Below are 115,343 nucleotides of genomic sequence, written 5' to 3'. Positions count from 1 at the left end.
TTCTCCCGTATGCCCGAGTTTTATCCGCCCGAACATCATGTAGAAAGCGGTGATGGCTGCGATGATAAGAAACAGCATCGTCGAGGCTGTCGCACCATAGGCAAACTTGTCGAAGTCGAAGAGGTTCTCGCGGGCGAAAACTGACATGCTTTTTGTTTGCGCGTTGTTTGGTGTGAGTACATAAACCAGATCGAAGATCCGCATCGCATCAAGCATTCTGAAGATCACTGCCACCATCAAAGCAGGCCTTATAAGGGGAAGGGTGATACGCCAAAAAACTTTGAGCGGATGGACCCCATCGATCTTGGCTGCCTCATAAATATCAGAGGGTACCATTTGCAATCCAGCCAGGATAAGCAACGCCATGAAAGGCGTCGTTTTCCAGACATCCACAATGAGAATTGCAATCATTGCGGTGTCGGGATTGGCGGTCCACGCGATTTTATTGCTGATGAAACCGAAATTCAAAAGGATGTGGTTCAATATACCGAATTGGTCATTGAGCATCCACGCCCACATTTTTGCCGAAACAATTGTCGGAATGGCCCAAGGTATCAAAATTGCAGCCCTCACCAGCCCGCGGCCGCGAAAGCTCGCATTCAAAACGAGCGCTACGATCAACCCAAAGAAAGTTTCCAGGCTGACCGAAATAACAGTGAAACGGATTGTGTTCCATACAGCATCCCACCACGCCGGGTCGGCCAGCAGGCCGCGAAAAACAGTACGTCCGCTTTTCAGAGTAACCCAGGTGAGATAGTTCTTGAAACCTACAAACTGAGCGGTCGCAAGGTTTGTAAGGGATGCATCTGTAAAGCTGAAATATACCGTGCGAAACAATGGCCACCCAGCAACCAGCGCTAAGACGAATAAGGTAGGCCCCAGAAAAATCCATGCAGAACGGGTTCGCATATGCTGCAGATCTGATCGGCTTTGAGGCCTGCCTGTTGTACCACAGACATCAGCAGAAGGGTCTGTCATAATCTTCCTCAGCTTATATCGAGGTCCGGACAGGACTCAGTTCGAATAAGGCGCGGCCTGCCGAGGCGCCTCGGTGCGTTACCATGCGGAACCTTGAAGCTCTGTGAGTTCGACCTCGAGCATCTCCAAGTTTTCAGCAGCCGTTCCCCGACCGGAAAGGGTGTTATGAACCGCAGACCAGAATTTTGATGAAACCTCATTATATTTGACTTTTGTAGCCGCCGATGGTCTCGGCACCGCATTTTGGAAAATCGGTTTCCAGTGAGCCATGAAAGGCTGCGCGCTTAGAATATCTTTATCGTCGTAGAGGGCCTCAATTGTCGGTAATCGAGAAATTTCAACGGCCTGTACTTTTTGTACTTCTGGTGACGCCAGATATTTCACCAGCGCAATCGCGGGTTCCTGCTGCCGGGAATATTTCGACACTGCCAAATTCCAGCCACCAAGGGTCGATGATGGTGCGTCTCCCTCCTTCGCCGCTGGAAGCGGGGCGACATCGAACTTTCCTTTGACCGCGCTATCTTCATTGTTCCCCAATGCGTAAGCATAAGGCCAGTTGCGCATGAAGACCGCATTGCCCGTCTGCCAAACACCGCGGGATTCCTCCTCCTGATAGGCAAGAACACCCTGCGGCGAGATGGTTCCAATCCATGATTTTGCACGCTCTAATGCAGCCGCTGCCGCTTCATTGTTGACCGAAATGTCGCCGTCCAATTCAACGACTTGCCCCCCTCCGGACGACTTGATCCATTCCAATGCGTTGCAGGTCAGCCCCTCATAGGCGTTGCCCTGAAAGACATAGCCCCAAAGATCTCCATTCCCTCCAGCGCGTTCTTTGTCCATAATTTCTTTTGCGGTCGTATTCATGCCATCCCACGTCCTGGGCACCGCCTTACCGTATTTTTCCAACAGGTCTTTACGATAGAACAGCGCTGGCGCGTCTGTGTAGAATGGCAGAGCCACCAACTTGCCATTTACCGTCTGAGACGCGATGATCGACGGAAAATGGCTTGAAGAAACATCCTTTGTAGCCTCCGTTAAGTCCAAAAACTGATCGGCAAGCTGCGGCGCCCAAACCACATCTGTCTGATAAACGTCGATATCAGCATTCCCTGCGGCCAACCATAATCGGTATTGGCTGAACTGTTCGCTACTTGATGGCGGCATGGAGACAATATGAACTTTGTTGCCTGTCGCCTTTTCAAATTTGGCAATCTGTTCCGTCAGAAATTGAATATTATTGCCGGTTGAATTTGCGGCAATCGAAATATCAGCTGCTTGGGCAAACGTGGTCACATAGCCGAATGCGACGCAGGCGATGAGTGCACCTTTTAAAGCCATCGTCCTTCTTTCCTCCCATCCACTCTACTGGCAGATTTCAAAAATCGAAAACGGTTTGGACCCTAAAAAGGTTACAGAAGCCCAGTTTACTGTCAAGTCGCAGTTTAGTAACAGTAGATTTCTGGGAGCGATAATGAATTTAGTTATTGAAAATCATCTTGTTATGGCGACACGATCAAAAAGATCGATTCCGCTTGGCTCACAGCAAAAACTGCGTCCTAGATTTTTCTTGAAAACGGTTTGACTCAGTCACACCTTTCGAAGAGGATGGAAAACCGCTTCTCCTTGTGCAATTGTGAATAAGGAGCAACTCGTTATAATCGGCTCGGCAAAGCTACCCTCTGAAAACCGATAGACCAATGAAACTTCGCGAATTCGCCAAACTTATTCGGCTCTCACCGACCACCGTCAGTCGCGCACTGAGCGGATATCCTGAAGTAGCCGAATCCACGCGTAAACGCGTAATCGCAGAGGCTGCAAGACTCGGATACCGACCCAACGTCAACGCAGTGCGTTTGGTGACGGGTCGAGCGGGCGCTGTCGGAGTGGTCATGGGACGCAACAGCGAGTTTCATTTCGCGGAATTCATGCGCGGGATGGCTGAGCGGCTTAGCCAGGACGAAGTTGATATTCTTGTCAGTCCTATTGCCAGTAACGGAACTGACGACGAGGTGGATATCTGTCGTCGTCTTGCGACCAGCCGACGGGTTGATGCCATTATTGTTACATCGCCAAAACCGAACGATGAAAGAATTCGTCTGCTCGATCAGCTCGGAATGCCATTTCTTGTCCACGGCCGTTCAGAAATCGAGATACCTCATGCTTGGCTTGATATAGACAATGACGGCGCGGTCTACCGCTCAACTGCACACCTGCTTGACCTTGGTCACAGTCGGATAGCGATGATCAATGGTCGATATGGTTTCACTTTTTCACTTCATCGGGATGCGGGATATCGCCGCGCGCTTGAAGAGAGAGGGGTCTCTTTCGATCCCGCTCTCGTGGAGCATTGTGATTTTACCGATGAAGCGGGCTATCGCATCGCACTGAAGTTGCTAGACTCCGAGTTGAGACCAACTGCATTTATTGCCGGTTCGATGATGTCAACCTTGGGTATTTATCGTGCTGCACGTTCAGTCGGATTGGAGATCGGGAAAGACATATCTGTAGTTGCCCATGATGATGTCATATCCTTCCTAAGCGCTGACAATATGGTTCCTTCACTGACCGCAACACGGTCTTCCATGCGCTTGGCAGGAAAAAGATGTGCGGACCTTGTGATGGAGATGCTGGACGGAAGGATCGCCACAGATATTCAAGAGTTGTGGCCGGTGGAACTGATTTTAAGGGAGTCCGCTACCCGCGCTCCCTATTGAGATGAGGAAATGGCGAATGAAGTCTGGGGAATGTCTCACCTTCTCCGAACACTTATGGGCGTGGCGCAGGGTGTCAGCCTTCACACCCTTAAGTTTTTGATCGCAAAATATTGCTATTGAGCACAAGGTAGGCGAGCAAACCGATAAGCAGCCCCCAGAATGCGCCGCCAATTCCAAAAAGCTTTATATTTGCAGCCGAGGCAAGGAACGTAATCACTGCCGCTTCTCGGGTTGATGGTTCAGACACTGCTCCAGCAAGACTGCCACCGATCGTGCCCAGCAAAGCGAGACCAGCAAGTGTCGTGATAAACGTGGAAGGGAAAGCCATAAACACGGCCGCAAGCGTTACGCCGAATATTCCGACGAGAATATAGAACAATCCAGCGGCAATCCCAGCGATCCAACGCTTCGACGGGTTTTCATGTGCCTCATTTCCTGTTGCAATCGCAGCGGTGATCGCCGCCAAGTTAAAGGCATGTGATCCGAATGGTGCCATGATAAGTGACCCGAGGCCTGTGACAGTGACGATAGGATCAGCACTTGTCTTAAAGCCGTCGTTTCTCAGAACAAGCATCCCAGGCACGTACTGGCCCGTAAGGGTGATGAGAAACAAGGGTAGCGCCATCGACAACGAAGCATTGAGCGAGAACACAGGCATCGTGAATATAGGGACAGCAAATTCCAGGCTCACTTCCGAAAAAGCAATCTTATCTTGTAAAACCAGAAATGATATTCCGACGATAAGAATACCGACCACTGCATAGCGTGGAATGATGCGTTTCAGGATTATATAGGATGCGATCAGTAAGGTAACCAAGACCGGATCCATGGTCGCACCCCCGAAAGCCCCAATTCCAAACTGCAAGAGAACGCCCGCGAGCAGTGCGGAGGCTATCGGCTGCGGAATTAAGCGAACGACCCGCTCAAAGTAGCCTGACAATCCAAGTACAATGAATGCGATTGCCGATAGGATGAATGCCCCTACTGCTTCACGATACGGGGTTGTCGCAAGGGCGGTAACTAGAAATGCTGCTGCCGGTGTTGACCAGGCCGTGATAATCGGCTCGCGAAAGCGCATGCTGAGATATATCCCTGTTATCCCAACACCTATCGAGACTGACCAGACCCAGGAAGCAGTGAGATCAGGGCTTAGGCCGGCAACCTTAGCGGCCTGAAACACAAGTATAAATGTCCCACCGTAATTGACGATCACCGAAACCAAACCGGCTATAATTGGATGAGGCAGATCGCGCAGACTGCTGGTGGATGTCGAAGCTGTGGACGGCAAGAGAATATCTCCGGAATTTTGGCATTTGCGAACAGGTTCACATTGACAGGTAACGGGTGATTGGTCTGATGTATCCATCCACTTTCTGTCTGAAGGACCATCCAATTGTTCAAGCATGCCCAGTTGGAAACTGTAAAAGCCTGGATCGCTCTGCCAGCAAATGCAGCGATGCCGCTGCATGCACGCATACAGCGTGCCATCCGGCAGTTGATTATCGACGGTGCCTTGTCCTCAGGTCGACCCCTTCCAGCGTCCCGCATGTTGGCGAAGTCGCTTCAAGTGTCGCGCGATACGGTCGAGGCAGCTTACACTCAGCTTCATGCTGAAGGTTTCATCGACCGGAGGGTTGGCAGCGGCAGCTTTGTTGCTGAGATGAGCGAATTGCTGTCTCATCAATGCTCTCAGAACCGCGTCGTGCCAACGCGTAACCCAGGAAAGCTAAGTAGACGTGGCAACGTCATGGCCCGCAATGGCGGCGTGCGAGAAGCATCATTTCCTCGCCCTTTTTCGCCGGGAGTGCCGGAAACTCGGGCATTTCCGTTAGCTCTTTGGGAACGATTAGAGCGGCAGGTGCGAAAAGAATATGGTGTGCAAACGCTTACGCATGGCGACCCGCAGGGGAGTGAACGTTTACGAAAAGCCGTTGCCGATTATGTCAATCTTGAGCGAGGCGCTCGAGCCACTGCAGAGCAAGTACTGATCTTAACTAGCTCTCAACAAGCTCTGTCACTTTGTGCAAATGTCTTATTCGATCCCGGCGATCGAATTTTCATCGAGGATCCTGCATATCACGGCGCCCGTAAAGCCTTTGAGGCAGCTGGACTTGAGTGCATGCCGGTCCGTGTCGATGAGAATGGGCTTGTCGTCGAGGAGATGCTTGGTTCGGATCTTCAGACCAAGGCAGTCTTTCTCACACCCTCCCATCAGTTTCCCACCGGGGCAACGTTATCCCTTGAACGACGATTGTCAATTATCGAATGGGCTCGGAAGAATCAGACCTGGGTTATTGAAGACGATTACGACAGCGAATTTCATTACGCGGGAAAACCAACTGCCTGCGTGCAGGGGTTGGACGCAGGCGAGCAGACAATTTATATAGGGACATTCACAAAGTCGCTTTTTCCAGGTTTGCGTATTGGCTACGTTGTTCTGCCACCAGCCTTGGTTCAACCGATGACATCCGCCCGAACGCTCTTTGATGGTCATTCAGCTTTAACATCACAATTAACACTCGCGCGTTTCATGGAAGGGGGCCATTTTGGGGCTTATGTCCGCACAATGCGTATCCTTTACGCAAAACGTCTCAGCATCCTGACCGATCTCATTTCCCAGCACCTGTCAGAGTATCTGACCACAAATGTTCCAACAGGCGGCCTGCAATTGGCTTGCACACTCACCGGCCGCCTTTCTGAAGCGTCGTTGATTGAGGCCGGCCGTCGCGCTGGTATCGATCTTTTGGGGCTGTCGCACTTATACATGTGCGATCGCCCTCCAGCAGGTATATTAATGGGCTTTGCGGCCTATACCCCCGGGGAACTCGAAGCAGCCGTGAAGAAGCTGGCGATCTCTATTGAAGATTTGACAGTGAACCGCATTCAAGGTCTGAAGTGAGCAGAAATTGGTCTGCCATTGCAGTTAAAATTGGCGGGGAAGTGCGGACCAAATAGGCAATATAATGAGGCCTGCATAACGTCGACTTGCCAGCGAGTTTTCCTATGGAAGTGTCTTATGATGGTTGTCTCACTGATGAAGACATCAAGCGGTTTGGGAATGATCCTGCGGCTAGGTTCCGTGAAAATCTTCAGGAACTGCAAGAAAGAATTCTGGTGTGCGCTCAAAGCAACTCTCGCCAGTTACAGGAAGTTCGACTTCTCCCTGTGACAAAAACTGTCCCTGGTCATATTTTGCGGTTCGGATTTGCCGCAGGTATCAGGGCTTTTGGGGAAAACAAGATTCAGGAAGCACTGCAAAAGCAAGACATTCTGTCCGATCTTGATATTGATTGGACAGTTATTGGTCACCTTCAATCAAATAAGGCCAAGCATCTGATCCGGTTCGCATCTGAGTTCCACGCGCTCGATAGCCTGAAATTGGCGCATGAACTCAATCGCCGACTAACCGCCTCCAACCGCGCGCTTAAAGTGTACATCCAGGTCAATACATCAGGAGAGCCGAGCAAGTATGGTCTCCAACCAGATGAGCTTTTACCTTTTCTCGAGCGACTTCACGAATATCCTCAGCTTAAGCCTCAAGGCCTCATGACGCTTGCAGTCTTCGATCCAGATCGTGTTCGCGTCCGGGAATGTTTTCGGCGCCTTCGTCTCCTGCGCGATAACGCCATTTCGATACATAAAGAGATTAAAGGGCTTTCGATGGGGATGAGCGGCGACTTTGAAATCGCGATTGCAGAAGGTGCGACCGTGGTGCGCATAGGCCAAGCCATTTTCGGAACCAGACCCTCTGGAGCCGCGGTCTACTGGCCTGGGTATGTGGGTTCTCCCAGCTAACAAAACAACAACAAGACTGGCGGTAGAATCTGTCCGCATCGCCCGACAAAACCCGGAAAACTCACGCTTAGCAGCGAGCGCGTCCCTCTCATCGATGGAAAGTCTTACGAAAACATCCCTTAAGTGAGGTGAAGATCAGAGCCCTCACCCCATATTCGTTCGGCTCGAGTGACAAAGGGTCCGTTTTGGTCGATGTGTCTGATATTGCATCGAACAAGAATTCTCCGGCATCAAAGATCAGACGTCGTCGATGCTAGATTTCGATGCTTTCAATTGATAGGTCGCGACGCCTTGCGGATAGGATCAGGCAAATTTTTAAACCCGGCTGAGACTTTGGGCCTCATGGCCAGCCCGTCTGGATCGGGGCTGACCATTTGAGCCTTAGCAACATCTAAAGCCGCCTTTTCCCCCATAGCGTACTTCCTGGCGCTCCCGGAAGAACTCAGCATAACTCATTGGCGTAGTTTCAGGATGGTTCTCCGTAAAATGTCGAACATAATTGTCATAGTCTGGTACGCCGATCATCAGCCTTGCCGTTTGGCATAAGCATTTTCCTGCTCGTAGCATTGTGTCAAACATGAATGTGTCCTTTCGGGAATTTCGTTGCATCAATGCTGATGTGCCAGCTGTGCCTCCCAATTTTCTGGTAGCCGCTCATTTGGGACTTCACGAATGCTCGGCTCTTTTTTGCGCCACGCAATCATCGCCGTCTTCACCGAGAAGACTGCAAGCACAATAACAACAATCATAAAGAATGCTGTTAACGTGCCATTGATATAGTTGGCGAGCGCGTCGTGAGGGGTTTTAGCGTTACGTGCGGCTGCAAAGAAACCAATCTTCTCACTGAAGATTTTCTGCCAACCCGCAGTCATCGTGCAGATAAACAGCCAGATCGCCGGAAGGAGAGCCACAAAGACGTAACGCTCGCGTTTCATTTTTACCAGTACCACCGCACAGAGCATCAACGCCATCCCGGCCAGCATCTGATTTGCGATGCCAAATAGCGGCCATAACGTATAGATCCCACCCTTTGGATCGATCGCGCCCTGATAAACAAAATATCCCCAGCACAAGACAACCAACGCTGTCGCAAGGACATTGGCATACAGACTGTCAGTTCGGCGCAGATTTGGGTTCATCATTCCCAAGAGGTCTTGCAGCATAAAACGCGCAGATCTTGTCCCCGCATCGACTGCCGTTAGGATGAACAGAGCTTCAAACAGGATCGCAAAATGGTACCAAAATGACATATTCAGCCAGCTGCCAAGCGCATTGTGAAGAATATGCGCGATCCCTACAGCAAGGGTGGGTGCACCGCCTGCCTTGGCGACGATCGATGTTTCGCCGACATCCTGGGCGATAGCCTGCAGCGCCTCAGGCGTGATATGAAATCCCCAATTGCTGACCACTGTGGCTGCCGATTGTAGAACGTCTTGTGTACCTGCCGGCGCCAGGACGGCCAAAGGCGTATTCATTGCAAAGTAAATGCCAGGATTGATTACGCAGGCGCCAATCAAGGCCATGATGGCGACAAAGGATTCCATCAGCATGCCGCCGTAGCCAATGTAACAACTCTGGTCCTCGTTCGCCAACATCTTGGGCGTGGTTCCCGATGATATCAGCGCGTGGAAACCCGAGACAGCACCGCAGGCAATGGTGATGAAGAGAAATGGAAAGATGTCGCCGCTCCACACGGGACCAGTTCCGTCCGTGAAACGTGTTAAGGCCGGCATTTCAAGGACTGGACGTAGAATAACTATTCCCACCGCCAGAGCGATAATCGTGCCAATCTTCAGAAAAGTCGACAGATAGTCTCGGGGTGCTAAAAGCAGCCACACGGGCAAAACAGCCGCAACGAAACCATAAACGATGATAATTCCGGTAAGCGTCGTCGCTTCAAAAGTGAACCAGGATGCATAGGCGCTGTCTTTGATCCAGCCTCCAGAAACGATTGCGAAAAGCAATAAAACAACGCCGATAAGGGAGACTTCGCCGACCCGACCCGGCCGGAGGTAGCGAAGATAAATCCCCATGAAAAGGGCGAGCGGGATGGTGAAACCGACAGTATAGGTCCCCCACGGGCTTTCAGCGAGCGCCTTCACCACGACCATGGCAAGTACACCCAATATGATGATCATGATCATGAAACAGGCAACAAGCGCAATGACGCCTGCGACATTTCCCATCTCTTCGCGGACCAGCTCGCCGAGCGATCGGCCATCACGCCGGGTGGATATGAACAGGATCATAAAGTCTTGCACGGCACCGGCCAGTACACAGCCCGCCAGAATCCACAGCATTCCGGGCAGATAGCCCATTTGCGCGGCTAAAACCGGGCCGACCAAAGGTCCCGCGCCAGCAATTGCCGCGAAATGGTGTCCATAAAGAATATGCTTATCGGTGGGGACATAATCGAGCCCGTCATTATGCCTGAATGCAGGCGTCATGCGTGTCGAATCCGCCCGCAGCACCGAATTGAGGATAAAAATGCCGTAAAGCCTGTAGGCGATGAAGTAGATGCATACAGCGGCGATAACGATCCACATTGCATTAATCGGTTCATCGCGGTTGAGCGCGATAAACCCTAACGAGAATGCACCGACGATTGCAATGACGGCGAGAATAAAAATGGTTAAAGCTGATTTCGGTCTTGAGGTTTGCATGCGTGTCCTCGTTCAAAAACAGAGAAAGCCCGACCACCCCAAACCTGAAAGACAAGATAATATTTGTCAATCAAACGTCGTCGTCACGACAACAACCTTGGGCGAAAGCCGGTCAAACTTCAAAATCCGTAAGCGCAGTAGAGGTTTTTTCAGTCAGCAAGACCGATGTTCGCTAACCGGCGCTCGATGCAACAGCAGACTTGATTGCAATAATTGAAACCTCTATGAAACCAGTACTTTTGCGAGACACTTGGCTGGCGTGAACCCTCGTCGTCAGTTAAACCAACATTGAGATAGCGATGACCCTTTATCAAGATTACCTGGCTGAGATCAAAAGCAGAGAACCTCAGGGCCTTGCCCCCAAGCCAATTGACGACGGCGGGCTCATTGCTGAAATCATTACTTTGATCGAAGATACTGGAAACGCACTTCGTCCAGAAGCTTTGAAATTCTTCATATACAACACCTTGCCGGGCACCACGAGCGCCGCAGGCGTCAAGGCAGCCTTCTTGAAGAAGATCATCCAGGGCGCATCAGTTGTTGAAGAGATATCGCCACAATTTGCACTGGAACTGCTCTCGCATATGAAGGGCGGCCCCTCCATTGAAGTGCTTCTTGATATCGCACTGAGCGATGGCGACGCTATGGCTCAGGCGGCCGGTGAAATCCTTAAAACCCAGGTATTCCTCTACGACGCAGATATGTTCCGTCTTCGTGACGCATTTCAGGCTGGAAACTTGATCGCAAAAGACGTGCTCGAAAGCTACGCGAAGGCTGAGTTTTTCACGAAGCTTCCCGATGTCGATGATGAAATCAAGGTCGTAACTTTTGTTGCCGCCGAAGGCGATATCTCAACTGACTTGCTCTCACCAGGAAATCAGGCGCATTCGCGCTCGGATCGTCAGTTGCATGGACAGTGCATGATCACGCCTGAAGCGCAGGCAGAAATCGTTGCACTGCAAAAGCAGCATCCCGACAAGCGCGTCATGATGATTGCTGAAAAAGGCACGATGGGTGTCGGATCTTCGCGCATGTCCGGCGTTAACAATGTCGCTCTTTGGACAGGCAAGCAGGCAAGCCCTTATGTGCCTTTCGTCAATTTTGCACCGATCGTCGCTGGAACCAACGGGATCTCGCCGATTTTTGCAACGACTGTCGATGTAACTGGCGGTATTGGGCTCAATCTGAAGAATTGGACCAAAAAGCTCGGCGAAGATGGCAAGCCTATCCTCAACAATGATGGAAATCCCATCCTCGAGCAGCAATACGCGGTCGATACAGGAACTGTGCTCAGCATCGATGCCAAAAACAAGAAGCTGCGCGATGAGGCTGGCAATGAGCTTGTTGATATTGCTTCTGCATTCACTCCCCAGAAGATGGAGTTCATGAAGGCTGGCAGTTCCTATGCCATCGTCTTTGGCAAAAAACTCCAGACGTTTGCGGCCCAGACGCTTGGCATACCGGTCACACCGGTCTTTGCACCCAACAAGGAAATCACCATTGAAGGCCAAGGCCTGACAGCCGTAGAAAAGATATTCAACCGCAACGCGGTCGGAGTTACCCCTGGCAAGGTTCTGCACGCGGGTTCGGACGTACGCGTGAAAGTGAATATTGTTGGCTCTCAGGATACAACCGGCCTGATGACCGCTCAGGAACTTGAAGCGATGGCGGCGACGGTGATTTCACCGCTGGTCGACGGCGCTTATCAGTCTGGCTGTCACACTGCATCCGTTTGGGATAAAAAGGCACAGGCCAATATTCCTAAGTTGATGAGCTTCATGAATAATTTCGGCCTCATCACCGCCCGCGATCCAAAGGGCGTTTATCATTCCATGACCGATGTCATCCATAAAGTCCTCAACGACATCACCGTTGACGACTGGGCGATTATCATCGGCGGGGACAGCCATACACGCATGTCAAAGGGCGTGGCTTTCGGCGCAGATTCCGGAACGGTGGCCCTTGCGCTGGCAACGGGCGAAGCAACAATGCCGATCCCGCAATCCGTGAAAGTCACGTTCAAGGGCTCGATGCAGCCACACATGGATTTCCGTGATGTGGTTCATGCGACGCAGGCTCAGATGCTTAAGCAGTGTGGCGACAATGTCTTCCAGGGTCGCATTATCGAAGTCCACATCGGGACACTGCTAGCGGACCAGGCGTTTACCTTCACTGACTGGACGGCAGAGATGAAGGCAAAGGCCTCTATCTGCATCTCTGAAGATGAAACCCTTATCGAGTCGCTGGAAATTGCAAAATCCCGCATTCAGATCATGATCGATAAGGGGATGGAGAACGCGGCTCACACGTTGCAGGGACTGATCTCCAAGGCGAATGCGCGCATTGATGAAATCCGCTCGGGCAAAAAGCCGGCTTTGGCGCCAGACAATGATGCGAAATATTTCGCTGAAGTCGTCGTGGATCTCGATCTGATTGACGAACCGATGATCGCGGATCCGGACGTTAATAATGCCGATGTTTCAAAGCGCTATACCCACGATACCATTCGCCCGGTATCCTATTATGGCGGAACGAAGAAAGTTGACCTTGGTTTTGTCGGCTCTTGCATGGTGCACAAAGGCGATATGAAAATTGTCGCCCAGATGCTCCGAAACATCGAAAAGGCCGAAGGCAAGGTCGAGTTCAACGCACCATTGGTTGTTGCAGCTCCGACCTATAACATTATCGACGAACTCAAAGAGGAAGGCGATTGGGAAATATTGCAGCGCTACTCCGGCTTCGAATTCGACGATCAGATGCCAAAGAATGCAGCACGCACAGTTTATGAGAACATTCTCTATCTAGAACGGCCGGGTTGCAATCTTTGCATGGGGAACCAGGAAAAGGCCGAAAGGGGCGACACTGTACTTGCGACGTCGACACGACTCTTCCAGGGTCGCGTTGTTGAAGATACAACAGAGAAGAAGGGGGAATCCCTTCTCGCGTCAACACCGGTCGTTGTGCTTTCAGCAATCCTTGGCCGCACGCCAAGTCCTGAAGAGTACAAGGCTGCGGTCGAAGGCATCGATCTGACAAAGTTTACGCCGCCAAAAACACCATTGCTGGACTCTCTCTCCGTCCACTACTAAGCATTCCGATCTCATTTATCATGCCCTCCCCCACTTTAATTGCATTCACGCAGTTAAAGTGGGGCTAAATACACGTGGGCAAGACAACGAGATAATTCTTTTTTTTAAATGGTGAAGCCATTTGCAGCGCTTGCCTCACTTCGTCAGTATGGCGCCAAAGGCTTCGAACCAGTAACTGAACCGACTAATTCCACGTGCGACCTCAGCCGGCCAGCTCGGCGGCGTTACCAACTCCAATGGGTTGCTCTTCGGCATTCCCGGCAATGCACCGTCGGCGTATCTCGCGCCGAGGATCAAGGAGCTGGTAGCATATTACCTTAGAGAAGCAGACTTGGTAAGCGTTATGCCGCCAATAGGCGCTTTCGAGAGCTGCAAGTCACCGCCTGTTAGCGTTTCCAGTTGTTGGGCGGTAACTGCCAAGTCCGAAAAGTTTTGTTTTCCCATAGTGCCCGATACAGCGGTCTCGACCGGCGCTCGCATTGCTGCGAGCCTCTTCAAGCTCTGCAGCCGGGGTCTCGACCTTTATAGATACCTCCTGAGCGGCTTTGCCGTGAGGTTCGGCCACGCGCCGCTGAATAACATCGTTTGTCATCTGCCTTGATGCATTCTGGCGATGCGAATTTAAAACAACTGCTGGATAAGCGAAGTCTGTGATCGCCCCTTAGCTAGCACTTGTACGAACGATTCATGTTTGGCATTTTTCAAAACTTGTATGACCAACCTTGGAGGGAGAGTGGATGGAAGAAATGGTGGAAGGAACTAGAGTACATACAAGGCGAAACGGCACCTTTGTTGCGGAGGTAGTGGTAAACCGACGAGTGGTATGGCGACGACAGGGCTATAGATCTCAACAAGAAGCACAGGCGGAAGCTGACCGAAAGTGGACAGATATCAAGCGCAACCGCTGAATCTGATCAACCTAAAGCAATTCAAGTCCCTTGTAGTGGCTTGAGCCTCACTCAAGGGCGGCGCTGTGATCAATCTTCTCCCATTCCGATAGATCAATGATTAGCCCACCAGGCGCAAAGTGATTGGCCATATCCAACCAAATCGACGTCGCACTCGCTCTTGCAAGCGTGACCTGATTACCGTGATTGAACCATTTTCGCATCGTCGCGTTCTTAAAAAGGGCAGGTTCAGCGCGAAAGGGAAGTCATTTGAAACACGCCTCTGTTACTGAAAAAAGAAAACTGAGAGAAGCTTTCCCTTACTGGCAGAAAACCCCGAATATTAGCGTGCGTTCAAAGCGCTATCCTACACGCCGACATTACGATGTGGTTGTGGTTGGTGGGGGCATCAGCGGCGCCCTCGTCGCCCATGCGTTAATCGATGGGAAGCGAACGATTGCCGTAATCGATCGCCAAAAGCCTGTGCTTGGAAGCACGATCGCAAGCACAGCCATGCTTCAGCACGAGATCGACGTTCCGCTTTATAAGTTAAAGAAAATGATCAAGGCTGAAGATGCAGAGCGGGTTTGGCTCCGATCTGCCGCCGGCGTCAAAGGGCTCATAGAGCTCGTCAAAAATCTTGATATTTCCTGTAGTATGCAACCCAAGAAAGCCCTTTACCTTGCAGGCGACGACTACGGGTCGCGAGCACTGATTTCTGAAGTGGAAGCGCGAAAGGCTATCGGTCTTGATGCTACACTGCTTGATCGTACTGCGCTTATGCGCAGATTTGGCGTTGATCGAGAGGCCGCAATAAAAAGCAATATTTCTGCTTCGGCCAATCCCGCTCAACTGGCAGCGGGGATTTTGCGGGTTTGCCAAAGACAGGGTGTGGAGATTATCTCGGACACTGAGATTACCGACTTTGTCGAGATCAATGAAAAGGTCGCGCTCGCAACTTCCATGGGAAACGTCCTCAGTACCTCGCATGTGGTGTTTTGCACCGGTTACGAGTTCCTAAAATCGCTGGCCAATAAAGAACACCAGATTATATCAACCTGGGCGATCGCCAGCCGACAGGCCGCCAAGGCGCCGGAATGGCTGCGGGACTACCTGGTCTGGGAAGCCTCCGATCCCTATCTCTATTTCCGTAGCGGTCCCGATGGCAGGATTATTGCAGGTGGCGAAGATGAACCGTCAGACGACGCATTCGAAGATGAGAAAAAGCGCTCTCAGAAGAGTTCAACGATTGCAAAAAAAGTCGGAGCTTTGCTGGGATTTGACATGGGAAAACCCGATTACAGCTGGTCGGCAGCTTTCGGTTCAACGAAGCTCGGAACACCGATGATCGGAGCGGTACCAGGTCATGCTAACGTCTATTCAGCAATGGGATATGGCGGAAACGGGATCACATTCAGCAAAATAGCCTCAGAGATTATTGCTTCGATGCTTGCAGGCAAGGACGACCCAGATGCCGATGTCTTTGCTTTTAGATGAGTTTTTTTAAAGGAAAACCCATTCCTGACCGTCCCAATGACGACTATTGGAACTATTTTTGTGACAATAAGTTAGTCTTCAGATGTGTTTGCCCGTCTAATGGTAAAGCGCCGAGACACAAGTGTTGAATTTTATCCCGCAACGTGAAGTCAGACCCAACTGCAGGGGAATGAAGAGCATGAATTCTAAAAGCACCGATCCACTCACCCAGGATGAAGATATCAAGTTTCTGGCGGAAAATACCGACCTTTCGCCCCTGCAAGCAAAAGATCTGATCGAAAAACATGGTCGTGATCGCAAGGTACTCCTTGAGGAAGCCAAAAAATTCAAAGCAGAGAGCTAATCAGTTCCCTTTTTTTGGCAGCAGCCTTCATAACAGTTTTTACTGACTGGTTCCCACATGAAGGAGCCATTTCAACGTGATGCGTTCACCTTCGTCTAGCAGGGGTGCAACGAGACGCTGCTTTGATGCAAGCTCAGCCTCGTCATGCAAAAGATCGTCTTCCCACTGTTTTAGAACCAAGGGATGAATATATGAGCTTCGGCAGACCGCTCTGGTATTGCAAAGTTGCTGCGCGATTTTGTCGATCTCACAGTTAAGCATCTTTTTGCGTGCCGCGGTCGTCGCCGGTCGCTCCAAAGCGATCAATCCTTTAAAGGCAGAGGATGTGGCAGCCCATGTTCTGAAATGCTTGGAGGTAAACTCGGCGTGGGTTGCATTGCGCAAATATGCGTTGATGTCTTGCGATGATATTGCGTGACGCTGTCCAGCCTCGTCAAAGTATTGAAATAACTGTTGTCCGGGCAGTTCTTGCAAGGAACGAATGATCTTCGAAATCCTTCTATCTGAGATTTTCAAATTCCAGTCCTTGCCGGATTTCCCTTTGAATATAAGACGCAACTCACCGCTTTCTTCTCGAAGATGGCGGTTGCGCAAAGTGGTCACTCCAAAGCTTTTATTGTTACGCGCATAGTCGATATTTCCAACGCGCAGCAATAGCCGATCCATCAACCAAATGACGGTTGCAATGACCTTGTCGCGGCTAAATGCGCGTCGCCGCATATCCTTATCTACTCGTCGACGCAAATCACTGAGACCGCTTGCAAAACCGGCAAGATTTGCGAATTTTGAGTTTCCCCGCATAAGGGTCCAATCCGCGTGATAGCGATATTGCTTTCGACCCCTAACGTCGCGCCCCGTCGCCTGAATATGACCTCTTGGATTTTGACAAATCCAAACATCCTTCCATGCGGGTGGGATGACTATTTTTGCGATACGCTCCTTGTCTTCAAACGAGAGAGCTGCACCTTTTGCGTTTAAATATTGAAACCCCTTGCCTCTTTTCAGGCGTCGAATGCCAGGTTCTTCGTCACTCACATAGACCAGTTCGCCCAGCGATAACATTTCTTCGTGCTCCGACGGCGGAGAAGTTCTCTCTAACAAATTTCACCTCACCAAGGCAGCTGCGCTCAGACTGTCGCCACTAACTCTCGAGAGGCGTTGGAGGTTCCTCAGAGTCATCGAAATGCGGAACCAAGCCCCGTTTTATGAGTTCACTTGGCGAGTGAGAAGGAGCAAGGTTGTGCCGAATGCTTTTTGGAAAGGCTATCTCAAGCTGTCGTTGGTGACTTGTGCCGTCGAACTGCGGCCAGCAACGAGCGAGAGTGAGAGAGTTCGATTTCACACCTTGAACGAGAAAACCGGCAATCGTGTGATAAGCCGTTACATTGATCAGGTCACAAAAAAGCCCGTGCGCGACGAGGATCAGGCTAAAGGCTATGAGAAGGCTGAGGGCGGATATATTATTCTCGATGATGATGAGTTGGAGCAGGTGGCGCTCGAGAGTACGAAAACCATTGATATCGATAAATTCGTGCCCCAGGACCGTATCGGGTGGATTTGGTATGATAAACCGCATTTCCTCACGCCCGCCGACAAAATTGGTGCCGAAGCTTTCGCGGTTATTCGTGAAGCCATGCACCAATCAGCCGTCTATGGCGTCGCGCGCTTGGTTATGTATCGGCGTGAACGTGCTGTATTATTAGAACCGCGTGAGCGTGGCATTGTGCTCTGGACACTTCGATATGGCGATGAAGTTCGAGATAAGCAGGAATACTTCGCTAAGATCGAAGACAAGGATCCGGAAAAGAAAATGTTTTCAATGGTCCGGAAATTAATTAAGGCCAATACCGAGGAATGGAACGGCGATGTTTTGCAGGACCCGGTTCAAAAAAACCTCAAGCGGATGATCGCCAACAAAAAGAAGAAAAAGAAAAACGTTCCTTCTACAAAGAAGGAGGACGCCTCCCCTAAAAGCGATGGCAAGGTGGTCAATATAATGGATGCTTTGCGTAAGAGCCTTGCAAAAGAAACCAAAGGATAATTGGGCGCGCAATTGCCCGTTAGACGGACCAGGCTCCCAAAAGAGGCTCCACGTTGTGAGGAAAATTCTAAGGTTGAAATAGATTAAAGTGACTAGCCAGATTCTCAGCTTGCCTTTTTTGTCGTGGATTTCTTGGAGGTTGATCGCGACTTCTCATTTCCACTCTTAAGGCCAGCGCTCTTGCGCAGTGCCTCCTTAAGATCAATAACAGTAGCTGATTTTGGCTCGGCAGGTTTCTTGAACGGTTTACCTGCCATCTTAGCCTTAATAAGTTCTGCCAGGGCAGCATCGTAGCGATCATCGAAGGTGCCGGGGTCAAATTCTCCTAGTTTCGTCTTTATAATGTGGCCAGCAAGTTCAAGCATTTCCTTATCAAACTTGAAGGTTCCGAGATCTGAAAATGCGTCCCGCGCGGACCGCACTTCGTAATCGAAGTTGAGTGTGGTTGCGACAAGCCCATCGTCATATGGACGGATCAGTAACTTTCTTGCCCGCCGGAAAAGGACTGCTTCGGCGACAGCTGCAACCTTTTCTGTACGCATACCCTCGCGGATTAGCGCGAAAGCCTCGTCGTCGTCGGTGGGAGCGAGATAATAGGGACGATCCAGATAAATATCGTCAATCGCATCGCATTTTACGAAATTGAGCACATTCAGCGTTTTATCGTTCTCAGGAAGTGCCGTCGCAATCTCTTCATCATCGAAGCTGACATAGTTTCCTGAGGATACTTCGTATCCCTTGATTTGCTCATCACGTGGCACAGGCTTCCCGGTGTCACTATCCACGAACTCACGGTTCAGTCTGTTCCCGGTCTTGCGATTGACCAGGTGAAAGGACACTCGGTCTGAAGTTGAAACCGCGGTGAAAAGCGCAACGGGGCATAAGAGCTGATCGACTTTTAGCTGGCCTTTCCAGTTTGCACGAGGCGACATCATTCAAGCTCCGTCTTCATGAGAGGACATATTGCGTGTTTTGCCGAGATACCGGGCGTATAGGAACCCACACGCGACCAACAAGGGAAGCCCAAGCAACACAATCCAGATAAAAAGCGCTCCCATTTTAAACTCCTCGATGTGACGGGGAAGTTTCGATTTAACCTTTATACCGCGTGATGGTTCCAGAACTCGGCCATTTCTGCTGAACAAAAGGGCCGCGTGGGCGCTTGATGCCCAAAACAACAATCTGTTCCAATGGCAAGGCACTGCGTATGGCGTCTACCGCACCAAACCGACCATTTTCAGCTCTTTGGGAACGAAATCGGGCCACAGGCGTTTTGTACCAATTCTCGTATCGGGACGGTTACAATGCAAAATATCGACAGCAAAGACAGGCTGATCCTCGCTCTGGCTTCACTTTTGCGGGCTGAGCGAGAAACGCGCGGCGCGCTGGAAGCTGCACTTGAAAACGATGATGTTTCGCCCGAGACCTTGCGCGCTATCCTGTCTGATCCGGTTCCGGTCATTACACAGGACGATGTCGATTTTGCCGAGAAATTTGCGATGTCGAGGTATTTTTCCGATCTCAACCTTAAAGCGCCACGCGCCTTGACAGAAAAAGAGACCCAATAGCGACGTCGAGGAGTAGAGAATGCGCTTGTCTTAACCAGTTTCACTCCACCGATTCTCGATGCTGTTGCAGTCCACAAAAATCAAGCTAGTCTATATCGAGCTCAATGACTTCAAAGTTTTGCATCAGTCATAGCTGTATCTTATTCATTATGATTTGTTTTCTTTGGGGAGAAACAGGTGAGCGAAAAGGAAAATTTGAAGGCTGCTTCAATTAGCTCGATATTGGAAGCAACAACGCCTGAGAACAAAGACATCACTCGATCTCAAGCCTGCAAAAAATTGATGGAAACCATTGACTGGTCCACAAGCCCTCTCGGCCCAGTTGAACAATGGTCGCCAGAATTACGCACAACGCTTGACATGATACTTCCTGCTCACGCCCAGATCGTCATTTTCTGGGGGCCGGAGTTCATAGCTCTCTATAATGACGCCTACAGTCCGACGATTGGCAACAAACACCCTCACGCTTTTGGTCGCCCGGCCCGAGAGAACTGGTCGGAATTGTGGGACGATCTTGGCCCATTGCTTGAGAATGTGATTGCGACCGGCGAGACATTCTCCGCGGAGAACAGAGCGTTTTATATTGAGCGATTTGGTTATCCCGAGACGGTCTATTTCGACATTTCCTACTCCCCAATCCAGGTATCAGAGAACGGGCCCATGGGAGTGCTTTGCATTGTGAACGAGACGACTAAAAAAGTCGTTGCAGAACGCCAGCTGGCGGAAAACCAGCAGCGACTGGAATTGGTTTTCTCCCAGACCGATGCCGGTATTGCCTTAAGTGATCGCTCGGGCCGCTTCATCAAGATCAATCCGCGCCTTTCGGAGATATCAGGATTCCATCATGAAACTCTCTTAGAGACCGGCCTCTCCAAATTGCTGGTTCCTGCAGACAGGCAAGAGTACAATGCTGCACTTGAACGGCTTTTTTCATCGGGTGAAAGCTTCGTTCATGTGTTCAACCTTACCCAAGATGGCGGGCGTACATTGCCGGTCAGTTGTTCTGCGAGCCCGGTACGCGACGTTAAAGGCACGATCACCCACGCGGTCTGGACTATCCTTGATGTGAGTGAACAGTTGCGGGCGCAAGCCTTGGAAAGCCAATTGGCAGCAATCGTTTCTTCGTCGCATGATGCCATTTTGAGTACCGACCTTGAAATGCGCATCACGAGTTGGAACGAGGGTGCGCAGCGACTTTACGGTTACACGGCTGAAGAGGTGATTGGAAAAAAAGTGACTATGCTTTTACCACCCGACCGATTGACCGAAGAAAACGATATCATTGGGCAAATCTCAAGCGGATCTCGCGTTGCTCCGCACGAGACTGTTCGTCTTCACAAGGACGGAACGCGATTGGACGTGCAGTTGACTGTTTCTCCTGTCCGCGACGGCGAAGGGAAGATTGTCGGCGCGTCAAAGACTGCCCACGACATAAGTGACAAGCGCAAAGCACGGGAACTGCAGCAGGCTATCCTGCTCGAAATGAAGCACCGTGTTAAAAATGTGTTGGCTACTGTCCAGGCACTTGCACGGCAAACATTTCGCAATGATGGCCATAAGGCGGCGTATGAAACGTTCGAGGCCCGTCTTGCAGCAATGGCGAGAACCCACGACATTCTTGCGGCTGACGGCTGGCAGGCAGCCAAGCTGAATGACATTATTGAGCAGGCATTACTGCCGTTTGGCGCAAATAATTTCAAAGTTGATGGCCCATCAGTTATAGTTTCATCACGCGCTGCCATGGCCTTCTCGCTGGGGTTGCACGAACTTGCCACCAATGCGTCGAAATACGGAGCTCTTTCTGTTTCGGGCGGCCGGGTTATCGTCAACTGGAACGTCGATCATCAGCAACAGCGCCTGCATTTCGCATGGACTGAACTAGACGGTCCAACCGTTATGAAACCTAAAGACGTAGGATTTGGCACGAAACTCATCCAAGGCGTATTGGCCGCGGAAATCGATGGCATCGTCGAACTAAACTACAATGCTCAAGGTTTTGTCTGCTCCATCTCGACAGCTCTTAGCAAAATTTCACAAATCGATTAACGCAGCCTACACGAGAAACGTTGCTGGCCAAGATTTGGGCACTGCTTTGTTGATGAACTGCAGTTTCTAAAATGCTAACTGGTTAGATCAAGACGAGCACTGCAACGGTGCTCGCTCAAGATTCCCGACGTCAGTTAGAAATCTTTTTTGAAAAATAACTATGGATGAGAGAAACATTTTTGATCCTTCGGGGTTTGGTGGCTGCCGGCAAGTATGATGCCTGCGGATAATGCTGACCAAGCTTGTAAGGAGAAGTTCCCATGGCCAGAACGAAAGAACGTAATCTTGAGGATCTCTTCTATGATACGCTCAAAGACATCTATTATGCGGAAAAGAAAATCCTGAAGACGCTTCCTAAAATGGCTCGCGCTGCTGCAGATGAAAAACTGAAACTTGCTTTCGAAAAGCACCGCGAGCAAACGGAAACGCATGTCGAACGCTTACAGCAAGTCTTCGAGATGCTTGGCAAACGCGCGCAGGGCAAAACTTGTGATGCAATTGAAGGGATTATCGCAGAAGGTGAAGAAATCATAGAGGAATTCTCAGATAGTCCTGCGCTGGACGCGGGGCTTATTTCTTCAGCTCAGGCGGTTGAACACTATGAGATTACTCGCTACGGCACACTGAAGCGCTGGGCAGAGACTTTGGGCTACAAGGATGCTGCTAAGCTCCTTGATGCCACTTTGCAGGAGGAAGGTCAGACCGATAAGGATCTGACGGGCCTTGCTGAGACTTCGGCGAATAGGACAGCTCAAGCTGCATAAGCTAAGAGATGGCAAACATCGGATCGGATGGGGACCATCTGATCCGATCTGTTCCAATTGCTCTTGCAAGGTGGTTGGGTGGACCGATACCGCCTACTTTATATAGACGCGCATGCAAGGAAAATAGTCATGGTTTGCGTTGCAGGACTTTTCGACAACTATGATGAAGCTGCTAACGCGGTGCACGCGCTCGCAGAGGCCGGTATTGCAGAAGAGGATACTTGTCTTTTAACGAACAACTTCTCGCAGTGTCCAGGAGAGGTGGCTCAGGACGTCAACTCTAGTTCAGCGCATGAGACCACTTCAGGATCTCTATCAACTCAGTTAGCTGCGGGCCAGAAATGCAATACACTCTCCGCTGTTGGACTTGTCGTACTCCCAGGGATCGGCCAAATTGCAGCCTACGGCTTTCTGACGGCTTCGCTCGCTAGTCTGGCTGGCGCATTCAGCGCTGAGACCGCGTCAGCCAACCTGGTGGATACTCTCCTGCAAAATGGAATATCCGAACGAAGCGCGAACACTGTGTGTGAGGCGTTGCGTCGTGGAAGCACATTGGTCCTCGTGAAATGTAGTGAAAAAGAACAAAAGATTGCCGAAGCAACCCTTGATGATTGGGCTCGAATTAACATTGATGCACGCCGTGATAGTTATATTGCAGAGGGATTGACGTTGTTCGACCATTTAAAACCAGCCATGAGCACTGATGAACTCCAGCGGGATCAACGCCTGAGAATGCAGGCTTACGAAAAAATTCCTCCGCAGAGCCGATTATAAGGTCTCTTAAGTGCTTGGCCGAATTTCAGGCTCGTGCTTGCTACTAAAAACAGGTCGTTTCTCTCACGTACCATCGAGTTCTTACCGAGTATATAGGGCGCAGAGCAGGGCTTTTGACGCTTTTCTTCAACGAACTCGTCCTACGCTCCCCGATTGCGAAAATCTTCCTTTTCGTCCTTTAACCACCAGCCGCTGGCCTTCGATCTTCACAAGTTTGCACATTCACGCCGACGGGTTCATTGTTGCGCTTAAGCACAGGAAACAACGCGGCGGTTGAATTTATCAGATTCCTAATACCGCTCATCGAGTTTTAATCGTGAACTCTATTACAGTCGGAATGAGGAACAACGTTGCTCTCGTATTGTTAGGCGCAGGTCACACGAGATGTGACGGTCACACCTAAAAGTTGGGAAGGAACCGAAAAATGGCCCAGAACCATAAACAGGGCGGAAGTCACGAACAGCACGTAAAGGCCGGTCAGCAGAGCCACAAAAATTCTTAACTACCTAGGGGCAGCTTATGCTGCCCCAAACCGGACATGCTTCCGGAAAGGCTAAAGCAATGTTTTGCCGGCCAAATTCAAACTACGTGTTACAAGCTGACGATCTTGTCGAAATGATACCAGCGTTGCGTGCTTTCTCTCGAACCTTCTACAAAAATAAGGGGGATACCGAGGATCTCGTTCAGGAAACCTTGATGAAAGCGATTGCAAATCGGGAAAAATATGCTCCTTATTCACCGCTCAAGTCATGGCTTTTTACGATTATGAAGAACACATTTTGCACACGTTTATGGATTGAGAAGCGAGAGGCACCCGGACTTGAGGCCTGTGTTTCTCCGCAGTTGACGATAAGAGCGTCGCAAGAGTCTGCTCTGGAAGCAAAAGAAGTGCGGATGGCGCTAGGGGTTTTGCCGGAGAAATATCGTCCAGCTCTTATGCTTGTCGTCTTCGAAGGTAATTCTTACCACCGGACGGCCGACATTTGTTCATGCTCAGTAGGTACCGTGAAAAGTAGGTTGCACCGCGCACGTCACAAACTCCATGAGATCGTAGATGGCGTCAACTAGTACAAGCGCGTTGGAATTCCGTGAAAGTGCCAACAAAAAGCAGAGTTCGCGCTTGAATTTCATTCTAAGACATGGCCAATTGTTTGTAATGGCTCATACAATACGAGATGCAATGCATCTACTTGACGGAAAAAATGTTCTGATTTTCGAAAACGGTTTCTTCTTGTCTGAAGAAGCGGAACGAAAGCTCGCTGATCTAGATGTTATAATATCGGGTCCGTTTAATAGTCCAAGTCAGGTCTTAGACTACTTGGCCGTAAATCCCGTCGACGCAGTTATCATGGATGTCACCCTTGAAGCGGAAGAAGCGCTACCTGTAGTGGCCGTTTTAGATAAAAGCGGCATACCTTTCATTTTCGCTCTCTCCAGCAATCCAAACCATGACGGTCGTCATTTTGCTGGCTTTATCTTGAGTGGAGACGATGACGATCTTGCCGCAATTTCGACGGCTCTGTTTTGCAATCGCACCAAGACGCACTGACGTCAAAATGCTACTTTTAATTGTGTTTAATAAGACCGATTGATTGGTTTTAGTCGCGTTTATTATCACTGTCATGTGCAACGCTCAGTGTGGTCGCGTTGCTCGTGGTGCAGTCGCTTGAGATTTGAACCAAAGAAGTTCAACCCGTGACTTGAATTCTCATCATCTCGCTTTGCCCAACTGCTCCAAGCGAGAAGTCGTTACTGTCTGCTATCGTACAGAAAAACAATGTCGGATCAGGGTGTTATAGATTGTCCTTCGTCAAGCAGATTCGAGGGGGCATCGTGGTGCGAAGTGCAATAGTTGTCCCAAAAGCAGGATATATGGACGGCGTAATTCAATTGAAGAACCGAATACTAAGAAGCCTTTCTCCCGACGTATTTCATGATATTTTTTCTTCCTTTGAGCCAGTCGCGCTGGAGCGCGGTCAGATAATTGTCCCTGCAAACAAGCCGATTGATTATCTCTATTTCCTTTGCGATGGAATTGCTTCCGTCATTACCGTCTCCGCAAGCGGCCAGCTTGCTGAAGCAGGCATGGTAGGGCGCGAAGGCTTTGCGCCGACTTCGATCGCCGTTGGTGCAAATACGAGCCTGCACCAGGTGGCGATGCAGGTGAGCGGCACGGGACACCGAATAAGTGCGACCAATCTACGAGCCCATCTCGACAAACACAGTGTTTTAGCAAATTTGCTGGCGCGCTACATTCAAAGCTTTGCTTCGCAGGTTTCTTACACAGTGTGGGCCAACGTCAATCTTCATATCCAGGAACGTCTTGCACGATGGTTGCTAATGGCGCATGACCGAACGGATACAGACGAGATCGAGCTGACGCATGACTTTATTGCGCTGATGCTCGGCGTAAGACGTCCAAGCATCACAACCGGTATGCATACGCTTGAAGGGAAGAAGCTGGTTCGTTCCGAGCGGGGCCGGATCACAATTCGGGACAGAAAGGGACTGGAAGACTTTGCAGGCGACGCTTACGGCAAGCCCGAGGAAGAATATCTCACTCTTTTCGGGACGGTGCTCTAACCGGCCCCAACGGCTTCGACGTCCAGCATGAGGCGCTGATATTCTTTTTCTGCCCATCCATACGCACCGCCAGCATACCGTTCCAAGCCCGAGCGGTCACGAATAATTATGGAGCCACGCAGCGATCTGATCAGGCCCATACCTTCCAGCACGTGCAATGATGTCGTCACACTTGGGCGTCGAACTGCTAACATTACAGAGAGAAATTCGTGGGTCAGCGCAATGTCCTGCCCTGATATTCGATCATCACACATCAAGAGCCAGCGAGCCAGGCGTTGTGTGATTTCATGCAGCGCATTGGTAACTGCGGTTGATGCGAGTTGAACCGAGAAGGCCTCAATCGCCCTTATCATTATCCGGCAAAAACTCCGGCTTTCTTCCATTAAGGCCCTGAAATCGCTGTAGCCGAGAGCATAGCCATGCCCTCCTACCTGCATAATAACCTCATAGGAACTGGTTTCCACACCGGCGACGGCCGAGGTTGGAACATATCCATCCATTCCAAAGAGCCCGGCCTCGGCCCTGTCACCTTCTTGTGTGGTAACGATGACCGATCCTATACCGGCAGTCAGAAAATAAACGGTATCGATTGGTTTGCCTGTCTCTGCCAATACAGTGCTTCGAGGGAGCTCGACAAAATGTGAATGTGCCCGAACCTCTTCGTAATCTTTAGGGGCAAGAAGACTAAGAAGCCTGTTACCCATATTCGCTTTTGCTGGAAAGTCCATTCACGTCACCTCACGTGGTCGCTGAATAAAGCAAACCCAGTGAAACACCCTATTGTTCCAAATGTTGCTAAGACACCGATCACGATGTGTACGGTATCGCACTAAACTCCTTGTCCGTGCAATTTGGATTAAGCTACGATACTGTCAATGTTTCGTTGACTTCACAACAGGGAGATCGACTTGCCCCTTTTTAATGAAGCGAACAGAATCTACACACCGGAGGAAATCGAATTCTTACGCGAATGCGTTGCTCAGGCTTCCGGTCGGCTTACCGACAGAAAGCATGCTTCACCGATCTTAGCGCAGCGGGTTCTCATGTTTTATGAAAGTGGCCTTAGGGACGCAGAACAAATCGTCGATCTGACCGTCCGAATGCACGATAGAGTTAAAGGATCCCTTGATCAATATGCCGCAAACTTTGATCCATCAGCGGCTCTAGACGTTCCCCAGCGCGATTGAGGGGCCTCACCCTAAATCCGCTTCAAGTTGGTTTCTCGCACGACACAATCTGCTTTTAATAGTACCGATCGTACATCCGGCCTGCGTCGCAGCATTTTCGTAGCTTAACCCGTTAAATACGACCATCTCAATTACGTCACGGTGGCACTGAGTTAACTTACTATATGCGCGGCCGACATCCTGCAAATCCATCGCAGAATCTTGCGGTGGATGGATCACAGGACCCAATTCGTCTCCAAGCGGCCGTTCTCTTCGCGATTTTTTAAAGCGACTGCAGAAACTGTTCTTCATGATGGTAAAGAGCCAAGATTTAAGCGTCCCATACGGAGTGAACTTTTCCCGGTTCTTCAAAGCTTTGACGACGGTTTCCTGTACTAGATCGTCAGCATCAGCTGGCTGTCGACACAAAGAGCGTGCGAACTGGTTAAGCGCAGGTAGCAAATTCATCAACTCGCGCTCAAAATCCTTTTCCGATAACATTTCCGTCTCCCTGTCTCCTTCCCTCGCCTTAAGGGTAAGTCGCTATGGCTCGTTTGGTTCCGATAAGCAGCGAGTTGGTCCGACACCGTACGTTAACACCATATCTTCGCTGCAAGCAGATGCGGGCACGACGTCGATTGGAACGAAATCATCAATTCAGAGTTCGGCTTTCGGAAACCGACTTGCCGACTGGAACAACAAGCTTTGCGATCTTACCCACCGGTCGAGCACGCGGCGGGGAATAGCGATGGCGCGAGACGCAGTATCGCTCTATCACAGCCGATTGTCCGAGCAAATCAGCCTGATCTCGACCGACGAGCTACTTGATGCATGGTGAAATTCCTGTGCGAGCAGCGATTCAGAATCCGTGCAGCGTCGGCTGGTCAGGGCCTTTCGGCGGTGGTGGTAGGTGCTCAGGCGCAGGCACGTCAGGCTCTGGTTCGGGTTGCGCAGGAATATCCGGCCCCAAAGGTTCTGGCACTACGTCCGGCTCTTTCTCAGGGACATGAGCCGGCGGAACGTCTGGAATTTCCGGCGTACCATTGGTTGAAACAAGATTGAAAGCCCGGCGAATTGATGAATTGATCATAGCGTTTCCTTTCATTCAAACCAACTCGTGGGCAATCGGGTTGTTCCAAATCAAATATGCTCATCGACAGGCAATTTATGCTTCTGCGCGTCCAATGCTGCACTTAACCACCAGTCTCTTCATTTGTAGCGTCAACAGGCTTGGATTCTGGTGATCCCTTTTCTCGTAGGTATATTGAGAGGACAACCAATACAGCGGTTGAGAGAAACTCGGACTGCCAGTTCTGAAATGACTCACACCACAGGCCCGCATCCGAAAGATATGACCAATAGTCGCCAGCGGTCTCTCGGTGAGCGGCCGCCTCATCTACAGCTGCGCGGAAGCTTCCCGCCGTATGAAGTCCAAAACAGAGAATAAATAGTAAGAACAGCGGTATACCCAACGAATGCCGGTAGAAAAAACCCGCTCTAGAATTTTTATTCTAGGCGCTGTTGAGTTCTTCGTCAGGATCTTTTGATTCAGTAGAGCCGCGCTGGAACAGCCATGCAGTGAGGACCACATAAACCCCCATCTGTAAAAATTCACTTTCCCAATTCTCAAAAAGCGCCGACAAGAAATTGCCGCCTGTTATGAAACTTATGAGGCTGACACGTGCTTGTCTGTGCCGCAAAAGTTCTTCATTATGGTGAGCGAAGCCTGCGCCGATCATGCCGATAAGCGTGAGTAAGAAGAGAATAGCGAGAGCTATCGTTAAGCCGTTATCTTTAAAGAAAGAATGCTTCGCTTTCGGCATTTGGTACTCTCCTGTGCCATTCCGCTTCGCGTCAAATGCCATCAATCCTGGATGCTCGAGTTCTCATGCCGGGTCGTATTTGCAGACAACTCGCGGCTCTTTGTCCGTGTTGCTAAGGGGTCATAGGTTGGCTTCATGTCAATATTTCCTCTCGATCATCGAATTCTCGGAGAGATGACATGTTCCGTGAGCGCTGAACCGTCCGTTGGATCTGGTGCGCTATAGGATGGTTTATCCCTGACGTTCTTGGTGTTGGTAAGCTTCACGGCTGCACATAGCTTGTTACGGATAGCTTGAGCGACCCCTCGTTTGGATTGGTTCCGAAAAATAACGCACCACGAGAGGTGGCCTCGGACGCGACGTAATCAAATGTCGTCACGGCCTGCTCGGGACCACCTTGACCATCAAGTTCGCCAACAACACGTACTGCAGCAGCACTCGCCTGGCTGAGATTAGTCACGGAAAAGGCCACTCTATAGCTGTCGTCAACGCGCGTGACTTCAGTTGTTTGCAGGCGAAATGAAGCTTCCTGCGGTTGATGCCGATAGGTCTCATAGCCGAGCCAGCCAAGAAGAAGAGTGATCAGAATGCCTGAAATGGCTCCCGCAAACCATTCGGTCCAATGCACTTTTTCTGGCTGCTCGACATTCTTGCTGGTCTTTTTTTGGGTAGAATTCATAATGCCTCACAATATCAGTCGTGCCGAAGCCGCACCGATGGCGCCGGGAAAACTCAAGACGATGATCGTAGTTATTGATTGCGCCAATGACGCATCATCTAATCGCTCGAAGGTCCACAGCGCATAGGCACTCGTTGTAAAGGCGAGCAAATATCCGGGCAGCGTAAACCGAACAAATGAGTTCCACCACTGGGTGTTTTCCGGCCCACGATGACTACCTCGAAAATGGATGCTGTAGACGAAACCATGCATGAGAAGGATTGAACTCAACAGAATAATGAGTGTTTGAACCGGCACGATCTTGTAGGCGATTAAGATCATTTCCTCTGTCGGCGCGACATTTAGGCTCAAGAACAATGCGCCGACGGTCATCATGAAGAGCTCGTTCCAATAGCCCTCCTCGCCTTCGTAGTCACCTTCTTGTTTATCATCTTTTTCCGAGCGCATTCCAAGCTGGCTCCGACCGAGGAGAGCACCGATGCTCGCAGGTACTGCCTGCAAGGCAATCATTGCGACCATATGGCTTAAAGTAAGATCGCTGTTGAGAAGACCGAACATGGCCAAGACAAGCGCACTTAGGATAATCCCTAGGGCGTAGGCGATAAATGCGTCCCGTGCCGACTGCCGCCAGTTCGCAGTCCGCTCAAATCCGATGCGATAAGCCAGTCCAATCAACAATGGAATGTTCAAAAAACAAAGCAACAGAATGCGGAAAGGACTGGCATAAAGGCCCAACTCCCACATTTCCATGGTCATAAGCATGGGCAATGCAAATAAGAGCGCACCGGCCAGACCGCGCGCAAGGCCTGTATAGAAGTCCGGATGCATTTCTAACGGCTTACCCTTCACATTAATTCCCCTTCATGGGTCCTAAGGAACAACTTGAATTTTTAAACATTGCTTCTCCAATCTTGTTCCACTGACTGCACAAGAGCATTTTACGCTTTGACCAACGATCGCCTGCGAAGGCTCCGAGAAACATTTTTTGGGAACCTAGTTCGCTCTGCGGAGTTCGGTAAGGGTAGATTTAAAATCACTGGAGAAAACAGATGCAAATCAAGATCTTAGCGCTTGCTTGCGCATGCTTCGTTGCGCCGTCAATAGGCTTCGCCCAAGACACCGGGACAACTTCTCCCGAGACTCCAGCGGTTGCAACCCCTGAGAACAACAATCCCGACGCGCCTGTGAAGGGAGCGAATAGTTTTACAGAGGATCAGGCAAAGTCCCGGATTGAAGAAGCGGGCTACAGTGACGTGACAGCTTTGAAACTACGAGAAGACGGTGTCTGGGAAGCGTCAGCCATGAAGGGGACTGAGAAGACCGAAGTACAGCTCGACTATCAGGGCAATGTCACCAAGAAGGCGATGTAACGATCCCGGACATTTTTATGACCAATCAAACTTTCTAATTATCTCACAAGGGAGACGATAATGAGAACTGTAACAGGACTTTTTGATAGCTATGAAGCAGCAAAAGACGCAGTCGATCGTCTTGAAAGCGCTGGCTTTCCATCGGATGATATTTCCATTGTCTCTCACCATCGCGAGAGCGAAAGCAACGCAGGTTCCGGCGCAGGCGTCGGTGCCGGTTTGGGCGCAGCGGTCGGCGGAGCCGGTGGTTTGCTAACAGGCCTCGGCATCATGGCCATTCCTGGCGTTGGTCCTGTCGTTGCAGCGGGTTGGCTAGCCGCCACCTTGACCGGTGCCGTGGGCGGTGCAGTTGTTGGCGGCGTTGCTGGTGGACTGATCGGTGCTCTCACCGAAAGCGGTGTTTCTGAAGAAGACGCCCATGTCTACGCTGAAAGCGTACGTCGGGGCGGTTCTCTCGTGACCGCGCGGGTTCCCGACGAGCGGGTTGCTGAAGCCGATGCTATTCTCGCCGGTACAAACCGTGTGGACATCGGCACGCGTCGCAAGCTTTATGCCGATGAGGGCTGGCAGAGCTTTGATACCGACGCCGATCCTTATACGGACGAAGAAATTAAACGCGAGCGCAGTCGTTATCTCTAATATTTCAGCGAAAAGCGGGTGAAAGCCCGCTTTTCTCATTTTGGAAGAAATGTGTGAATTTCTGTTTCTTCCCCTTCGAGGAGGAAAGTTATGAATAATAACCCGAAGCTGCAGGACCCTCGTGGCTTGTACCCGTCACCGCCGTTTCCGCAACAGCGCCAAACAATGCCAGGCGTTGCAGAAAAGATGCAACCCAAACCGGACCATGGGGAAACGTCCTATAAAGGCAATGGGCGCCTTGAAGGACGGCATGCGCTTATCACTGGTGGAGATTCTGGAATTGGGCGCGCCGCTGCGATAGCATTTGCCCGTGAAGGTGCTGATGTGGCAATTTCCTACCTGCCAGAGGAAGCGGAAGACGCAGAGACCGTGCTCGCTCTGATTTCTGCTGAAGGGCGTAAGGCTATACCACTTCCTGGGAACATTATGGACGAGACCTGGTGCCGTGAAATGGTGGAAAAGGCTGCCAGCGAACTCGGGGGGCTTGATATTGTTGTGATAAATGCCGGCCGTCAGCAGTTCCGCGAAGATATCTCGGAACTCTCTACAGATGATTTTGATAAGACGATGAAGACCAACCTCTATGCTTTGCATTGGATAGCACAGACGGCAGAACCCCATTTGCCAGCAGGTGCATCGGTCATTACCACTGCTTCTATACAGGCATATCAACCTTCTGAAGTTCTGCTCGATTATGCGACCACAAAAGCAGGCATCGTTGCTTACACCAAAGCGCTATCCAAGCAGTTTATCAAGAAGGGAGTGCGGGTAAATGCCGTGGCGCCGGGACCTGTGTGGACGGTACTTCAGCCTTCTGGCGGGCAGCCTGACGAAAAAGTGGCGAATTTTGGCGCCAATAGCGATTTTGGCAGACCAGGACAACCAGTGGAACTGGCTCCTATTTACGTCTTTTTGGCTTCCAGCGAAGCAAGTTTCATAAATGGCGAGGTTTATGGAGCCACAGGTGGCAAGGGCATTGGTTAGCCAGCCCTGACCACGGGGGTTTTTCAGACAAAAGGAATAACGAGCCCCGCGGTCGTCATTAAAACGAGTCTCAACTAAGAATGCTGGCGGTGGTGGAATTGCCGTTGCCATATGGATGCCGCTCAGGCCAATCATTTTTCTGGGCGCGACCCTGCAGATAAGCGCAGTGGGCGCGTTTTATATCGTTTTGGTCAATCCGCGACGAGCTCCCCTTCAGGACATCATCGCCTGTCTATGAGAGACACCCCAAAGCGTTTGTTCGGCTCAACGATCGTTGGACTTGCAGCCTCCCCTAAAAGGATCGTTTGCGTATTCGCCACCTCAACCCAGTTCAGTATGAGCGGAAAAGTGAGGCACCCTATCCGTTCGGACTGATCACGACCTTCACACAGCCATTTTCTTTATCCCGAACCCGTTTATAAGCATTTGGACCTTCCTCGATCGTTACCCGATCAGTGATGAGAAAGGTGGGGTCAATTTTGCCATCAACAATAAGCTGCATCAGCGGTCCAAGATAGCGTTAAACGTGTGCGTGACCGGTCTTCATCGTCAACCCTTTTTCCGACGAAGGGACCGAGTGCTATCGGAACAGCAGGACAGATAAAAACCCCAGGCAAGGATACGGCGCCACCCGGCCGACTACCAAGCAAAGCTTGGTTGAGAGCATAGGGTCGTTCCAACGAAGTGAACTTGGACTACATCGTTTCAAGTGCCCCACCCAATCCGGGGCTTTCCATTCCCACCCCTTCAATGACTGCATCTGGCCCCGCTCCATCCGTCATCTCTACGATTTTCTGCTGGAGATCTTCATCGGTATAGTCGAGGACGTCTGCTCCCGAAATTCGGGCCAGTTCCAATCGCTCAGGGACAGTGTCGATAGCAATTACTCTTCCAACCCCTAAGAGAAATGCGGACTTTATTGCGAACAATCTGACTGGGCCGCACCGGAATACGGCGAAAGTCTGTCCAGATTTGATATCACAATTTTCTGCAGCCATATAGCCCGTGGCAAAGATATCGGAAAGAAATATGTCCGTCGAGGGTGCGCAATTTCAAGATCGCGCCGATGTCGCTGGAGGTGTGTTAGTGGTGGCTTGCTCGGCAGCAGATGCTCGACTATTGGCAGCCGATAGTGAATACTTACAGGAAAATAGCGTAATGCTTGAAGCTGGGATCACTCATAGTTCGGCATTCGAGATGAGAAGCTTTATCATGTTCAGCAAGTCAACGGCAATCCAGTGGAAGGAGAACGAGCGGTGGTGGCTTCCGAATTTTAAGGCGACGACCGTTGGCGCACCTTTGAAGATTAACGTATCGGCCCGCGTAATGAAAAGCCCTGGCAGAAGATTCTGGCGTTCCCGGGATAGGTGCGAAAATGACCTAAAGCCAAGGGATGACTTGTTTTTCTCACGCTGGGGAATTGAGAGAGAGACCGAGGTATAACATCACAAGACTGTTGGATCGGGTTGACCTCAGGCTTTCTCACCAGCAGGGCTCCATACCAGAGACATCGGTTCAATCTCTGGTCACCCGCCCATCGGGGGCAGTGCCCCCCGATGGCTCGATACGGATTTAAAGTTTGACTGACGGTTCTCGTGCCCACAACCTGATACGACCGCATTGTTCAAAGAAGTCGGCGATCGACGTGTCATGCTGGAGCAGTATCAAACCTTCATCTAGGGCAGGATCGATACCGACCTTTTTCAACAAGCGTAAGGCACCTTCTGTGTAGCCTATGAATTTACAGTGTGCGAACGCATCTGAAACAAAATCTCGGGCCGTTGCTTCGCCTGCCAAACGCTCGGCTGCATCAGGCTCCAATAGTAGAACCACTGCATCGAACAAGACGGATGGACCTCCGTCAATCATATAGTTGCCTGCTATAATGGTTCCATCATCTGCGACGGATCCGCCGATCTGCGGCGCAATAACTTCAACCACAGCGCCTCCACTTTCAAACTGGGCCTTGAGCGTTTGAAAAAGAGTATGGTCTGTCGCGGGTCCGATCAATATCCCCAGTTTGCGGCCGGCAAAACTCTCAGGTCCGTTCTTGAGAATGCTCAAGGCGTCTGATGGTGGAAGGTCTTTGCGAGGTTCGATGGCTGCGTCTGCAGGTTGAGGCAGTGTTTTAACACCCAGTTTATCAGCAACGTTTGTAGCTAGCCCCTCGTCAATTCGAAGAAGATGAGAGACCATCCTCTCCCGGATGGTTACATTTTCACACCGGCTCAATTCGAATGTTAGAGCGGCTGCAATATGGCGCTGTTCCACTTCCGTCTGGCTAATGAAGAATTGACGCGCTTGACTGTAGTGATCTGCAAAGCTCTCTGGGCGAAGTCGGATCTTTTCTCCTTTTTCGGATGCAGGATAGGACACAAATCCTTCAGCTGCGCCTTCGCGCGGTTGGTCATCCCAAGAGTTGGGCTGATAATTGACCCGGCCGACGGGATTTCGCATTGCCATGTGGCCGTCCTGTTGGAAATGATGGAACGGACACTTGGGAGCGTTGATCGGCAGATGTGTGAAATTGGGACTTCCCAAGCGTTTAAGTTGCGTATCGAGATAAGAGAAGTTCCGCCCTTGAAGTAATGGATCATTGGAAAAATCGATACCTGGCGGAACATTTTGCGTCATGAAGGCAACTTGCTCTGTTTCAGCAAAGAAATTGTCCGGCATGCGATTAAGTACGAGGCGACCAACCGGGATTGGCGCGAGGATTTCCTCAGGTATATTCTTCGTCGGATCTAAAACATCGAAATCAAAACTGTCTGCGAACTCCTGATCGAACAGCTGGAGATTAAGTTCCCACTCGGGAAAATCACCAGATTGTATCGATTGCCACAAGTCGCGTCTGTGAAAATCTGGATCCGCGCCGTTAATCTTGACGGCTTCGTTCCAGGCGACAGATTGCATACCTAGCTTAGGCTTCCAGATAAATTTGACAAATGTGGAATCGCCTTTTGCATTTACCATGCGGAATGTGTGAACGCCAAACCCTTGCATGAAACGGAACGATCGTGGAATAGCGCGATCAGACATGATCCACATTATCATATGCATGGATTCTGGCGTCAGACTGATAAAATCCCAGAAGTTGTCATGCGCTGACTGTGCTTGGGGAAATGCGCGGTCAGGCTCTGGCTTCACCGAATGCACAACATCGGGAAACTTTATCGCGTCCTGAATAAAAAATACCGGGATGTTGTTGCCGACGAGATCCCAATTCCCTTCCTGGGTATAGAACTTCACGGCAAAACCGCGAACGTCGCGCGCTAGGTCGAAGGAACCCTTTGAACCAGCAACCGTTGAGAAACGGACAAAAACTGGTGTTTGTTCACCAGCACGCTGAAAAAGGTCTGCACGCGTATAGGCTGCCAGCGAGGCGTAATTCTCAAAAAAACCATGGGCACCATAACCACGTGCATGAACGACCCGCTCAGGGATACGCTCGTGATCAAAGTGAAAGATTTTCTCCCGAAAATGGAAATCCTCCATCAATAAAGGACCCCTCGCTCCAACTTTGAGCGAGTTTTGGTCATCCGACACCGGCGCTCCTTGGGAAGTCGTCAGTTGTTCCTTATCCTCTGCTGCCACTTGGTGGAGTTCTCCACCATTTCCGCGCTGGAGCTTCTGATCATGAATTTTAGCGGTTGCTGGCTTATCGTCTCTGGCTGGCATCGCTGCTGTCTCCGTTAAAGATTTTGACCGCCTAACTTGCCCCGCTCTACAAAGTTCCCCCGAAAATTGGGAACGCAATCGATTGGCGCTCATGGAAACAATTTGGCTCTTTCCCGGTTAGTGCTGTGAGCCACATCGTTTGCCCTCGTTTACGTTGTGAATTTGCGGCGGCCACTTCCGGTTTCGAAGAGCGACGGAACCGGCTGACTGTTAAACTGAGCCAAAGAGGAAAATCTGATGAGCTCGTTGCGTCGCAAGCCTCTGACTGCACTCGCACTCAATGCAACCCAAAAAATTCGCAAGGGGGGCCTTCATCTACGCAGCAACTTCTAGATTATGTCGAGAGCCATTTGGCGCCGCTTGGGGTCACAATCCAATATATAGAGCTCAGCGATTACGAGATCGCCCTTGGCGTTACATACGATGAGGGCGATGGCGATCAATGGCCAGAAATACGCGAGAAAATCGTTGCGTGTGACATCCTTCTCATGGGAACACCGATCTGGCTTGGACAGCCCTCGAGCATTTGTAAGCGGGCGCTTGAACGAATGGATGCGTTTTTACCCAAAACAGACGCCGAGAACCATACGCCGTCCTATCCACGTGTTGCAGGCGTAGTTGTGGTGGGCAACGAGGACGGTGCACATCATGTATCGGCTGAATTGTATCAGGCACTCAACGACGTTGGATTTACAATGCCTGCAATTGCGGTCTGTTACTGGGTTGGAGAAGCAATGCAATCATCAAACTTCAAGGATTTGAAGGTCATCCCCGACACCGTCGGTGCGGCAACAATATTGTCAGCCGTAAACTGCGCTCACCTCGCCCGCATTCTGCGCGAGGATCCCTATCCAGCGAATGGGTGAGACGTGAAGTAAGCAAGCACAGAGGTGTCGATTTAAGTGAGACGGAGGAAGGAGCACGTTGCCACAACTATGGCGGAAACTGGTAAAAGGCTTATCCGCTATTAGAACCGTTCCTCCGGCGTGCAGATGGTCGACTGACACAGGCGTTATCGCTCATCCAGAACCGCCATTCGATGTCCACTGCCCGGCTTATGCCAATGCGAGGCCCGCATGAAATCAAAGGAAGTTGTTGTCGCGGCTCAAATTCGAAAGAAGCTTCACTCAGCGGCAGCCCATCCAACGCAGCCGAAATACCGAGTGCTTGCGTCAATTTTGCGGGACCTGAACAAAGCGCAGTCAAGTGCTTTGTCCGCCGCCGCTCCTGCATTTGTTCGATACCTTTGATCGGAATAATTGCTCGTAAAAGAACAGCTGAAGCTTCGGAACAAACAAAATTCATGCACCAATGTAACCCATAGATGCGATAGACATAGGCGCGGCCGGGAGGACCAAACATTGAACGGTTCCGCTTCGTCATGCCCGTGAAACTATGAGATGCTGGATCTAACCTATTATAGGCCTCGGTCTCGACGATCGTCCCGCCCACACCGTCAACAAAAAAATTCCAACCAATCATATCCGGCGCGACTTCAACCGCATCGCGGAAGAAAAAGGCATTGAGCTCCTTATCCTCCACCATAATCACCTTTCATGCGCAGCAGTTCACTCTTGAGGATCACATCATCGCCATGATGAAGCTAACCTGTCAAATCGTCTGTAAGAGGATCATTTGCGCTTCACGCCGTATTCTCGACATTCCTTCGCGTCTTTTCCTGGCTTACATTTCTCTTGTTTAATAACTTTCTGCTTATCCTTCGGTGGATTGGCCTTTGGTTGACTTTGTTTTTTGGGCACAACAGGCTTTGCGGCATCATGAGAGGGGGTGCCTGGAACTTCTGGCTCCTGGCCGCCGGACTGGGTGGGCATACCGGACTCCTGGGCAACCGCCAAACCACAGCTCGTTGCAAACGCCGCTGCAAGAATGATGCGAAACATATCACTACTCCATTTTGAATGAGCTATGAATGCTAAACAAATCGAAGCCAATGGAAGTTCCGCGTTTCGCAGGTTCTGGAAGGTCCAAAATGCAATTGCGAGCACTTCTAGTCAAATGGGCTAAGGATGACCACTAAAACGCATAGGCTTAGGAGAATAAATGACAGCCAGGCAAACTTGAAAAGCAATCTTTCCCATCGGGAAAGTGAACGAAACCTGTTGGTTGCTGCCTTTTTATCCAATGATCGAACCAGTTGAAAAGCGGCCAGATATAAAATTATGACAAGCAAGCCGATTGTCCATGCCGATTCCACCGCTCGGTTAGGATGGCCCGGAACGCCTAAAATCCAAGGAATTAGCAACAATCCACACATTGCCGCCACGAAGCCTGCGAACCTTTGATAGATGAAAAACAACATGATTGCTCCGTCACACTTGCCGTGCTTGTTTGCAAATGACTTATAACGACCCGAGCCGAAAAGGAAGATCGAGCCGAAGTAAGAGACGGGCCTCTAGAATAGGCCACAGGGCTGTTTGGTTTTTAAGAACGATCTGAAGTTGTGGCGTCGCAACGCTATGAGCTAAACGCCACGCTGCGCAAATATAAATTTCTGCGGACCTCGGGCATTTGCAGTTCGTCAAATCAAACTGATCATTTTCAATAAATATTGAACTTTCCAGTGCGGACAGCGTTTGGAGACAGAAGATTTGATTATCGATCTGCCGAGCGTCGAGGCACACAGACGGGAGAAGCGGTACCGAAGATGACGATTTTTGATTTTACGATATCGGATCAGGCATTTCTCGTCAGCGGAGCAGTTTTCGCTGCCGCATTGGCCTGCATTTTGCTCTGGTGGCTACCTCAGTAAAAGCTATCTATCTGACAGCTTTGGCAAATTTGATTTCAGCGACCAAAACACCTATGTAATGATAATAGGAAAGTTCTGTTTTGGAGTATGATGAGAGAGCTGTTCAAAATCATCTTAATGGGCTTTGGTCTCTTGCCATCAGTCGCTGTTGCCGCGACCGACGCTGAGATCATCACTCAGGCTGCAACAAAGTGTTGGAAGGTTCCTGCAGACGCTTCTTATACGCGGGCCTCGGCGACTTTCGAAGTCACTTATGACGGAAATGGCGAAATCACTGACATTGTCACCGTGGAATATCAGCCAGTTCGCAAAGCAGGGGAAGAATTCGCTGTTAGTGCACAAAACGCCATTCTTGAATGCGCGAACAAAACTACAGTTCGGTCGAGGACCGTTCGGATCGTGATGCGATACGCACAAGCAAAAACGGACGGCCCGCTGATAATGAAACGCAAGATGCGTTAGCAGAGTTTGTAATGCCAGATTTGGCATTACCCTGAATTAACGCCGAGAACGTGGCATTTCAAGTTGGCCACTGAAAATGCTTCGAAAATTGGCTTCACATTTCTTGACTGACCGCTGATGCTCCCTATTTGGTCGTCTATTCACATCGTGTGATTGGAGGGACTAAAAATATGAAGAAAATCGCATTTTGTTTAGTTGCGCTCATGGCCGTTTCAGGCTGTACGTCGACGGAGAAAGATCTCAGTGTCGGAACCGTGGCGGGTGCCGCAATTGGCGGCATTGCAGGTGGAGGTCGCGGTGCACTGATCGGTGCAGGTGCAGGCGCTGTAGGCGGACTGCTTGTTCGAAATCTTCGCAACGGAAATTGTCAGTATCGCGATCGCCATGGTCGAATTTACACCGCGCGTTGTCGCTAAGCTTTCATCGGCGGATCTCTAGGATCCGCCATGTCCTTCTGCGTCGCAAATTGCTCACCCTAAAATATCTTGAATCAGCGTTCCCTATCAGGACCCGCTCCATCATTGATATTCGCTAATACCGCCGTTTTATTGAAACCAAATCCTCGCCGGTACGTTTCCATCTCATAGTCTTATCAATTACAAAATGAACGACGAGAAGGATAATTGAAGTGGTAAATGAGCCAGAGAACACCATCGCTAGCCAGATTAGTGAACTTCGTAACCAGTTAGGCGCTCTTTCAGCAGACATTGCAGCAAGGCTTGGTAACTCAACCAATAAGGCTGATGACGCTCTCGCTTCGGCATCTTCTGCATTCGAGGAGGTTGCCACAAACGCTCGTTACCACGGTTCGCGCGCGCTCAGTGCTGCTCGAGAAAATCCCGCCGCCGCATCAACGGCGTTAGCGACGATCGGAATCGTGGGTCTTATTGCCGGTATTTTGGTCGGGCGGTGCCGCCGCTAAGGAAAAGCGCAGACCGGGCCAATTGCTGCGTGGTCTGCATTTCTTTAGGATCCTGTTCAAGGAGACCGAATTCCGCTCCTTGGCCGCGCAATTCTACGCCGAAAATCGATCGTCTCGTCGTCCATTGCTCCCACAGAGCCCCACACTGCACTAAAGGTGGTTTAGTTGGTAGGCGGTTCGCGTGGGAAAATACCGCACAGAGACGCTTTGCAATGATATGAATTTCAGTAGCAAAGAATTGTCTAAAATCATGAGATGAAGTCTGACCGGTCTCGGATCGTCGATAGGCCCTCATTAATCGCGCGACATTTAAGAGAACAAATATTTCATCATATTGATTAAGCATTTGACAGTTGCGGTGTCAGGGTTTGATTGGTGCGGTTTAAATCGCCTCCTGACCTCGCATGATGAATGTCTACATCTCCGTCAAGCGATTATCGCCCATATCCGGCTTAGTTCCGGTCACCGCAGCGACCAACATTTTTGCCTTTGCCGCCATCGTTCCTGGTCCGTCCCAGAACTCCGCTTGAGCTGGCGTGACGACAATCAGCCGAATGGCAGGATCATCTTCTGATTCCCAGAACGCTTTCGCAAATGGGGTCCATAGTTCCTTGATTTTTTCACGATCATTTGAAACGGCGGCACGCCCTTTCACCAGGAGATAATCATTAGCGCTTTCATCTGAAAAGCTAAGTTGTACGGTTGAGTTTGCGTCAATATCTGTAATTTTGTCGCTGTCAGCATCGGTGAGAAAATAGATGGCATTTTCCTCTTCGCGGACGATAGGCGACATTGGGACTTGTTTTCCATTCCAGCCATAAAAACAAACACGATTATTGTCTGCGATTTTCCATGCTCTTTGTTGGTCTTTATCGGACATCGTCTTTCTCCTTGTTGCATAAACAACGATGACGGAATGAATATGTTCCTTATTTTCCTTCGTCGAAATTCCGTTTCTATAAGAGCATCATAACAAAAGCAGACATCGTATTTCGAATTGTCGGTGCCGCCCTTGTGGCATTGGCAACAAAGCGCCATTTGCGAGCCTCAGAAGATAAGTTCATTTGTTTTCCGTTAGTTAGCTTCCCTAAACTTGCAATTTCTCTGGGCGATATTGAAAGCGCGTTTATATCTAAAGCGCTTGTCTGTGTTGCGGTCGCCTCTTGGCGTTCGGGGCTCGATATGTTTTTAGGTGCAAGCTGCAGCTAGCGAAAGACTAGCTGTGTTGCAAACATTGCTCCGCGTGAACCTGACGATTAATCCGCCAATTTTATTGCCTTTGCGTCCTAAGACTCTTGTTCTTTCGGTAGAGGCTTGTTATTTGACAGGAGAAAGAAGAACTGGCGCATATTACGAAGTTCTTGTGGGCGAAGTTTTGGAGAGAGACCTACGCTCGTTTTTGGTCTTTAATAGCGTCAGCTCAGGCTTGAATAGAAGAGCTTGTAGCGATAATATGTTGTCATTTATTGAGCTATCACACCGGTGTTAGGATTGAAGCGCCCGCATGAAATTTCCAGGTAAACGTCTCATCGTCGAATATAAAAATCGCCGTGTGCGAAAAGATGCGAAATCGCTATGGGGAGACATCAATCTCCAAGAAATCTCTAAAGCGATAGAAGATGAAGCCGCACCGCCACTGAGCAGCCAGCCGGTGCGTAAGTCGCGCAATATGGCGACCCACAGACAGCCTCGCCCCATTCTGAGTTCGCCAGCTACGAACGGGAGCCCTGCCCCCTTGGTCGACAACGCCGCCACGGGGCGCATTCTTCCTGCCCTCAATGATGCGACTCCTGTCTTCTATGGCGACAGCCATCAACCTGCTGCAGTTCCAGTCAGCGAAACTGAAACCCCGCCTGTCGTAAAGCAAGATGCCCCATACGCGACGCCGTCCTCGAAGCAGATCATTCAATCTGTGCAGAAACCTGAAAAGCCAGTTTCTCGCGCTGATATTGAAACTGATACAGCGAAGCAGACAGAGGAAATTTTGCCTCCCACAGCGACGGTGTCATCATCTCCATCGCTTGAAAAGGGATTAGTCGAGCCACTCCTCGATCCGGCTTCAGACAAGCCTTCAACCACTGAAATTGTTGAGAAGAAGGTCCCATCCGTTTCGACCAATAAAGCGCTTACGCGTGAGGTGACCGCTCGAAAACCCAAAAAGGCCGATAGCGTTAAAAGCAGCGTATCGGGCTCCCGAAATTTTGCAGTTGCACCCACCACAGGGTTTTACTCATTACCAGAAGGGTTTTCCGACGATTTGGAAGCGCTTGACAGAGAAAATGCTGCTCTGAAGCATCGGCTGGCGGAAACGCTTCGCAAAGAAAATTCGCAACTTGAACGAATGTTGGTCCGGGCATCGAGCCCTATAGGGGAATAGGGTAATTCAGCCGTTAAACACTGCTCATTTTTTTGAGCAGGCGGATGAGGCCTTTCCCTCTTAAGTGTTGGGATGCCGAAGGCGATTTTGTATCCGTCGGCATCCAGAAGTGTGCACTGAGGAAAAATATAGGAAATCGCACGCTACAGCAGATCCTTAACGGGCCCTCGTTAAGGGTCGGTATTGTTTATGAAATCGGCCTCTTCAAGCTCGTTGGCTTTCTTTTGAGAATTTTTTTCACCGTCTCTTTAGTCTCTTGCGGCGGCGCATCAGAAAGACACTCCAGTGTCGCGTCAAGCAAATTGAAAGCCACAAAGTCACCCCTCACTTCAGGCGGTAGTTTGCTTTTTTCCGCATCGTCTTGCTGTTGGTTTTCTCGCCAGTTGGCCAAGCCAACACGTGAACCAGGACTGAGGCGTTTCAAGCGACGAAGGAGAAACTTGGCGCGATGTGCAGATTCCAGGTCAAGAACACACAGGACTATCGCAGTAGCGCCGTCCAAATCTGCTTTCCGCAACTGGCTAGGTTGCGAACTCTCGTGATCGACCACGCGCACATCTGCACCTTGAACCGATAACACCTGTGCCAACATAGCGGCGCTCACATCATCCAGGGGACCTCGTCCACCGAGACAGATGATCCTCTTTCCCTCTCCTGACGGCAATTGCACCGTCTCGGCGCCCTCGCGGTCACTCGGTGTATCAACCGAGACATCCTCATCGTTGTCCTCCTCCTCGTCCGCAATCTGCCTGAGATTTGCGACCACAAGACGTGCGCTTTGAGACACTTGCTGGAGCTGAATGTCACTGAGCACACCACGTGTGCGATCATTTTCTGCAATCAGCAGCGCGGGTATCGCGACATTTCCATAATATTCGACGAGAAACTGCTTCGAAAGAAACTCAATAGCATTGTCGGTCGCTTCGTTGGGATCGCCCGATAATAAGCGTTGATATAGGCGCTCTTCCGGATTCAGAACGGGCTCGGAGCCGAATAGGATTTCCAAGAACCTGAACTGTGGTACGTAGCGCCCGAGGACAACCAAGCAGACGGTTAGCGGCGTCGACAATACGAGCCCAATGGGTCCCCAAAGCCAAGTCCAAAAAATCGCAGCAACAATGATTGCAAGTGGCGATAAACCGGTTCGCGAACCGTAAAGCCAAGGCTCCATAACGTTGTTACTGATCAGCTCAAGGACAGCAAATAATGCGATGGTCCACAACAACAAGCTCCAGCCCGGCGCGATCGCGATCGCCAAAAACAGGGGCATGATTGCGGCGATCACCGGTCCAATGTAGGGCGCGAAGCGAAGCAGGATAGCGAGCATGCCCCATAACAATGCGTTAGGAATGCCTAGGATCCATAGCCCAATCCCTAATGGGACACCATAGGCCGCATTTACCAAGAGCTGTGTCAGCAAATAGCGGCCGACCCGCGCACCCGCGTCCTGCAATGCAATTGTAGTCTTATGTAGATCACCATGCCCTACCAGGCGGATAAACCGATCTCTCAATTCTTCCCGCTCGAGCAACATGAAAATCACAACGACAATAACGAGGCCAAAGGTTGCAACGGGCCCTACCAGTGGGCTGACAATCGTTTCGAGCGTTTGGATAGGATTGCGTTGAGAAAAAATCTCTACCAAAATTGGCTTGCGTTCTGGCTGCTGTGTTCCAATATTCTGATCGGACTTCTTCTCCTCTTGACTGATTTCCGCACCGATGCGTTCTGCAAGACGGTTTAGACGATCAATCAATCCGTTATCTGTCCCGGCCTCTTTTAGCAGGCGTATTTTTTCAACGATATTATATTGATATGTGGTGACATTCTGGCCGACTTCGGCGACCTGAAACGCGAGCACTGCACCGAACAGGACAATGACAAGAAAGCCACTCGTAACGCTTGCCAATATGGCGGGCAACCGGGGAAGGCCTCGGCGTCTCAAAAAGGCGACAATCGGCGCGAGCATGAACGTAAGCAGCACGGCAAACGCCAAAGGCAGGAAGACATCTTTTGCAAAATACAAAACTGCAACACCAGCAGCAATTGCTGCAAGCGCCGGCATCCGGGACTGCTCATGAGCTGGCATATAGGCGCGCTCGCTTATTTTCAATCCCGGTTCCATCGTACCCCTACTTTTATCGACGCCATTCCCATTGCGGTAGATAGCGCTGAAAAAACAGATGGCAATTGCTATCAGGTCAATCTGGCCAGCCGGTCCTTAACGTTTCATTGGCGGATTACTTTCAATCAACCGAATAAGAACGCATACCGTTCTTGCCTTCCGACTTCACCTCGTAAAGAAGGTCGTCGGCCCGAGCCAGCAAGAGAGTGATCTCCCTTTTTTCGCGGGTCCAGACACATCCGACGCTGATCCCCACTCCGGTGACCACCTGATCGATCACAATGGGAAGACGCATTGCTTCAAGGATTGAATTTGCCAGCCTCAGTCCATCCACCCGGCTCCCGCCATGCACAACTGCAAATTCGTCCCCGCCCATGCGCGCGACAAGATCGCAGGCGTCTACAGTAGACGACAGTCGTTTGGCTGTTTGAACCAAAACTGCATCACCCATTGCGTGACCTAGACGGTCGTTGACAGCTTTGAACCCGTCAAGATCGATAGCCAGAACGGAATAGCCTTCATCGCAATTCAGTTCGCGATAGCCGATCTCTAACCCGTGCCGATTTAAAAGTCCGCTTAATACGTCCGTCCTGGAACGCAACTCGAGATCCGCAAGCCTTGTCCGTTCAGGAGTGAAATCAAGTGCCACTCCGACAATCTTAAGCGGTGCGCCATCGCCGTCACGCAGGAGCCGACGTTCACAACGCATCCACCGCTCGCCATTATTTGTATTGAGCCGATACTCAGTAACAGCGTGCTCGACACGGCCGCTCAACAAATGTGTTAGGTCAGCTGCTGAAAGATCATGGGGATTGATCTTACTCAGGTAGGCTTGCAAGTTAAGCCGTTCCGCGCCCGGACCATTGATCAGCTCTGCGAGTTTATCCGAGGTTTCGAAGATATCGCTCTTGACGTCGAGATGCCAGAATCCGCCGTTTATTGCATCCATTGCGAGCGATAACATGGCAGCCCGCTCTCGCAATTCTCGCTCGGCAGTCTTTGCGCCCGTAATGTCCTCAATCTGAGAAATGAAGCGAACGACCTCCCCTTTGTCATCACGCATTGCGGCAACGTGAATGACGACATAAACCGTTGATCCGTCGGATCGTATATAGCGCTTTTCAACTTTGTAGCCGTCGCGTTGCGCCGCAAGTACTTCATTGAAAAGTCTTAGATCGAGGGCAATATCCTCAGGGTGAGTGAAATCCTTAAAATGCATTCCCTCAAGTTGGGTTAGCGGGTAGCCAATAAGATTGGAGAACGCTTGATTTGCTCGCAGTAGATGACCATCCGTGTCCACAAGCGCAATGCCTATTGGGGCATGCATGAAAGCGAAGTTAAACAGTGCAATCCAGCTTTGAACGCTAGTGCGATCAAAACCCCCCTTGTCCATTCTGCTCCTCCATTCCGCGGTATCTTTTAAATGGCCCAAGAACCGACAGTTCAACATTTAGCATCTAAATATGTTAGCGAGCAATATTTTCACCGTTTAAATTCGCTCGCTTTACTATTGAGGATGGCGTGAGCTTCAACACTAAAGTACGAAACTCCGACCAAACCATTTTCGGATCAGTCTGAGTTCTTCATTTATTTCCGATAGGACCGACCACTGAAACAGCGGATGATAAAACAAGGTCCGCTCGGGAAGAAATCTTCAATCTAGTTCCGCTATTTCAGCTTAAAAATGGAGCGTTAGGCGCGACACAACCCTGAAATTTGGGAGTTGCAGGACGGACTAGACCCAAAGTTAATTCTATTTTATAGAAGTTTAAGAAAAATGTAGTATCTTTAAGCAATAAGTCGATCGAATATTACATAGTCTACAACCCTAACCACGATACCGCAGGAGAACCTCTCAATGGCTGAACAAAATCCAAACGAAGTGACTGAAGCAGCAACCGCTGAAAACGCGCAGCAGACCAGCGCACCAAAAAAGAAAGCGCCAGCAGCAAAAAAAGCTGCAGCTCCTAAAGCTGCCGAAGCGGCTCCTGCTCAAAAGTCACGCCGTCTTACACCTGCTGAGCGCGCCGATTTGCTGGCTGCTGTTGCGAGCGAAACTGCAGACGGCAAGAACACGCTGAAAGACACGCTCAAGAAATTCAACATTAAAGAACAGACATACTACAACTGGAAGAACGACGCACAGGCTAAGACTGCTAAGGCGGCATCGGGCTCCAAGAAGCAGGCAGCTGCCAAGCCTGCCAAAGCAAAGGCATCTACTTCAAAGCCAGCGGCAACGGTGTCCGCACCGGCCAAGGCGACCTCGAGCAAGTCCTCCCCTGCAACCGATGAACTCAAGGCTCTCGTTGCACTTGAAGCTGAAAATCAGCGCCTGCGTAAGTCGCTCGCTGAAAAGCTACGCAAGGAAAATGCTGAGTTGCGTAAGCGCCTCGGCCTGTAATTAGATACGACCGCGTCACCTTTCGGGTGACGCGGTCGTCTGCATTCCACCGCCTTTCAAGGACACGGTGTTGGAATGAGGACATTCTTTTTGTTCTCGACAAGCGAATTTGTGCTGTTTAGTCTTCTTATAATGGAGCAACCGGTAAAACGTCGCGCACTCTTCTTCATTGGGGGATATGATCCGAAGACGCCGGACGCGTATTTCGGACGCATGACCAAGGAACTCCGTCGGTTTGACGAGCTTTGGGAGACGCGAACGGAGCTCTTAGAGTTAGATGGAAGCACAGACATCGCTTCGGCTCGCATTCGATCACAATGTGTGGCTGAAAACTGGCAGACCGATTGTGACTTTACCTTCCTGGCGCTCGATTCTCTGGTTCTCGCCGACTTCAACCGCCCACTCCCTTGGCGGCTCGCAAAATATCTTTATGCGTTCATAGGCTTTTTGTTCTCAGGCGCCTGGCGCTTTTTCCTGACTGCTTGGCGCTTCGGGCTCTATTTTCTTTACCCATTTCTAGCGATAGTCGGCTTTTCTGTCATCGGCGCAGTGGTGGCCCTGCTTATGCCTTCGATCTTTGGTCCCGCAAAAGCGGTAATCGGCATAATGACGTTTTTTGTGGTCCTTGCAGTTTTCGGTAAACGCTGGTCCGTGAACCATCTCATGGATTTATGGTCATTTTCATTTGATTTCATCTGCTCTAAGAGAGACGATGCCGATCAGTTGTTGGATCGCTTTGCCGAAAAGATTGTGCGACAAGTCAAAGACGGCGCGTATGACGAAATCATATTGATCGGGCATAGTACGGGTGGGATGTTGATCCTCGAAACAGCCGCCCGTTGTTTGCAACGGGACCCAGATTTTTCTCAACGGGCGAACAAGGTCATTGTCCTTACGCTTGGTTCAACAGCGATGAAGGCCGGGTATATTAGTCAGGCGAAAAAATTTCGCTCGAATGTACAACTGCTCGTAGACGACGGGAAAATGGACTGGGTGGAAATCCAGTGTTTAACAGATCCGATTAATTTTTATAAAACCGATCCAGTCGTTGAGATGGGGCTCAGAAGGAATAAGGGCCGAACATTTCCCCTCGTAAGGGCGGTAAGGATGCGGCAAATGTTGTTGCCGGAAACCTACCGACGGATAAAGCGCAACCTCTTTCGCGTTCATTACCAGTATGTGTTCGCAAATACAGAGCGCTATTGGTACGACTTCTATCAGATCTGTTACGGTCCGCTTTTTCTGATCAACCGGGCGAAACATCACATCATAGGCAATCCATCCGACGAGGAGAGTGCTATATTATGACGTCTCAGATTGCTGTGCTCGTTTGGGCAATTGGTCTCATCATTTGGACCGTAGTTCGGATCCCACATCGTAGACGCGCACGTAGAGTCGGCGTCAACAGTGATGAGCGTACGCTTGCAGACAGACTAGCTCTGTCCATAGCGACTTTGTCGCTTTCAGTGATACCGATCGTCTACATTGTCACAGGATTTCCATCAGGTGCTGACTATAGCTTTCAGAGCTGGCTTGCATGGATCGGGCTTTTTGTTCAAATTGCCTTCCTCCTGATATTTTATATTAGTCACCGGCAGTTGGGACGGAACTGGTCAGTTTCCCTACAAATTCGCGAAAAACATGAACTTGTCACCGAAGGTATCTATCGCTATGTGCGACATCCCATGTATCTCTCATTCTGGCTATGGGCTGTAGCGCAATTTTGTCTGCTCCCGAACTGGTTTGCGGGTGGCGCAGGAATAGTCGGCGTGGGCATATTGTATTTTTGTCGTGTCTCTCAGGAGGAAGCGATGATGCGTACGCATTTTGGTCCCGATTATGACGAGTATTCAAAGAGAACAGGTCGCGTCGTTCCTAAGTTCTGGTGACTAATTTGAGAAATCATCTTCGCCTCTCCACTCGTCACCTCAATCGGCGTCACGTTTTAGCCGCTGGTTTGGCTGTCTTCGCTGCGCCCACATCGCTTGTGCAAGCGGCCATGAATGCTCGTAGGACTTCACTACAAAGCGACGCATCGATTTATCTCCTCCGCGGCTTTGCAAATATTTTTTCCCGGGGACTTGACCAAATTGCGACAGACCTTCGCTCAGCTGGCATTGAAGCTATCGTTCGCAATCACAGCGCGTGGCGGTCCGTTGCAGCGACGATAATCGCAGATTATAAGAGCGGTCAGAAGAGATCTATCGTCCTTATTGGTCACTCTTTGGGTGCCAATGCAATTATATCGATCTCTGAGGAACTGGCCGAAAATGGCATACATGTTGACTTGCTGGCAAGTTTTGCCGCCACGGCGCCGGCGCCCTTACCGCGCAACGTCAAGCACGCGATAAACTATTATTTTTCCGAGAATGGCTGGGGTTTGCCTCTTGTAGCTGGTCCACAATTTAAGGGAAAGCTCGAAAATCGGGATTACTCCCGCGCCAAAGATATCGGGCATTTTAATATTGATAAACAGCGCGCGCTTCAGGTCGAGGTAGAGCGCCAGATCATGTTAATCGTAAAAAGGCGAACCTAGATCGACTAAAATTCCACTATAAGGGTGAGTGCTCGAACTTCTAAGCTTATCCGTCGTTCTTATCGAGTTTAAAGGCCTTTATGAAGTGGTTACCGATCGGCGCAGCTCTCCAAAGAATGCTATTCAGCCGAGCGATAATTTTATGACGATAGACCGGCAGCCTTCCTGGAAGCAGCGACCTTATCGCCCTTTCGGCAGTAATCCTAGCATCTATGTCGCCTGCCTTGCTGCCTACAACGACTTTCACCGCTGCACCCATCTGATTGCGCTAGCGCATCGCGTCGAGGGTTCATATGACGAGGTTCGCACCATGTGATCGAAGTCGAAATCTTTCCGAACACTGGTCGGCGCTTTAAGCGTGGGAACGGCGGCGTTCATATTTCTATGCCGAAATTTCTCAATCGCCAGAATGAAAATGCGAGCATTTATGTGATTGAAATAAGCGATATTTTCCGAGTAATGCAGCAACGTTCGTCGCACGGCGACAACCGAACGGCAGCCAAATGACGGGTCATCGAGGGCCGAAAATCTTCCGTCATTTGGTGTGCTTTCTTCTCAAACGTTCTCAGTTCACAGGGCTAGGATTGGTTTTGGGGTAGGTCTTGACCACCTCAACCGATGAGACCCTGTCATCCATTCCATAACGGCCCAGATTTTGAAGGCCCCATCTAGACAGAGTGACTTTTTGGCTTTGTCCGAAGCGCGGGTCGCTAAAGTCATGGTTGTAAAGGGTAACGTTTAGCCGCCCAGCACGTTGCTTTGGAACGAAGATGCTGCTCATCGTGTCATTCGGTATCCCTAGACTTGCAACATTGAAGCGATATGTTTCCTGCATGTTGGTCTTTAGCCCTTGAGGCGTAAAGATCAGCATTTCTTGTCGCGAAATCAACTTGTCTGGAGTGAGACGTAAGGAGGAGTTCTTGCCTAATCCCATTTCATGTTCGAACACGTGTACATTGTCACCCCATGGGTAAGGCCAGTTTGTCGTATCATCGATTGAAGGAGGGTCCTCTTTCGGTATTTCTGGCGCATCGACGTATTCAAGACCCTTAATGTCGAACCAGACTTGCACATTTAGATCGGTCTTTTGTGGATCTGCTGCTATCACGCTCCAGGTCGTGTACGGACCGAATTTGTCCATGTCGATCGTTATCTCGCCTTTTGCCCTGTCGTCTGGGTCGAGCCATTGAGGACCGTCACGCTCAATGGCGACAAGACGCACCTTGAACTTGTTGTTGACGACACGAGGGTGAATTGTTGGACGTATTGTATCCCGTCCGAAATATCCAGGAGCCGGAAGCAGGTCGCTTGGGCCTTTGTCAAATAGCCGATAGGCTTCCCGACCTTCAAACCAAAGATACCACTCCAATTCGTGGTCATGGCCGCGGTTTTCGGAATAGTTGTTCGGGTTCCAACGCGTAAGTTGAACGCTCAATTCCTTTGCCAGCATTTTCTCTCGTTCTCCCATTCAGTAGAAATTGAAGCTTGGCAGAAATTCACGTTTTGACAAGTAAGCAGCTTAAATCAAGAGGTTTGCTAGGCTAAAGACGACCTTAGCTGGGTTCACTTAAGCATCCTTACTCAAAATGATGCACTCAATAAAAACCCATGCACTGTGGCAAGCAAAACACTGGTTTCTTATAAAGGCGGTTTCAAGCCTGCAATGGAGCTGGGCTAACGATGTTCAAACGAAACAATTCCTGCGTGAAAGCGTTGTCTTAATCGGCGGCTGAATTTCCGAGCTTCAACGAAGGAGAAGTAGCCATGATAGAGAACGGTTATAAGGTGAGACAAGAAACCGATGGTACGTGGTCAGTGGTAGAAGCCTATCGCGGCGAACCCGTAGAATATAGAGCTAAATTGCAGACCGGTTTAACCGAGGCTGAAGCGAATGATTGCCTTGTTCAAGTCACTCGCACATACATGGAGCGACAACATGAAGGCGGAAGCGGCAACTTACCTTAGATCAACTCACATGGACGATGCCGCCCCAAAGACTGACCATCCCATCTCCTTGCACAATTTTTCAAGGGCGCGAGTGCCAAGCAAGGAGTTGCCATGCTGGTTCAGTCCTGGCGACCAGACAGCGATCGACGCAATACCGGGAACAGTTGCAATGATCCCACCGCCCACGCCACTTTTAGCCGGCACTCCTACCCGAAAAGCGAAATCGCCAGAGCCGTCATAATGGCCGCACGTCATCATCAGCGCGTTAATTCTAAGAGCTCGCTCAACACTGACAATTCGGTGACCACTTAATGGATCCCAGCCTGAAGCGGAGAGGAAGAGGGCAGAGCGTGCCAGTTGTTCGCAGGACATCGCCAATGCACACTGGTGATGGTAAACGCCTAAAACATGCGAAGGATGGTTATCGAGGTTTTTGTTCGCTTTGAGCAGGTTGGCAAGCGCTGCGTTATTAAAACCTGTTTGTTCCTCGGCTTTCGCAACGTTCTCATCTATGAATATATCATCGTCATCCGAGACTGACTGAACAAATCGGACAATCTCGCCTATTGTCTCCCGCGGTTTATGAGAACTTAGCAAGATATCGGCGACGACAATTGCCCCGGCATTGATAAAGGGGTTGCGCGGGATGCCTTTTTCCAGTTCCAACAGAACGCTTGAGTTGAATGGATCACCAGATGGCTCGCGGCCTACCCTATTCCAGATGCTGTCACCGCGTTTACCGAGTGCAAGCGTCAAAGCAAAAACTTTGGAAATACTTTGAATCGAAAATTTTTCCTTTGCGTTGCCAACGGAGAGCAATGCTCCCTCATGTAGCATCACCGCCATTCCAAATTTAGCTGGATCGATCTGCGCAAGAGGTGGAATGTAATCCGCAACCTTCCCGCGGGCTTCCACCTGTGAGATCTCTGCCTCGATATCGGACAGAACGGCGCTCAATCGCTGCTTCAATTCAACTTCCTTCAAGGCTTCCAATTGTGAACGCGAAAGCCGTGATTCGGCTGTCTTTGAAAGAGCTAACACAAGGATTATAGGGAAAACCAAACATTAATGTCCGCCCCGCAAATATCAGATGAACCGCAGCTCTTTGAGAGTCTGCTTCGCTTGCATCAGTATGATGATTGCGGATCTCTGTCGTCTTGTAAAACAGTCTTTCGTGCTTAGTGGTTATTGTGTCTGGCTGTCCTGAAGCGCATTTTCAACCGGTTCCAACCCTTAAATAGCCCGCGTTTGGACGTGGATTCGAATATTTCCTCAGGACCATTGGGATCGAGGATTTCATTTTCTGCCAACCATTTTTCGATCTCAGAAAGCTCGGGCAGCTTATAGGGATACAAGCTGCGTCCGGTTCCACTCAAGGTTTCGATCGTTTCGATCATTGATCCGGTTTCCGCATAAAGACGCGATACGACCTCTTCCGTCACGCCCAAATGTTCAGCGATAAGGTCATTACGCAACCGACTGATTTCGAGTCTCAATCCTTTATACTTATCTTCGTCAGCAGAAAGGATGATGTCACATTCACTATCAAGGCGCATTGAGCGATTGTTGAGGTTCGAAGAACCGACCCGCAAAATTGTATCATCTACGACCATAATTTTGGCGTGAACGTAGATTGGGTTACCGTTCGCCGTTTGCGGGTGCCAGATCCGCAGCCGACCGCTGTGATCGATGCGTTGCAAAGCCTTTACCAATCTCGCGCGGGCAGTGTCCATGGCAAGTGGCTCCAACCAGCCCTGAGCTGAATTGGGCGTGACGATAATTATTTCAGGAGGGTCTGGCTCTAAGAGACGCTCGGCCAAGGCATGAGCGATTTTTCGCGATGCAAAATATTGACTTTCTGCGTAAATCAAACCCTTCGCTCGCCGTACCATATCGAGCCACGCCGCCTCGATTTCATGTACTGGCAACTGATTTTCCATTTTCGGAAGGGTCCGGGCGATACCCAGATGCATATTTGCAAAGGTCGCAACCAAAGTTTCAGGCCAACAGTCGTGCCGCTCTGCGCAGGGTCCCAGGGCTTCACCTGTAGCCGCTTCCCACCGCATTCTGGCGAGATCTCCGATTGCCTTGGCGGCGTCGCCATCAAAGGCGCTAGTTGTGTCATGCCACGGCTCCTGTGGACAGCCGCTTGGCGTAACCCTGCGCGGATCGTCGTCAAGGTGCTCACGGGTGTCCCAGCGCCGCATTGTAAGGTCAATTCCACCGCAAAATGCGATGCTGTCATCGATTGCCACGATTTTCTGATGGTGGGACGCAGCTATTGGATGTTTTGCATCGAACTTCAACGTAATCCGCGGGTGAGCCTTCCATCTCATCACAGTCCACAGCATGTTACCGCGTAACAGGGCCCTTAGTGCACCCGTATCCCAGCGCAGCAATCGGATTTCTAATGAGGGCGTCCGATCTGCCAGCCAAAGGATAAAGTCGCCCAAATACTGCGGCCCTCCGTCGTTGCTCTCGCCAAGAGAGATCCGGGTGTCAAAATCCCAGCCGACAAGCATGATTGATTGACGTGCCTTTAAGAGCGCCTTTCGAAGGGAGATAAAGTAGTCGGCACCGTCGACAATGAACGCAAAGCGTTCAGCGTTTTCGACCCGCCAACAATTCAGCCCAGGCTGCAACATCTGATCTTCGGACATGTCCCCCGCCTTTTACACATATCGCCTGGGAAGTGCGGCTCCAAGAAAATGGAGCCTCAAACGATCTTGTTGCTTTCAGTCTGCTTCCCCCCTTCAATTTGATGGACATCTTCTACTTTTCCATTCGAAAAGAGGATAAGGGTGATTAAGGCAAACACCATAATGATAAGTGCAATGTCGAATGCGTTCACCGCGCAAGCAATACCAATAGCCCCTGTGGCCCAGAGACTTGCAGCTGTGGCCGTTCCTTTGACAGAAGAACTAAGACGTAGGATTGCTCCACCTCCTATGAAACCCATGCCGGTGATAACCCCTTCAATTATCCGGGCCAATGCCTCGGGGCTTTGGGCTGTAATTCCTTCGGTCGCCTGGACAAAACCACAGCTCGCAACCGCAACGAGAGGAAATGTCCGCAACCCCGCACTTCGTTCTTCTCTCTCTCGGTGCCACCCGATGGGAAGAGCTAAGACATAGGCGGCGACGAGCGTGATCACATGAGGCCAAATGTTGAAATTGTCGGAATTCAGAGCGTCATAAAGCGCGGCGTGGAATTGTTCCATACGTTCAACCCTCAAGATTTGTGCGTCATAAACGTATCAAGCTCAATAACGTTCCAATGACCTTCAAACTACAGGGTGCTGGAACAAAGGCTCAACAGTTAAGTTAACCCAAACCTCTCACTGACGTGGTGCAGATGCATAGCCACCGGGTATTTGGAGTCTCACGGCCTTTATTGATTAAGCAGTAATGAAAGGAACTTCCGTGCGGATTGCGACTTACAATGTGAACGGGATCAATGGTCGATTGCCGGTCCTTATGCGATGGCTCAAGGAAGACAGACCCGACGTTGTAGCGCTTCAGGAATTGAAGACAACGAACGAGAAGTTCCCGCACTCGTCGTTGTCCGAAATTGACTACCAGGCAGTGTGGCACGGTGAAAAGAGTTGGAATGGTGTTGCCATTCTTGCCCGAGGTCAGAAGCCTGTTTTGACACGAATTGGCCTACCAGGCGATCCCCGTGATACGCAAAGCCGCTATATCGAAGCTGCCGTAAATGGTATTCTTGTCGGTTGCCTTTATCTTCCGAACGGCAACCCGGTGCCTAGTCCAAAATACGACTTCAAGCTTTCCTGGCTCAAAAGATTGCACACTTATTCGGCGGAACTCCTGGACAAGAATGTGCCAATAGCATTGATGGGCGATTTCAATATAATACCGACCGATTTTGATGTTTACGCCCCTGAGCGGTGGCGCGATGATGCGCTGTTTCGCGAGGAAGTCAAAGAGGTTTTTTCTTTGCTTTTAAGCTTGGGTTGGACGGATGCGGTCAGGCAGCTACATCCGAAGCAACAGAGTTTTACTTTTTGGAAATACTGGCGCAACTCTTTTCAAAGAGATGCAGGTCTCAGGATAGACCATGTTTTGCTCGATCCCAAGCTTGCGTTAAGGCTTCGAACGGCAGACGTTAGAAGAGAGCCTCGAGGTTGGGTCCGATCAAGTGACCATGCACCTGTAATGGTCGTTCTCGATTAAATGCCAGGATGAATTTAATATGCGCAGGGCTTTTTAGGCTGCCGCAATGTGCACAGTCGCTCACTCTTCCACCTCTCAGATGAACCACGCCTATCCCGTCCGAGGACAAGCGTCAGGCTCTCAATCGGATTGAGCAGGCGTACTCGGCTGGTCGGCACCGGTTCCTGTCTGTTGGGTATTACCTTTCTCGACCTCGCTAGGTGATTGGCTGGGTGTGTCCGAGGTGTGAGGCATTTGAATGCCCTGTGGTGGCTTACTCGAACCACCAACATCTTCGAGGATCCGCTTTCACCTCTCAAACTCTTGTTCTCCGGCATCATCACCTCCAACACAAAATAGCGATATAAAGACCCGTAAAAGAATGACGAGGAGCACTGATAATATTGGGGCAACGCCCTCACAGTCTGCCGCTTTTCTCATATTCGCGTGCTCCAGGATCCCGTGCCCTCATGCCACCCGTTCGGCTGTATACTTTGACGCCATAAACGCCCTTTCAAGCTTGGGTGATGGCGCTTCGATCGGGTTAGGATCACCGCATTCCGGGCTCAGTCTCATATGGAGCCACTGCCGGATCTAAGCCGGGGACTTTATCACCAGTCTCGCCTTTAGAACGGCACCACGCGTGCGGGCGCCAGAACTGCGGTCGGGTTGAATTTCTTTTACCATTTTAAACCTCCCGATCAGAACCGCGCAGTCCCGCTAATGTCCCCTCTATCCCTCCCTGCGGTTTATAGGTTTTGGGATTCAGTTGGTCTGATCCTGCTAACCTTTTAGGAATGCCATTTTCTTTGCACTCTTGGCCTTCGTTGAACGCCTTGAATAAAAATCTGACGAGGCTGAAACTTTTTGAAAGCTGAGGAGTTATTTGAGCAATGCAAAGCCAGTCTGCCAGTGAGATTACGATATATTCACTGGCCGTGGTGCTAGCTATAAAAGGAGATAATCAACATGAATTCTATCATCTATTTAGTAGGTCTTGTCGTAATCGTGTTGTTCATTCTTTCTTTTTTGGGATTACGTTGATGGTTGACCAAACTGTAATCGATAGTTCTTCAGACCGCGGATACGTTGACTGGGCCGCGATTTTTGCTGGCGCTGTAGTTGCGTCCGCTATCATGGCAGTTATGACGGCTTTCGCGAGCGGGCTGGGCCTAAGTTCGTTTTCGGTCGATGATGGTGGCGACCTCAGTGTTGCCTGGCTTGTTATAACGGCACTTTTCTTAATCCTGTCGATGGTCGCATCCTATATGCTGGGTGGGTATATCGCTGGCAGAATGCGCCGCCCGACGGGGACCGCGACGCGGGACGAGTCTACCGTTCGCGATGGGATCAATGGTCTTGTCGTATGGGGTCTTGGAACTGTGATTTCTGCGCTTTTCGCTCTCAGTGTGTTATCAGGCGGAGCTAAAGTTGTTGGAAATGTTGCCCAGACAGCTGTTGAGGCCACAGGTTCCGTCGTTGGCGGCGCTGCACAGGGCGCTGGACAACTTGCTGGTGGTGTCATGACAGGTGTCGGAAACGCAGCAGGTGGCTTGGCGCAAGGTGCGGGCCAAGCCGCAGCACCCTCCGTCGAACAGATGTTGCCAGAGGGCTTGAAGACCAATCCAATGGATTATCTGACAGACACGCTACTTCGGACTGACAATCCAAACATGACGGCTGGTCAGGAAGTCCAGGATGTTGCCAATTTCCAAAGGCAGGCCGCTGGTATCCTCGGTAATTTGCTTTCAACAGGCGAAATCTCTGAAGCAGATAAGACTTGGCTGAGTACGCAAGTCGCTAATCGCACGGGCATCAGCCAAACTGACGCCGACACGCGTGTCAATCAAGCAGTGGAACGGGTTCAGACACTTCGGACAGAAGCTCAAACGAAATTTGATCAAGCCCAAAAGGCGGTTGCGGATGCGAGAGCTGAAGCTGAGAAGGCCATCGAAGAAGCCAAGACCAAAGCGGCCAATGCTGCGGAGCAAGCAAGGATTACCGGTATTTTGACTGCATTTTTTCTTGCCGCTTCCGCGCTTGTCGCTGCTGCAGCAGCATATATTGGTGCGGTGCATGGCGGCCGCCATCGCGAGGAAGGTCGTATATGGGGCGGTCTTGCGTATCGCCGATAACAAGAGATACGACCGGCCAAACAAACAGGATCTCTCTAGAGATCCTGTTTGCCATTTTGCCAATTGCGCCCCGACCGAAAATTCGTCGGATCTTTGAAAAAACAGTTCCAAGCCCGATCAGTGGGAGGCGCTAATTTCAGCGCCTCATCACGCTTTATTATTTTTGAGCGAGTGCTTGAACACCGTCGAGTGCGCATTCGGCGTCGATGCTGCCCGTCGGCGCACCACCGACACCTATCCCCCCGACCAGCGCTTCGCCGATCTTGATTGGAAGACCACCTGCCTGGATGACAAAGCGGGAATCCATATCTCTCATGCCACTATTTGCTGGCTTGGAGGCGATGAAATCGGCGATTTCACCGGAATCGCGGCCGAGCGCTGCTGCGGTGAACGCTTTGCCTGTTGCGCTATTGCCTGTGTGCGGGCCAGAGAGGTCCGCTTTGAGAAGAACCTTGGTCGATCCATCGCGCCCTACAACTGCGACACTCACATTGTGTCCCTTGGCGGCGCAGCTTTCGAGTGCAGCCTGGGCCGCTTTTGTTGCCAGTTCAAGCGGGAGATAAGGGGTGGTAGGAAGCGTCTGGGCAAAAACTGCGCCCGGAGCCATCGACAAAGCCAAAATTGCAAGTTTGCGGATCATGGTTACTCCTTAATCGTAATGAGCGCAGTCTAACCCTTCTTTTTGCCTTAGAGTATCCGTAATTACAGCATGATCCTCCGTAGTTCTACTGAGGAGCAATGCCTTGCAACAACATACGTGTCATCTCTGCCTGTGACGTCGTTCCCAATTTCAATCCGATTGCTGCTCGATGACTGTCGACGGTCCGTGGGGACAAACCAAGGCTATCGGCGATTTGCCTGGTGGTGAACCCTTGTCCAATGCGCTCAAGAACTTCACGCTCCCGGACAGTCAATGTAGCGAGCAAAGCCTGGTTTTCAGCCCTAAGGGCCTTATCAATGAGCAACTGCGAAAGCTTGTTCTGAGCCTTATGAATAGCGTCAATCAAGTCTTGTTCGTCTATGGGTTTGGAGAGGTAATCTACAGCGCCGTTCTTAAACGCTTTCCGGCAAGCCTCGATATCCCCATGACCAGAGATTATAATCACCGGCCAATCAACAAGTTGACCCTCAAGTCGCTCCTGGAGTTTCAGACCGGTCATGACCGGCATGCGGATATCAAAAATCAAACATCCTGGTTCTAAGCGAGTGAGTTGGGCAAGAAAAACTGTCGGATCTGCGAAGGTTCTGACTTCAATGTCGATGGTCGATAGAAGAAGACTTAGCGCTTTTCGGACGGCTTCGTCGTCATCCACTAAATAAACAGGGTACGCCACATTGCTATCCTTCGCCTTGAGTATTCGGCAATTCAACCCGGAACATTGCCCCGCGGCTGTTGGGAATGCAGTGAATCTCACCGCCGAAACCTTCGACCAGCCGTTTGCTGAGTGCCAGTCCCAGGCCCGTGCCCTCTGAACGTCCGGTCGTAAAGGGAGTGAAAAGCCGGTCGAGAAGTTGCGGGTCCACGCCGGGCCCATTATCGGCTATTTCGAGGACCGCGAGATTATTTTCAAGCTTCAACGACGCCTCAACTCGGCGGCCATCTTCCGAAGCGTCGTCTATAAATGCTTCAATCGCATTGCGTAGGAGATTGAACATGACCTGTTCCATTTCCACTGCATCCACGGTGGCTATGACGGGGCTTAACGGCATAATGAGTTCAATGCTAACGTTTCGACGGCGCGCTTCTTGATCGAGCAGCGTCTTAACCGTCATCAGCGAGTTTCTCAGATCTGAGGGCCTATTTCCCTGCCGTTGCGGACGTGACCAGTTACGGAGCCGATCCAAAATAGCCGACGCTCTGCGAGCCTGCTGGACGATATCATCAAGCGCTTCTCCAACAGCGGAAAGATTTTTTCGTTCCAACAGTCGCTTGCTTGCCTGAGCACTTGCAAGAAGGGCCGTCAAAGGCTGGGTGAGTTCATGAGCCATGCCACTGGCCATTTCGCCGAGCGAATTGACACGCGTCGCATGAGCAAGGCGGGCTTCAAGACCACTTAATTCCGCTTGCCGTTCAGCTTGCCGCGTGCGTTGCGTCTGTCGCGCGATAAACAACCCGCCAAAAAACAGCAGATTAACCAAGACCAGGATCGGAACCAGACGATTGGGTGGCAGTAAATCAGACCAGCCTATAGCGATGGCCGTTTCAAAAATGAGCGGTTGTGTGCTGCTTCCCAGCTTCTTCGAAAATTGCGCATTATTGAAGGATCCCGGATGGCTGGACAAGACTGTTCCATCTGGCATGAGGATGCGACGCGCGGTGCCGGGACGGTCCCAAAACGGATCATCCGAGCTGATCAACGCATCGGCATTTATCGACAGCATGAGCCCATCATGGGGACTTTCCGTGTTGGGGCTGCGTTTCACGATCAAATAGTGGCCGGGTCTTTTGTCCGACGACATGAGGTGGGGAACTTTGCCCGATGACAAAGCTGCTTGTCGAACGGCTGTAATCAGTTCCGGTTCGAGAGGCCGACTTCCGATCACTCGTCCTTCGGGATTTACCGGCACCAGCTGGATTTCATCAATTCGCGGGTAAAAACGGATGATGGTCCCAGCGACTTCCTCAAACACATCGAGCTGTGAAGTCTCTTCGCTTCTGGCTTTGGATTGTGCGATCGTTGAAAGCGCTGTGAGGTGCGCATCGTGCTGATCCACCCGCTGCGATGCCTGGCGATGCAAGGTGAAACTCGCTGCCTGAAGCTGGGATAACAACGTGGTATGTTGATAAATCGAAAGGCATAGAACGCTTGCCAAGTTTAAGACCAACCAGACAGATAATGGAAGTAGCGCTCGCCGCGATAGCCGGCGCTTTTTTCCATTATATCGATTCATCAATCATACCCGGCTTCAGTGATCCTCTATTTAGCATAGCGGCAGAGCTTTTCCCAGCCAACCCCAAATAGCAGATCTTTAGCCTCGTTCAGTTATACCCAAAACAGAAGCTGCTTGATTGCTCTTCAAACGTCCTAAATATCTGGCGTCAGCGAGCTTTCAGGAACGGAAACGCCAGAAGTTGCGGAACATTGAGACGAACCTGGAGTTCAGTTCCTGCATCGCGAAACTTGTATAATGCCGCTTAGGCTCAAACCTGAACAGAGAAAAATGGACGTCGCACTTATCATCGGCTATCTCGCCTCGCTTTGTTCGGTCACAAGTTTTGTGCCGCAAATCGTGAAGGTCGTACGAACAGGTGACACTGCAGCCATCTCATTACGCATGTACACTGTCACGGTGATTGGCTTCGCCTTATGGTCCGTTTTTGGCTTCTTGCGGCATGAGTGGCCAATCATTCTCACAAACTGTTGTTGCTTCTGTCTCTCCGGATTTATCCTGTTGAGGAAGTATAAATCCTCGTGAGCATCTGTTATCGTCGGTCTCGGTCACCTCATCTTGTGCACAAGGTTTGTGTTTTACGTCATCGACCATATCAATTCAGCTACTCTCTCACAGGCATCTGCGCGAAAGGCCCTGTAGATACTGGGTCCCGCGACTGTTGACTTTACCATACATCAATTCCATTTAACCAAGGATATGGGAAAGAAAAGCGACACCGACGCAGAACGCGTGCAATTGACACAAACCTGGCAGCTCCCTGTTACAGCCACGCTCGGCTCTGGTGTTCGCGCCAAGGGAATTTTTCAGGAAATAAGGGCGCGCGTGCCAGTCATCGTGCGTAAAGCGATAAGCTTGGAAGCTGGGACGATTTCATTGTCGTTGCCAGTTGGTTCACGTGACCGCTTTGATTCAACTGTCGCTTCGATAGATCGCGTCCTTGAGAAAGTGACTGACTTGGCCGTTATTCCAAGGGAAGTGGAAGACATTCTCGCAATATCAACGACTGAACGTCACAAGTGGTTGAAAGACGGGCGTCTTCCAAGCGCTGGAACGCGTACAGTGAAACTGCGCGGTCGTGCCAGAAAAATTACTTTTCATGTCTTTGATCCCGAAGTGATCGAAGACATTCTTGATCGTGGGGCCACGGAAATATGGCGTGAGCACGATAGAGAGACCGCGTCTGAGAATAGAAAGCGGGCCGCCGCGAAGGCCAAATTAATACGCTCCCAGAAGAACCTTGAAAAGCAACAGACAGCCCCAAAAAATGCAAACAGTGACGGTTCAACACCAAAGGGGTGGGATGAATTCAACGCTGACGGTCTTCTTAAATAAGCAACCGGCGTCGTGAGTTGGTTTGTGTGGTTTTGGTCCGAGCGAGGAATTCGCTCAAAAAAATCTGAGAAGACTAAAAATGTGAACCCTTTTTGGTGATATGATGAGCTGCGGACACTTCTAGCGTGGGGACCGGCGTGTAAATTCGATAATTGCTGGTATTGAGCGATAAAACCCCATCAGAGCGAGGCTCAGAATAGCGACATTTACAGCGAAGAATGCCCAATCGACCTGCGTCGGAAACTGATCGAATTTTACCCAGCTTAATCTGACCTGTTGGGGATACCGCGAAAATGGTGAGCGTGAAATATCCTGCTGGATCCATTTGAGAGGCCAGCCGAAATTTACCGAGGCTTGGTGCGATAAAGAGATGACACGTTCACTCTTCAGGTTAGCGATCGTCCAGATTATGATGCTAGAAAGCGGCAAGCAGCATAAAAACACCTTTAGGCGATTGGCAAACATAATGATGGCCTTGCTAATACTCGAAAAGTCCGTGCAATATTGTGCTTATTGAGCACCGCATCAAGGTAAATTCTTGGCTTTCGGGCTAAAGCTTAACGGACCTGCGCTTTGGCCCGGTTGATAAGATGTCGCTCGACTTCCTAGCTTGTCATCTTAGCAAAGAAGCGACGTAAACCGTGACCACTAATGAGAACGCCGTACTGCACAGCCTTGAACGCATATGATCACGCCTCTTGGCAGATGAAGAAGCGGCGTTAAGTCTTTCCAGCTTGATCAGAGAACGTATCCTGCATTTGCACGATTCTAAGCAGGGCAGTCCGCAACCAATCTGCGCACAATGAAATTTGTACACTCCTGGTTATAGCGTTGATTGTGCAAATGCAAACGCAAGGCAAAATTGTCTCACTAGGCAGGTCAGCTGCGGCTAGCGACACAATCATTAATTTCTACAGGCTCATCCAACCCGAGCTGCGACGCTGATATCATCAACTCAACCGCCGCAGATATTGGAGCGATAATCGGTATTTCAAACCAGGTTCGCAAAAATTCCGCTGCTTCTCCAAGCGGCCCTCCTCCAATTATCACCGCGTCGGCATCGTCTTGTAGACAGTCGTTTACAGCTTTCGCCAATTCTTTACATAATAAGTCATTATTGCCAGCTAATTGCTCTGGATCGCCGTGTGTGCAGCGAATTCCCGTATAGGTTTGAGCATAACCAAGCCAATCAGCGCGTGCCGCTATCGCATCTGCCAGATCCGGCGTTACCGTAGCAACTCCAAATTTCCGACCATTTTGTCCAGCCTCAATCATCGATGCCTCACAAATGCCGATGACAGGAATTGCAAGTCTGTTTTGAAGAGCAACAACGCCTGGGTCGCCATAGGCACTCACGATGATCCCATCATAATTAGGAGCCTCTCTAGTCGCGATTTCGATAACTTGAGCTGCCGAAGCTTGGAGCTGCACCTCATTCACGATCATCGATGGACTGCGGTCGGCGGTGGCCATATCAAGTTCAAGCCGCCCCTGAGCTGTCCGACGTGCGATGTTGAGCATCATCTCCGTCGTAGCCACTGTACTGTTCGGATTAATCAGCAATATACGCGGAGATGATGACATCAATTTCAAACCTGTTCTTTTGCAGTTTTTAATGTTGTTACGTCTGTTGTATCTAGATCAGCCGGTTGGGTCAGATCTTCCATGGAACGGCGATAGGTTTCCGGTCCCAATTGGATACAGAAAGCAAATACCGCATACATTGACGCTGCGAGACTGAAAACTCCAATCATGCCGAAGTTATCAAACAGCGCGCCCGCAATTGTTGGCACAAATGAACCAGCAGCAGAACCACTCGCGAGGATAAGTGCCACGCCGAAGCCGCGTATACGTGTTGGATAAAGTTCTGGTGCGTAGATCCAGATTGATGTGTTTAGGAGCAACACAAAAAACTGGAACACCGCTCCAAAAAACAGAACCAAATACAAGCTGGTTCCTAGATAGATAATGGCCAAGGCGGCAGCACATGCACAAACTGATCCCAGCGTGAGTACTTTCTTACGTGGGAAGTAGTAGCCAAAGGCTGAAGCTGCAATTGCGCCTAAAACACTACCACTTTGAATAATCATGCTGTAGAGCAGACTGCCCGAAAGAGTGTGCCCCATCGATATGAAGATCATGGGCATCAGAGTGAGCACAGAAAGCTGCGCGCCGTAACTCATCAAGATTGCGATCGCCACAGGAATAGTTCTTCCGATAAATGGCTGATGGAAAAGCTCTTTCCAGTTTCCTTTTGTCGGCGCAACTTCACTGGCCTCTGGCTTTGAGAGGTACTCTTTTATCTTGAGATTCTTAGGCCGCAAGGTTCCTGAAGCCAAGATTGAGAGTACTTTGTTTGCTTCTTCAGTTTTCCCTTGAGAGGCCAGAAAACGAGGGGTCTCAGGAACATATCGGCGGAAGAATACCACCAGAAACGCAGGGATTGCTAATACAGCAAATAACCAGCGCCAGTTGTTCTCGCCAGGAAACAACGTAAACACGAGCAAGCCGAATGCCGGTGCCAGAAAATTGCCGAAACCACCCGCCCCCACATTCACAAGGCCTGCTGCTGTCCCACGAAACTTTGGTGAGCAAAATTCAGCGAGCATTGTTACAGCTGTCGATATCTCACCGCCCACACCAAAGCCCACAATTGCCCGGGCCACACACATCCAACCAAAGCTCGGCGACAGAGCGCATAATGCCGAGCCTAGGGTGAACAGGAGCAAATTTATGCTAAGCATGACGCGTCGGCCATAACGATCTCCGAGAATTCCGGAGAGAAGACGACCTGCAGCAGCACTCGCAAAGGTTATCGTATTTAAGAATCCAATATCGGTACCCGTCAGGCCCCATTGCTCGCGCAAAATTGGCCCTACCAAGCCAATAGTGTTTTGTTCGAAGCTGTCGAACAGGCATCCGATAAGAACCAAAAGCAATATCTGTTTGTGCGCGCCCGTCACTCCTATGCTTCCCAGCGCTTGTTCCATTTGCTTATTTGCTGGCGAAGAGCCGCCAGTTTGTATCATTTGTTCCCCTGCCATAACGGTCTAACTCCCTTGTTCAGCCGTATGAAATTATTTTTTCATATTGAAGCACAAGAAATTTGATTTTGATAGTTATTTTTTATGCATGATAAACAGATAGATAGTGGATTTCTCGTGCGATTAAAAAGGATGCATGAGGCTTGAAATTCTGCTAATAACTTGCCTCAGTTGAAAATTGGATTTCAATCTGACTCATGAATGCGGCGCCAAGATCATTCCTTTCCCGTGTACGAGATGCGCTGGAAGAACTGCCTCCGGCCGAAAAGCGGCTGGGCGAATTTGTATGTGACTTTCCTGGTGAACTTGCGAGTTACTCGGCGTCCGAACTCGCCTCGCTTGCACATGTTTCAAACGCGACCGTCACGCGTTTCATACGTCGGCTTGGCTATGAAACTTACGAAGAATCCCGTCGTCATGCCCGCGAGGAAAAGCAAACGGGGTCACGTCTGTTCTTGTCGAGCGTCACTGACCTGGCTGAAGGACAATCGCTTGCAGCACATGTCGGCCAGGGAATTGCTAATCTTGAACAGACATTTGTTTCTATTCGCGATGCCCAGATTGACGCTGTGACGCAAACATTGCTCACCGCGCGCCGAATTTGGGTCATGGGCTTTCGCAGCAGTCAACCTTTTGCCTCTTATCTCCAGTGGCAAATGACGCAAGTAGTCGATAACATAGTGGCCATCCCTGGTCCTGGACAGACCCTTGCCGAGTATCTTGTGGCGATTGCGCCAGAGGATCTCGTTATAGTGTTCGCGTTGCGCAGACGCATTTCGAAGTTGGACGACATACTGTCGGCAATTGAGAAGCGGGGCGCTAAGCTCCTTTATATAACTGATGAAGGTGCTCCATTTCGTGCTTCCGCAGATTGGCACTTTCACTGCCAGACTCTTGCACCAGGTCCGCTTTTCAATCATGTGTCGGTCATGGCACTTTGTCATGTACTCACAACAAGGGCGATAGAAAAAGCAGGGGTTGCGGGTCGCAAGAGATTGCGTGAGATTGAAACACTTGGCGATGCACTCGAGGAGCTTTGATCCACCATCAACGTCAATAGATCCCGCGCGAAGTGTTAAGATGGAGCGCCGAATATCAACAAATTGAAGAACCTAGATTTTCCACTGCTCTGAGAGTTTGAATATGTCTGCATTACTCAATCTAGATCAGCAGACCATGTTCGCCCTCAACGCTCTGTTGCTTCTGGTTTTCGCTACCGCTTTTGCCTTTGCCGGAACCGGACGCAATGATCGCCTTTATTGGGCGTATATGGTGATCTCGAACATTGTATTTGCGATATCTTTCCTTGTCTTTTCACAAAAAATACGCGGAAGCTCAGCAGACCTTTTTCTACCGAATTTTCTGATTTTCGTAGGTTTGAGCCTGCGCTGGATTGCAATTCGCGAATTCTATGGCAAGTCAGCGACCATAAAAGCCCTTCTGATCGTCCCGTCAGCCGCAGTGCTCGCCTACATTTCCTGGCCACTGACGGGGCTTGGCACAGCTTTCGGCACAATAAATCTGCTGATTGCCGTTCAGATCCTTGTAATCATCTGGTCTATTGCCTGTGAAAAAGAAGATCTGAAATCAAAATGGGGACTGATCGCGAGTTACGCAGTGCTGGTAGTATCCTCGTTATTGAGGGTCCTGCAAGGTTGGTTCCTTGACCCATCTATGGATTCGCTTTTACCGGCCGATCTTTTTCTGCAGCTCAACCTGGTCGCTGCCGCTATCCACATCAGCGCCTCGGGAGCCTTTTCTTTATTGATCGCATACGAGCGTAGTGTGAACAATCTGCGCGCAATCGCACTACGTGATCCGTTGTCAGGCCTCCTTAATCGACGGAGCATAGAGGCATTTGCAAACCCTGGCCCAGGAAAGAGCCCAAGGGCCAAGGTGTCGATCATCATGATCGACATCGATTATTTCAAACTGATAAACGATTCCTATGGCCACGCAGCAGGTGACGCCGCGATAAAGCACTGTGCGAATTTGATCAGTGCAACATTCTCCAAAGACAGCTTGATCGCACGGGTGGGTGGAGAGGAATTCATGGTAATTGCCCCGGGCCGGACCTCGGCATGGAGTACAGAAACTTCCGATAGATTTCGCGAGAAACTTCTAGCTGAGCCACTTCATCATAATGGGCAAGCGATCCCGTTTACAGTGAGTATGGGTATTTGCAGTGGACATATTAACTCAAGCGCAGAGTTCGATGCTCTTTGGAATTGCGCCGATAAAGCTATGTATGTTGCAAAATCCGCGGGTCGCAACAAGACAGAAGTCAGTCGGCGCCCGTAAAGCAGCCGCGGCTAGGAGGATGCGGTTCGATTTTGCCGGTCCAATCCCCATCAGTTTCACGCAACTGAGGTCAGTTGCAACAACGAAACCGCTTTCGCAAGCTGTTCCGTTATTGAGATAATAAGCACTGCGATAGCTGGCATATTTTAAGGCATCAGAATTGCTCGCGGTTCTACAAGTTCATCGATCCCAAATGCGCCAATCTCCCTCCCAAGCCCGGATTTTTTGAAGCCGCCAAAGGGCGCTCTTGGATCATGAGGAGCGCCGTTGATGACCACGCGACCAACCATCAATTGCGCTGCCACGCGCTGCGTATTCTCCATGTCTTGCCCTAACACGTAGGCTTGCAGGCCGTAATCGCTATCATTGGCAATGGCTACGGCCTCTTCTTCATCCCGGTATGGAATAAGGCTAAGAACCGGCCCGAAAATTTCTTCTCGAGCAATACGCATGTCACTTGTGACATCGGTGAAGATCGTTGGTCGGACAAACCACCCTTTGGTAAGACCATCTGGACGCTCGAGCCCGCCGGTAAGTAAAGTAGCGCCTTCTTCCAGACCAAGACGGATATAGGATTGCACTCGGTTCCATTGCGCCAGATTTGCCATTGGTCCAATTCGAACATCAGGATTACTTGGGTCTCCGACCTTGAATTTGGCAACTTCCTGCTTCAACCGGGTCTCGATCTGGGAAAGAAGTGCCCGTGGCACTAGAATTCTAGTGCCTGCTACACATGCCTGGCCGCTATTGGCAAAGCCCGACAGCAAAGCGATGGGCAATGCATGATCCAAGTCCGCATCAGGCAAAATGAGCGTTGGACCTTTGCCTCCCAACTCAAGAACGACGCGCTTCATATCCTCAACGGCTGCAGTTTGAATGAGCTTGGCTGCAGAGGTCGAGCCTGTAAAACTGATCGTTGTCACATCTTTATCCCCCGTCAAAGCTGCGCCGACAACCGCCCCTGTCCCGTTCACGATGTTGAATAAACCGGCGGGCAATCCGGCCGAATGTAACCGCTCAGCAAAGAGCTGTGTCTGGATCGCGCTTTGTTCGGCGGGTTTAATGACGACAGTCGAACCAGAACCAATTGCATGTGCAAGCTTACTCGCAATAAAGCCGAAATTGCTGTTCCAAGGGGTGATTGCAGCTATAACGCCTCTGGGCAGCATTTTCACCATGCTCCGGCCGGCCACACGATCGAAATCATAATCTGCAACCGCTTCTGCCATGACATTGAAAGCTGAGGCAGCATTTTGCGCGGAGAAGCTGCTGAAATAGTGGGGCGCTCCGTACTCTTCACGCATTGCATCAATAAGCTCTTGAGGATTCGCAAGTACCGCTTCTGCAAGGCTCTTGAGCATATCAATGCGTTCGGCTTTGCTAGTTGCTGCCATCGCAGGAAACGCTCGCTTTGCAACCATAACCGCCGCCTTGGCATCATTGGCATTACCGAGGCGAACACTGCCAATCGTTTCCTCGGTAGATGGATTTGATAGATCCAGCCATTCATTGCCTTCAGGCGTAATAAAGGCTCCGTCGATATAAATCTGTTCGATCTTTCGCATGATAAAAATCCTTAAAGGTTGCTGCAAGAGAGTTAAGTCTCTGCTATTGACAAGTAAACATGCACGAATGTTTTCGGACTGATGAGGAGAATCGCGCGATGACCAATGCCACACTCGCCGAGTTGCAAGCCGTTGCGGCTGTGGCAAGAAACAAAGGTTTTCGGTCTGCAGCGCGCGAACTCGGCGTCTCCTCATCCGCATTAAGTCACGCTGTTAGAGGTCTGGAAGAGAGGTTGGGTGTCAGGCTTTTCAATCGCTCCTCACGCAGCGTCGCACTAACGACTGCTGGCGAAAGATTGGTTGAGGCCGTCATCCCAGCACTTAATGACATCGACATTGCGCTCGATAACATTCGGGAGGAAGGGCCCGAACCCACAGGCATCCTGCGGTTGAATATGGCACTTGGCGCAGCCCGGATGCTTTTGATCCCAATGATCCTTGAATATCTGCGGCTTTATCCGCGGATGGAGGTGGAGATGATTACCGAAGGTGGCCTTATCGATGTCATTGGCGAAGGTTTTGATGCAGGCGTTCGCCTCAGAGAAGCCGTTTCGCCAGATATGATTGCTATTCCGATCATTCCGAAGATCCGCTCCATAATTGTCGCCTCACCTGCTTATTTTTCAGGGCGTGATAAGCCTGTTCATCCACATGATCTGATGAACCACCAATGCATTCGCGCCAGAATGGTCAGTGGGCGTTACTATCATTGGGAGTTCGAAAATCAGTTCGAAGCGTTCCGTATAGATGTGCCTGGTCAACTCGTTCTAGATGAGAGCGGCTTGATGCTCGAAGCCGCTCTCGCGGGTGCGGGCCTCGCCTATCTCTCCGAATTTTCAGTCGACAAATATCTCAAGACTGGCGAACTCATTCAGATGCTTGATGAATGGACACCTCCCTATGAGGGATTGTGTATCTACTATCCCGGACGCAGACACGTACCGGCGAAACTCCGAGCCTTTATCGAGCTTGCAAAGCAATATGCTGCCAAACATGACAGTTGAAGGATTATGGCATGATCCGTCCCGATATTGCCGACCGGGACGGTGCCTTCGCCGCAACGCTTTGAAAGCCTCAGCTCGCGCCTGTCAGTAGACTGAACAGCCCAGTCAACGCTGAAGGCTCTGTCGATGTCAGATCATACGGACATGCCACTGAAAGCAGCGCAAAACCAATAAGTCCAACAATCATATACTTCATCTTAAGCGCTCCTTTTTTGCAGATTAAGTCTCTAAAATCGTCAGTTCCACAGCGATGTTGCCCCGCGTTGCTTTCGAATAGGGGCAGGTCTGATGCGCTTGTTCGACAATTGTGCGAGCCAGCTGCGGATCAATTCCCGGCAAATAGATCTGCAAGCGCGCCTGCAGAAAATACCCGCCGTCATTGGTTCCAAGGTCGACCTCTGCGTTGACGGCTACCTCGGACGGAAGACGAAGCTGTTGCTTGCCTGCAGCAATTGTCATTGCACCAATGAAGCACGCAGACCATCCGGCCGCAAACAGTTGCTCGGGGTTGGTTCCGGTCTTACCGCTGCCGGGAGGTGAAAGCCGTACATCAAGTGCGCCGTCATCACTCAGTGCTGCACCATCACGACCACCCGTCGTGCGGGCTTTTCCGGTATAGAGAACCTTTTCGATAGCAGACATTTTTCTTCCTCTCTTTTTGCAGCTTCGCAAAATAACTGCCAAACCGCTGACAAGAGAAAATTTAATGTCCAGCAGTATCCTGCATATTTCAGGAAATACCCAAAATGTATCACTACGTAGCCCGGATACATTGTTGAACAGGATCATCAACCCTTTGGAATTCTAACCTCAGCAGCCAAACCACCTCCCTCACGGTTGTAGAGCCGCACTGTTGCACCAATCGCTACACTAAGCTGCTGCGCTATGGCGAGCCCCAATCCGGTGCCGCCCGTCTCCCGGTTACGCGAGCGCTCAAGGCGATAAAATGGTTGCATCGCAGCCGCCAGTTTATCGTCTGGGATCCCCGGCCCTCTATCGGAAACAGTGATGACGAGCTCCTGGTTCTCCATCCTTTCGACCACTATCTCTGCTGCCCCAGAGAATTTCAGCGCGTTATCGATGAAATTGGTCAGAATCCTTCTCAAAGCGTGCGGCTTGGTCAGTGCCGTTCCTGAAACATTGCTTAAGACTGTGACCTGTTTTCCGGTATCCTGATAGTCATAAGCTACGCTGTCGATGAATGATGACAGGTCGATACGGGACGGCTTTTCGCCACGGCCATGTGTACTGCGCGCATAAGCAATCCCGTCCTGAACAAGCTGTTCGATTTCACGAAGATCTTTGATAAGTTTGCGCTTGTCTTCGGTATCTTCTGCCATATCCGCCCGCAGACGCATCCGGGTGATTGGCGTTTGCAGATCATGAGAAATCGCAGCCAGTATCTGAACCCGTTCCTCCAGATAATGTGCAATTCTGTCACGCATTGCATTGAACGCACGTGTTGCCTTAATCACTTCAACAGGCCCCGTTTCCGGAACCGGGGGCGTCTTGGTATTGGGATCAAGGGCCGCGGCCGCAGCTGCAAAATCACCGAGAGGTCGCACAGCCAAGCGCACGGCAAACCAGACGCACAAAATCAGCAAAATCATTTGTAATATAAATACATACGGCAGCCAGGATGCGATTGGCATTACCCCGCGGGGCGTTACATCAATCGTTAAAGGCTCGCCATCAGACAATGTCAGATGTGCCTGCAACCGCCGCCCCTCCCCTGGGATAGCTTCAACGCGCAAGGGATATTTATGCCCCGCAGCATCCTCAATGCGTTCAGCAATTTCAGCCCCACGTCCGCTCGTGTCTTCAACTCCAGGGTCGCCAGTTCCTAAAAGGAGGCGGTAATTGCCACGGCTAAGCCGGTTAAGCCACTCGGGCCGCTCCTGCGAAGGCAGGCGATCAATAACCGCGATCGATGTTGCCAGATCGCTCTCTAATGTGCCGAGCATAATTGCTTTAGCCGACATATATCGCTCGGCCACAAGAATGCTAAAAGACAATCCATAAGCAATCAGAAGGCCTGCAAACAAAATGAGGAAAAGCCGCGCACGTAACGTACGGGGCCAAAAGCGAAACTGAAAATTGTGAGTGCCTTGGATCATTATACGCGCGGCTCCGATATCTCAACAGGCACGGAAAAAACATAGCCCTCTGCACGTACGGTCTTGATGTAAAGCGGCTCTCGGGCATCGTCTCTTAATCTCTGTCGCAAACGGCTGACCAGAAGATCTATGGATCGGTCAAAGAGTTCTGCATCGCGCCCTTGCGTCAAATTGAGCAGCTGATCGCGGTTCAAAACCCGCTGCGGATGGTCAATGAAGACGCGTAAAAGTCGATATTCTGCACCACTTAGAGCAACCTCTGTTCCTTCATTATCGAGCAGATGCCGTCCAACAGTGTCCAGTCGCCAGTTTCCAAATTTAAGCAAGGTCCCAGCTTCGCTGATCTGAAGGTTCGGTGGCAACATGCGGGTTCGGCGCAGAACGGATTTTATCCGGGCCAGAAGCTCACGGGCTGCAAAGGGCTTGGAGATATAATCATCCGCCCCCATTTCAAGCCCGATAATGCGATCCATCTCGTCATCGCGCGCAGTCAGCAAAATGACCGGAACTGCCCTGTGTTTGCCAGCCCGCAGTTCGCGGCAAAGCACGAGCCCGTCATCACCGGGCATCATGATATCCAAAACAACCAGATCGACAGAGTTGGCTTCAAGAATACTGCGCATCTGGCGGCCATCAGCCGCAACCGTGGTGCGGAAGCCGTTCTTCTTCAAATAGCTTGAAACTAGCTCGCGGATCTCCCGATCATCATCGACAACCAGTATATGATCGATGTGTTCCATAACGGGCCTTTCAATCTTGTTGAGCTCAGATAGTCTTTATTGCTGCGAAAGCCTGCAGTACACAAAGCTTTTTGAAGCGACCGCCCGGATATTTTCAATCCGGGCATCGTACTTCGAACCTGGAACAGGCGTAGGTTTCATTGAAACGCACCACATCTGCAAATATTTTCATACAGCCGTGAATGCCTGTCAGCCATCATACGAGTGTCAGTGTCACAGAAATATTGCCACGGGTCGCTTTTGAATAAGGGCAGGTTTGATGTGCATCATCGATAATGGCCTGTGCGACACTTCTTTCCAAACCTTCAAGCGTAATACGCAATCGTGCCTGCAGCAGATAAGCGTCCCCTGCCATTCCCAGATCGATCTCCGTATCCACTGCCACGTCAGCAGGTAAACGCAATTGGCGTTTGGCGGCTGCTTTCGTCATCGCGCCAATGAAACAAGCAGACCAACCAGCTGCGAAAAGCTGCTCCGGATTGGTGCCGGGCTTGCCGCTTCCAGGCGGTGAAAGACGAATATTGAGCTCTGCATCATCACTCAGCGCCGAACCATTGCGGCCACCTGTGGTGTGTGTGCGCCCTGTATAAAGTATTCTCTCGATTTCAGCCATCATAGCTCTCCGTTCGGTCGTTAATGCCCTAACTGGGCATCTGTTAATCTCTTCGAAGAAGTTTTTATTGCGTCGTCGTATCCCGTGTATTTCACAAAGTACGGGTAATGTATCAAATTGTATCACCCCCGAATTTTCCGGCCTGAGCACAAAATATACGCCAAGACTGGTTGTTACATTTAAATACAATTGGCCACAGGTCAGAAACATACCGGATACCCAGGCACATCATAACAGATGCTGTTGCTGGTCGAGCCACATCGCCGCCCAGAGCCTTGTAACCTGGTTTTAAAGGAAACGATGATGACGCTTCTGATAATCGCCTATCTTGGCGGCGTTCTGACGATCTTCAGCCCTTGCATTCTTCCAATTCTCCCTTTCGTCTTCGTCCGTGCGGAGCAACCTTTTTTGCGCAGTGCGCTTCCGATGCTTATTGGCATGGCCTCCACATTTGCGCTTTTGGCAAGTCTTGCTACCGTCGGTGGGAGCTGGGTGATCAATGCCAATAGTTATGGCAGATACGCAGCTATATTTCTGCTGGCGCTGTTCGGACTGGGACTGGTGTTCCCTCGTTTTGCGCAGTTCGGCACCCAATCTCTCGTGAATTGGGGCAATCGCCTGACAAACCGTTCCTTATCCAACAAAGCTGGTTCCACCGCCGCCAGCTCCTTCATTCTTGGGATAGCGACAGGACTGCTTTGGGCGCCATGCGCCGGACCGATCCTTGGTCTCATCCTCACCGGTGCAGCACTCAATGGCGCGAGTTTCCAGACATTGTTTTTACTGCTCGCATTTGGAGCGGGTGCGGCAACTTCACTTGGTGTTGCACTCAGTGTCAGTGGGAAGCTGTTCACATCGATGAAGCAATATCTTGGTGTAAGCGAAGGTATCCGCAAAGCGATTGGTATTGGTGTCATCTCAGGCGCCTTGGCGATAGCGTTTGGACTGGATACCGGGTTTCTTGCACGCATTTCCTACGCAAGTACGGCATCCCTCGAACAATCCGTCCTTGATCGTTTCAGCAGCGCAAAAAACCCAGCCCCAGTCCTCGATGACACTCAGGTTTCAAGCACGAGCAATGTTGAGCCGAAGCTTTATCGCAGCACCCTTCCCATCGAAGATTTAGCGCCTCCGCTCGATGGTGCCATTGAATGGCTGAATTCTGCGCCCTTAACCATGGAGCAGCTCCGCGGAAAGGTAGTTTTGGTTGATTTCTGGACATATTCTTGCATCAACTGTATCCGGACCGTGCCATATGTCCGTGCCTGGGCGGAGAAATACAAGGATAAGGGCCTCGTTGTTATCGGAGTGCATACCCCTGAATTTGCATTTGAAAAGAAAATCGACAACGTCAGCAAGGCTGTAGAGAGCTTTAAGATTGACTATCCGGTCGCCATCGATAACGACTACAAAATCTGGCGCGCCTATAGCAACAATTACTGGCCCGCTCATTACCTGATCGATAGCAATGGCAAAATCCGCTATCAGCATTTTGGTGAAGGCAACTATCGTAAGACCGAGCAAGCAATTCAAGACCTTCTCCATGAAGCCGGAAGCCAGGCTGCGGCAGAGCCTGCAGTAAACCCGGATGCGAAAGGCGCGGAAGCAAGCCCCGATCTAGGCAATGTCCGCTCCCCGGAGACCTATCTTGGATATGAGCGCGCAACGGGTTTTATCGCTTCTGAAAAAATCGTCGAAGACGCAGCTGCATCGTATTCTCTAACCACGCTTGGGTTAAACCAATGGGGCTTATCGGGCACATGGACAGTTGGCGCCGAAAAGGCAACACTGGACCGGTCCGATGGCAGTCTGGCAATCCGCTTTCGTGCGCGCGATCTTCATCTCGTGATGGGGCTGAGCGAGACCTCGAAGCCTGTAAGATACAAGATCACCATCGACGGTAAAGCCCCAGGCACAGATCATGGTTCAGATATTGACGCGCAAGGCAATGGAACGGTTGAAAACACAAGGCTTTATCAACTCATCCGCCAGAGCGCCGATGTGAAAGAACACGAATTTGAGATACGCTTTCTGGATAAAGGTGCAGCGGTTTATGCATTTACTTTTGGATAAGACCTGTTGGATAGGCCCCGTTGGATAGGCTTGTGCAGGCCTGCATTTCAATCAGCGCGAGTTTCGAACCGTCGGGCGGTGGGTGAAACCATTTCCCGATAGTCTCGTTTATTGCAATTGCCGCACTGGAATGTACGATTTCAGATACACAAAGAAGCATTATCGACATATCTGGGATACAGCATTGCTCCAGTTTTTGCAGGTCAACGCAGCAATAGGAGTAATGAACTTGCTAAACAAAATCTTCCTGATCGGCGCTCTCATGACATCAATTACAGGGGCGGCGTTTGCCGAGCAGAAGCCGACAATTGTACTTGTCCATGGAGCATTTGCAGAATCCAGTAGCTGGGACGGAGTTGTCAAAAATCTCGAAAACGACGGTTTCAAAGTTGTGAGCGCAGCTAACCCGCTTCGAGGGGTGAAGACTGACGCCGACTACGTCTCCTCTATCGTGGGCTCAATCAAGGAGCCGGTCATTCTGGTCGGGCATTCTTACGGCGGCAGCGTCATTTCCAATGCCGCCAACGGTCACACTAACGTAAAGGGCCTGGTTTATGTCGCAGCCTTTGCGCCAGATGCTGGTGAAAGTGCAATCGCGTTGAGCGGAAAATTTCCCGGCAGTAGTTTGGGACCCACCTTGGCTCCCCCGGTCGGACTGTTGGATGGGGGCAAGGATCTTTATATCGATCAGGAAAAATTCCACGATCAGTTTGCAGCCGACGTGCCGGAGAAACAGGCACGGTTGATGGCAGCCGCGCAACGCCCTATCAAAGATGAGGCGCTTTCAGAACCGGCAGGAAAACCCGCCTGGAAAGAGATACCATCATGGTTCGTCTATGGTGATCAGGACAAAAACATACCGCCGGCTGCACAAGCTTGGATGGCCGAGCGGGCACATTCAAAAAAGACAGTCGTGATCAAAGGCGGTTCGCACGTGGTCATGGTCTCTCACCCTGATGTCGTCTCTAACCTTATTGAGAATGTGGCCACCGCTTCTCGATAGCCGACAAGACCTTGTGTTTGCCTTTACGCAGTCGGTTACCCTTTACAGCAAAAACTCCGGCTGCAGCTGCAGCCGGAGTTTAGTTTTGGTCGAAATATCAGTTCGAAAATGTTTGTGAAAAATACGTCTGATTAAAACTTGTCAACGTCAAGGATGGCCTGCGCAAATGCTTGAGGCGCCTCCTGAGGAAGATTGTGCCCAATACCGCTGCCCACGTTTCGGTGTTCATACTTTGCTATAAACATCTTCGCATATACTGCCGGATCAGGATGCGGGGCGCCGTTGGCATCGCCTTCCATGGTGATTGTTGGAATGCTGATTTTGGGCGATTTTGCTAGCTTTTCTTCATAGGTGTCGTATTTTCTTTCTCCCCGTGTAAGCCCCAATCGCCAGCGATAATTATCGATAGTGATTGCCACATGATCAGGATTTTCAAACGCTTTCGCCGTTAAATCGAAGGTCGTGTCGTCGAACTTCCATTGCGGTGACGCTTGCTCCCAAATCAGCTTATTGAAATCACGCGCATTTGCCGCATAACCGAGCTTGCCTCGTTCAGTGGCGAAGTAAAACTGGTACCACCATAGGAGTTCGGCTTTAGGTGGCAACGGTTTGGCGTTGGCTGCCTGACTGCCAATGAGATAACCACTAACCGAAACCATAGATTTGCAGCGCTCGGGCCAAAGTGCGGCCATGATATTAATGGTGCGTGCGCCCCAGTCAAAGCCCCCTAAAATTACTTTTTCAATCTTCAGGGCATCCAAGAGTGCGATCATATCAAGCGCGAGTGCACTTTGCTGACCATTTCTTGACGTTTTGGCCGAGATAAAGCGTGTGGAACCATAGCCTCTGAGAAACGGAACGATGACCCTGTATCCCTGTCCTTTGAGCAGTTCGGCAACGTCTGCATAGCTATAGATGTCATAAGGCCAGCCATGAAGCAGCAAAACTGCGGGACCGTCAGCAGGACCAACATCCGCATAGCCAATTTCAAGGACGCCGGCCTTGATATGACGTATTTCCGGAAAACCTCCACTTGGCTTTGTTACGCCGCTTTGAGGAGAAACAGATTGGTTTTGGGCGTGTGCAGAGGACACAGTGCCAAGTTGCGCTGCGGCGGCAGCAAAAGCCGCGGCACCTAAAACAAAGCGTCTGTTTGGATGAAACGATTGAGTCATTTGTCATTCTCCTGAGTTAATCAGGAGATAACGACGCTTTTGTGTGTCTGGCGATTGTCGCAGCAAGCTCTGTTCTGTGTCTTACTGTATACCGAATGCATTGTGATACAGAAGGCTACAAAGAAGTTCTTGAGCGAGCGTTGCTTCCTGGCGCTCCGACCACTTCATAATATGCAACGGATCGGGCAATTTTTTGAGCTCCGTCTCGCAAACAGTGAAAAAAATTCCCGTACTTTCGCTTGTCTCAAGATCGTCCGCAGGCACTGGCAATCAACTGCAGCACCTGCGTAACGGAGGCAAGTTCGAGCTCCCGCGGAATTTAATGAATGTCGGCTATCGAAAGATGATTGCAGAATGCCGTGTCCGGTCTGTTCATTCCATTCTATTCAAAAATTCGGAAACGGCCTTCATGCATAATGCGCGTTCTTCGACATGCGGCATATGACTGGATTGCTCAAACATCACCCATTGGTTTTGCTTAATATTTTCCACGTAAGGCTTTACCACAAGCGGAGTCGCCTCGTCATAATATCCTGAAATCACAAGGGTGGGCACAGATATGTTGCTCAGACGATCTTCAATCGTCCAGTCTTTCATCGTACCGATGACATGAAACTCCGTTGGCCCATTCATGTTTCGGTAGACGGTATTATCTTCGTCCATGATTGCGAATGTTCTCGCAACTTCTGGAGGCCATGGGTTTAGACGGCAAACATGCCTGTCGTAAAAGACGCGAGAAGCCGCCAGATACTCTGGATCTGTCAACGTGCCCAACCTCTCATGCTTGAGAAGTGTTTGTTGTACCTCTGTGGGAAGTTCGCTTCGCAGTCGGTTTGCTTCCGAGACCCATGTTCGCATATTTGCGGGAGAGTTAGCGATGATCAGCGCTTTAAGGCCCGATGGTTGCCGAACCGCGTGTTCCGCACCAAGCATCCCGCCCCATGATTGGCCGAGAAAAGCATAATGTCGGTTAATGCCTAGGAACTGTAATAAATTATCGAGTTCCTCGAGAAAGAGCTCTACAGTCCAGAAATCAGCCCCTTTATCTCTAAGCCGGGTCGAATTTCCGTTACCAAGCTGATCATAATGGATGACCGCACGGCCATCGAGTGGAGCTATATCCTTGAACGCATCCACATAATCATGCGTACAACCGGGACCGCCATGTGCAACGACCAGCGGGAGTTTGCTTTGATCAAGAGAACCGGTGATACGATACCACGTTTTATATTCGCGAAATGGGATGAAGCCTTCCGTTTGCCTGATAGCAGCCAAGTGATCCTCCGTTTGTACGATTTTTGAGGACCATAGCGCGGCTTTACTGCCCCTGGCAGCTATCACAACTTATAGGTTCTGACTTCAATCAGGCATCAAGAAGTCGGCCGCGCGTCGCCCGCACCACGGCCTGGGTTCGATTTTTTGCACCGAGTTTTTTCGCAGCTGCATTAAGATGCATCACGACCGTGGGCACAGACCGAGCAATGATCCGCGAAATTTCCTTTGCCGATAAACCTTCCGCAGCATAACGCAGACATTCGCGCTCTCTCTCGGTCAAATTTACCTTTCCGGTGCCGCGAATTTGCTCATCAAAGAGTTCATAGGCTGCTTGATGAAAGATCTGCGCCATTAAATTGAAATCTGCTACATAGCGAAGGGCACGTTGCTTGAAATCAGGCCGTGAACCAGAGAACACCCCGGTCACCGTCGCGTAATCGCCGAATGGCATGTGGATGGGAACAGTCACACCCGCCGATATATCTCGCTCGTGGAGGTAGTTTGCGACGGGTGCAGTATCCTCCGTCATAAACTTTTGCAGCAGCGTTTCAGCTTTCTCATCGTAATTCCAAAAGAACGGTGCGGATGCGCGGCAAGCAAGACGCTGCACAGGATCTATCCGAAAATAGCCTTTTTCAGCCCAGAATTCCTGCATATCATCGCTGATATTGCGTAATTTCATCAATGATGGCCCCATCATATTGCCGTTCATATCGAAGGCGGAAGGGGTGTAATCGTAAATAAGTGCCTCAAAGCCAAGTGGCTTCATGGCCGCAAATATCTCATCAATCCGACCGTCGAGTGTCTGATGGGCGGTAAAGCTCTGCCTGAACGTCTCAATCTCGTCGCGCATCGTAATCTCCGAAACTTACCTCCCAAGGCATCCTATCACTTCTTATAGGTGGCATAGTTCATCAATTCGGTCCAAAATCAAAAGAAAAAGATGCTGACAATTCGACGCGGTAAACGAGTCGTTGTGGTGATCGGGGAACAAATGTGGCGTGAGTTGAAGCCGGATGACCGCTATGAGGTGGCCGTTGGCCCGCATAAGGTCGTAGCATATAGCTTTGGAACGGGTGACGATGTCGTCTTCTGTCTCAATGGCGGACCTGGTCTGCCTTGCGATTACCTGCGAGACGCGCATTCGTGTTTGATTGACCATGGCTATAGAGTTGTGGCCTTTGACCAGCTTGGAACCGGTGCATCTGATCGACCGACGGATCCCGATCTATGGACGATCGAGCGTTATGTCGTAGAAACGGAAACTGTCCGCCAGGCGCTTTCGCTCGGAAAAATCCATTTGCTCGGGCATTCCTGGGGAGGTTGGCTTGGGATTGATTATGCGCTGACTTACCCTGAGAACCTCCAAACCGTTATTCTCGAAGACACAGTTGCTGACATGCCGCATCTGGTGAGTGAGCTTGAGAGATTGCGCAATGCTCTCGGCCCAGAAACCGTTGCAATGATGCAAAAGCATGAAGCGCAAGGAACGCTCGACCATCCTGAATATGCTGCCGCGATAACAATCCTGAATTATCGCCACGTATGTCGATTGTCGGACTGGCCACAACCAGTGACGCGTTCACTCGATGACTGGAATATGGGTCCGTATAAAACTATGCAGGGACCTAACGAGTTTCTCTATACCGGTAACCTCAAAGACTGGAATCGCATCCCTGATCTTGGCAAGATTGATGTCCCTGTCATGATAAGCGTCGGCGAACATGATGAACTGACGCCTGCTTGTTCGCTGCGTATGAAGCTTGCTCTGCGAAATGCCGAGCTGCATGTGATACCAAATGCCAGTCATATGCCGTTTTATGAGAACCCAACCTCATATTACCCGGCCTTACTCGCGTTTTTGAACAAACATCGCATCTCGCAGTCAGTCAAATAGCAGGGAGAAACTGCACGCCTCATGCATCGCTTTCAGTTTGTATTGCGCCGTCCGCTACAGCTCTTACCAGTCCTCTTTGGGATCAGCGTCATCACCTTCATCCTGGTGCGACTGATCCCCGGAGATCCCGCGCGCGTGCTGCTTGGCACCCGCGCAACGCCTACTGCGATCGCAAATATTCGCGCGCAATACGGTCTCGATGAGCCGATGTGGCTTCAATATCTTTACTTCCTGCGCAATATCGCAAATGGCGAGATGGGCAAATCAATCCTTTATAAGATTGATGTTCTCAAACTGATCGCGACACGTATTGAACCCACATTGATGCTTGTTATCTGCAGCGTGATCCTGTCGGTCGTCATTGCTGTACCGCTGGCCGCAATTGCTGCTCGTCGCGCTGGAAAAATGAGTGATCATGTCATTCGCACCGTTTCCACATTTGGCATCGGCTTTCCTCCGTTCTGGCTCGCTTTGATGTTGATCATCCTGTTCAGCGTCAAACTCGATCTGTTGCCTGTATCTGGCTACGGTAATCGTTTGAGCGAAAAACTGGCCCACCTTGTTCTACCAAGTCTCACCATCGCGCTTTCACTTTCAACCGTACTTGCTCGAAGCCTGCGAGCTGCGATGATACAGTCGCTTAATTCGGACATAGCAACTGCAGCGCGGGCACGCGGAATGCCTGAGAGCATAGTCTTCTGGCGCCATGTCCTTCCAAATTCAGTCGTGCCGACGATCAATCTTCTGGCAGTCAACATTGGCTGGCTTATCGGCAGTACCGTGGTTGTTGAGAGCGTATTCGCCCTTCCCGGTATGGGACAATTGCTGGTTCGGGCAATTTTTTCACGTGATTATATGGTCGTGCAAGGGGTCGCGATGGTGTTTGCTTGTGCAACAGTTCTGGTCAATTTTCTTGCTGACGTTGCCACCGTCGCGCTTGACCCGAGAGTAAAGCTATGAGCACGCGTCTTATGCCTGTAGCCTTCGTCAACTGGCGCCGGTATCTTAGCCGACGTACCACGCTGACGATCGGAGTTGTCGTTCTGGCGCTTTTTGTGGTGTTAGCTTTCGCTGCTCCATTGATAGCACCATATGATCCCGTTTTTCAAAATGCCGAAGTACGCATGCAGTCGCCATCATGGTTGCATCCCTTTGGAACCGACAACTTTGGTCGCGATATTCTCTCCCGTGTCATCTGGGGCGCACGGATCGATCTTCAGATTGCGATCCTCGGTGTCATATTCCCTTTTGCGATAGGAACCGTCGTTGGAACCTTGGCCGGCTTTTTCGGTGGCGTTGTTGATACGATTTTCATGCGGATCATCGATATCATTCTTGCATTTCCATTCTTGGTCTTGATGCTATCGATCATTGCTATTCTTGGGCCCGGGCTTACCAGCTTTTATATAGCAATGGCGTTGGTGGGCTGGGTTTCCTATGCGCGCCTTGTTCGTGCGCAAATTCTGGTTCTGAAGTCAACCGATTATGCTCTGGCGGCACAAAGCCTCGGTTTCAGTCGGTTTCGCATCATGTTTCGCCATCTCCTGCCCAACGCTATAGCGGGCTCGCTGGTCTTCGTCATGTCAGATGCAGTCTTGGTGCTGTTAAACGGCGCGGCAATTAGCTATCTTGGACTTGGAGTCCAACCTCCTATCGCTGAGTGGGGCGTAATGGTCGCCGAGGGCCAGCCTTTTGTCACAACCGCCTGGTGGATCACTTTGTTTCCTGGTCTTTCTATCGTATTTCTGGCCTTCGGATTTAGCATGCTCGGAGATGGGCTGGGCGAAGCACTGGGGGTGCACGAATGACACCGCCAGTGCTTTCCATTCGTAATCTACGGGTCGAAGCTGACCTTCCAGATGAAACGCGCCTTTTGATCGATCAGGTTTCAATGGATCTATACAAGGGAGAGATTTTAGGATTGGTTGGGGAAAGTGGATCGGGCAAAAGTTTGCTTTGCCGATCTATAGTCCAGCTTCTTCCAGCCAAAATACTAAAGATCACGTCGGGCTCGATTTTACTCGACGATGCTGATTTGACGAAGGCAAGTGAGAGCGACATGCTTGCCGTGCGCGGCAAGCGGATCGGTATGGTATTTCAGAACCCGACAAGCCATCTTGATCCCGTCATGAGTGTGGGAGACCAGATCGCGGAGGGTATTCGCTTTCATCAGGGGCTCAGTAAAGCCACCGCAAGAACTGCTGCAATTGACATCATGAAACAGGTGGGCTTCACCGATCCTTCGCGCCAATATCGCAGCTATCCCCATGAATTCTCCGGTGGGATGCGCCAGCGTGCGATGATCGCAGTAGCGCTTTCATGTGACCCTGAAATCCTGATTGCGGATGAACCCACGACAGCGCTTGACGTTACTATTCAGGCTCAAATTCTCGAACTACTGATGCAGATCCGCGACCAGCGCGGACTTTCGATAATCCTGATCACGCATGATCTCGGAGTCGTTGCACAGACCTGCGATCGAATTGCAGTGATGCGTAATGGTAAACTGGTTGAACAGGGTGTGAAAGAGGAAGTGCTATCTCAACCCGTTCATCCTTATACAAAAAACTTGATCGCAAGCCATCCCTCCTTGCCAGAAACTGCACTGGGACAAGCAGTTCTAGAGACAGCGGACAGGCCATTGCTTCAGGTTAATGAGCTACACGTTCGCTACCCAGTTGCTGGCGGGATCCTTAAACGTCACGCAACAAGTGCTTTGAAAGGCGTTAGTCTTGAAGTTCGTTCCGGAGAAACCATTGGCATCGTCGGAGAGTCGGGCAGCGGGAAAAGTACCCTCGCACGCGCGATCCTCGGCTTGACGCCGATTGCTGAAGGAAGCATCACATTTGATGGTCAGGTGCTCAGTGCGGACAGAAAAGAGGCTTTATCTTTGTTACGTCGCGACGCAGCGATGGTGTTTCAGGATCCGTTTAACTCGCTCAATCCGAGAATGACTGTGGGAGAAACGTTAGCTGAGGTCTTGAAAGTTCAGGCAAAGATTAATGTGACTGATATTCCAGCGCGCATCAACGAACTCCTGGATCTGGTAGGATTAGACCAGAGCTTTGCGACGCGAAAGCCGCGCAGCATGAGTGGCGGCCAATGCCAACGCGCTGGCATTGCTCGTGCCTTGGCCGTTGAGCCAAAAATGATTATCGCGGATGAATGTATTGCAGCCCTTGATGTCACTATTCAGGCTCAGATTGTTGAGCTGTTCCGAGAGCTGAAAGACAAAATGAAATTAACGCTGCTTTTCATCGCTCACGATCTCGCCGTTGTACGCAACCTCTGTGAGCGCGTTGTTGTTATGTATCACGGAGAAATCGTCGAAGAAGGATTGAGCGCGGAAGTTTTTGCCCATCCAAAGCAAGCCTATACCGCGGCACTCATCGCAGCAATACCAGATATCGACCCAGAAAAGTCATTGTTCGCTAGGCCCGTTGTAGCCCAAGCCAGCTGAACTTGCATTAAGCACAAGCATTCAATCAAAAACAAAAGGGGATATGAGATGCTAAAAAAATGGATGAAAATCGGTCTCATCACTGTGATGACAAACATCACCTTTGGAGCTGCACTGGCTGAAGCAGCAGGGGTTTTGACAATCGGTCGGCGGGAGGATTCTTCGACCTTCGATCCTATCAAGACGGCCCAAAACATTGACAACTGGGTGTTCTCGAATGTCTACGACGTACTTGTGCGGGTTGATAAGACGGGAACAAAGCTCGAGCCGGGCCTTGCCGAAAGCTGGTCCGTTTCCGATGACGGTCTGACTTATACCTTCAAGCTAAGGGATGCTAAATTTTCGGACGGATCGCCCATCACAGCTGAAGATGCCGCATTCTCAATCTTGCGTATCCGCGACAACCCGGCATCGCTATGGAGCGATTCCTATAAAGTGGTCGACACCGCTGGCGCATCAGATCCACGCACTCTGGTCGTCAAGCTGAAGACACCGTCAGCACCCTTCCTTTCGACACTTGCCTTGCCAAATGTTTCTGTTCTTTCCAAAAAGGCGTTGGAAGAGATGGGCGAAGATGCCTTCGCGGAGAAGCCTGTCGCGTCAGGTGCTTTTGTCGTGGACGAATGGCGCCGTGGCGATCGCGTGATTCTTAAAAGAAACCCGAATTTTTGGGAGGCTGATCGGGTCAAACTCGACGGCGTCGAATGGATTTCAGTTCCCGACGATAATACGCGCATGCTGAACGTCCAAGCGGGCCAGCTTGATGCAGCAATTTTCGTGCCGTTTTCACGTGTCGCTGAGTTGAAAAAAGATCCCAATCTGAAAGTTCACGAAGATACCTCTACACGTGAGGATCATCTTCTAATCAATCATGAGCGTGGAGCGCTTGCGAAGAAGGCAGTGCGACAAGCGCTTGATATGGCCATAGACAAACAGTCTATTGTCGACACAGTCACCTTTGGTATTGGTCAGGTCGCAAATTCTTACATTCCAAAGGGCGCGCTTTATCACTATGCAGACAACCTCAAGCGGCCCTATGACCCGGAGAAGGCAAAGCAGATGCTCGCAGATGCTGGTGCGTCTGATTTGACACTCAACTATATCGTCAATGCTGGCAATGAAACCGATGAGCAAATTGCTGTTCTTCTGCAGCAGCAGCTTCAAAAGGCTGGTGTAACTGTGAACTTGCAGAAAGTTGATCCGAGCCAGAGCTGGGATATGCTTATCGCGGGCGATTATGATATCTCCGTCATGTACTGGACCAATGACGTCTTAGACCCTGATCAAAAGACTACGTTTGTTCTGGGCCATGACACGAACATGAATTACATGACACGCTACAATAATGAGAAGGTTAAAGAACTTGTTGCGGCTGCGCGCCTAGAGCTTGATCCCAAGAAACGCGAGGAGATGTACATCGATCTCCAAAAAATGGCCAAAGATGACGTGAACTGGATTGATCTTTATTATAGCCCTTACATCAATGTAACTGGCAAAAATATCGAGAATTTTTATCAGAACCCTCTCGGTCGTTTCTTTCTGGAGGATACGATAAAGAATTAGGCCCAACAAACGAGATTTCTGCGACTTTTTCCGTCACGGCTTCACGTGCCGGAAACCTACAAACGCTCCGTGCGTAAAGTCACGCAACAGCATCCCGGCGCAACTGCGCGGGGATGCTGTTTGAATGATGCTCATACACCTTTATTAAATAGAGCCTTGACGGCGAAACGTGGCGCCATCGTTCGACCCTGCTACGGTGAGGGCAATCTATTTTTGGATTCTGCTCGCGGATCCGGGGGCTTCCTCGGCCGTTATCGATCGCTGTTTTGCGCCGACAGGCTTTTCGACAGGTGATCGTTTGCATTAGAGACAGTCTTCAGCTCAACACACTCCACTCCTAACTCTTCGCTTAACAAGACGTTTGGCGGGTTGCAGGAAGTTAATCGTGACGACCTTATCCCCGTTCATCGTCAGCGGAACGATTTTGATCGGCCTTTTCCACAGCATCTGACCATGAAGTAACCGTTACGCCGCTCCCCGGATGGTTGAACGGATTGGACGATAGTTTAACATGATTCTAATATACGACGGCCCTTTTGCGATGGGCTGCTGAATGATATGGGTTTCAGATGCTGCGTGGGGAGTGTCGGGTTGAAACGAATTGATTAACGCGCCATTCAACATTGACCGATCTTCGGCGCTCTCAATGGACTTTTTTGTAAAAAGTTATCCCTTTTACAAGCGAGAGTGCCCGCGCTAACAAGTTTCTATCGTGCGCAGAGGCTGTTAAAGTTACCCTCGTCGCTTCTTTGGATGTGATAGGAAGGAGACTTACCTAAAATTTCCGCTCGTGGTTTTAGTTGTCCCCGCATCCATGTTGCCTTCTCGTGAGCTCGATCCCTTCATGGCTTTTTCCTGGGACAGCGCTCAGAGCCACAAAGTTGAACTCTCAAGCAAAGAAGCTCCAGAAAAGCCTCGGCGCAGAGAGTTAGATCCAGACAATAGAGATATAATGCACAAGTGGTACGGGCAAAAATTACTTCATCACGGCTTGCGAGCGCTTGGTGTCGGACTAAAATAGCGCTGAGGTATGAATCGTGGCAAAGGTGGATGATAGCCAGTATCATCAACCTAATCTTATGGGAGCGAGTGGCCGACCACGAAATAAGCCCTATCGCCGGGCAATGGTGCCTAATGAATTGCTCCGCTTCAATTTAAGAAAAATAACGAATTGGGCATATTATTACAGAGGCTTAACGCCAAACCAGTTCTTTCAACCATGCGTGTTATACCATTCATTTGGTGCCCACAAATTCTTTTGCCAAAGCCGCGCTCATCTCGCCAACTCCGGCAAATCGCTGTTTTGAATTTCTGTAAACACGTGCTCAGTTATGTCAAGTCGGAGTTCATCTCGTACAAAGACCAATCATTCTTCTTCGCTATTTATCAAGCAAGTGCTGCACTCAAATCGTAGGAGTGTCTGTTTAACTCTCGCAAATCGAGTTGGCTTTCAACGTGATCGAGATGGTGTGCCATAAGATCGACGGCGTTCGCCAAATCTTTGTTCACTATTGCATCCACGATCAACGCATGTTCGTCGGGACCACAATTGAAGTAATCTTCATTGCGATAGACTGCCGTAATCAACGATGTGCGGGAGACGAGATCACGCATCATCGTGAACAGGAAATCGGAGGATGCAAGCTCTGCCAGAAGGAGATGAAAACCGCCGGATAGCTTAATGATGTCGGTCGGAATATTACTCAGATTAGCTATTCTCTCCTTGGCGACATGGTCGCTGAGCCGTTTCAAATCAGTTCGCGTTGCGGACCGGCACAAGCGTTCGACGACACAGCGTTCGACCGTGCGGCGTACAAAGAACACGTCTCTGGCTTCCGCGACCGTCGGCTTGCAAACAAATGCTCCCCGATTGGGCACAATATCGACAAGTCCCTCCCGCGTAAGGGCAGCGAGTGCTTGCCGGATCCGCGCGCGGCTTACCCCGAAGATCTCTGCCATTTGCTCTTCTTTAAGCTGTACGCCCGGACGCAGACGGCGCTCAGCGATTGACAACCATACCTTTTCGACAATTTGTTGTGTCGATACACCCTTGGGCTCTACCATGAGCATCCCTCCCCTTCTTTGCCAACACGCTCAGTGCACGATTGGAAGTCAACTATCCGAGGCGCACAAAGAAAACAATATTGTCAACAATACACTGAGTGTCAGGCTATCTGGGGGACAATCTTGGTTGCAACCGCGCTTTTGATCCGCGGATAGTCGTAGCTGTTGATTTTCGACGTGGAATAACCTGCCCCGACCAGCGCTTCTGCCATTTTTACTGCGGCAGTCACTCCATCGATCACCGGAACTCCGGTTGCCTCTTTGAGACGCTCACACAATGACGACATTCCCGCACAACCCAGAACGATTGCTTCCGCCCCATCTTCAGCTTTTGCACTTTCGATTTCCCTGATCAACAGCTGCTCGGCGTTATAGGCGTCTTCCTCAAGAGCCAATACTGGCAGGTCGATGGCGCGGACCTTGCGGCAATACCGATCTGCACCATAGTCACTCACAAGATCCTCTATGATCGCCACCGAGCGAGGCAATGTTGTAATCACTGAAAAGCGACGGCTGATTGTCATCGCCACTTGTATCGCGGCCTGACAAATACCGATTACAGGACCTGTGGCCACTTCGCGAGCTGCATGCAAACCCGGATCGTCAAAGCAGGCTATAACATAGGCATCTGCACCCAGAAGCTCACCATTACGGATTTCCGCTAACATTCCCGGCAACGCCATCGCTTCATCCGCGCCGCCCTCGATACTGACCGGAGTGTCGAGGGGGTTCGTCGCGGAAATCTGCGTCTGTTCGTGCTTGACCAACAAAGCGCTTTCGAGAGCCTGTGCTGTCATCGTGGACGTTGAATTAGGATTTATGAGATAAATATGCATCTTCGAATTCTCTGTTGCCAGGCTGTAAGCCTACTGTTTCGGCCTCTTGAAATCGCCGATCGGCGGTGCTTTCAAAACGAATTGACGGTCGGATGCCACATAATTGTCGGCGTGAAGCCGGGCTATAGGCTGATAAAACTCCGGATCCACGTAATGCCCCCCAGCATCCAGACAATTGCGGTGAACATGCATTTGCACAACCTCTCCCAGGACCAGAGTTCGACGCGGATAATCTATTAACCTTTCGACCCGGCACTCGAAAACACAGGGCGCTTCCTCAGGATAGGCGACATCGATTTTGCGGCTAGCAACGGGTGTTAGTCCTGCAACTTCAAGCTCATCTACCTCACTGTCGAAACCAAGCCCGCATATCAGCATCTGTTGGGATAGTGCCATATCAACCATGCTGATAGCGAACTCGCCGGACCGACGAATATTGATCATAGTGTCCTTCGGTTCACCCGTAACGCGTGGCTGAATCCCCAGAACGACAATCGCCGGGTCATGAGAAAACACGTTGAAAAAACTCATGGGCGCAGCGTTGTTGTGCCCAGCTTCTGAACGGGTCGTCACAAGCGCTATTGGACGCGGGCCGATAAAGTTGGTCAGCAGTCGATAGCGGCTTTGCGGTTCAATGGCTTCGAAATCAAATTCCATGAGTAGCCCAAATGTTGAATTATAGCCTACAATAATGTTTCATATTGTCGACAATACTGCAAGCAATTAAATCCCAGAGTTGACTTTTCCACGCGTATAGCGATTGTCTGCATCAACAAGGAGAATTACTTATGAACGCACCAACTGCACTGTCGGTGGAGCAGATAGTTGAACGGGTCTGGCTGTCGATTGCTGAAAGGCGATTGCGTCCCGGCGTTCAACTCAAAGAAGAGCAGTTGGCGTCGATTTTCAATGTTAGTCGCGCGCGTATCCGACAGGCGCTGACTGTGCTTGAACGAGACGGCTTGGTCACGATCATCCCCAACCGCGGTGCCTTCGTCAGCAAACCGTCCGTTGAAGAAGCCCGGGACGTATTCTTTGTTCGGCAAGCAGTCGAACGATGTATCGTGGAACGGCTTTGCTCGTCTAAATTGAAGGATAGCACAAAAAAACTTCGCGATCACGTCGATCAGGAGCGGGTTGCAAATGCTGAAGACAGTACCACAGATATCATAAAGCTCTCTGGCGGCTTTCATCTTTTGCTCGCGGAACTGACCGGATCCGATTTCCTCTTCACAACAATGCGGGATCTTATTGCCCGCAGCTCGCTGATCATGGCCGTATATCGCAATACCGCACGGTTTAATTGTGGACCTGACGAACATGCGGAGATCGTGGAGGCAATCTCGGCAAAGGACGTTCAGAAGGCCGTGCATCTTATGGCGCATCATCTTGAACATGTGGAGTCCGAACTTGACCTGAGTGAGATACGCGATCTCTCCCACGATCTACGAGCTGCATTGGCATAATTCGAAGGAAGTCGAAAAACGGCTCCCTTCGTGATTTTTGTCGTCAAACTTCCATTTCTACTAAATGGCAGGCAACACGCGTGCGATTCGGCAAGAGCTGCATCGCCGGCACTTCCTTTGAACACCGCCCGATCGCTAGAGGACAGCGTGGATGGAACGTGCAGCCTGATGGCGGCTTAAGGGGGCTTGGTACCTCACCAGTCGCCGGTTCTCTGTTGCGGTTAGGCGCTGTAATATTCGGGATCGTCTGCAACAAGAGCTGCGTGTATGGATGCCGCGGCTCGGCAAAGAGCTCTTCTGTATCGCCTTCCTCAACAATCCGCCCTAAATACATCACAGCGATGCGGTCCGACATATGGCGAACGACACTCATATCGTGGCTGATGAAGAGATAAGTCAGTCCCAATTCATCTTGTAGACGACGCATCAAATTGAGAACCTGCGCTTGAACAGAGACATCAAGCGCGGAGGTTGGTTCATCGCAGACAAGGAATTCCGGCTCACTTGCCAATGCCCGGGCGATGGAAATACGTTGGCGTTGCCCGCCCGAAAATTCGTGCGGGAACTTTTCACCGTCCGAAGGTGAAAGTCCGACTGTACGCAAAAGTTCTTCTACGCGTTCGGTCACCGCAGCTGCACTATCGCGCAACTTTAGCTCACGCAGGGGCTCCGCGATGATGTTCTTGACGCGCCAGCGTGGATTAAGCGAGGCGTAGGGATCTTGGAATATCATCTGCGCAGATAAAGGGGCGCCGCTCTTTCCTGGCGCAAAGCGCATTTCGCCACTTGTTGCATTATGCAAACCGGTAATCAATCGTGCGACCGTTGATTTACCACAGCCGCTTTCGCCCACAATGCTAAGGCAACCGCCCGACGGCACCGAAAAGCTAATATCGTTGACAGCCTGAAGATATTGTTTGGGTTTACGCTCGACAATGCGGTTCAACAAGGGAGCGGACACATCAAAAGTTTTTACCAGTCGATCAACGGTGAGAGCGGGGGCTCTGTCCAAAGGTTTTATCATGCGGTGCCTCCTGCGCTCAGCCAGCATGCACTAGCGACTTGATCTGAAAATGTTAGTTCCGGGCGTTCGCGTTGACAACGCGGACCCGCTGACTTGCAACGAGGGTTGAATGCGCAGCCATCAGGAATAGCATCAAGGCGAGGCATGGAACCATCGATCTGATTGAGCTTCTCTACACGCGCACCAAGCGAGGGAATTGAAGACATTAGGCCTTGCGTATAGGGGTGACGCGGGTGATGGAGAACCTGCTCCACCATACCGATTTCAATCAACCGCCCGGCATACATGACAGCTATCCTGTCAGCAGCCTCTGCGATGACACCCATATCGTGTGTCACCAACATTACGGCGGTCTGCTTCTCCTTGCAAAGCTTACGCAAGAGCGAAATGATCTGAGCTTGGATCGAGACGTCCAGCGCTGTGGTAGGTTCATCCGCGATAACCAGCTTGGGAGACGCGGCAAGGGCAAGTGCGATCACCACGCGCTGACGCATACCACCGGAAAACTGGTGTGGGTATTGGCTAACGCGTTCTTCCGGTGAAGGAATTCCCACATCACGCAACAGCTCAACTGCGCGGGCTTTCGCCTCTGCCTTTCCGAGACCGAGATGACGACGGATGGTTTCAACAAGCTGTGCTCCAACCGTAAAGAGGGGGTTGAGCGAGGTGAGAGGGTCTTGGAAGATGGCACCAATTTCGCGGCCACGAATTTTTTCCATCGCGCGATCATCAAGTGTATCAATGCGTTGCTTGCCAAGCCAGACTTCACCCCCTGCGATATGTCCTGGCTGTTCGAGCAGCCCCTGTATCGCGAGACCGGTCATAGACTTTCCTGCACCCGATTCACCGACGACGCCTAGAATTTCACCGGGCCGGATCGACAAGCTAACATCGGAAAGCGCTGTAACGGTGCCACGCCGTCCTGGGAAGTCCACACGGAGGTTACGGACTTCAATGACTGGTTCCTGTATGTCACCCATTTGCGCCTCCCTCTGTCGGACCCTCAATTGGGTAGCTTGGCGGAAATATTTCTTCTACCGTTGGATTATTCCAGCTCCGCTCCGGGTATTTGGCTATAAGCCCGTCATATTGGATTTGCGCCTGATCTCGTGCTTTTTGCATGTCGAATCCTGCCAACTGACGGTCCAGCATGGAAAGACGCCCGTCGACAAAAACTGCCTTTGTGATTTTCCCCGAGCCACCAGTAACGATCGTTGTGATTGGATCAATGGAGGGGGCCATGAACGTGTCGTCGAGGCAGAAAACGGCAATATCCGCACGCGCGCCCGCAGACAAATGCCCAAGATCAGACCGTCCGAGCGCCTTTGCGCCACCCATCGTCGCAGCGTCATAAAGATCTGCGGCACGCAAACGCTCTGGAGAACCATCTGCGACACGACCTGTGATAAGACCTGCAAGCAGGTTCATCAGCATATCTGGGGGCGTGGTATCAGTACCCATTGCAATATTGATCCCGCGCTTTCGGCAATCGGAGAACGATTTTAAGATCGAGCCGCCGCGGCCAGACACCAGCGGACAATGAACGATGGAGACACCATTTTCGGCGTAAAGACCGAGATCTTCATCGGTGGCGTTGGTGGCGTGTGGAGCAATCAGGCGTTCACTCAAAAAGCCATTCTTTGCCAGCCAAACCGGCGCGGTCGAACCGTGCAACATACGCACCGTATCCACCTCCATCGCGCCTTGCGCCATATGAAGGCGGAATTTACAGCCCAGATCACGGGCTGCAGCATCGGTGCGCTGGATGAGCCCGAGCGTTGACGTTTCCACCCGATCGGGCGCGAGCATACCACGCACGAGGTCGCCATGGCGTCCATTCTGGCGTTGGATGAAAGCAATTGCGTCGTTGAGCCCTCGGTAGCCGCGTTCCTCGTCAAATACGGGAACTATTTTGCCTGGTGCTTCCAGGACCATTCCACCAGAGCGGTAGGCTGGACTTAGATAGACGCGCAAACCCAGCTCGCCCGCAGCGTCCGCGGCGGCATCAAACTCGGCGACCGTTTCGCCCCATTCACGGTAGAACAACGAGGCAATTGGCGCGGCAGTGGTGATGCCGTTGAGCAAAAGCTGGCCGAACGCGAACCGCTTTTGAAAGGCCAACTCCTCGGAAGTGTACATTTCATGAGGTCCAGCAGCCACGTAAGAACGCGGCCACACCCGACCCTTCGCCCAACCTGGATGATGATCGATGCCAAGGATCGTTGTATCGAGATCTGATAGCGCATCAAGATCAATCAAACCAGGACTGATCAATGCGTTTCCAAAATCAACACGGCGGGCTACGTCACCTGCAAATTTGTGTCCTACAAACACAATTTCGCTATTTTCGAAGACCACCTCACCGTTTTTCAACAGCCGGTGCCCTCCATCCTTGTGTCCAACAACCCAGCTCGCGGTAACAAGAGTGCGCCCTTGAGGGCGACCGCCCAGCAGAAGAGTATCCAGTGATTGGCTCATTATGGAATCTCCACCACTGAAACGCCCTGTCGGGCGGTAATTCGACCCCCTTTGACCACCAGCGGCCTTGGAGCGATATCCACGACTGCATGCGCCAGCGTCTCACCCGTTAAGAGTGTGAAATCCGCATTGCAGCCAACATCGAGTCCGTAATTTTCAAGTCGCATGACATCTGCACCGCCCTGAGAGACGATGTGCAAGAGATGCTCCAAATCGTGATCTGAGCGAACACCGTTTTTCATACCGATGACTTTTGCACGGTCCAGCATGTCTGGTTGACCCCATGGCCCCCAGGTGTCACGAATGCCATCACACCCGCCCCCAATACGCACACCTGCTTCTTTGAGCCGCTTGATCGACGGCACAGTCGCAGAAGGCGCGCCGGTTGTCAGTATCGCGACATCAAGGGTGGCAATTTGTTCAATGAGTTGACCGACACGAAGATAGTCGTTCATTCCGAGCGCGAAGGCATGGCTGATAGCAACTTTGCCTTCCATGCCATTCGCACGGATTCGCTCAAAGATAAGCTCCATGGTGAAGGCACCAAGGTCACCCGTTTCATGCAGATGAATATCAATCGGTACCCCATATTTGGTCGCAAGAGCGAACAGGATATCGAGTTGGCCCTTTGGATCTCGATCAATACCGCAAGGATCAATTCCGCCTAGCACTTCACATCCATGGCGAAGCGCCTCATCTAGGAGCTCTTTCGTGCCCGGCATGACCATAAGGCCCGACTGTGGGAAAGCGACGATCTCAATATCGATAACGCCCCGGAGCTTTTCGCGCGTTTCCCAAACACCTTCAACAAGTGAGAGGCCATGTATCGGATCGATATCCACGTGACTGCGGATATGCGTGCTGCCGTTTGCGACGAGACCGATCGCATGGCGCATTGATTGGCGATGTGGATCAAGTCCAATCTGCAGCCGGTTCTCACGTTCAAAATCAATCCGTTCGCGCAGGATCGCCGCGCGATTATTGACATGCCAAGGCATGCCCCATGTTGTTTTGTCGAGATGCGTATGCGCGTCAATCAAACCAGGTGCGACAATAGCGTTACCGCCGTCTTCGACGACCATGCTCGCTTCTGCATCGAATTGCCCGAAACCGGCAATTTTTCCGTCGCGGATCAGCATGTCACAGGTGTCGCCTGCCATTGGACGGATGTTTTTGAGCAAAAGATTGTTCATAAGTCTTACCTCAATTTCGGATTAAGTGCATCGCGAAGCCAATCGCCGAGCATATTGACGGCCACGACCAGCAAGCAAAGCTGAACGACGGGGAAAAGCACGATCCACCATGATCCAGAGAAAAGGAACTGATTGCCAATCCTGATCAGCGTGCCGAGCGACGGCTGGCTTGGCGGCATGCCGATACCGAGAAAGGACAGTGTCGCTTCCGTCAGAATAGCCATGCCAAAGTTGAGCGTTGCTGCAACCATGATGGGGGTCAGGGTATTGGGAAGGATATGCTTTGCCATGATGCGTCGGGCTGGTACACCGATCAATCGCGCCGCTGACACGTAATCCTTTCCTGTCTCTACAATTGCTTGTGCGCGCACAGTGCGGGCGTATTGCACCCATGCTGAGAGTGAGATGGCTAGAATAAGGACCGCAGACGCACCAATTTCACGCAAACTGACAGGAAGCATCTGACGCACAACCGTGGAAACCAAGATAGCTACGAGGATGGTCGGGATCGATAAGGTGATGTCGCCAAATCGCATCAACAGATTGTCGATGAAACCGCCAAAATAGCCCGACACAAGACCTGCGCTCATACCGATCACGAGCGAGAGAACAACGGATGCAATGCCGATCACGATAGAAATACGTGTGCCATAAAGGATGGCCGACAACATATCTCGACCCTGCGTATCAGTTCCCAGAAGGAATGGCCATTCACCGCCCTCCTCCCATACTGGAGGCAGTTCAGCCTTCCACATATCGAGAGCAGCGCCATCATAGGGGTTTTGTGGTGCGATGAGTGGTGCGAACACTGCAGTGAGGATCAAGATTGCCAGAAGCGCGGCACTGAACATGGCCGTCTTGCTATGGGTGAAGGACCACCAAAGATCGCTTTTACGGATGCGCTGAACAAGTGAGGGGCGCACAATCGAGGTGGATTGAGAGGCTTGGGTACTCATGGTTATGGATCCCCCTTAGATCAGCGAGCAGTGCGCAAACGCGGATCGATTACCGCGTAGGCAATGTCCACAAGCGTGTTGAGCACAACGAAGATGAAGGAAATAATGCACAGATAGGCCGCCATCACCGGAATATCGAGAAACGTGACTGCCTGGATGAACAACATGCCCATCCCCGGCCATTGGAACACGGTTTCAGTGATCAGCGCGAAAGCGATAAGTGAACCTATATTCATCGCTGTCATGGTGACTACAGGCATAAGGCAATTTCGAAGGGCATGCCTGAAATAGATGCGCCAGCGCGGTATACCCCGGGCGCGAGCAAATTTGACGTAATCAGACCGCAGCACTTCCAGCATTTCCGCCCGTACAAGCCGCATGACGAGCGTTACTTGATATAGAGATAGAGCGATTGACGGCAAAAGGATTGCGGCCCGGCCAGAAGACGTAAGAAGCCCTGTCGACCAGCCGCCAAGCTGGATGACGTCACCCCGCCCAAATGCTGGAAACCACCCAAGCGAGACCGAAAAGACGAGGATCAAGAGAATACCGACTACAAAGCTCGGTAACGAAACACCGACAATGGAGAGAAACTGCAGACCCTCCGTATACCACTTTCCGCGTTTGATCGCAGTCAGGACACCCAATGGCAAGCCGACAAGCAAAGAGATGAGGGTCGCAACCAGCACGAGCTCAAGCGTCGCAGGGAACCGCTCGGCGATGAGATTTAATACATCTTGGCCATTGCGATAGGAGATGCCAAAATTGCCTTGTGCCGCATTGACGACGAAACGGGTATATTGCGTCATAAGACCATCGTTAAGGCCAAGACGCTCACGCAGATTATCGCGGTCCGCCTGCGTCATCTGCTCGTTTGCCATCATCTCGACGGGGTCGCCAGCCAACCGAAAAATCAGAAAGGCAAGCAAAGCGACGGCCAACATCACCATGATAGCGTTTGCCAGGCGCTTAATGATAAAAACCAGCATTGAAATTCCTCAGTAACAAAAGGACACGTCGGGGGATGTTTTCACCCCCCGAGGCATTTGATTGATTTATTGGGCAAACTGCGTCAGCCAGTGACGCGGCTTATTGTCAGGCAGCTGTACGATCTTGTCGATCTTCCTCGACATGACCCACGCCATTGGTTGCTGGTGCAAGGGAAGCATTACGATTTCCTCTTTCACCATCGTTAGCGCTTGTGTCTGTAATTCTAAGCGCTTGGTGCGGTCCATTTCGGTGGATGCCTGCACGACAAGCTTGTCGATATCCGGGTAACTCCAGCCGCCCCAATTGAAGACGCCAGCATTGGCGGTCTTGGTCTGGATCATCTGGAGGAGGATAGAGTAGCTGTCCAGCATTGGCTCGGTGGCCCAGCCGATCAGATAGACGTCGGCTTTACCACCTGTGCGTTTGGGTGCCTGTGCTGCGGTCGGCGCAATATCGAGCTGTGGCTTAAAGCCGCCGCGGCTCAACATATTCACCATTCCCTGGCAAAGCTCCTCCTCGTTCACATAAGCATCGGTCGTGCAGACAAGGGTGAACGGAAAATCAGTGGCACCAGCGTCTGCGAGAAGTTTCTTGGAAAGTCCTGGATCGTACTTGAGTGTCGTGTCCAGGTCCGGGGTATATCCTGGAATTTCTGGCGCTACGATCGCACCTGCGGTGCGCGATTTACCACGCATGATACGCTTCTGAATGAGGTCTCGGTCAAGCGCATGGGCAAATGCCTGCCGCACTCGCAGATCATTGAATTTGTTCTCAGATCCGTCTGCCAGTTTGGCTTTTCGATTAAATCCCATCATCACAGTACGAAGGTCTGTGCGCTCCAACACGTTGAGGTCGGGCTGAGCCTGCAATCGCGGCAAATCCTGTGAGGGAGCATTTTCCGTGAAGTTGACTTCGCCTGAGAGCAATGCCGCAACGCGGGTTGCTGCTGAAGTGATTGGCGTGAACTCAATTCGATCAATGTTTGACTGGGATTTATCCCACCACTCCGTGTTCTTTACCAGAACGGTCTTAGAGTCGGGAACGCGACTTTCGAGCTTGAAGGGACCGGTGCCATTGGTGTTGTAAGTCGCGTAGCCCTCAATCTTCGCGCCAACATCTGTCGGTTTTTCAGAGTTGTTATTCTTCAACCAATCGGCATCGAAGATATGAATATTGGTCAAATCGTTAAGGAGCAGCGGATAGGGGCCGCTCAACTCGATGTCGACAGTATAATCGTCAATTTTTTTAGAGGATTTGTACGCTGGGAGATTTCCGCGCAATGGCGAAACCGGATCACTGACGCGCTTCAGAGAGGCAATGACGTCGTCCGCATTGAACGAAGCACCATCGTGGAACTTCACGTCTTTACGCAGATGAAAGCGCCATACCGTATCGGAGACATTCTCCCAAGAGGCGGCAAGCGCCGGCTCGATCTTCAGTTCGGCATCATAACGTACCAAACCCTCATAGACATGGTTAAGGAATGAAAGCGTGTAGCTGTCGCCGTATGAATATGGATCAAGCGAGTAGATATCGCGTGATGCCCCCCATTTCAGTGTTTCGGCTTGGCCTGACAAGGTAAGGCTCGCCAGTACCGTGGCCGCTAGGCCCAGTTTTTTAAACATAGATTTGCTCCGCTCATGGAAATTTGCGCCCCGTTTTCGGGGTCTGTTTTAATTCATCGACGGAAACCTCCCTCACGGCAGGTTAAGCCCTTTCGCCTTTCCGGCGTGCTGTGAGTTTCGTGTGGTTTCCTCCTTGTTGGGCGGCCCCAGCCTTTTCAGCTTGTTGGCCACTAAGAACAGTATGTCCAATCCCTAAAAGTTGTCAACGAGATTGTTGACAATATCAAAATATTTGCGCGCGAGACTTGTTGACAATATCCCTCAGAAAGACGCTATGAGTTTGTCTTCCAAAGCGGATAGCTAGAGGCAAATATCTGTTCTAGTGGTGGATGTTGCCAACTTCTGTCAGGGTATTTTGCGATAAGCCCGTCATATTGACGCTGGGCGCGTTCTCGAGCTGCCGCCATATCGATACCGGCAACCTTGCCATCTAGCATGGACAATCGTCCGTCGACGAACACCGCGCAGGTAACCTTGCCCGAACCACCGACCACAAGCGTCGTAATCGGGTCAATGCTAGGTGTCATATAGACATCATCGAGACGAAACACTGCGATATCTGCCTTAGAGCCCGTTGAAAGTTGTCCAATGTCGTTGCGCCCAAGCGCTTTAGCACCGCCGAGCGTCGCGGCATCGAATAGGTCTTTTGAAAATACCATGTCCGATGCTTTATCGCCGATACGGCACGCGATTAAACCGACCAGCATATTCATGAACATATCCGGTGGCGCCGTATCGGTGGCCATACCGATATTGATACCGAGTTTGCGACATGAGGAGAACGAATTCAGAATGCTACCCATGCGAGCAGACACCAGAGGTGAATGCGCAATCGAGACGCCGTGTTGGGCATAAAGTTTGAAATCTTGTGACGTGGCGTAAGTCCCGTGTGGAGCATACAATTTTTCGCTCATAAGGCCGTTGTCCGCAAGCCATTGCGGGCCCGAAACGCCATAAAGCCTATGCATTGTATCGAGTTCGAGCTTGCCTTGAGCCATATGCACCCTTACCCGGCAGTCGAGATCGTTTGCCGCCGCCATCGTTCGCTTTAACAAGCGCAATGTGCAGGTTTCGATACGGTCGGGAGCCAGCAATCCATTGACCAGTCCGCCATAGCGCCCATGATTGCGTTCAATGAAATCAATGGCGGAGGCGAGGCCCTGGAGCCCGCGCTCTTCATCAAAAATAGGCTCGATACGCCCCGGCTCTTCCAAAACCATGCCGCCCGAACGATATGCAGGACCGAGAAAAACGCGAAGACCCAGATCACGGGCCGCCTGAGCTGCCGCTTCAAATTCTCCAACGGTTTCTGCCCATTTGCGATAATAGAGAGACGCAATAGGTGCGGCCGATGTGATGCCATTGAGCAAAAGAAGGCCGAATCCGAAGCGCTTTTGGAATGCGAGCTCTTCTTCCGAATACATTTCGTATGGCCCGCGCTCTAAATATGAGCGGGGCCAGATCCGCCCCTTACGCCACCCAGGTTGATTGTCTTGCACGAGCAAATAGGTATCGAGATCAGACAATGCATCAAGGTCGACCAACCCAGGGCTGATCAACGCCGTTCCAAAATCGATGCGACGGGCTACTTCTCCCTCAAAATGAGGGCCACCATAGAGAACCCTGTCATTCTCGATCACAATTTCGCCGTTAGGAATCAACTGATGCCCGCCCTCATTGAAGGCAAGTACCCATTGTGCGGTTAGAAGCGTCAAACCTTGCGGCCGTTCGCCAAGAGCAAGGTGTCGAGAGATGGGCGTGGTAGAGCTGTCGATTTCCATTGCGCGATGATCCTGGTCTTGAAATTAAAAGAGCGTTTCATCGAAATGAAACGCTCCTTTCCGCAATCAAATATCAGCTACGGTGCGGTTTATTCCGCCATCATCGTGTGCCAGTGACGCGGCTTATTGTCGGCGCGGAAATCCACGCTCTTAACCTTATCAAGCATACCCCAGGCAATGGGCTGCTGATGGAGCGGGATCAAGATCGCTTTGTCTTTGGCAATTTTCAGCGCCTCTTCTTCCAGCGCCAGACGTTTTGCGGTGTCTGGTTCTTGCGCAGCCTTTTTCACCAATGTGTCAAGTTCTGGATAAGACCAGCCGCCATAGTTGGAAACACCGGTTGAGCCGCTCCGTGTCGACAAAACCTGAGAAAGCAGAGAATAAGCGTCAAGTGTCGGTTCATTGGCCCAGCTCAAATTGAACATATCGGCCTTACCGTTTGTGCGCTTTGGCTGCTGTACCGCACGAGGCCCCATATCGATGGTGGGTTCGAAACCTGCACGCTTGAGCATATTTGCGATGCCGGAGCAGATGTCTTCCTCATTAATGCTCTCATCATTCATGCACAGATAGGTGAATGCCAAGCCTTTCTGACCGGCTTCCTCCAAAAGCTTCTGAGCCGCTTTGGGATCAGCAGGTTGAAACACATCGAGTGTTTTGGCGTAACCCGCGATTTCTGGCGCTATCAACGAGCCTGAAGGACGAGCGAGAGCCCGCATGATTTTCTTGTTAATGAGATCACGATCGATACTCGCCTCGACTGCCTGGCGAACACGAACATCCAGGAATGGGTTCGGACGCCCATCGTCGAGCTTTTCCTTCCCATTGAAACCGATAAAGACCGTACGCAGCTCAGTCCGTTTGCTCACCTTAATACCCGCGGAGGATTCAAGTCGCGGCAAATCCTGAATGGGTGCTGAATCGACCAGGTCTATTTCGTTGGAAAGCAATGCTGCAACGCGCGTTGCGGCAGAAGAAATAGGAACATATTCAATGCGATCGAGGTTATGCTTTTTCTCATCCCACCACTGATCGTTGACGATGAGGACCGTTTTGGAATCTGGAACGCGGCTATCTAGCTTGAAGGGTCCGGTGCCATTGGTGTTGTGGGTCGCGTAATTTTCGGTTTTAGAAGCGATATCCGTCGGCTTTTCGGCATTATTGTCCTTGAGCCATTTCGCATTGAACATGAAGATATTAGTCATGTCATTGAGGAACAATGCAGTGGGTGCAGATACTTCAATATCGACCGTGAAGTCGTCCACTTTCTTCACGCCGACGTAGAGCGGAATGTTTCCGCGCAACGGCGAGGTCGGATCTGACACACGGTTCATCGATGCTACCACGTCATCAGCGGTAAAATCGGCACCGTTGTGGAACTTCACGCCCTTACGCAGGGTAAATCGCCAATATTTGTTGTCGACCAACTTCCATTCGGTTGCAAGCGCCGGTTCGATCTCGAAATTTGGGCCGTATCGGATCAACCCTTCGTAGATATGGTTGAGAAAAGCCAAGTTGGACGTCGAAGGAACAGAATCCGGGTCCAGGGAATATATGTCCGCTCTGCTACCCCAACGCAAAGTCGCAGCATCTGCAGATGAGACTGCAAGTGGCACTGCAATAGCCGCGGCGGTCAGCGCCGATACGAGGAACTTGTTTAGACGCGTCATGCTCTTCCCTTCATGAATAACGATAGGATCCGTTCTTTCGGATTTTGCCGTAGTATCATTAGCTGTTTCATTATTGTCAACGATATTGTTGGCAATTATGCTCTAGAACATCAACATCGTGGATGGATCCGCGCATGTTCGCAGGGCAACCGAGACTGAAACAAAAGGGGACATAAATGAGTGGGTTACTGCTGCTTCACGGAACAATTGTAACTGTAGACGGTTCAAGACGAATTCTTGACGACGGCGCGCTAGCAACTGAAGACGACAGAATTGTCGACATTGGCAGCGTAGAAGAACTTCAACCACGTCATCGAGAAAAAAGAACGATCGATTGCACCGGCAAAATGATTATTCCAGGGCTTATCGATGCGCACGGACATGCCGGCCACGCCTTGATCCGCAGCATCGCTGCAGACACGAATTCTTTATGGATGCGGATCGTCACGCCTACCTATTATCATTATGTCACACGCGACTACTGGTACGCCGATGGCCTTGTCTCGGGCCTTGAAAGACTATGTGCAGGTGTGACAACATCTGCGAGCGTCATTACCTCCATGCCCCGCAGCGACGACCCGATCTTTGCGATCAATCATGCGCGCGCTTATTCAGAACTCGGTTTGCGGGAAATTATCTGCGTCGGACCTGCAGGCCTGCCATGGCCGCAATCGGTAACGCGTTGGGAGACGGGCAGCCCCGTGCGTCATATGGTTTCTTTCGAGGAAATGCTGGAGGGGGCCGAGGCAGTAATTGAAAATTTAAATGAAACGGCAGACGGGCGCATCAAGGTTTTCCTTACACCATTCACGATAGTGCCCTCGGTTGAACCGTCGAATGCTTCGACACCTGATCTTGCGGTCACTTTGACAGCGAACGATCGAATGCAAGCACGGCGCATTCGGGAGACAGCGCGCAAATGGGGCGTGCGTATTCACTCGGATGCTTTCGCCGGCCAAATTCGCATGGCGTGGCAAGATAAGGAACATGCCCTGCTAGGGCCGGATGTGCACTTGCAGCATTGCTGGGGAATCTCGCACGAGGAAATTGATATTCTTGCGGAAACAGGGACGCATGTCACCCATGCTCCTCCCGGCCGATCCACACCAGTCATGCAGATGATGGCCCGCGGCGTTCCCCTCGCCATCACTTCGGACGGCGCAGCACCAAGTCGCCATTTTGACATGCTACAGATCGCTCGCATCGCTCAATCGACACAACATATCCTGCATAATCATGACCGCTATATTCTGCCCCCAGGCAAAGTGTTTGAAATGATCACTATCGACGCAGCCCGCGCGATTGGAATGGCTCATGAGATAGGTTCCCTTGAGATGGGAAAGAAAGCCGACATTGCCATTATTGATATGCGAAAGCCACATTTAACACCAAACTGGATGCCTGTACATCGCTTGATCCATCAAGTTTTAGGCAGCGATGTGGATACCGTAATCGTTGACGGAAAAATCCTCATGGAAGGCGGCAAAGTTCTGACCACTAACATGCAGGAAGCCCTGGATTTTGGTGAATCGGAGGCTCGTGCGCTGGTGGCAAGAGCTGGATTAGAAAAACACATGCACGATCCTGCGTGGGGTCAATTGCAGCGAACCTTCAACGAGCCAGTCAATTTCCCTTCATTGCCGCAGGACAGTGCTACCCGTGAATAGGTTTCAATCCTCGTCGAGGCGACGGAGGACGAAACAATATGATAGCTGAGCGAACTATCCTGCCTAACCCGTCTAGCCGCGACACGTTTTCAGCGCCGAGCCCAACTCGTTTGCATAGATGCGTTTGCCCCCTACGCGAATAACGGCCTAAACAACGGCGACGCCAACAGGGTTTCTGTCAGCGTCTGCGTGAGCTTGCGCACCTACTTTTGCATCAAGTTCGCATTTCGTCCGCGATCAAGTGCAACATACGAGACTGCAGCATGGATGGGCTCGGTATTGAAACCTTCGCTACAGCTTCCATCTTAGTTGACCCATTCGATGAGAGTGGGTCGCTGAAAGTTTCAATTCCACTGAGTGAGTTTAAATGAAACCCGCTCAGTGGGTTCATTTCTCCGGGTTAAGTTCATCACTCGGTGGACGACTTTGACCGCAGCCTTGTGCCCAGATGACCTGATTGGAAAGCGTTTGTGCTGCACTGCCTTCCAGATGGCAGCTTTGAGAGCACTATTTACTTGCCTGTCTTATAATAACCTCGTTTTGGAGCTTCATCGATTAGCGTTTAACAGTCGCTCAAGGATCACTGCAGCTATAATGATGGTCCCGATTACGGTCCCTTGCCAGTACGGATCTATCCCCAAGAGGTTTAATCCATTCCGAATACAGACCATGATGATTACACCAAAGAACGTTCCGATGATGGAGCCACGCCCGCCGAAAAGACTGGTGCCGCCGATCACTGTGGCTGCAATCGCATCAAGCTCCAGCCCGAGCCCGCTTGTGGGATCAACGGAGCGAATTCTTCCAGCGAGAAAGATTGCTGCCACTGCACACAAAACACCCGCAATGACATAGACCGAGATCTTATAGCGACCCACTGAAAGACCAGCGACGCGGGCTGCCTCCGGATTGGAGCCGACTGCGTAAAGGGAGCGTCCAGTCTTAGTCTTTTTAAGTAACCAGTAGACGGAAGCGTAAAGCAAGATAAGGAATATGACATTGATCGGGATACCGCCAATCATGCCCATTGCAATTTCGCTTAGTTGGGGCGGCAGATCGGTGATCGAGCGAGCGCCACTCAATGTGTAGGTCAAGCTTCGGCAAATTGACATCATTCCTAGCGTTACGATGAATGCCGCGACCCCACCTTTCTCGATAATAAAACCGTTGGCAAATCCAATGACTGCACCGGTGAGCAGCCCAATCGCGATCCCTGGATAGAAGCCGAAAACAGGAAAACTAACAGCCATCGCAACGCCTGTCAGTCCAACAGTTGAACCCACTGAGAGATCGATACCTGCGGTCAGAATGACTAAGGTGAGCCCTACGGCAAGGATACCGACCACAACCGACTGGTCCAATACGTTGAGTATATTGTTGTAGGTCAGAAAATATGGACTGGCAAAACTCAATCCAACCACGATGGAGGCGGTGAGTAAAAACATCCTTAGTTCAAGAGAATGACCGATGTGGCTGAAGCGAGACCAGAGATTTCGGGTAGTGTCGGGTGTCTGAACGCTCATGCTGCAACACTTTCTGAAGTGTGTAATGAATGATGGACAATACGATCCAATTCGTTAGCCAGCGGAAGTTTGGCGGGATCGTTCGTGAGTAACACAATTGCTCCCATCGCTTGTCCCTGCTTGCCCCGCATGGTCGCGATGGTGATGTTCGCATTCTCCGGCTGACTGAGAACGGTGGCTGAGAATGGAAAAAAATCGCCTTTTTGCAACATTCCCGCGACCGGCTCCGAATGTGCGCTGTCCAGGCAAAAGACATAGTCGTCATCATAATGGAGCCACATGCAGCCGGCATTGAATTGCTGCGCAATACGCGTCAGCATCGCACCAATTAAATGCGCCGAGCGACGCGGAGCGGACAGCATTGTCAGACGTTGGGTGTTCAGACAAGCAACCGGAACGTCTGCAACACTTCTGCCGTCGCTTAAAACAACGACCCTGTCAGACAAGCCTAACAATTCTTCAAAATCGGAACTGATGACCAGAATGGCTGTTCCTTCATCCGAAAGCTCGCGCAACGCTTTGTAGATCGTAGAACGGGTTTCAATATCGACGCCCCGCGTTGGTTCATCCAAAATCAGCAGTCTTGGGCTGGCGAGCAACCAGCGCGCAATGATGATTTTTTGCTGCATGCCGCCGCTAAATTTCAAAATATTGGCATCGTTCAGACGACTAAGGTTTAATCCCAGTCGGCTCACCACTTCATGGGCGCGCGGCTCCGATTTTTTGTAGTCTACCAATTGATGTTTCTGAAGACTTAGTTGAACGAGCATCAAGTTTTCCCGCACTGAAAAGTCCGGTATCAACCCCTGCGTTCTTCTGTCTTCGCCTATAAAACCGATACCGGAGCGAATGGACTCCAATGGAGAGCGAGGCGAAAACGCCTCGCCCGCAAACTTGATAGACCCACGCTCAACAGGACGTAACCCAAAGATCGCCTCGACTGTTTCTGTTCGCCCTGCTCCAACCAACCCGCCAAGCCCAACAATTTCTCCGGCTGCGATGTCAAACGACACATCTTTGACCATTGGCCTTGCGGATAATCCTTCTACTTGTAAGATTTTTCTTGTTGTTCTGATGGGCCGGGTTTCATGATGCGCATAAATATTGGAAAGTTCCCGCCCAACCATCAGGCGGATAAGCTCATTGGCATCAATACTATCCGTCTTGATCCCACCGACGACGGTCGCACCTTCGCGTAAAACCGTTAGGCGGTCCGTTGCTGCAAAAATTTCCTCCATACGATGGGTCACAAGAACAAGACTATGGCCCCGCTCAGCGAGCTTTCGCGTGAGTTCGAGCAACTTGTCACATTCGTAAGGTGACAATGAAGTCGTCGGCTCATCGAGGAATATAACTTTGGAATTGAGTGCTAAGACTTTTAAGATCTCAACAAGCTGCCGATTGGCCATTGAAAGACGGCCAACCTCGTCGTCCAAGCCGAAACCAACCGAGATCTGTAACTCGTCGATTAATGCTATCGCCTGACGACGATTGTTAGCCCAGTTTAGTCGTCCCGGCTTTGCGAATTCGGGCAGGAAAATATTTTCGAGTACCGATAAGTGAGGTGCCAGACTGGTTTCTTGCGTGACCATGCTGACACCCGCAGCTATCGCATCGCGCGGCGAGGAGAAATGAACTTCACGCCCATCGACCGTCAAACTGCCACTATCAATGCGATGCATTCCCGCAATCGCTCGCATCAATGTGCTTTTACCGGCTCCATTTGCACCAACTATAGCGTGCACTTCGCGGTGATTGAGCGAGAAATCAACGCCTTTCAGTGCTTTCATTGAGCCGAACCGCTTTTCGATTCCCTGTGCGGTAAGCAGCAACGCAGGCTCCGTGTCATTCCGATCCAAGCGGAATCCTCCCAATTTTACGCCATCCTCGATTTTTATGATAGCGCTATCTTTTCCGATATGGCAAGCATGTGTCTGTCGACGGATTGACTTTAACAGCTTTGGAGGAGGCACGAATGAACCAGGAACAATACGTGTTTGAGTTTGTTGATGCACATCATCACTTGTGGGATCTTAAGCGACTATATTACGCTTGGCTGACCGACAAACCGTTCATCGGCCATCCCTCAGGCGATTACAGCAAGATCATGAACAACTATCTTGTTGATGACCTTCGTCGGGAAGCCCAAGCGGTTAATCTGATTAAGTCTGTACACATTGAAACTGCGGATGGCGAGACTGACCCGGTTCGTGAAACGCAATGGCTGCAAGAAGTTGCCGATGAAAAAGGCATGCCAAACGGCATCATTGCGCGCTGCGATCTTGCGAGCGAAGATGCTGCGAGCGAACTTGATCGGCATCAACAATTCGGTAATTTTCGCGGCGTGCGGATGCTTTCGTTTATGGGGCTTGATTTCCTGGATGCTGTCGAATTTCGACAAGGTTTCAAGGAGTTGGCAAAGCGGGATCTCGTTTACGACATGGATGCGGGCTGGCAACAAATGCACAAGGCTTATGCCTTGGCAAAAGACTTTCCTTCCACGCGCATCATCCTAGGCCATTGTGGCTTCCCCAAAGAGCGGAACGTTCCCTACTTTCATCACTGGCGCAAAGCGATCGCCCAACTCGCGCAAGCACCCAATGTGGCATGCAAACTATCTGGACTGGCAATGGTCGATCACAATTGGACAGTCGAAACAATCCGGCCCTGGATAGAAACCTGCATCGAACATTTCGGCGTTGATCGCTGCATGTTTGGCACAAATTGGCCCTTGGACGGTCTTCACAGTGAATATGCAACCGTCGTCAATGCTTATCGTGAAATTGTCGACGACTACAGCGTCCCTGAGAAACGCCAATTATTCCGCCACAGCGCTGAAAACTGGTATCGCATCTAGACAAATGATCAGGCCGTTCCACGCCGAATAAGCTGGTGGTCAAGAACGATGGTTTTTTTCTCGCTCTTGGCCCCGTCCAATCGACTGAGCAGCATATGGGCTGCTCGTTCACCCATCGCATCGGGTTGGATGCGCACAGTCGTCAAGGCTGGAGAAACAAACGATGCGAGATCGAAATCGCCAAAACCGCATATGGCCAGCTGATCGGGCACGCGAATTCCACGTCTGTTGCATTCCAGCAATGCGGCAAGCGCTAAGCTATCGGCGGAAAAAAAGATCCCGTCTGTCAAGGGTTGCCGCCGCAACACTTCATCCATTCCGATCACCCCATCTTGGGTATTCATCGGCATCGTCAGCTCTACTCTGCAGGCTGGCGACAAACCCGCGGTTGCAATCGCCTCTGCAAGTCCCTGGAACCGTGCCGATGCTCGGGGGTCTTGGGTAGCCCCACCGCCAACAAAAGCTATTCTCTTTGCCCCACGCGCCACGAATAGATCGCCGACTGCGCGCCCCGCCGCAATATTCGAAAATCCAGTAGCCATATCAATGGCTTCCCTGTCAGTATCCCAGGTCTCGACAATTGGCAAACTGCTCGCTCGTAGCAACTCTTCTGCAACAGGGGTGTGGTTGTTTCCTGTGAGGATGAATCCCAAGGGGCGCCGTTCTAACAAAGTTCGAATAATATTTTCTTCCCGCAGGGCCGAATATTCGCTGTTGCCGATGATCACGGATATGCCGCGTTTCTCCATAACATCAATGATGCTTTTCACCTCTGCGGCGAAAGCAGAACTGGATAATGTCGGAATGACAACAGCAACAACGCGACTGCTGTTAGACGCCAGATTGCGTGCAGCCTCGTTAGGAATATAGTTCAATTCACGGATGATCTGCTGGACGTGCAGACGTGTTTTCTCCGCGACTAGCTCTGGTCTGCCGATCACTCGAGAAACCGTCTGCGGAGAGACGCCCGCCTTATCGGCCACATCCGACATGGTCACGACCGGCAGGTTCAAAGAAATATTTCGAGATCGCTTCGTCCGCATTGACACCTTCGTATGTTAACGCTAACTGTATCGCAAAATGATAGCGCTAGCACAACCCGCAAATGAGACGGAAAGCCTAGTTTAAGATTCATTTTTGGGAGGAGAAACCAGGATGATTACCCGACGGAATTTTGCGGCGTTGGCCTTATGCGTCACCGCCAGCCTTTTGAACAATAGTTCTTACGCGCGTGCAAGCGATAAGCAACTCGTTTATCTGTCTGCAGGCATTGAAGCCCCTTTCTGGCGTTATGTCTCAAAGGGCGCCGAAGCGGCTGCTGCTGACCACAAATATAAGTTCACCGTCCTCGACTCCCGCAACAATGCACAAAGCCAGTTGCAAAATGCCCAGGACGCGATCGTAAAGGGTGCCACAGGCATCGTTTTATCGCCGACTGATTCCTCGACGGCTCCAGCAGTGCTCGATCTCGCAATGCGAGCAGGCGTTCCCTTGAGCTTCGCGGGTATTGGCACGACATCTGGCGACTATACAACATTTGTCACCTCAGATGATGAGGCGGGGGCATACGCCGTCGGACAGGAAATGGCTAAAGCGCTTGCGACCAAAGGCTGGAATAGCGCGGAAATCGGGCTTATCCAGATTTCTCAGGCTCGCCAGAACGGCGTCAAACGAACAAATGGTTTTGTGAAAGCCGTTACCGATGCGGGGCACAAGATTGTCGCGCGCAATGAAATGCAACTCTACACCGCCGATGAGACCTATCGTTTTGTTCAAGATATGCTCACAGCGCATCCAGGTCTGCGTGGCATATTTGTGCAAACCGATACGCCAACTCTTGGCGCTGTGCGCGCCGTCGCCTCGATGCGTCGCACCTCTGATACTCTCGTCGCAGCCTTTGACGGAACTCCCGAATTTGTTCCGCTCATTAAGGACGGCGCTATTCTGGCAAGCGGAATGCAACAGCCATATCTCATGGGAAAACAGGCGGCAGAATCGGTGATTGCGAAGATCGACGGGCAGTCGCCTGCAAAGGAGCAAGTACTTCCCATTCTGATTGTAACCGCCGAAAACATTGATGAGCAACTTCCCGTCCTGCGGGAAAATGTCTTCGCCAACGAGCTCAAATAGTTCGCTTTGTGAGTTCACGTCAAAGATTTCGACCCGGGCGGAACCGCCCGAGTCAGTTACTTCTCGGGCGTAAAATGATAGCGCTACCATTTTCGTGTTAAACGTAAGGGCATGTAATGCGATTGAGTGAAAAGAACTACTTCGAAGACATTGAAAATGATTATTCCTATGAAACCCCCGCCATCACCTTGGGCGAGCATCATATTCTGACCTTTGCCGGACTAACGGGTGACTTCACGCCCGTACATGTTGATGAAGAGTTTGCCCGGGAAATGGGGTTTCGGGGCCGCCTTGCCCATGGTTTGCTTGGCCTTTCGATGATCGACGCGCTCAAGAACCGTTGCCTTGTCCAATTTCATGTCGTTGCGGCACTGAACTGGAACTGGCGGTTTACCGGCCCTCTCTTCATCGGCGATCAGCTAAAGGCCCATTTACGCATTACTGACAAGCGCCTGACCAGCAAGGGTAATCGCGGGATCATCACGCTCGATATTCGCGCAACGAACCAGAAAAACGAGACCGTTCAGGAAGGAACCAACCAAATCATGGTCCTTTGCCGTCCAAGCAAATGACCTGAACGGCCATACTCAACTAAAATTTCATGACAGCCTTGGAGATAAAAATTGGGAATTCTATCGGGATATAAAGTCATCGACTGTTCAATCGCGATGGCCGGTCCATTTGCAACACAGCGGCTTGGCGATCTCGGAGCGGATGTCATCAAGGTGGAGCCGGTGACAGGGGAATGGCAGCGCCACGTTTCTGCTGGGGGAGCCTCCGGCAACAAGATCAATGTGTCATTTCTCTCTCTCAATCGGAACAAACGGTCTTTGGCAATCGATCTTAAAAGCGACGAGGGCAAAGCGGTATTACTTGACCTGATCAAAGATGCGGATGTCTTCTTGCAAAATTACAGGCCAGGAGTAGCAAAGCGTCTAGGGGTTGACTACGAAGCGCTTTCCAAGATCAATCCAGGTTTGGTCTACGTTTCCATGTCAGGTTACGGAGAGGAAGGGCCCTATGTGGACCGGCCAGGGCAAGACCTGGTCTTGCAGGGGCTGTCGGGTGCCATGTTATCGGCAGGGCGGGCCAATGAGGCTCCCAATGCAGCTGGACAATACCTCGTTGATGCCGTTACGGCTTATACAGCCTTTGAGGGGGCACTGGCCGCCCTGCTCCACAAGGAGCGGACTGGCGAAGGTCAGTTGGTGCAGGTTAACATGCTTGATGCCATCGTCACGCTTCAGATGCAGGAACTTTCCGTATTCACGGTTGGTGGCCGTCCGCAGCAGCGATCAGCCGAACCGCATGCGCATGTTTATATCCGGGCGCCTTACGGGGCTTTCGCAACGTCCGACAGTTTTATCATCATTGCATTTCCGCCTTTGGCAAAATTCGGCCAAGTGATCGGAGAAGATAGCTTTTTGACGATGAATGACGAAGATGACAGTTGGAAATACCGGGATGAAATCTTCGCAAGAACAAGACAGCGCCTGAAACTGAAAACCACCGATGAATGGATGCGCCTTCTGCGCGAAGCCGATATCTGGTGCGGCCCGGTTTATGGTTATGAAGACCTGCTTGACGATCCACAGATTGCTCATAACGGAACCTTTGTAGAATATGACCACCCGACGGAAGGGCATATCAAAGCGCCGGGATTTCCAATCAAATTTTCGAAAACACCGTCCAGCGTGGATCGTGGCGCGCCGATTATTGGGCAACATACCGATGAAGTTTTGCGCGAAGCCGGGTATGACGAAGCAAAAATTCAAGCTTTAAAGCAGTCTGGTATCGTTGTCGCAGGAGTATTGTGACAATGTCAGCGCCGATCATGGGCCTCACCTGGGATCACCCTCGCGGTTACGATGCTCTCGCGGCAGCGGCAAGGTATAGTGCAGCCAGTATCGAGATTGACTGGCAAAAACAACCTTTGGAAGGTTTTGAATCGTCGCCTATAGCAGACCTATGTTCCCGCTACGATCTGGTGGTACTCGACCACCCGCACCTGGGCGAAGCCGTCGACTGCAACTGCCTATTCTCTCTTGAGGAGATTTTCGAGCCTTCCGAGCTTGCAAAACTTGTTGGGACAAGCATCGGCCCGTCGGCCCGCAGCTACGCAATGAATGGCAATCACTGGGCCATTCCGCTTGACGCAGCGACGCAGGTCAGCGCCTGGCGCAGCGATCTGATCGAACGAGACTCCGTAGGGCTTTGCTGGAACGACGTCAGTAACCTATCTGCAGATACGGGAAAGGTCGCCCTTTCTTTAGCCGGCCCTCATGCACTGCTGAGCTACTTTTCTATTCTCGCTTCTATGGGAAAACCGGCTGATCCGGATTGCGAAGTGCTTATCGATGAACAAGGAGGAAGAGATGCTTATGAGTTGATGATGGAGTTGGCGCAGCGAGCTCCCCGCAACACAATACATCTCAATCCGATAGGCATTCTCGAACATATGTCTATAAACTCCGACATAGTGATGTGTCCGTTGATCTATGGCTATGTGAACTACGCGAACAGGTCAAATGTCTTGGGGCAGAGAATCTCCTTTTCAAACGCGCCTACGTGGTCAGCGGGAGGAATGCCCGGTTCCACATTGGGAGGAACCGGTATTGCTATATCAAGACGAAGTCCGATAACCCCGGAGCTAAAAGCTCACTTGTTATGGTTGATGAGTGAAGAGGTGCAAACAAAGTTTATTCCTCGACACCACGGACAACCATCCTCAGAAAGTGCATGGGGTGATGTTACTCTCAATCACGAATGGTCTAACTTTTACTCAAGCACATTTGACAGTGTATCTCACGCCTACGTGCGCCCGCGCTACAATGGCTACATATCCTTCCAAACGAACGGATCAGCGTATCTACGAGAGTCTGTGCTCGAACGAAGGTCATGGCGAGATGTATCAAACGGGTTACAGGCACTCTATCGCGCGAGCTTAAGCCCTTAACGACAAAAGCTACCACTCAATCGACCGTAGCGGGCAAGGCACTGGGCTGCAATCAGCCGCCCGGTCTTGTTGTTTTCACGAATTCAATCATCCTGGGGAGGAGTTACTATGAGCGTCACGCAAATTGAGCGCATCAACACCCGCAAAATAGATAAAGGCTTGGACGAAGCGAAAAAATCTTCCGAGGTTCGCAGGGCTGTTACGTCGGCTCTAATCGGCACAGCCTTAGAATGGTATGACTTTTACATCTTTGCTACAGCGGCAGCATTGATTTTTAACCGCATTTTCTTTCCGGATTTGTCACCCCTTGCAGGCACGCTTGCAGCATTCGGGACCTATGCCGTTGGCTTTTTTGCCCGCCCGTTGGGCGGAATTATCTTTGGTCGTATTGGCGATCTTCATGGGCGCAAGATAGTCCTTGTCGTTACGCTCATCATGATGGGTTTCGGCACTATGCTCATAGGTTTGCTACCAACTTATGCATCTATTGGGATCGCAGCACCTGCACTTCTAATTGGCTTGCGCATTATTCAAGGTTTAGCCGCGGGCGCCGAGTTTAGTGGCGCGGTCACGCTCGCCGCAGAGTATGCGCCAGTTAATAAACGCGGTCTTTATGCAAGTTTACCTACGCTCGGCGTATGTCTCGGAACATTGTTGTCGGCAGGCGCATTCTTTGCAGTAAGTAACTCCATGTCCGATGAAGCCTTCATGAGTTACGGCTGGAGAATTCCGTTTCTGCTGAGCATTTTTGCTGTCATCGCCGGCATTTTTGTGCGGTTGAAAGTCAATGAATCTCCGACATTCCATAAGCTTAAGGAAGAGGGAAAGACATCCGACGCGCCTATCCGCGATATGATCGAGGACTCTGGGCCGCGCTTCTGGATGGCCTTCGCTGCACGCTTCGCAGAAAATGTCTCAGGCTATCTTTTTCAGGTTTGGACATTGTCCTACATCACGTCTCAATTGCTGATTGATCGCAACATAGGTTTGACGGGTGTATTAATTGGCGCAGCATGCGGAATAATCACAATTCCACTCCTTGGTTTTGTTTCCGATCGCATAGGTCGAAAGCCAGTTTACCTCTTTGGCGCCGCGCTGTTCACGTTTGGGATTTATCCGTATTTCTGGCTGCTTAACACCCAAAACCCAACGATCATCGTCTGCACAATCGCATTTTCTATCGCAATTTCAAACTACTCGATGCTGTCTGTTCAAGGCGCGTTCTTCAACGAATTGTTTGGTGCACGCACGCGCTTCACAGCAATTTCTATCGTTAGAGAAGTCTCTGCAGTATTCGCTGGTGGAATCGCACCATTCATAGCGACTGCTTTGTTATCATGGGGAAGCGGCAGCTATATTCCTGTGGCGATCTACGCAACGATAATAGGCTTGATTACGCTCATTGGTGTGGCAATGGCTCCTGAGACCAGAGGCGCGGACCTGAACCGACTTTAGCTGCAACTATCAGCATATCGCTGCGAGGATGCACCTAGGTCTGCCATTCACGAAAAACTGGCACTTAAGGGATTAAAGCCTCTTTTGCATCACGCAGTATCAGTCTGTTCCCCAAACGATAGTTCCTCGGCCCGTTCCGCACGGCCGAGGAATACGTCTCAGCTCGTCATTCTTGATGAACTCGGATATCTGCCTTTCAGTGCATCAGGTGGCGCGCTGCTATTCCACCTGCTCAGCAAACTTTACGAGCGCACGAGTGTCATAATCACCACGAATCTCAGCTTCAGTGAATGGGCAAGCGTGTTTGGTGATGCCAAAATGACGACTGCATTGCTCGACAGGCTCACTCATCACTGCCACATCCTGGAAACCGGAAATGATAGCTTCAGGTTCAAAAACAGTTCCGCTCAGGAACCAAAACGAGCAAAGGAATACACGAAACTTGACCGTGAATAAAAACCCGAACAATAATTAAAAGGCGGGTCACTTCTCAGGGGAAATCAACAATCAACGCCAAAAGCCCCGTGATGGGGCCTTGTTGGGATCACAGGGGTCGGTGGTTGCGGGGGCAGGATTTGAACCTGCGGCCTTCAGGTTATGAGCCTGACGAGCTACCGGGCTGCTCCACCCCGCGCCAGGGTGTTTATTATGAACCGGTTGGGTATTTTTTCGCGGTTGCCGCGT

The 115,343-nt window shown here is 50.8% G+C and carries 100 protein-coding genes, 1 tRNA gene and 3 pseudogenes (1 of these 104 running past the window's edge); 50 read left to right on the top strand and 54 right to left on the bottom strand.

All coding sequences use genetic code 11. The features are described from left to right. Positions 1-978 carry the 5' portion of a carbohydrate ABC transporter permease gene (locus tag QSJ70_RS23050; RefSeq protein WP_285539991.1) on the bottom strand. 3 nt of this gene lie to the left of the window's left edge, so the window shows 978 of its 981 coding nt (coding positions 1-978); the start codon lies at positions 976-978; the stop codon falls past the left edge of the window. A gap of 78 nt (positions 979-1,056) precedes the next feature. Then, on the bottom strand, positions 1,057-2,319 hold the full coding sequence (locus QSJ70_RS23045) for an ABC transporter substrate-binding protein (RefSeq protein WP_285539989.1): 1,263 nt from the start codon (positions 2,317-2,319) through the stop codon (positions 1,057-1,059). 359 nt (positions 2,320-2,678) lie between these two features. On the opposite strand from QSJ70_RS23045, the gene QSJ70_RS23040 reads away from it, so the two are divergent. Then, on the top strand, positions 2,679-3,695 hold the full coding sequence (locus QSJ70_RS23040) for a substrate-binding domain-containing protein (protein ID WP_215780918.1): 1,017 nt from the start codon (positions 2,679-2,681) through the stop codon (positions 3,693-3,695). A gap of 88 nt (positions 3,696-3,783) precedes the next feature. Here QSJ70_RS23040 and QSJ70_RS23035 read toward each other — a convergent pair whose 3' ends face one another. Then, positions 3,784-4,983 (bottom strand): benzoate/H(+) symporter BenE family transporter, encoded by a 1,200-nt coding sequence (locus QSJ70_RS23035; RefSeq protein ID WP_285539985.1) that lies wholly within the window; start codon positions 4,981-4,983, stop codon positions 3,784-3,786. A 105-nt stretch (positions 4,984-5,088) separates the two neighbouring features. Here QSJ70_RS23035 and pdxR point away from each other — a divergent pair, with 105 nt between their 5' ends. Both pdxR and QSJ70_RS23025 read left to right on the top strand, forming a co-directional pair. Next, positions 5,089-6,594: a MocR-like pyridoxine biosynthesis transcription factor PdxR gene (gene pdxR / locus QSJ70_RS23030; RefSeq protein ID WP_285539983.1), complete on the top strand. Its 1,506-nt coding sequence runs from the start codon at positions 5,089-5,091 to the stop codon at positions 6,592-6,594. A gap of 104 nt (positions 6,595-6,698) precedes the next feature. Then, positions 6,699-7,490: a YggS family pyridoxal phosphate-dependent enzyme gene (locus QSJ70_RS23025; protein WP_285539981.1), complete on the top strand. Its 792-nt coding sequence runs from the start codon at positions 6,699-6,701 to the stop codon at positions 7,488-7,490. A gap of 381 nt (positions 7,491-7,871) precedes the next feature. On the opposite strand, the gene QSJ70_RS23020 is transcribed toward QSJ70_RS23025, so the two are convergent. Together QSJ70_RS23020 and QSJ70_RS23015 are read right to left on the bottom strand one after the other, a co-directional pair. Beyond that, positions 7,872-8,057, bottom strand: coding sequence for a YbdD/YjiX family protein (locus QSJ70_RS23020; protein WP_502871715.1), 186 nt, complete (start codon positions 8,055-8,057; stop codon positions 7,872-7,874). Positions 8,058-8,098: 41 nt separating this feature from the next. Then, positions 8,099-10,153 carry a carbon starvation CstA family protein gene (locus QSJ70_RS23015; protein ID WP_285539978.1) on the bottom strand — a complete coding sequence of 685 codons (2,055 nt, stop codon included), beginning with the start codon at positions 10,151-10,153 and terminating at the stop codon, positions 8,099-8,101. A gap of 299 nt (positions 10,154-10,452) precedes the next feature. Between QSJ70_RS23015 and QSJ70_RS23010 the strand changes: the two genes are divergently transcribed. The 3 genes from QSJ70_RS23010 to QSJ70_RS23000 all read left to right on the top strand — a co-directional run bounded on the left by QSJ70_RS23010 (position 10,453) and on the right by QSJ70_RS23000 (position 15,969). After that, on the top strand, positions 10,453-13,242 hold the full coding sequence (locus QSJ70_RS23010) for a bifunctional aconitate hydratase 2/2-methylisocitrate dehydratase (RefSeq protein WP_285539976.1): 2,790 nt from the start codon (positions 10,453-10,455) through the stop codon (positions 13,240-13,242). A gap of 1,157 nt (positions 13,243-14,399) precedes the next feature. Further along, a complete protein-coding gene (locus tag QSJ70_RS23005) occupies positions 14,400-15,626 on the top strand; it encodes an NAD(P)/FAD-dependent oxidoreductase (protein ID WP_285539974.1) in 1,227 nt (408 codons plus the stop codon). Between the two features lie 178 nt (positions 15,627-15,804). Beyond that, the gene (locus tag QSJ70_RS23000; protein ID WP_285539972.1) at positions 15,805-15,969 is read left to right on the top strand and encodes a hypothetical protein; all 165 of its coding nucleotides are present in this window, start codon (positions 15,805-15,807) and stop codon (positions 15,967-15,969) included. 39 nt (positions 15,970-16,008) lie between these two features. Here the strand turns inward: QSJ70_RS23000 and QSJ70_RS22995 are convergent, their stop codons facing one another. Further along, positions 16,009-17,031, bottom strand: a complete 1,023-nt coding sequence (locus QSJ70_RS22995; protein WP_285539970.1) for a DNA topoisomerase IB — start codon at positions 17,029-17,031, stop codon at positions 16,009-16,011. Positions 17,032-17,209: 178 nt separating this feature from the next. Between QSJ70_RS22995 and ku (QSJ70_RS22990) the strand changes: the two genes are divergently transcribed. Further along, positions 17,210-18,010 (top strand): non-homologous end joining protein Ku, encoded by an 801-nt coding sequence (gene ku / locus QSJ70_RS22990; protein ID WP_252349253.1) that lies wholly within the window; start codon positions 17,210-17,212, stop codon positions 18,008-18,010. A gap of 104 nt (positions 18,011-18,114) precedes the next feature. Here ku (QSJ70_RS22990) and ku (QSJ70_RS22985) read toward each other — a convergent pair whose 3' ends face one another. After that, positions 18,115-18,942 (bottom strand): non-homologous end joining protein Ku, encoded by an 828-nt coding sequence (gene ku, locus QSJ70_RS22985; RefSeq protein ID WP_215781759.1) that lies wholly within the window; start codon positions 18,940-18,942, stop codon positions 18,115-18,117. Positions 18,943-19,314: 372 nt separating this feature from the next. On the opposite strand from ku (QSJ70_RS22985), the gene QSJ70_RS22980 reads away from it, so the two are divergent. The 7 genes from QSJ70_RS22980 to QSJ70_RS22950 all read left to right on the top strand — a co-directional run bounded on the left by QSJ70_RS22980 (position 19,315) and on the right by QSJ70_RS22950 (position 25,745). After that, positions 19,315-19,578 carry a hypothetical protein gene (locus tag QSJ70_RS22980; protein WP_285539968.1) on the top strand — a complete coding sequence of 88 codons (264 nt, stop codon included), beginning with the start codon at positions 19,315-19,317 and terminating at the stop codon, positions 19,576-19,578. A gap of 177 nt (positions 19,579-19,755) precedes the next feature. Next, on the top strand, positions 19,756-21,624 hold the full coding sequence (locus QSJ70_RS22975; RefSeq protein WP_285539966.1) for a sensor histidine kinase: 1,869 nt from the start codon (positions 19,756-19,758) through the stop codon (positions 21,622-21,624). Between the two features lie 260 nt (positions 21,625-21,884). Continuing rightward, a complete protein-coding gene (locus QSJ70_RS22970; RefSeq protein WP_285539965.1) occupies positions 21,885-22,388 on the top strand; it encodes a YciE/YciF ferroxidase family protein in 504 nt (167 codons plus the stop codon). Between the two features lie 129 nt (positions 22,389-22,517). After that, the gene (locus QSJ70_RS22965; protein WP_285539963.1) at positions 22,518-23,162 is read left to right on the top strand and encodes a hypothetical protein; all 645 of its coding nucleotides are present in this window, start codon (positions 22,518-22,520) and stop codon (positions 23,160-23,162) included. A gap of 519 nt (positions 23,163-23,681) precedes the next feature. After that, positions 23,682-24,230, top strand: a complete 549-nt coding sequence (locus QSJ70_RS22960; RefSeq protein WP_285539961.1) for a sigma-70 family RNA polymerase sigma factor — start codon at positions 23,682-23,684, stop codon at positions 24,228-24,230. After that, on the top strand, positions 24,217-24,711 hold the full coding sequence (locus QSJ70_RS22955; RefSeq protein WP_285539958.1) for a response regulator: 495 nt from the start codon (positions 24,217-24,219) through the stop codon (positions 24,709-24,711). The genes QSJ70_RS22960 and QSJ70_RS22955 overlap by 14 nt, the downstream gene beginning before the upstream one ends. A gap of 323 nt (positions 24,712-25,034) precedes the next feature. Further along, entirely contained in the window at positions 25,035-25,745 is a 711-nt protein-coding gene (locus QSJ70_RS22950) for a Crp/Fnr family transcriptional regulator (protein WP_285539956.1), read from the top strand. On the opposite strand, the gene QSJ70_RS22945 is transcribed toward QSJ70_RS22950, so the two are convergent. The 6 genes and pseudogenes from QSJ70_RS22945 to QSJ70_RS22920 form a co-directional block, all read right to left on the bottom strand. Further along, positions 25,742-26,473, bottom strand: coding sequence for a Crp/Fnr family transcriptional regulator (locus QSJ70_RS22945; RefSeq protein WP_285539954.1), 732 nt, complete (start codon positions 26,471-26,473; stop codon positions 25,742-25,744). The genes QSJ70_RS22950 and QSJ70_RS22945 overlap by 4 nt on opposite strands. 465 nt (positions 26,474-26,938) lie before the next feature. Beyond that, positions 26,939-27,412, bottom strand: a complete 474-nt coding sequence (locus tag QSJ70_RS22940; RefSeq protein ID WP_285539952.1) for a sigma-70 family RNA polymerase sigma factor — start codon at positions 27,410-27,412, stop codon at positions 26,939-26,941. Positions 27,413-27,770: 358 nt separating this feature from the next. Continuing rightward, complete coding sequence (locus tag QSJ70_RS22935) at positions 27,771-28,001, bottom strand: hypothetical protein (protein ID WP_285539950.1); 231 nt, start codon at positions 27,999-28,001, stop codon at positions 27,771-27,773. Positions 28,002-28,104: 103 nt separating this feature from the next. Beyond that, positions 28,105-28,734, bottom strand: a pseudogene (locus tag QSJ70_RS22930) (DUF6766 family protein). A gap of 262 nt (positions 28,735-28,996) precedes the next feature. Next, positions 28,997-29,413 carry a TIGR02588 family protein gene (locus QSJ70_RS22925; RefSeq protein ID WP_285539948.1) on the bottom strand — a complete coding sequence of 139 codons (417 nt, stop codon included), beginning with the start codon at positions 29,411-29,413 and terminating at the stop codon, positions 28,997-28,999. A 6-nt stretch (positions 29,414-29,419) separates the two neighbouring features. Then, on the bottom strand, positions 29,420-30,241 hold the full coding sequence (locus tag QSJ70_RS22920) for a TIGR02587 family membrane protein (RefSeq protein WP_285540024.1): 822 nt from the start codon (positions 30,239-30,241) through the stop codon (positions 29,420-29,422). A gap of 221 nt (positions 30,242-30,462) precedes the next feature. Here QSJ70_RS22920 and QSJ70_RS22915 point away from each other — a divergent pair, with 221 nt between their 5' ends. The 3 genes from QSJ70_RS22915 (at position 30,463) to QSJ70_RS22905 (ending at position 32,406) form a co-directional block, all read left to right on the top strand. Then, positions 30,463-30,783: a PepSY domain-containing protein gene (locus QSJ70_RS22915; RefSeq protein WP_285539946.1), complete on the top strand. Its 321-nt coding sequence runs from the start codon at positions 30,463-30,465 to the stop codon at positions 30,781-30,783. A gap of 60 nt (positions 30,784-30,843) precedes the next feature. Continuing rightward, the gene (locus tag QSJ70_RS22910) at positions 30,844-31,422 is read left to right on the top strand and encodes a general stress protein (protein ID WP_285539944.1); all 579 of its coding nucleotides are present in this window, start codon (positions 30,844-30,846) and stop codon (positions 31,420-31,422) included. Positions 31,423-31,512: 90 nt separating this feature from the next. Next, on the top strand, positions 31,513-32,406 hold the full coding sequence (locus tag QSJ70_RS22905) for an SDR family oxidoreductase (protein WP_285539942.1): 894 nt from the start codon (positions 31,513-31,515) through the stop codon (positions 32,404-32,406). A gap of 695 nt (positions 32,407-33,101) precedes the next feature. Here the strand turns inward: QSJ70_RS22905 and QSJ70_RS22900 are convergent. Next, complete coding sequence (locus QSJ70_RS22900; RefSeq protein ID WP_285539941.1) at positions 33,102-33,335, bottom strand: zinc-binding dehydrogenase; 234 nt, start codon at positions 33,333-33,335, stop codon at positions 33,102-33,104. Positions 33,336-33,435: 100 nt separating this feature from the next. On the opposite strand from QSJ70_RS22900, the gene QSJ70_RS22895 reads away from it, so the two are divergent. Beyond that, entirely contained in the window at positions 33,436-33,849 is a 414-nt protein-coding gene (locus QSJ70_RS22895) for a hypothetical protein (protein WP_285539939.1), read from the top strand. A 129-nt stretch (positions 33,850-33,978) separates the two neighbouring features. Here QSJ70_RS22895 and katE read toward each other — a convergent pair whose 3' ends face one another. Then, entirely contained in the window at positions 33,979-36,084 is a 2,106-nt protein-coding gene (katE, locus tag QSJ70_RS22890; protein WP_285539938.1) for a catalase, read from the bottom strand. Between the two features lie 237 nt (positions 36,085-36,321). Here katE and QSJ70_RS22885 point away from each other — a divergent pair. Continuing rightward, a pseudogene (locus QSJ70_RS22885) lies at positions 36,322-36,950 on the top strand (flavodoxin family protein). Between the two features lie 91 nt (positions 36,951-37,041). Here QSJ70_RS22885 and QSJ70_RS22880 read toward each other — a convergent pair. Both QSJ70_RS22880 and QSJ70_RS22875 read right to left on the bottom strand, forming a co-directional pair. Continuing rightward, positions 37,042-37,629 carry a DNA-3-methyladenine glycosylase gene (locus QSJ70_RS22880; RefSeq protein ID WP_285539936.1) on the bottom strand — a complete coding sequence of 196 codons (588 nt, stop codon included), beginning with the start codon at positions 37,627-37,629 and terminating at the stop codon, positions 37,042-37,044. A gap of 86 nt (positions 37,630-37,715) precedes the next feature. Next, the gene (locus QSJ70_RS22875; RefSeq protein WP_285539934.1) at positions 37,716-37,985 is read right to left on the bottom strand and encodes a hypothetical protein; all 270 of its coding nucleotides are present in this window, start codon (positions 37,983-37,985) and stop codon (positions 37,716-37,718) included. A 1,501-nt stretch (positions 37,986-39,486) separates the two neighbouring features. Here QSJ70_RS22875 and QSJ70_RS22870 point away from each other — a divergent pair. Both QSJ70_RS22870 and QSJ70_RS22865 read left to right on the top strand, forming a co-directional pair. After that, entirely contained in the window at positions 39,487-39,732 is a 246-nt protein-coding gene (locus tag QSJ70_RS22870) for a YMGG-like glycine zipper-containing protein (RefSeq protein WP_215780971.1), read from the top strand. Positions 39,733-39,944: 212 nt separating this feature from the next. After that, positions 39,945-40,238 carry a hypothetical protein gene (locus tag QSJ70_RS22865; protein WP_285539932.1) on the top strand — a complete coding sequence of 98 codons (294 nt, stop codon included), beginning with the start codon at positions 39,945-39,947 and terminating at the stop codon, positions 40,236-40,238. Positions 40,239-40,653: 415 nt separating this feature from the next. Here the strand turns inward: QSJ70_RS22865 and QSJ70_RS22860 are convergent, their stop codons facing one another. Then, the gene (locus QSJ70_RS22860; RefSeq protein ID WP_285539930.1) at positions 40,654-41,118 is read right to left on the bottom strand and encodes a pyridoxamine 5'-phosphate oxidase family protein; all 465 of its coding nucleotides are present in this window, start codon (positions 41,116-41,118) and stop codon (positions 40,654-40,656) included. Between the two features lie 624 nt (positions 41,119-41,742). Here QSJ70_RS22860 and QSJ70_RS22855 point away from each other — a divergent pair. Further along, on the top strand, positions 41,743-42,615 hold the full coding sequence (locus QSJ70_RS22855; protein ID WP_285539928.1) for a hypothetical protein: 873 nt from the start codon (positions 41,743-41,745) through the stop codon (positions 42,613-42,615). 187 nt (positions 42,616-42,802) lie between these two features. Here QSJ70_RS22855 and QSJ70_RS22850 read toward each other — a convergent pair whose 3' ends face one another. Further along, positions 42,803-44,740 (bottom strand): AI-2E family transporter, encoded by a 1,938-nt coding sequence (locus QSJ70_RS22850; protein ID WP_285539925.1) that lies wholly within the window; start codon positions 44,738-44,740, stop codon positions 42,803-42,805. A gap of 121 nt (positions 44,741-44,861) precedes the next feature. Further along, entirely contained in the window at positions 44,862-46,133 is a 1,272-nt protein-coding gene (locus QSJ70_RS22845) for a diguanylate cyclase (protein ID WP_285539923.1), read from the bottom strand. A 465-nt stretch (positions 46,134-46,598) separates the two neighbouring features. Here QSJ70_RS22845 and QSJ70_RS22840 point away from each other — a divergent pair, with 465 nt between their 5' ends. From QSJ70_RS22840 to QSJ70_RS22820, 5 genes are all read left to right on the top strand, one after another. After that, a complete protein-coding gene (locus QSJ70_RS22840) occupies positions 46,599-47,141 on the top strand; it encodes a transcriptional regulator (RefSeq protein ID WP_215780982.1) in 543 nt (180 codons plus the stop codon). Between the two features lie 132 nt (positions 47,142-47,273). After that, complete coding sequence (locus QSJ70_RS22835) at positions 47,274-48,449, top strand: lipase (protein WP_502871714.1); 1,176 nt, start codon at positions 47,274-47,276, stop codon at positions 48,447-48,449. Then, the gene (locus QSJ70_RS22830) at positions 48,446-49,030 is read left to right on the top strand and encodes a protein-S-isoprenylcysteine O-methyltransferase (protein ID WP_285539919.1); all 585 of its coding nucleotides are present in this window, start codon (positions 48,446-48,448) and stop codon (positions 49,028-49,030) included. Before QSJ70_RS22835 ends, QSJ70_RS22830 begins: the two co-directional genes overlap by 4 nt. A 110-nt stretch (positions 49,031-49,140) precedes the next feature. Then, a complete protein-coding gene (locus QSJ70_RS22825; RefSeq protein ID WP_285539917.1) occupies positions 49,141-49,677 on the top strand; it encodes an alpha/beta hydrolase in 537 nt (178 codons plus the stop codon). Between the two features lie 28 nt (positions 49,678-49,705). Then, entirely contained in the window at positions 49,706-49,993 is a 288-nt protein-coding gene (locus QSJ70_RS22820; RefSeq protein ID WP_215780985.1) for a hypothetical protein, read from the top strand. Between the two features lie 249 nt (positions 49,994-50,242). Here the strand turns inward: QSJ70_RS22820 and QSJ70_RS22815 are convergent, their stop codons facing one another. From QSJ70_RS22815 to QSJ70_RS22800, 4 genes are all read right to left on the bottom strand, one after another. Beyond that, complete coding sequence (locus tag QSJ70_RS22815; RefSeq protein WP_285539914.1) at positions 50,243-51,127, bottom strand: hypothetical protein; 885 nt, start codon at positions 51,125-51,127, stop codon at positions 50,243-50,245. Between the two features lie 521 nt (positions 51,128-51,648). After that, positions 51,649-52,608 carry a glutaminase gene (locus QSJ70_RS22810; protein ID WP_502871713.1) on the bottom strand — a complete coding sequence of 320 codons (960 nt, stop codon included), beginning with the start codon at positions 52,606-52,608 and terminating at the stop codon, positions 51,649-51,651. 194 nt (positions 52,609-52,802) lie between these two features. Beyond that, positions 52,803-54,284: a phospholipase D-like domain-containing protein gene (locus QSJ70_RS22805; RefSeq protein ID WP_285539912.1), complete on the bottom strand. Its 1,482-nt coding sequence runs from the start codon at positions 54,282-54,284 to the stop codon at positions 52,803-52,805. A 56-nt stretch (positions 54,285-54,340) separates the two neighbouring features. Then, positions 54,341-54,844 carry an MgtC/SapB family protein gene (locus QSJ70_RS22800; protein WP_285539910.1) on the bottom strand — a complete coding sequence of 168 codons (504 nt, stop codon included), beginning with the start codon at positions 54,842-54,844 and terminating at the stop codon, positions 54,341-54,343. A 187-nt stretch (positions 54,845-55,031) separates the two neighbouring features. On the opposite strand from QSJ70_RS22800, the gene xth reads away from it, so the two are divergent. Next, positions 55,032-55,817 carry an exodeoxyribonuclease III gene (xth, locus tag QSJ70_RS22795; RefSeq protein WP_285539908.1) on the top strand — a complete coding sequence of 262 codons (786 nt, stop codon included), beginning with the start codon at positions 55,032-55,034 and terminating at the stop codon, positions 55,815-55,817. Positions 55,818-56,839: 1,022 nt separating this feature from the next. Beyond that, positions 56,840-57,931: a hypothetical protein gene (locus QSJ70_RS22790; RefSeq protein WP_285539906.1), complete on the top strand. Its 1,092-nt coding sequence runs from the start codon at positions 56,840-56,842 to the stop codon at positions 57,929-57,931. Positions 57,932-58,088: 157 nt separating this feature from the next. Here the strand turns inward: QSJ70_RS22790 and QSJ70_RS22785 are convergent, their stop codons facing one another. From QSJ70_RS22785 to QSJ70_RS22775, 3 genes are all read right to left on the bottom strand, one after another. Next, entirely contained in the window at positions 58,089-58,571 is a 483-nt protein-coding gene (locus tag QSJ70_RS22785; RefSeq protein ID WP_285539905.1) for a GlcG/HbpS family heme-binding protein, read from the bottom strand. A gap of 85 nt (positions 58,572-58,656) precedes the next feature. Then, the gene (locus QSJ70_RS22780; protein WP_285539904.1) at positions 58,657-59,265 is read right to left on the bottom strand and encodes a response regulator transcription factor; all 609 of its coding nucleotides are present in this window, start codon (positions 59,263-59,265) and stop codon (positions 58,657-58,659) included. Positions 59,266-59,269: 4 nt separating this feature from the next. After that, positions 59,270-60,646, bottom strand: a complete 1,377-nt coding sequence (locus QSJ70_RS22775; protein ID WP_285539902.1) for a sensor histidine kinase — start codon at positions 60,644-60,646, stop codon at positions 59,270-59,272. A gap of 414 nt (positions 60,647-61,060) precedes the next feature. On the opposite strand from QSJ70_RS22775, the gene QSJ70_RS22770 reads away from it, so the two are divergent. Both QSJ70_RS22770 and QSJ70_RS22765 read left to right on the top strand, forming a co-directional pair. Then, positions 61,061-61,348: a SemiSWEET family sugar transporter gene (locus QSJ70_RS22770; RefSeq protein ID WP_352231023.1), complete on the top strand. Its 288-nt coding sequence runs from the start codon at positions 61,061-61,063 to the stop codon at positions 61,346-61,348. Between the two features lie 174 nt (positions 61,349-61,522). Then, a complete protein-coding gene (locus QSJ70_RS22765; protein ID WP_285539898.1) occupies positions 61,523-62,158 on the top strand; it encodes a hypothetical protein in 636 nt (211 codons plus the stop codon). An 879-nt stretch (positions 62,159-63,037) separates the two neighbouring features. On the opposite strand, the gene QSJ70_RS22760 is transcribed toward QSJ70_RS22765, so the two are convergent. Both QSJ70_RS22760 and QSJ70_RS22755 read right to left on the bottom strand, forming a co-directional pair. Next, positions 63,038-63,742, bottom strand: a complete 705-nt coding sequence (locus tag QSJ70_RS22760; protein WP_285539896.1) for an aspartate/glutamate racemase family protein — start codon at positions 63,740-63,742, stop codon at positions 63,038-63,040. Positions 63,743-63,747: 5 nt separating this feature from the next. Continuing rightward, positions 63,748-65,202, bottom strand: a complete 1,455-nt coding sequence (locus QSJ70_RS22755) for an MFS transporter (RefSeq protein WP_285539895.1) — start codon at positions 65,200-65,202, stop codon at positions 63,748-63,750. Positions 65,203-65,399: 197 nt separating this feature from the next. Between QSJ70_RS22755 and QSJ70_RS22750 the strand changes: the two genes are divergently transcribed. Both QSJ70_RS22750 and QSJ70_RS22745 read left to right on the top strand, forming a co-directional pair. After that, positions 65,400-66,242, top strand: a complete 843-nt coding sequence (locus tag QSJ70_RS22750; protein WP_215781006.1) for a MurR/RpiR family transcriptional regulator — start codon at positions 65,400-65,402, stop codon at positions 66,240-66,242. Positions 66,243-66,345: 103 nt separating this feature from the next. Then, positions 66,346-67,503 carry a GGDEF domain-containing protein gene (locus tag QSJ70_RS22745; RefSeq protein WP_285539894.1) on the top strand — a complete coding sequence of 386 codons (1,158 nt, stop codon included), beginning with the start codon at positions 66,346-66,348 and terminating at the stop codon, positions 67,501-67,503. A gap of 146 nt (positions 67,504-67,649) precedes the next feature. Here the strand turns inward: QSJ70_RS22745 and QSJ70_RS22740 are convergent, their stop codons facing one another. Then, on the bottom strand, positions 67,650-69,068 hold the full coding sequence (locus tag QSJ70_RS22740) for an aldehyde dehydrogenase family protein (protein WP_285539893.1): 1,419 nt from the start codon (positions 69,066-69,068) through the stop codon (positions 67,650-67,652). A gap of 98 nt (positions 69,069-69,166) precedes the next feature. Between QSJ70_RS22740 and QSJ70_RS22735 the strand changes: the two genes are divergently transcribed. Then, positions 69,167-70,072, top strand: a complete 906-nt coding sequence (locus QSJ70_RS22735; protein WP_285539891.1) for a LysR family transcriptional regulator — start codon at positions 69,167-69,169, stop codon at positions 70,070-70,072. A gap of 70 nt (positions 70,073-70,142) precedes the next feature. On the opposite strand, the gene QSJ70_RS22730 is transcribed toward QSJ70_RS22735, so the two are convergent. The 5 genes from QSJ70_RS22730 to QSJ70_RS22710 form a co-directional block, all read right to left on the bottom strand. After that, a complete protein-coding gene (locus QSJ70_RS22730) occupies positions 70,143-70,268 on the bottom strand; it encodes a hypothetical protein (protein WP_256443895.1) in 126 nt (41 codons plus the stop codon). A 23-nt stretch (positions 70,269-70,291) separates the two neighbouring features. Continuing rightward, positions 70,292-70,714, bottom strand: coding sequence for an organic hydroperoxide resistance protein (locus tag QSJ70_RS22725; RefSeq protein WP_285539888.1), 423 nt, complete (start codon positions 70,712-70,714; stop codon positions 70,292-70,294). A gap of 146 nt (positions 70,715-70,860) precedes the next feature. Beyond that, on the bottom strand, positions 70,861-72,189 hold the full coding sequence (locus QSJ70_RS22720; protein ID WP_285539886.1) for an ATP-binding protein: 1,329 nt from the start codon (positions 72,187-72,189) through the stop codon (positions 70,861-70,863). Further along, positions 72,189-72,929, bottom strand: coding sequence for a response regulator (locus tag QSJ70_RS22715; protein WP_215781017.1), 741 nt, complete (start codon positions 72,927-72,929; stop codon positions 72,189-72,191). Before QSJ70_RS22715 ends, QSJ70_RS22720 begins: the two co-directional genes overlap by 1 nt. Positions 72,930-73,125: 196 nt before the next feature. Next, positions 73,126-73,542, bottom strand: coding sequence for an organic hydroperoxide resistance protein (locus tag QSJ70_RS22710; protein WP_285539881.1), 417 nt, complete (start codon positions 73,540-73,542; stop codon positions 73,126-73,128). A gap of 303 nt (positions 73,543-73,845) precedes the next feature. Between QSJ70_RS22710 and QSJ70_RS22705 the strand changes: the two genes are divergently transcribed. Together QSJ70_RS22705 and QSJ70_RS22700 are read left to right on the top strand one after the other, a co-directional pair. Then, positions 73,846-75,615: a cytochrome c biogenesis protein DipZ gene (locus QSJ70_RS22705; protein ID WP_285539878.1), complete on the top strand. Its 1,770-nt coding sequence runs from the start codon at positions 73,846-73,848 to the stop codon at positions 75,613-75,615. Positions 75,616-75,838: 223 nt separating this feature from the next. Next, the gene (locus QSJ70_RS22700) at positions 75,839-76,618 is read left to right on the top strand and encodes an alpha/beta fold hydrolase (protein ID WP_285540020.1); all 780 of its coding nucleotides are present in this window, start codon (positions 75,839-75,841) and stop codon (positions 76,616-76,618) included. Between the two features lie 131 nt (positions 76,619-76,749). On the opposite strand, the gene QSJ70_RS22695 is transcribed toward QSJ70_RS22700, so the two are convergent. The 3 genes from QSJ70_RS22695 to QSJ70_RS22685 all read right to left on the bottom strand — a co-directional run bounded on the left by QSJ70_RS22695 (position 76,750) and on the right by QSJ70_RS22685 (position 79,921). Then, a complete protein-coding gene (locus QSJ70_RS22695) occupies positions 76,750-77,793 on the bottom strand; it encodes an alpha/beta fold hydrolase (RefSeq protein ID WP_285539876.1) in 1,044 nt (347 codons plus the stop codon). A 372-nt stretch (positions 77,794-78,165) separates the two neighbouring features. Then, a complete protein-coding gene (locus QSJ70_RS22690) occupies positions 78,166-79,068 on the bottom strand; it encodes a proline iminopeptidase-family hydrolase (RefSeq protein ID WP_285539874.1) in 903 nt (300 codons plus the stop codon). Between the two features lie 88 nt (positions 79,069-79,156). Next, a complete protein-coding gene (locus QSJ70_RS22685) occupies positions 79,157-79,921 on the bottom strand; it encodes a helix-turn-helix transcriptional regulator (RefSeq protein ID WP_285539872.1) in 765 nt (254 codons plus the stop codon). Positions 79,922-80,062: 141 nt separating this feature from the next. On the opposite strand from QSJ70_RS22685, the gene QSJ70_RS22680 reads away from it, so the two are divergent. Genes QSJ70_RS22680 through QSJ70_RS22660 form a run of 5 tightly spaced genes read left to right on the top strand, consistent with a single transcriptional unit; the run spans position 80,063 to position 85,988 of the window. Beyond that, the gene (locus QSJ70_RS22680; protein ID WP_285540018.1) at positions 80,063-80,965 is read left to right on the top strand and encodes a proline iminopeptidase-family hydrolase; all 903 of its coding nucleotides are present in this window, start codon (positions 80,063-80,065) and stop codon (positions 80,963-80,965) included. 21 nt (positions 80,966-80,986) lie between these two features. Then, positions 80,987-81,925 (top strand): ABC transporter permease, encoded by a 939-nt coding sequence (locus tag QSJ70_RS22675; protein WP_285539870.1) that lies wholly within the window; start codon positions 80,987-80,989, stop codon positions 81,923-81,925. Further along, on the top strand, positions 81,922-82,773 hold the full coding sequence (locus tag QSJ70_RS22670) for an ABC transporter permease (protein WP_285539868.1): 852 nt from the start codon (positions 81,922-81,924) through the stop codon (positions 82,771-82,773). The genes QSJ70_RS22675 and QSJ70_RS22670 overlap by 4 nt, the downstream gene beginning before the upstream one ends. Continuing rightward, positions 82,770-84,425, top strand: coding sequence for a dipeptide ABC transporter ATP-binding protein (locus QSJ70_RS22665; RefSeq protein ID WP_285539867.1), 1,656 nt, complete (start codon positions 82,770-82,772; stop codon positions 84,423-84,425). Before QSJ70_RS22670 ends, QSJ70_RS22665 begins: the two co-directional genes overlap by 4 nt. A gap of 48 nt (positions 84,426-84,473) precedes the next feature. Continuing rightward, complete coding sequence (locus QSJ70_RS22660) at positions 84,474-85,988, top strand: ABC transporter substrate-binding protein (protein WP_502871712.1); 1,515 nt, start codon at positions 84,474-84,476, stop codon at positions 85,986-85,988. Between the two features lie 1,386 nt (positions 85,989-87,374). On the opposite strand, the gene QSJ70_RS22655 is transcribed toward QSJ70_RS22660, so the two are convergent. The 3 genes from QSJ70_RS22655 to QSJ70_RS22645 form a co-directional block, all read right to left on the bottom strand. Next, a complete protein-coding gene (locus QSJ70_RS22655; protein ID WP_285539865.1) occupies positions 87,375-88,052 on the bottom strand; it encodes a GntR family transcriptional regulator in 678 nt (225 codons plus the stop codon). Positions 88,053-88,153: 101 nt separating this feature from the next. Next, on the bottom strand, positions 88,154-88,888 hold the full coding sequence (locus QSJ70_RS22650) for an aspartate/glutamate racemase family protein (RefSeq protein ID WP_285539863.1): 735 nt from the start codon (positions 88,886-88,888) through the stop codon (positions 88,154-88,156). Between the two features lie 30 nt (positions 88,889-88,918). Beyond that, positions 88,919-89,545, bottom strand: coding sequence for a flavin reductase family protein (locus QSJ70_RS22645; RefSeq protein WP_285539861.1), 627 nt, complete (start codon positions 89,543-89,545; stop codon positions 88,919-88,921). 131 nt (positions 89,546-89,676) lie between these two features. Here QSJ70_RS22645 and QSJ70_RS22640 point away from each other — a divergent pair, with 131 nt between their 5' ends. Beyond that, positions 89,677-90,354 (top strand): GntR family transcriptional regulator, encoded by a 678-nt coding sequence (locus QSJ70_RS22640; RefSeq protein WP_285539858.1) that lies wholly within the window; start codon positions 89,677-89,679, stop codon positions 90,352-90,354. 43 nt (positions 90,355-90,397) lie between these two features. Here the strand turns inward: QSJ70_RS22640 and QSJ70_RS22635 are convergent, their stop codons facing one another. From QSJ70_RS22635 to QSJ70_RS22595, 9 genes are all read right to left on the bottom strand, one after another. Then, on the bottom strand, positions 90,398-91,378 hold the full coding sequence (locus tag QSJ70_RS22635) for an ABC transporter ATP-binding protein (protein ID WP_285539856.1): 981 nt from the start codon (positions 91,376-91,378) through the stop codon (positions 90,398-90,400). Continuing rightward, the gene (locus QSJ70_RS22630) at positions 91,375-92,358 is read right to left on the bottom strand and encodes an ABC transporter ATP-binding protein (RefSeq protein WP_285539854.1); all 984 of its coding nucleotides are present in this window, start codon (positions 92,356-92,358) and stop codon (positions 91,375-91,377) included. The genes QSJ70_RS22635 and QSJ70_RS22630 overlap by 4 nt, the downstream gene beginning before the upstream one ends. Further along, a complete protein-coding gene (locus QSJ70_RS22625; RefSeq protein WP_285539852.1) occupies positions 92,351-93,856 on the bottom strand; it encodes an amidohydrolase family protein in 1,506 nt (501 codons plus the stop codon). Before QSJ70_RS22625 ends, QSJ70_RS22630 begins: the two co-directional genes overlap by 8 nt. Further along, positions 93,856-95,049: an amidohydrolase family protein gene (locus QSJ70_RS22620; protein WP_285539850.1), complete on the bottom strand. Its 1,194-nt coding sequence runs from the start codon at positions 95,047-95,049 to the stop codon at positions 93,856-93,858. Before QSJ70_RS22620 ends, QSJ70_RS22625 begins: the two co-directional genes overlap by 1 nt. Before the next feature lie 5 nt (positions 95,050-95,054). Further along, positions 95,055-96,005, bottom strand: a complete 951-nt coding sequence (locus QSJ70_RS22615) for an ABC transporter permease (RefSeq protein WP_285539848.1) — start codon at positions 96,003-96,005, stop codon at positions 95,055-95,057. Between the two features lie 20 nt (positions 96,006-96,025). Further along, positions 96,026-96,994 carry an ABC transporter permease gene (locus QSJ70_RS22610; RefSeq protein WP_215781061.1) on the bottom strand — a complete coding sequence of 323 codons (969 nt, stop codon included), beginning with the start codon at positions 96,992-96,994 and terminating at the stop codon, positions 96,026-96,028. 66 nt (positions 96,995-97,060) lie between these two features. Continuing rightward, positions 97,061-98,620, bottom strand: a complete 1,560-nt coding sequence (locus tag QSJ70_RS22605) for an ABC transporter substrate-binding protein (protein ID WP_285539846.1) — start codon at positions 98,618-98,620, stop codon at positions 97,061-97,063. Positions 98,621-98,892: 272 nt separating this feature from the next. Continuing rightward, on the bottom strand, positions 98,893-100,401 hold the full coding sequence (locus QSJ70_RS22600) for an amidohydrolase family protein (RefSeq protein WP_285539844.1): 1,509 nt from the start codon (positions 100,399-100,401) through the stop codon (positions 98,893-98,895). Between the two features lie 89 nt (positions 100,402-100,490). Then, entirely contained in the window at positions 100,491-102,071 is a 1,581-nt protein-coding gene (locus QSJ70_RS22595) for an ABC transporter substrate-binding protein (protein ID WP_285539841.1), read from the bottom strand. A gap of 176 nt (positions 102,072-102,247) precedes the next feature. Between QSJ70_RS22595 and QSJ70_RS22590 the strand changes: the two genes are divergently transcribed. Continuing rightward, positions 102,248-103,738, top strand: a complete 1,491-nt coding sequence (locus QSJ70_RS22590; RefSeq protein WP_285539839.1) for an amidohydrolase family protein — start codon at positions 102,248-102,250, stop codon at positions 103,736-103,738. A 548-nt stretch (positions 103,739-104,286) separates the two neighbouring features. On the opposite strand, the gene QSJ70_RS22585 is transcribed toward QSJ70_RS22590, so the two are convergent. Further along, positions 104,287-105,261: an ABC transporter permease gene (locus QSJ70_RS22585; RefSeq protein ID WP_285539837.1), complete on the bottom strand. Its 975-nt coding sequence runs from the start codon at positions 105,259-105,261 to the stop codon at positions 104,287-104,289. Beyond that, positions 105,258-107,093 (bottom strand): sugar ABC transporter ATP-binding protein, encoded by a 1,836-nt coding sequence (locus QSJ70_RS22580; protein WP_285539835.1) that lies wholly within the window; start codon positions 107,091-107,093, stop codon positions 105,258-105,260. Before QSJ70_RS22580 ends, QSJ70_RS22585 begins: the two co-directional genes overlap by 4 nt. A 143-nt stretch (positions 107,094-107,236) precedes the next feature. On the opposite strand from QSJ70_RS22580, the gene QSJ70_RS22575 reads away from it, so the two are divergent. Continuing rightward, positions 107,237-108,118, top strand: a complete 882-nt coding sequence (locus tag QSJ70_RS22575) for an amidohydrolase family protein (protein WP_285539833.1) — start codon at positions 107,237-107,239, stop codon at positions 108,116-108,118. Positions 108,119-108,126: 8 nt separating this feature from the next. On the opposite strand, the gene QSJ70_RS22570 is transcribed toward QSJ70_RS22575, so the two are convergent. Beyond that, positions 108,127-109,161 carry a LacI family DNA-binding transcriptional regulator gene (locus QSJ70_RS22570; RefSeq protein WP_285539831.1) on the bottom strand — a complete coding sequence of 345 codons (1,035 nt, stop codon included), beginning with the start codon at positions 109,159-109,161 and terminating at the stop codon, positions 108,127-108,129. A gap of 112 nt (positions 109,162-109,273) precedes the next feature. Here QSJ70_RS22570 and QSJ70_RS22565 point away from each other — a divergent pair, with 112 nt between their 5' ends. The 6 genes and pseudogenes from QSJ70_RS22565 to QSJ70_RS22540 form a co-directional block, all read left to right on the top strand. Next, a complete protein-coding gene (locus QSJ70_RS22565) occupies positions 109,274-110,248 on the top strand; it encodes a substrate-binding domain-containing protein (protein ID WP_285539829.1) in 975 nt (324 codons plus the stop codon). Between the two features lie 116 nt (positions 110,249-110,364). Further along, positions 110,365-110,820, top strand: a complete 456-nt coding sequence (locus QSJ70_RS22560) for a MaoC family dehydratase (protein ID WP_285539827.1) — start codon at positions 110,365-110,367, stop codon at positions 110,818-110,820. 51 nt (positions 110,821-110,871) lie between these two features. Then, entirely contained in the window at positions 110,872-112,065 is a 1,194-nt protein-coding gene (locus tag QSJ70_RS22555) for a CaiB/BaiF CoA transferase family protein (RefSeq protein ID WP_215781075.1), read from the top strand. Positions 112,066-112,067: 2 nt separating this feature from the next. Beyond that, positions 112,068-113,204, top strand: coding sequence for a carbohydrate ABC transporter substrate-binding protein (locus tag QSJ70_RS22550; protein ID WP_285539824.1), 1,137 nt, complete (start codon positions 112,068-112,070; stop codon positions 113,202-113,204). A gap of 108 nt (positions 113,205-113,312) precedes the next feature. After that, positions 113,313-114,659 (top strand): MFS transporter, encoded by a 1,347-nt coding sequence (locus QSJ70_RS22545; protein WP_215781076.1) that lies wholly within the window; start codon positions 113,313-113,315, stop codon positions 114,657-114,659. A gap of 159 nt (positions 114,660-114,818) precedes the next feature. Continuing rightward, positions 114,819-115,115 (top strand): annotated as a pseudogene (locus QSJ70_RS22540) (ATP-binding protein); the annotation flags it as partial. Positions 115,116-115,216: 101 nt separating this feature from the next. Here QSJ70_RS22540 and QSJ70_RS22535 read toward each other — a convergent pair. Next, a tRNA-Met gene (locus QSJ70_RS22535) sits at positions 115,217-115,293 on the bottom strand. Between the last annotated feature and the right edge of the window lie 50 nt (positions 115,294-115,343).

Source organism: Brucella sp. NBRC 12950 (assembly GCF_030268145.1).
Taxonomy (GTDB): Bacteria; Pseudomonadota; Alphaproteobacteria; order Rhizobiales; family Rhizobiaceae; genus Brucella.
The sequence above is the reverse complement of the archived record's forward strand: the minus strand, read 5'-3'. Positions and strand labels throughout refer to the sequence as shown.

Excerpts from the sequence above, each read along its gene's own strand:
- QSJ70_RS22625 (WP_285539852.1), bottom strand. The coding sequence starts at position 93,856 with ATGAGCCAATCACTGGATACTCTTCTGCTGGGCGGTCGCCCTCAAGGG.
- QSJ70_RS22635 (WP_285539856.1), bottom strand. The coding sequence starts at position 91,378 with ATGATAAAACCTTTGGACAGAGCCCCCGCTCTCACCGTTGATCGACTG.
- QSJ70_RS22895 (WP_285539939.1), top strand. The coding sequence starts at position 33,436 with ATGTCCGTCGAGGGTGCGCAATTTCAAGATCGCGCCGATGTCGCTGGA.
- QSJ70_RS22825 (WP_285539917.1), top strand. The coding sequence starts at position 49,141 with ATGAATGCTCGTAGGACTTCACTACAAAGCGACGCATCGATTTATCTC.
- QSJ70_RS22735 (WP_285539891.1), top strand. The coding sequence starts at position 69,167 with ATGACCAATGCCACACTCGCCGAGTTGCAAGCCGTTGCGGCTGTGGCA.
- QSJ70_RS22650 (WP_285539863.1), bottom strand. The coding sequence starts at position 88,888 with ATGCATATTTATCTCATAAATCCTAATTCAACGTCCACGATGACAGCA.
- QSJ70_RS22770 (WP_352231023.1), top strand. The coding sequence starts at position 61,061 with ATGCCGCTTAGGCTCAAACCTGAACAGAGAAAAATGGACGTCGCACTT.
- QSJ70_RS22705 (WP_285539878.1), top strand. The coding sequence starts at position 73,846 with ATGACGCTTCTGATAATCGCCTATCTTGGCGGCGTTCTGACGATCTTC.
- QSJ70_RS22670 (WP_285539868.1), top strand. The coding sequence starts at position 81,922 with ATGAGCACGCGTCTTATGCCTGTAGCCTTCGTCAACTGGCGCCGGTAT.
- xth (WP_285539908.1), top strand. The coding sequence starts at position 55,032 with ATGAAAGGAACTTCCGTGCGGATTGCGACTTACAATGTGAACGGGATC.
- QSJ70_RS22995 (WP_285539970.1), bottom strand. The coding sequence starts at position 17,031 with ATGTTATCGCTGGGCGAACTGGTCTATGTGAGTGACGAAGAACCTGGC.
- QSJ70_RS22765 (WP_285539898.1), top strand. The coding sequence starts at position 61,523 with ATGGGAAAGAAAAGCGACACCGACGCAGAACGCGTGCAATTGACACAA.
- QSJ70_RS22695 (WP_285539876.1), bottom strand. The coding sequence starts at position 77,793 with ATGACTCAATCGTTTCATCCAAACAGACGCTTTGTTTTAGGTGCCGCG.
- QSJ70_RS22700 (WP_285540020.1), top strand. The coding sequence starts at position 75,839 with ATGAACTTGCTAAACAAAATCTTCCTGATCGGCGCTCTCATGACATCA.
- QSJ70_RS22805 (WP_285539912.1), bottom strand. The coding sequence starts at position 54,284 with ATGTCCGAAGATCAGATGTTGCAGCCTGGGCTGAATTGTTGGCGGGTC.
- QSJ70_RS22790 (WP_285539906.1), top strand. The coding sequence starts at position 56,840 with ATGGTTGACCAAACTGTAATCGATAGTTCTTCAGACCGCGGATACGTT.
- QSJ70_RS22815 (WP_285539914.1), bottom strand. The coding sequence starts at position 51,127 with ATGCTGGCAAAGGAATTGAGCGTTCAACTTACGCGTTGGAACCCGAAC.
- QSJ70_RS22610 (WP_215781061.1), bottom strand. The coding sequence starts at position 96,994 with ATGCTGGTTTTTATCATTAAGCGCCTGGCAAACGCTATCATGGTGATG.
- QSJ70_RS22620 (WP_285539850.1), bottom strand. The coding sequence starts at position 95,049 with ATGAACAATCTTTTGCTCAAAAACATCCGTCCAATGGCAGGCGACACC.
- QSJ70_RS22830 (WP_285539919.1), top strand. The coding sequence starts at position 48,446 with ATGACGTCTCAGATTGCTGTGCTCGTTTGGGCAATTGGTCTCATCATT.
- QSJ70_RS22875 (WP_285539934.1), bottom strand. The coding sequence starts at position 37,985 with ATGTTTCGCATCATTCTTGCAGCGGCGTTTGCAACGAGCTGTGGTTTG.
- QSJ70_RS22800 (WP_285539910.1), bottom strand. The coding sequence starts at position 54,844 with ATGGAACAATTCCACGCCGCGCTTTATGACGCTCTGAATTCCGACAAT.
- QSJ70_RS22940 (WP_285539952.1), bottom strand. The coding sequence starts at position 27,412 with ATGTTATCGGAAAAGGATTTTGAGCGCGAGTTGATGAATTTGCTACCT.
- QSJ70_RS22955 (WP_285539958.1), top strand. The coding sequence starts at position 24,217 with ATGGCGTCAACTAGTACAAGCGCGTTGGAATTCCGTGAAAGTGCCAAC.
- QSJ70_RS22665 (WP_285539867.1), top strand. The coding sequence starts at position 82,770 with ATGACACCGCCAGTGCTTTCCATTCGTAATCTACGGGTCGAAGCTGAC.
- QSJ70_RS22980 (WP_285539968.1), top strand. The coding sequence starts at position 19,315 with ATGCAAAATATCGACAGCAAAGACAGGCTGATCCTCGCTCTGGCTTCA.
- QSJ70_RS22935 (WP_285539950.1), bottom strand. The coding sequence starts at position 28,001 with ATGATCAATTCATCAATTCGCCGGGCTTTCAATCTTGTTTCAACCAAT.
- QSJ70_RS22710 (WP_285539881.1), bottom strand. The coding sequence starts at position 73,542 with ATGGCTGAAATCGAGAGAATACTTTATACAGGGCGCACACACACCACA.
- QSJ70_RS22880 (WP_285539936.1), bottom strand. The coding sequence starts at position 37,629 with ATGGTGGAGGATAAGGAGCTCAATGCCTTTTTCTTCCGCGATGCGGTT.
- QSJ70_RS22595 (WP_285539841.1), bottom strand. The coding sequence starts at position 102,071 with ATGACGCGTCTAAACAAGTTCCTCGTATCGGCGCTGACCGCCGCGGCT.
- QSJ70_RS22870 (WP_215780971.1), top strand. The coding sequence starts at position 39,487 with ATGAAGAAAATCGCATTTTGTTTAGTTGCGCTCATGGCCGTTTCAGGC.
- QSJ70_RS22585 (WP_285539837.1), bottom strand. The coding sequence starts at position 105,261 with ATGAGCGTTCAGACACCCGACACTACCCGAAATCTCTGGTCTCGCTTC.
- QSJ70_RS22845 (WP_285539923.1), bottom strand. The coding sequence starts at position 46,133 with ATGGACAAGGGGGGTTTTGATCGCACTAGCGTTCAAAGCTGGATTGCA.
- QSJ70_RS22570 (WP_285539831.1), bottom strand. The coding sequence starts at position 109,161 with ATGCGGACGAAGCGATCTCGAAATATTTCTTTGAACCTGCCGGTCGTG.
- QSJ70_RS22645 (WP_285539861.1), bottom strand. The coding sequence starts at position 89,545 with ATGGAATTTGATTTCGAAGCCATTGAACCGCAAAGCCGCTATCGACTG.
- QSJ70_RS22835 (WP_502871714.1), top strand. The coding sequence starts at position 47,274 with ATGGAGCAACCGGTAAAACGTCGCGCACTCTTCTTCATTGGGGGATAT.
- QSJ70_RS22640 (WP_285539858.1), top strand. The coding sequence starts at position 89,677 with ATGAACGCACCAACTGCACTGTCGGTGGAGCAGATAGTTGAACGGGTC.
- QSJ70_RS23010 (WP_285539976.1), top strand. The coding sequence starts at position 10,453 with ATGACCCTTTATCAAGATTACCTGGCTGAGATCAAAAGCAGAGAACCT.
- QSJ70_RS23025 (WP_285539981.1), top strand. The coding sequence starts at position 6,699 with ATGGAAGTGTCTTATGATGGTTGTCTCACTGATGAAGACATCAAGCGG.
- QSJ70_RS23015 (WP_285539978.1), bottom strand. The coding sequence starts at position 10,153 with ATGCAAACCTCAAGACCGAAATCAGCTTTAACCATTTTTATTCTCGCC.
- QSJ70_RS22630 (WP_285539854.1), bottom strand. The coding sequence starts at position 92,358 with ATGGGTGACATACAGGAACCAGTCATTGAAGTCCGTAACCTCCGTGTG.
- QSJ70_RS22590 (WP_285539839.1), top strand. The coding sequence starts at position 102,248 with ATGAGTGGGTTACTGCTGCTTCACGGAACAATTGTAACTGTAGACGGT.
- QSJ70_RS22960 (WP_285539961.1), top strand. The coding sequence starts at position 23,682 with ATGCTGCCCCAAACCGGACATGCTTCCGGAAAGGCTAAAGCAATGTTT.
- QSJ70_RS22720 (WP_285539886.1), bottom strand. The coding sequence starts at position 72,189 with ATGATCCAAGGCACTCACAATTTTCAGTTTCGCTTTTGGCCCCGTACG.
- QSJ70_RS22950 (WP_285539956.1), top strand. The coding sequence starts at position 25,035 with ATGGACGGCGTAATTCAATTGAAGAACCGAATACTAAGAAGCCTTTCT.
- QSJ70_RS22965 (WP_285539963.1), top strand. The coding sequence starts at position 22,518 with ATGGTTTGCGTTGCAGGACTTTTCGACAACTATGATGAAGCTGCTAAC.
- QSJ70_RS22575 (WP_285539833.1), top strand. The coding sequence starts at position 107,237 with ATGAACCAGGAACAATACGTGTTTGAGTTTGTTGATGCACATCATCAC.
- ku (WP_215781759.1), bottom strand. The coding sequence starts at position 18,942 with ATGTCGCCTCGTGCAAACTGGAAAGGCCAGCTAAAAGTCGATCAGCTC.
- QSJ70_RS22605 (WP_285539846.1), bottom strand. The coding sequence starts at position 98,620 with ATGTTTAAAAAACTGGGCCTAGCGGCCACGGTACTGGCGAGCCTTACC.
- QSJ70_RS23020 (WP_502871715.1), bottom strand. The coding sequence starts at position 8,057 with ATGCTACGAGCAGGAAAATGCTTATGCCAAACGGCAAGGCTGATGATC.
- QSJ70_RS22545 (WP_215781076.1), top strand. The coding sequence starts at position 113,313 with ATGAGCGTCACGCAAATTGAGCGCATCAACACCCGCAAAATAGATAAA.
- QSJ70_RS23000 (WP_285539972.1), top strand. The coding sequence starts at position 15,805 with ATGAATTCTAAAAGCACCGATCCACTCACCCAGGATGAAGATATCAAG.
- QSJ70_RS22920 (WP_285540024.1), bottom strand. The coding sequence starts at position 30,241 with ATGCATCCGGACTTCTATACAGGCCTTGCGCGCGGTCTGGCCGGTGCG.
- QSJ70_RS22740 (WP_285539893.1), bottom strand. The coding sequence starts at position 69,068 with ATGCGAAAGATCGAACAGATTTATATCGACGGAGCCTTTATTACGCCT.
- QSJ70_RS22970 (WP_285539965.1), top strand. The coding sequence starts at position 21,885 with ATGGCCAGAACGAAAGAACGTAATCTTGAGGATCTCTTCTATGATACG.
- QSJ70_RS22855 (WP_285539928.1), top strand. The coding sequence starts at position 41,743 with ATGAAATTTCCAGGTAAACGTCTCATCGTCGAATATAAAAATCGCCGT.
- QSJ70_RS22785 (WP_285539905.1), bottom strand. The coding sequence starts at position 58,571 with ATGATCCGCAAACTTGCAATTTTGGCTTTGTCGATGGCTCCGGGCGCA.
- QSJ70_RS22685 (WP_285539872.1), bottom strand. The coding sequence starts at position 79,921 with ATGCGCGACGAGATTGAGACGTTCAGGCAGAGCTTTACCGCCCATCAG.
- QSJ70_RS22755 (WP_285539895.1), bottom strand. The coding sequence starts at position 65,202 with ATGGCAGGGGAACAAATGATACAAACTGGCGGCTCTTCGCCAGCAAAT.
- QSJ70_RS22910 (WP_285539944.1), top strand. The coding sequence starts at position 30,844 with ATGAGAACTGTAACAGGACTTTTTGATAGCTATGAAGCAGCAAAAGAC.
- QSJ70_RS22660 (WP_502871712.1), top strand. The coding sequence starts at position 84,474 with ATGCTAAAAAAATGGATGAAAATCGGTCTCATCACTGTGATGACAAAC.
- QSJ70_RS22680 (WP_285540018.1), top strand. The coding sequence starts at position 80,063 with ATGTGGCGTGAGTTGAAGCCGGATGACCGCTATGAGGTGGCCGTTGGC.
- QSJ70_RS22565 (WP_285539829.1), top strand. The coding sequence starts at position 109,274 with ATGATTACCCGACGGAATTTTGCGGCGTTGGCCTTATGCGTCACCGCC.
- QSJ70_RS22600 (WP_285539844.1), bottom strand. The coding sequence starts at position 100,401 with ATGGAAATCGACAGCTCTACCACGCCCATCTCTCGACACCTTGCTCTT.
- QSJ70_RS22745 (WP_285539894.1), top strand. The coding sequence starts at position 66,346 with ATGTCTGCATTACTCAATCTAGATCAGCAGACCATGTTCGCCCTCAAC.
- QSJ70_RS22615 (WP_285539848.1), bottom strand. The coding sequence starts at position 96,005 with ATGAGTACCCAAGCCTCTCAATCCACCTCGATTGTGCGCCCCTCACTT.
- QSJ70_RS23040 (WP_215780918.1), top strand. The coding sequence starts at position 2,679 with ATGAAACTTCGCGAATTCGCCAAACTTATTCGGCTCTCACCGACCACC.
- QSJ70_RS22925 (WP_285539948.1), bottom strand. The coding sequence starts at position 29,413 with ATGAATTCTACCCAAAAAAAGACCAGCAAGAATGTCGAGCAGCCAGAA.
- QSJ70_RS22675 (WP_285539870.1), top strand. The coding sequence starts at position 80,987 with ATGCATCGCTTTCAGTTTGTATTGCGCCGTCCGCTACAGCTCTTACCA.
- QSJ70_RS22560 (WP_285539827.1), top strand. The coding sequence starts at position 110,365 with ATGCGATTGAGTGAAAAGAACTACTTCGAAGACATTGAAAATGATTAT.
- QSJ70_RS22915 (WP_285539946.1), top strand. The coding sequence starts at position 30,463 with ATGCAAATCAAGATCTTAGCGCTTGCTTGCGCATGCTTCGTTGCGCCG.
- QSJ70_RS22730 (WP_256443895.1), bottom strand. The coding sequence starts at position 70,268 with ATGAAGTATATGATTGTTGGACTTATTGGTTTTGCGCTGCTTTCAGTG.
- QSJ70_RS22725 (WP_285539888.1), bottom strand. The coding sequence starts at position 70,714 with ATGTCTGCTATCGAAAAGGTTCTCTATACCGGAAAAGCCCGCACGACG.
- QSJ70_RS22945 (WP_285539954.1), bottom strand. The coding sequence starts at position 26,473 with ATGGACTTTCCAGCAAAAGCGAATATGGGTAACAGGCTTCTTAGTCTT.
- katE (WP_285539938.1), bottom strand. The coding sequence starts at position 36,084 with ATGCCAGCCAGAGACGATAAGCCAGCAACCGCTAAAATTCATGATCAG.
- QSJ70_RS22905 (WP_285539942.1), top strand. The coding sequence starts at position 31,513 with ATGAATAATAACCCGAAGCTGCAGGACCCTCGTGGCTTGTACCCGTCA.
- QSJ70_RS22760 (WP_285539896.1), bottom strand. The coding sequence starts at position 63,742 with ATGTCATCATCTCCGCGTATATTGCTGATTAATCCGAACAGTACAGTG.
- QSJ70_RS22655 (WP_285539865.1), bottom strand. The coding sequence starts at position 88,052 with ATGGTAGAGCCCAAGGGTGTATCGACACAACAAATTGTCGAAAAGGTA.
- QSJ70_RS22850 (WP_285539925.1), bottom strand. The coding sequence starts at position 44,740 with ATGGAACCGGGATTGAAAATAAGCGAGCGCGCCTATATGCCAGCTCAT.
- QSJ70_RS22860 (WP_285539930.1), bottom strand. The coding sequence starts at position 41,118 with ATGTCCGATAAAGACCAACAAAGAGCATGGAAAATCGCAGACAATAAT.
- QSJ70_RS22715 (WP_215781017.1), bottom strand. The coding sequence starts at position 72,929 with ATGGAACACATCGATCATATACTGGTTGTCGATGATGATCGGGAGATC.
- QSJ70_RS23045 (WP_285539989.1), bottom strand. The coding sequence starts at position 2,319 with ATGGCTTTAAAAGGTGCACTCATCGCCTGCGTCGCATTCGGCTATGTG.
- QSJ70_RS22840 (WP_215780982.1), top strand. The coding sequence starts at position 46,599 with ATGGCTGAACAAAATCCAAACGAAGTGACTGAAGCAGCAACCGCTGAA.
- QSJ70_RS22550 (WP_285539824.1), top strand. The coding sequence starts at position 112,068 with ATGTCAGCGCCGATCATGGGCCTCACCTGGGATCACCCTCGCGGTTAC.
- QSJ70_RS22750 (WP_215781006.1), top strand. The coding sequence starts at position 65,400 with ATGAATGCGGCGCCAAGATCATTCCTTTCCCGTGTACGAGATGCGCTG.